The organism is Janthinobacterium sp. ROICE36 (genome assembly GCF_002869965.1).
Lineage (GTDB): Bacteria > Pseudomonadota > Gammaproteobacteria > Burkholderiales > Burkholderiaceae_D > Janthinobacterium.
Window position 1 is genome coordinate 1 of record NZ_PEBS01000017.1, and the last position, 91467, is coordinate 91467.

A 91467-nucleotide genomic window follows, 5' to 3' on the forward strand; every position below is an offset into this window, starting at 1 on the left:
ATTTACTGAAAAACGAAAAGACAACCAAGGCCGGCATCGCTACCAAACGCTTAAAAGCTGGCTGGAATGCCGACTATCTCGCCAAGGTCTTGGGCTTGCCGACCTGATGCTTCATGCAATCGCCCTGCGCAGTCAAGGCGGCGCAAAGCAAGCTGGTCAATATAGGTGTAGGCTACGAGAGTAGAAGTTACTAAATAACATTGTTTCTCAATTTGCGGCCCCAGCCGGGGCCGCTGCATTGGAGGCCATTTTGTTTGTACAAAACCAACTCAAGTCCTGGGTCGCCAGCATCCGCAGCAAGACCGCCTTGCCGCTCCGTATAGAATTGTGGAATGGCCAGCATGTGGACCTATCCAGCGAAACGCCGCGCGTCACCATCCGGCTGCCGACCGTCGCCTCGGCGCGCTATCTGCTGAACCCGTCGCTGGCCAATCTGGGCTCGGCCTATGTGGAAGGCAATATCGAAGTCAGGGGCACGGCCCAGGACATGATTTCCATCTGCAATGCGCTGGCGCGCAATACCCTGAAACCGGAAGGCAAGCTGGCCCGCATCGTGCGCAGCTTTACGCACGACAAGAGCAAGGATGCCGAAGCCATCCGCTACCACTACGATGTGTCGAACGCCTTCTATGAACAGTTTCTCGACCCCGCCCTCGTGTATTCCTGCGCCTATTTTGAAGATGGCGATGAAACGCTGGCGCAGGCGCAGGTCAAGAAGATCGACCATATCCTGAAGAAAATCCAGCTGCAGCCGGGCCAGACCCTGCTCGACATCGGCTGCGGCTGGGGCGCGCTGGTCATCCGTGCCGCGCAGCAATATGGCGCCCGCTGCGTGGGCGTGACCCTGTCGGAAAACCAGTACGCGCTGGCGCGCGAGCGCGTGGCGGCGGCCGGCCTCGCGCACCTGGTCGAGATTCGCCTGCAAGACTACCGCGACGTGGCGGGGCAGTTCGACCGCATCACCAGCGTGGGCATGTTCGAGCACGTGGGCCTCAAGCATTTACCCGAGTACTTTGCCATCATCAACAAGCTGCTGGCGCCGCACGGCATGGCGATGAACCACGGTATCACCTCCACCGACCCGGAGAATGGCGAAACGCCATATGGCGGCGGTGAGTTCATCGAGAAATATGTGTTTCCGCACGGCGAACTGGCGCACATCGGCAATGTGCTCAAGACCATGCAGCAAGGGGGCCTGGAAGTGCTGGACGTGGAAAACCTGCGCCGCCATTATGCGCGCACCTGCGCCCTGTGGACGGAGAATTTCGAAGCCCATGCCGAGCAAATTCGTCCTCTGGCGGGCGAACGGCGCTTCCGCATCTGGCACGTCTACCTGGCCGGCTGCGCGTATGCCTTCGAACAAGACCTGATCAGCCTGTACCAGATCGTCTGCGTGAAGGCGGGACGGCGTTCCTCCACCCTGCCCTGGTCGCGCAACTACATGTATGCGCAGGAGACAAGGCCGGCGCGCGTGTAGCCCGATGGGACGTGCGTCAGGCCGCATCGACAGGCCTGCTGGCCACGATTGCGCTGGCATGGCCGATTTTTGGCATAATGTCAGCAAATAGACAGGTCACCCATGAACACACGCTCTCCCCGCGCGCCAGCGCAAGAATTCGATACGACACATTTCCGCCAGGCGCTGTCGCAGTTTGCCACCGGCGTGACGGTCATTACCACGCGCCTGGCCGATGGCAGTTTCCGCGGCTTGACGGCCAGCTCCTTCAATTCCGTCTCGCTGTCGCCGCCCCTGGTACTGTGGAGCCTCGGTTCCGTGGCAAACAGCATGCCCATTTTCAGCGGCAACTCGCATTACGTCATCAATGTGCTGGGCGCCGAGCAGGCGGAACTGGCGCAGCGTTTTGCGCGCCGCACGCCGAATCCCTTCGACGACGTCGAATACGAACTGTCGCGCACGGGCCAGCCCATCCTGAAAGGCGCGTCGGCGTGGTTCGAATGCCACAACCGCAGCCGCTATCCGGAAGGCGACCACGTCATTTTCGTGGGCGAAGTGGAGCAATGCGCGTTTGCCGCGCAGCCGCCCTTGATCTTCCACAATGGAAAATTCAATATACCGCCAGCCTGAGCGGGACAAAAAAAATCCGCCGAGGCGGATTTTTTATTTTACAAGGTAAAGTTGTACCCGATGCTGATACTCACGGCAACCGGGTCGAGCTTGATGTCCTGCGTCTGCCCCGTCGAGAATTTCGCCTTGGTTTTCAGGTAGGTCTTGACCACGGCCACATCGGCAAACCAGCGCTCGTTGATGGCCACGGTACTGCCCACCACCAGGCTGCCTGTCAGCTTGTTGTCCATGCGGTAGGTGACTGGTTTTCCACCCGGATCCAGCAAGGCCGTCATCTGACCCGAGCCGGTTTCCTTCTGGAAATAAGCATACGTCAAGCCTGCGCCCACGTAAGGGCGGATCATCGCATTGGGCTGGAAGAAACGGTACTGGATGAAGGCCGTCGGCGGCAACACTTCTGCCGTGCCCAGCTTGCCCGTGCCCTTGATGGCACCATCGCCCACCAGGTCGTGCTTGTACGGCACGCCGAGGATCATTTCAGCGGAAAAATTGTCCGTGAGCATGTAGGCAAAGCTCAGGATGGGCTTGGTATCTGCCTTGACATCGGCCTTGGTGCCCGGCAGTGCCGGTGCGGAAATGTCGCCACTGTCCACGTGCGGCGTGATCTTGTTGATGCCAGCCTTGACCATCCAGGTGCCTGCGCTTTGCGCCGAAGCGCCCGTCGCCATGGCCATCGCGGCAGCTGCAGCCAGCACGCGTACAGCGGTATTCAAACGATTCTTCATCTTGTCTCCTGATTCATTATGTGCGGAGTGTTCCGCTATCGAGTCTTGTCGCTGCCGACACCGGCCGCGCCTCCCAGGCACAGCCGGTACGGCCATCCCTTACAGCCAGCCCCGCACGACCATGTCCTTGGCCACGTAACGGGCCAGCAACAGGTTATTGAACGGCGTAGGATGCACATCGTCGGCATACGCGTAGTGGCTGACGTCGCCCGCCTTCAGGTTCGTGCCATTGCACACCAGCGAGCTGCCCAGGATATTGCCTGGCGCGGTCAGGTCGCACGCCGTCTCGCTGACATTGGTCAAGCCATACGGGCCGGGATTGACGCCCTGGTCATGGCTGACGGCAAACACGTCGACCAGCAAGACTTTCGCATTGCCGCTCAGGCCGCCGCTCAGTTCGCCATTGAAGGTGCTGACCATGGCATTGATGAGCGCCTTGGTATTGGCATCCTTGCTCAAGCCCGATGGTGTACCGGCCACGTCCGGCAGATTGTTGACCACCACATAGTTGGCGCCCTTGGCAATGATCTGGTCCTTGACCAGCGCTACCAGTTCGGTGCCAGCCTGTTTCATGGCGCCAACCAATGCAGGTCCGTTCGCTGCGGCGTAATCGGCACCGGCCTTGGCGCCTGCAGCGGCGCCGGCGGCGTTACCGGTAACGGTGGCATCGGCTTGCGCCTTGGCCACCAGCGGACCATACACGGTTTGCGAAGATATTCCCGGATCACCGGCAATAACGGCAGCTTGCACGGCAGCACCCACGATCGATGCGGAGGTGGCGCCGGGCGCTGCGGCGGCAGCCGCCACGGCGGCGCCGATGGCTTGCGCCGCCGTGGCAGGATTGGCGGCGTGAGCAGCGAAGGCCGCGACCAAATTGGTGGCAAAGGCTTTCGCGCCGGCAGCGGCACCAGCAGTCGCGCCTGCCGCCTGACCAGCTGCGGTCGCCTTCGCTTGCAAATCACCCAGCAAGAACAGCACGTCGTTACCGCCGGCCATCACGAAAACGGCTTCCGTGCCGCTGAACTTGCCGCCGGAAACGGCGAGGTGGTTCGCGATCTGCGTCACCACGGGCACGGTCAGGGCGCCCAGCTCGCTGCCCGTCACCTTGTTGTTCGGGCCAAACGGATTGGTCACGCGCGAGCCGCCCATGGCGTAGCCGTAGCAACCAGCATGCTTGACGCGCGGCACGGCCAAGCCCTTCAACGCATTGCCTTCCAGGCCAGTTTCGGCGGCGCATGGCGCGGCCAGGCCGAATTGCGCGGCCAGATGCTCGGTCCAGTTCTTGCCCGTCAGTTCAGGATTGATCTTGGTATTGTCGCCATTGATGGTGAACTTGCCGCCACCTTTCGCCAGCACCGTGCCGACGGCATACGAACCGACATCGGACAGGCTGTCGCCGAACGACACCTGCGCCGTGTATTTGACTTTCAAGGCTTGATCACCGCCACTGGCACCGCCGCAACCTGCCAGGACAGCCGCAGCCAGCACGGCCAGCGCGAATTTTGTTTGATGCATTTTGTCTCCTCGGTCTTTTTTCTGGTTTCTAAACGAACGGGCGTGCTATTCGCTACCCAACTAATATGCCATCGTTCTGTAGGCTTGTATAGAAAATATGTTTTAAAAATCAACGAAATAACAACACCGACAGCGCCCTGTCACTAGCGGGCGATCGGATGAATTATGGAGGATTTAAGATGGTTCGTGGCAAGCATCTCTATTGCGCTGCATCAAGAAAAAGCCCCTTTCGGGGCTTTTCATGATGCGGACAGAAGCTGCTGTAAGATAGCACTTGAGCCGAACGCGGCGCGCCGCAAACGGTCATTCACGCCCAGCCACTCGGGGCCGGTGGGCGGTGCTTCGACGAGTATCAGTTCGGCGCCGACCTGATCCATCGTGCGCAGCGAGGCATACAGCGCATGCGCGTAGTTTTCCGGGGTCGCTGCCAGGCGCACGCTGGCGCTGGCCGGCGGCAGATCCGAGTAATGGATCAGGGCCACGCGGCGCCCGTCGTTGAGCAAGCGGTTCAAGGTGGCGCGCACGTCGTCGCTGTGTTGCATCGCAACAGGCGTGTGTGGCGCGTAATGCGATTCCAGCGTGCCCGAGGCACGCGGCGCGGCCGCGTCCGCCACAGCCGGTGCGCGGCCAATCACGGCAGCGATCTGTGCGCTGCTGATATGACCGGGACGCAGCAGCACGGGACCGTGCGTGGCCAGGCGCGACAGGTCGATGATGGTCGACTCGATGCCCACCTCGCTCTGCCCGCCATCGAGGACCAGGCCCAGCAAGCCGCTGTCCAGTTCCACCGCGAATTCATCGCGCACATGCTGCGCCGTGGTTGGACTGACATTGCCGAATTTGTTTGCCGACGGCGCCGCCAGGCCGCCCTTGCCACCCTTGAAGGTGCCTAGCAATGCGATAGCCACCGGGTGCGACGGGCAACGCAAGCCCACCGTATCCTGGCCGCCGGAGACGGCGTCGGGAATATGCGCGGCGCGCTTGACGATCAGGGTCAGCGGACCGGGCCAGAAGGCGGCCACCAGTTGCTGCGCCTCGGCCGGAATGTCATCGGACCAGTGCGCCAAGTCGGCGCCAGGCGCCACGTGCACGATCACGGGGTGGTCCGAGGGACGGCCCTTGGCTTCGTAGATGCGCGCCACGGCGACCGGGTTTTCCGCATCGGCGCCCAGGCCGTACACAGTTTCCGTCGGGAAAGCGACGAGGCCGCCCGCTTCCAGCACTGCAACAGCCGCTGCCAGGTCTTGTGCGGGCACGCTCACGGCGCGATTCCCAGGATCAGGCAAGCGTCGCGCAGGCGCTGCTGCGCTTCTTGCAAGGTGGCCGCGATCAAGGTCAGGTGGCCCATCTTGCGCCCGCGACGCGGATCGTCCTTGCCGTACAGATGCAAACAGGCACCCGGCAACGCCAGCACCTGGTCCCACGCCGGTTCGCTGGCAACATCGCTGCCGTCGGCAAACCAGGCGTCGCCCAGGATGTTGAGCATCACGGCAGGCGAATGCTGGCGCACGTCGCCCAGCGGCAGGCGCGCCATGGCCCGCACCTGCTGCGCGAACTGGCTGGTGACGCAGGCATCCATCGTGTAATGGCCGCTGTTGTGCGGACGCGGCGCCATTTCATTGACCACCAGGCTGCCATCGTCAAGCACGAAAAATTCGATGCACAGCACGCCGACATAGCCGAGTTCGGCGACCATGGCTTGCGCCGCCCGCTGCGCCTTGGCGGCGCAGTCGTCCGACACGTTCGGGCCCGGCACGGTGGTGGTAAACAGCACGCCGTCGCGGTGTACGTTTTCGGCGATCGGGTACACGACCGATTCGCCGTCCACGCCGCGCGCCGTCAGCACCGACACTTCATACGCCAACGGCAGCATCTTTTCCAACAGGCAAGTAACTTGTCCCATTTCCGCGAAGGCGGCGCGCACTTCGTCGCGCGTACGCACGCGGAACTGGCCCTTGCCGTCATAGCCCATGCGCACGGTTTTCAGTATGCCTGGCAGCAAGTCGTCGGCTATGTCGTCGATATCGTGCTGCGTGGCAATCACCATGTGCGGCGCCGGCAGCACGCCGGATTTGCCCGCGCAGGCGACAAAGAAACGCTTTTCCGCGATGCGGTCTTGCGCCACCGACACGCCATGCGCATCGGGCGCGACGAACACGCGTTCGGCCAGGCGCGACAGGCTGTCGGCGGACACGTTCTCGAATTCCGTGGTGACGGCCAGGCATTGTGCGGCCAGGGCGTCGAGGCCGGCGGCATCGCTGTAGCCGGCATTGATGAGGCGCTGCGCCACCTGCCCCGCAGGGCAGGCGTCCGACGGTTCCAGTACAGCCACCTGATAGCCCATGCCCTGGGCGGCCTGGGCAAACATGCGGCCGAGCTGGCCGCCGCCCATCACGCCCAGCCACGCCGGTGGGTTGGCGACGGGCAACAATGGGGAAGTCGATTTACTATTCATTATTTTTCAAACACATTATTCAGGCAAGACCATGGCCTTGGCGGCGGCCGTTTGCGTGGCACGGAAGGCTTCGAGCTGGTCGGCCAGGGCGTCGTCGTTAGCGGCAAGCATCGCCACCGCCGTCAACGCCGCATTTGCCGCGCCCGCTTCGCCGATGGCGAAGGTGGCCACCGGCACGCCCTTGGGCATTTGCAGGATCGACAGCATGGAATCTTCGCCGCGCAAGTATTTCGATGGCACGGGCACGCCCAGCACGGGCACGATGGTCATCGCCGCCACCATGCCAGGCAGGTGGGCCGCGCCGCCGGCGCCGGCGATGATGGCGCGCAAGCCGCGCGCGCGCGCGCTTTTTGCGTAGGCATACATTGCGTCGGGCATGCGGTGCGCGGAAATGACTTGCGCTTCGTACGGCACGCCAAACTGTTTCAGGATGGCAACCGCGTTCTGCATCACCTCCCAGTCCGAGGACGACCCCATGATGACGCCGACCAGCGGCTTATTGTGCTCGCTCATCTCAGGCCTTCAGCTTCTCGCCCGTCAGGCGCTCGATGGCTTCAAAATACTTGGACTGGGTTTTTTCGATGACGTCGGCTGGCAGCGCAGGCGCCGGTGCAGTCTTGCCCCAGGTCAAGGTTTCCAGGTAGTCGCGCACGAATTGCTTGTCGAACGACGGCGGCGAGATGCCAGGCTGATACGAATCGGCGGGCCAGAAGCGCGACGAGTCGGCCGTCAGCACTTCATCCATCAGATGCATGACGCCATTGTCGTCCAGGCCGAATTCGAACTTGGTGTCGGCGATGATGATGCCGCGCGTGGCCGCGTACTCGGCCGCAGCCTTGTACAGGGCGATGGCGACGTCGCGCATCTTGGCAGCCAGTTCCGCGCCGATGCGCTCTTCCATTTCAGCAAAGCTGATGTTTTCATCATGCTCGCCCAGCTCGGCCTTGGCCGCCGGGGTGAAGATCGGCTCCGGCAGTTTTTCCGCCTGTTGCAGGCCGGCTGGCAACTTGATGCCGCAGATGCTGCCTGTATCTTGATAGTCTTTCCAGCCCGAACCGATGATGTAGCCGCGCACGACTGCCTCTACCATGATGGGTTTCAAGCGCTTGGCCACGACGGCACGGCCCTTGACTTGCTCCACTTCCTCGGGCGCCACCACGGATTCCGGCGCCACGCCGGTCAGGTGGTTCGGCACGATGTGGCCCAGTTTCTCGAACCAGAAGTCGCTCATGTGATTGAGCACCTTGCCCTTGCCGGGGATAGGCTCGTTCATGACGACATCGAAGGCCGACAGGCGGTCCGTGGTGACGATCAGGATCTTGTCGTCGCCAACGGCATAGTTGTCGCGGACCTTGCCGTGGCCCAGCAATGGCAGGGAATGGATGGAAGTCTGATAGAGGCTGTTCATAGCGGGGGAATAGTTGGATGAAACGAAACCGGCAGGCAGGAAAGGCGCCCGCCGGTCGAGAAAATCGGGCACGGAGATACCGCTTCCGGCCCGTTCCAGACAGAATTTTACTTCACAATTTGCGACAGCTCGCCGGCCTTGTAGCGCTCGGCCATTTTTTCCATCGTAACGACCTTGATTTTCGAGGCCTGGCCTTCGCAGCCGAAGGCTTGCATGCGGGCGCGCACGATTTGCTCGGCGGCCAGGCGGGCTGGCTTCAGGTAGTCGCGCGGGTCGAATTTCGACGGGTTTTCAAACAGATACTTGCGGATCGCTGCCGTCATCGCCAGGCGGATGTCGGTGTCGATGTTGATCTTGCGCACGCCGTGACGGATGCCTTCCTGGATTTCTTCCACCGGCACGCCATAGGTTTCCTTCATGTCGCCGCCAAATTCGCGGATGATGGCCAGCAATTCCTGCGGCACCGACGAGGAACCATGCATCACCAGGTGGGTGTTCGGGATGCGCGCGTGGATTTCCTTGATGCGGTCGATGGCCAGGATGTCGCCCGTTGGCTTGCGCGTGAATTTGTACGCGCCGTGCGAGGTGCCGATGGCGATCGCCAGGGCGTCGCACTGGGTGCGCTGCACGAAATCGGCCGCTTGCGCCACGTCCGTCAACAGTTGCTCGCGCGTCATGGTGCCGTCGGCGCCGTGGCCGTCTTCCTTGTCGCCCTTCATGGTTTCCAGCGAACCGAGCACGCCCAGTTCCGCTTCCACCGTCACGCCGATGGCGTGCGAGAATTTCACCACTTCACGCGATACTTCCACGTTGTATTCGTAGGAAGCGACCGATTTTCCGTCCGCTTCCAGCGAACCGTCCATCATCACGGACGTGAAGCCCGAGCGGATGGCAGCCATGCAGACGGCTGGCGACTGGCCATGATCCTGGTGCATGACGACGGGAATGTGCGGATACGCTTCGACGGCGGCGTCGATCAGGTGGCGCAGGAAGGCTTCACCGGCGTACTTGCGCGCGCCAGCGGACGCTTGCATGATCACCGGGCTGTTGAGCGCATCGGCGGCAGCCATGATGGCTTGCACTTGCTCCAGGTTGTTGACGTTGAAAGCAGGAATGCCATAACCGTTTTCGGCGGCATGGTCCAGCAGTTGACGCATGGATACGAGAGACATGGTAATACTCCAGAGAACAATAGAAACCGTTGCGGCGCTTCGCGGTCGATGACCGCGCCGGCGCCTGAATTCTTCAACTACATGACACAAGAACGTCCAACAAACTGTTCAGGGCTAGGCGCGTTGCCGAAGGCAGTACGACTAACAACGCCCTGGGCGGTTTGTGGGCGTTCTTATTCGAATTCGCCGACTGTGACGATTTTCAGGGCATTCGTGCCGCCCGCCTGGCCCATCGGCTCGCCCCAGGTAACGACGATCATGTCACCCTTTTTGACGATGCCCTGCGCCACCAGCAGCGCTTCCGCCTGCTTCAGCACTTGCGCGCTGGGGGCGTTCTGCATCAGATGATACGCCCGAACATTGCGGTACAGCGCGGCTTTGCGCAAGGTTGTCACACTGGGCGTGAGCGCGTAGATCGGCGTGTCGATGCTGTGGCGGCTCATCCACAAGGCGGTGGAACCGGATTCCGTCAGCGCCACGATGGCTTTCACGCGCAAGTGATGGGCCGTAAACAGGGCGCCATACGCGATCGACTGGTCGATGCGGGTAAACGTGACGTTGAGGAAATCAGCATCAAGCTTGTTGTATTCGGACTGTTCCGCTTCGACGCAGATGGCGGCCATCATTTCCACCGTCTCGATCGGGTACTTGCCCGAGGCCGTCTCGGCCGACGTCATGACGGCGTCCGTGCCGTCCAACACGGCATTGGCCACGTCGGACACTTCCGCGCGGGTGGGCACGGCGTTGACGATCATCGATTCCATCATCTGCGTGGCAGTAATGGCCAGTTTATTCGACGCGCGCGCCATCTTGATCATGCGCTTCTGCAAGGCCGGCACGGCCGCATTGCCCACTTCCACGGCCAGATCGCCGCGCGCCACCATGATGCCGTCGGAAGCGTCGAGAATTTCTTGCAGGGCGGGAATGGCTTCCGCCCGCTCGATCTTGGCGATCATCATCGGCTTGTGGTGATACGCTTCGCCCGCGATATTGGCCAGCTGGCGCGCCATTTCCATGTCGGTCGCGCATTTCGGGAAGGAAATGGCCAGATAGTCGGCCTGGAAACTCATGGCCGTCTTGATATCTTCCATATCCTTGGCCGTCAGCGCAGGCGCGGACAGGCCGCCGCCCTGACGGTTGATGCCCTTGTTGTTCGACAACTCGCCGCCTATCTTGACGGTGGTGTGGATTTCACTGCCATGGATGCGCTCGACGATCAGCACAATGAGGCCGTCGTTCAGCAGCAGCACGTCGCCCTTGTGCAGGTCGCGCGGCAAGGCCTTGTAATCGAGGCCGACCCGTTCCTGGTTGCCCAGTTCGCCATTCTCGCCCCACTTGGCGTCGAGGATGAAGCGCTCGCCAGCTTCGAGCTCGATGCGCGTGTTTTCAAACTTGCCGACGCGAATTTTCGGGCCCTGCATGTCGGCCATGATGGCCACTTCCCGGCCGCACTCAAGCGCCGCCAGGCGTACCAGCGCGGCGCGGTCGATATGGTCTTGCGCCTGGCCGTGGGAAAAATTCAAACGCACCACGTCGACACCCGCACGTATCATTTTGACCAGGATATCGAAGTCAGTGGAGGCGGGGCCGATTGTTGCTACGATTTTTGTACCACGTGGCATAGGAATCCTTGTGCGCGAGCGAAAGTGAGCAAGGCCGGCAAGATGCTGCATCCGGCAAGGTAAAAGCGCAGCGGTCAGGCTGCGCTTGGTAGCACTACAGTCAGACGGTATCAGCCAGCACGTTGCACCAGAATTTCCACTGCGGGTAAAGTCTTGCCTTCCAGAAACTCCAGGAAAGCGCCGCCGCCCGTCGAGATATAGCTGATTTTATCGGTAATGTCGTATTTGGCAATCGCCGCCAGGGTATCGCCACCGCCGGCGATGGAAAATGCTTTCGATTCGGCAATGGCCAGCGCCAAGGTTCTGGTGCCGTGGCCGAACTGGTCGAATTCGAACACGCCCACGGGGCCGTTCCACACGATGGTGCCGGCGGCAGCGATCTGCTGCGCCAGCAGGGCCGCCGTTTTCGGGCCGATATCGAGGATCATGTCGTCGTCCGTCACGTCGGCCACGTCCTTGACGGTCGCCACAGCCGTGGGCGAGAACTCCTTGGCGCACACGACATCGACGGGAATCGGCACTTGCGCGCCGCGCTTGGCCATGATCTCGATGATGGCCTTGGCTTCTTCGACGAGTTCCGCTTCCACCAGCGACTTGCCCACGTTCAAGCCGACGGCCTTCATGAAGGTGTTGGCGATGCCGCCGCCGACGATCAGATGATCGACTTTGTCGGACAGGGCTTTCAAAATGGTCAGCTTGCTCGACACTTTCGAACCGGCGACGATGGCCAGCAAGGGGCGGGCCGGTGCGTGCAAGGCTTTCCCCAGCGCATCGAGTTCGGCGGCCAGCAGCGGGCCGGCGCAGGCGACGGGCGCGAACTTGGCGATGCCGTGCGTGGACGCTTCGGCGCGGTGGGCCGTGCCGAACGCGTCATTGACGTAGATATCGCACAGTTTCGCCATTTTTTGCGCCAGCTCATCGTTGTTTTTCTTTTCGCCCTTGTTCACGCGCACGTTTTCCAGCAGGACCACCTGGCCGGCAGCCAGATTTTCCAGGCCGGCGCCATCGATCCAGTTTTGTTTCAGTGCCACTTCCTGGCCCAGCAACTCGGACAAGCGGGCGGCCACGGGGGCCAGGCTGTCGGCCGGCTTGAACTCGCCTTCCGTCGGACGGCCCAGGTGCGACGTCACCATGACGGCGGCGCCAGCGTCGAGGGCGGCGCGGATGGCCGGCACCGAGGCGCGGATGCGCGTATCTTCGGTGATCTTGCCACTGTCATCTTGCGGGACGTTCAGGTCGGCGCGGATAAACACGCGCTTGCCTTGCAGTGCATTTTGGGCGATCAAATCTTGCAGACGGTTGAAGTTGAGAACAGCTGACATGGCGATCCAGATGACGAGTGGAAGGAAGTGCGCTATTTTACCGCAATGACCAGACCACATCCCCGATTTGTCCTGCTTTACTGAAAAACATGCAACAGTCGCAAGCCCGTGAAAACCAGCATGCCAAACACAATGGTTTGCAGCATATTGCGGCGCATCACGAAAAAGAGCGTAGCGGCAATACCCGACAAGAGTTTCAAATTCGACAATTCGAAGTACACTTGCTGCCCCTCCATCAGCATGTCGGGCGCGATGATGGCCGCCAGCGCGCAGGCCGGCGCATAGCGCAGCATCTCGTTGATCCTGCGCGGAATGCTGATGTGATGGCCGACCAGCCAGAAGGTGCTGCGCGTGGCGGCCGTGGCCACCACCAGCACGGCGATGGCGATCCACACATCGGTCCTGCCCCAGTCTATGCCGTCAAACATGGCGTTTGTTCCATTTCTCGGTCAATTCTTCCACGGCCATGGCGCTGACCATGCCCACCACCACGGCCACCAGCAAACCCAGCTTGTATGGCAGGCTGAACGCCAGCACGGCCACCGTGCCCGCCACCAGCACGCCGCACAAAGCGGCGCGGTTGAGGATCAGGGGCACGGTGACGCACAGGATCGCCAGGGTCCCGGCAAAACCCAGCCCCCATTCGGCAGGGACGACGGCACCCAGCACGATGCCGATGAAGGAACCGATTTGCCAGGCCAGCCAGTTGGGGTAAATCAGCCCCTTGAGAAAGGGCAGCTTGGCCGGGTCCGGTGTTTCATGGGGATAGCGCTGCAGGAACAGGCCCACCGTGATATCGCCCGCCACATAGCCGAGCGCAAAGCGCTGGCGCCACGGCAAATGGGAAAAATGGGGGGCCAGCAACACGGAAAAGATGACAAAACGCAAATTGACGACGAGGGCCGTGGCGAAAATCACCCACACGGGGGCGTGCGCCGCCAGCAGGGGCAGGGAGGCGAGCTGGGCCGAGCCGGCAAACACGAACAGCGTCATCGCCCCCGCCTGCGCTACAGTCAGGCCGCTTTTCACCATGGCCACGCCCACCACCATGCCCCAGGCGGCGATGCCCAGCAGGCTGGGCGCGCCCAGTGTCAGGCCGGCGCGCCAGGCGTCTTTCAGCAGGGCATCGTCGCTGGCGGCCGGGACGGCGTTCACGCGGCGCTCCGATGGGCGCACTGTGGTAACAGCACAACAATGGTGCGCGGAGAAAGGCTACGCAACGGTAATACCGGCAAGGCAAATCCAGTCAGTGTGGCGCTGCAGCTGCCATATTGTCGCAAAAACCCGCGCCGCAGCCGCAGATGATCAAGCCGCCATTTTAGCCATGATTTTTGCTGTCTGCCTGAATCCGTTAAAATCGTACTTTTGGCAGCAGCCGACTTCCTTCCATACAGCCTCACGGAGCATGACAAGATGACAAAAACCACCCAGCCAGCGGTCGAACTCGACAGTAAAGACTTGCCAGCCCACTGCCCTAACCCGGCCATGCCGCTGTGGTCGTCGCATCCGCGCGTGTTTCTGGAATTCAACAAAGACGGCATCGCCAAGTGCCCCTACTGCGGCACGGCGTATACCCTGAAGGAAGGCGCCAGCGCCGGCCATCATTAAACTGCCCAGCGGCGCGCCCCCAGCGCGCCGTTTTTATTTGCATCAACTTAGTTGTACCGCTCAAGCCGGAGTCGTCATGAAACGTCTGAAAGAACTCAATGGCAGCGCCGCCGAAGTCGAAGCGGCGTTCTACGATGCCTTGCACCGCGCCGACCTTGAAGCGCTGATGGCGCTATGGGCCGACGATGAAGAGATCGTCTGCATCCACCCGGGCGGCGCGCGCCTGATCGGCCATGCCGCCATCCGCGCCTCGTGGGAAACTATTTTGACGGGCGGCGGCCTGCACATCGTGCCGGCACAGCTGCATGAAACGCACAATTTGATGAGCTCGGTGCACACCGTCATCGAAGGCGTCACCCAGGAAGAAGGCGCTCCGGCGCACTTGCTGGCGACAAATGTGTATGTGAAAACGCCGCGCGGCTGGCGCATCGTGCTGCACCACGCCTCCGTCGCCCCCGGCGGCGCGCCGGCCGATGCCACGGGAGCGCAGATCCTGCATTGATGACGTTGCCCCTATCCTATACCGCCCCGCTCTGGCTGCCGGGCGGCCACGCGCAGACGATTTACCCGGCCGTGTGCCTCGCCAAGCCGGCCATGGCCTACCGCCGCGAACGCTGGCAAGCGCCCGATGGCGACTTCGTCGATGTCGACTTGGTGGACGGCCGGCCGGGCCAGCCCTTCGTGGTGCTGTTCCACGGGCTGGAAGGCTCGTCGAACAGCCACTACGCGCGCGCCCTGATGGCCGAGGTGGCCGCGCGCGGCTGGTCGGGCGCCGTGCCGCATTTTCGCGGCTGCTCGGGCGAAGCCAACCTGGCGCCCCGTTTTTACCATTCGGGCGATGCGCAGGAAGTGGACTGGATCGTGCAGCGAGTGCGCCCGCGCGCGACGGGAAAATTTTACGCGGCCGGCGTCTCGCTGGGCGGCAACGCCCTGCTGTGCTGGCTGGGCCAGTCGCAGCACCAGGCCGAGTTCATCGATGCGGCGGTGGCCGTGTCGGCCCCGCTGGACCTGGCGCAAGGGGGCAAGGCCCTGTCGTCCGGCGCCAACCGGCTCTACACGCGCATGTTCCTGAACACGCTCAAGCCCAAATGCCTGGCCAAGCTGGAACAGTTTCCCGGCCTGTTTGCACGCGACGCCATGCTGGCCGCGCGCGACTTGCATGCCTTCGACAATATCGTCACGGCGCCCCTGCACGGCTACCGCGACGCCGACGATTACTGGCACCGCGCCAGCGCCAAGCACGTCTTGCAGGACATCAGCGTGCCGACCCTGGTGCTGAATGCGCAAAACGACCCTTTCCTGCCCGGGCGCTACTTGCCGCGCAGCGCCGCGCCGCAAGTCACGCTGGAGTATCCGCGCCACGGCGGCCATGTCGGCTTTGCCGCTGGCAAGTTACCAGGAAGCACACGCTGGCTGCCGCAACGCCTGATCGCCTTTTTTGAAGGCGGCAACACGGCGCCCTCTTCGCCGCAAAGCTGTCACGCTGCTAGCGCGCAAACGCATATGGAAAACGCTAAACATGGATGAACTCGTCAAACAGGCGCTGGCCAAATGGCCGAACGTGCCCCACTGCTACGGCTGGCTGGGCCTCGATGCGCGCGGCCACTGGCGCATGCGCGACCAGCAAGCGCAACAGCAAGAATTGCCCGGCGACAAGATCGCCCACACAGCGCTGTTGGGATTTATCAACCGCAATTACGACCATGACGAACGGGGCTGCTGGTTTTTCCAGAATGGCCCGCAGCGCGTGTATTTGAATTTGGAAGCGACGCCGTACATCGCCCGCAGCGATCCGCAGCACGGTTTTGTCTTGCAGACAGGCGCGCCACTGGCGACCATCGACGCCGCCTGGCTATGCGACAACGGCGCGCTGATCCTGCGCCAGGGCGACAGCGTGGCGCAGGTCGATGACCGCGACATGGCGCAGGTGCTGGCGTCGCTGCGCATCGACGGACAGGTGGCTGGCGACGAGGCCCTGCTGGCCTGGCTGGAAAATGCTCGGGGAAACTTGGTGTTGTTGCATGACGGCAAGGAGATTGCCGTACAGCCGCTGGCCTATGCCAGCGTACCGCACACCTTCGGTTTCCAGCGCGCGCCGCAAGCCGAATAGGGGCTAGCCCTTCTGGTCCTTGATCTGTTCGCGGCGCTTTTCCTGCAGTTCGCGCTCGCGCGCATCGATCACGGCCTGGTCATAAAAAGTCGCATCCGTCGATTTGCGGGCGATCGTCAGCTGGTCCAGCGCGGCCATCGTGGCCCCCTGCAGCACGTAGGATTCGGCCAGCGCCATGTGCTGCAAGGTCATCTTGCCCTGGTCCGCATAGGATTTCGCCAATAAATCATACAGTTCCGGCTCTTCCTTGTAGAGCTGCACCTGGTCGCGCAGGTACAAGGTGGCCGGCTCCAGCTTGCCGGCAGCCATCAATGCTTCCGCATACTGATGGGCAATGCCGCGCGAGAGGGGAAACTGCTGGCGCGCCGCGTCCGCCGCCTTCAGGGCTTGCTGCGCCACCTCCTTCTTCTGCGCCGGCATCAGCAGCACTTCCAGCCCCATCGCCGCCAGCAGCGAATTGGGGGCCTGCGTGCCGCCCGAGGTAAACACATTCGGCCCTGCCGGCTGGTGCAGGGCGGCATTGGCCGCATCGAGTTCCTTCTGCGCATCAGCCGGCTTGCCCTGCTTGACGGCGACAAAGGACAAGCCGTAATGGGCGGCCACCACCTGGAAACGGCTTTGCTGTTCCAGCTGCGTCTTGAAGACGGCCCTGGCATTCAGCAGGCCTTGCACGCTTTCATCCTGCAGCACGCGCGCGCGCGCGCGGGCCAGGTGGAAACTCAGGCTGTCCGGACGCTGCTTGTAGGGCTGCTCGCGGATGCGCGCCTGGATGTCGGCGATGCGCTCCGTCGTCAGCGGGTGCGTCTGCAGATAGGCGGGCATCAGGTCGCTGTACGAACGGCTGGCCGCCTGCATGCGGCCGAAGAAGGCCACCATGCCGGTGGTATCGAAACCGGCTTCGCCCATGATCTGGAAACCGATGCGGTCGGCCTCGCGTTCGGCATCGCGGCCGAAATTGAGCTGGCGCTGGATGGCCAGGCCCTGGCCGGCGGCAAACACGCCCAGCGCCACATCGCCGCCCGCGCGCGATGCGAGCGCCGCCAGCAACATGGCCGCCAGCGGCATCAGGGCATCCTGGCGCTGCTGGCCCAGCATGCGCGCGATATGGCGCTGCGCCACGTGGCCGATCTCGTGCGACAGCACGGACGCCAGTTCCGCCTCCGTTTGCGCCGCCAGCACCAGCGCCGAGTGCACGCCGATGAAGCCGCCGGGCAAGGCAAACGCGTTCAACTGGGGATCGCGCACGGCAAAGAAGAAATAGTCGTAATTCGTTTCGCCGCGCACGCTGGGACGCGCCGCCACGAGGGCGTTGCCGAAGGTATTCAGGTATTCCAGCAAGGGGGCATCGTCGAGATAATCGCGGTCGCCGCGAATGCCGCGCATGATTTCCTCGCCGATCTTGCGCTCCATCGCCGGCGACAGGTCTTCGCGCGAGGTATCGCCCAGGTTCGGCAGGTTCGGCGCCGGCGGCACGGCCAGCGGCGTCCAGCTGCTGGCCGGCTTGGCGGGCGCACTGGGGGCTGGCGCCGCCTGCGCGGACGTATAGGTTTGCGCTAGCGCAAACGGCGCCGCCAGCCACAATGCAGCCAGCATGGATGCGCGCCGGGAGCGGCGCAACCAGGCCGCAGCGGCGTTTTCAAGTACGATCGGAAGGGGAGTTTTTGAATTCACGGGTGCTATCATACCTTGTTAGCGGCGCCCATTCCCACGCGTGCCGCGCCCCACTCCTCACCTATTTTGACGCCATGACAACAGCAGACAAGCAAGCCCCCGCCGGGGAACTGAGCCATTTCGACGCCACGGGCCAGGCCCATATGGTGGACGTGGGCAGCAAGGAAGACACGCGCCGCAGCGCCGTGGCCGCCGGCACCATCCGCATGCAGCCCGCCACCCTGGCCTTGATTATTTCCGGCAACGCCAAGAAAGGCGACGTGCTGGGCATCGCCCGCATCGCCGCCATCATGGGCGCCAAGCGCACCAGCGACCTGATTCCCCTGTGCCACCCGCTGGCCCTCACGCGCGTCACCGTCGACTTCGAAGTGGAGGTAGCAGCCAACAGCGTGCACTGCCGCGCCCAAGTCGAGACCACGGGCAAGACGGGCGTGGAAATGGAAGCGCTCACTTCCGTGCAAATCGGCTTGTTGACGATCTACGACATGTGCAAGGCAGTCGACCGGGGCATGGTCATGACGAATGTGCGCGTGCTGGAAAAACATGGCGGCAAGTCGGGCGATTGGCACGCCGAGCTGTAACTATGCAGCCTGGCGCGCCAGCTAGCCCTTGGCGCGGCGCACGTCGCACAGCAGCCAGACGGCACTGGCCAGGCACAGCACGATGATGGCCATCGACAGGGGCAGGTGAAACTGCTCCAGCCCTGCCAGCGCAAAGCCGGCATGGATCAGACAGGTTCCCACGCCCAGCGCGGCGCACACGGCCGCGTAACGCCGTGCGTGCGTGGTGCCAAGCAACACATGCCGGTAACCCACCAGTACCAGGACAATCGCCGCCAGGTTAAACACCAGGAAACCCTGTATGCCGCCCGGCACATGGAACATTTCCCATTCGCGCCAGTAGGCCGCATCGACCTGATGCAGGATCAATAACAACATCGTCCAGAAGTAGCTGCGCAGCATAAAATTTACATTCGTCAATATTGACGTAATTGTAAAGCCTGAACCGCCACCCGGCACGCGCACATGGCACAGTCGATGCCAATATGAATTTCATTGATATAGGTGCTTTTTCATCAAGAAATCATGCATACTGCGAGTCGACAATATCAAGATGAGCATCGCATGACAAGCAACAAGCCCGCAGCGGAAAACAAGCTCCAAGACTTCGAATTCGAGGCCATGAATCTGCAGGTGGGCGGACGCATCCAGTTCATTACGCACCGCACCATCAAACCCATCCAGCATTTCTCGACCCTGATCGGCTATGTGAAAGACGAGTACCTGATCGTCAAGATCCCGATGGAAAGCGGTGCGTCCATCGTGCTCAACGAGGGCGACAAGCTGACCATCCGCGTGTTTTCCGGCGTCACCGTGTGTTCGTTTGCGTGCAGCGTGCTGCGCATCTTCGGCCGCCCGCTCAATTATGTGCACCTGAGCTTTCCCGATGCCATCCAGGGCACCAGCCTGCGCACGGCCATGCGCGTGAAAGTGGACATTCCGGCGCAGCTGAGCTACCGCGACGTGGCGGCCGTGCCCGTGTTCATCGTCAACCTCAGCGTCTCGGGGGCGCTGATCGAGGCGCCCAGCATGCTCACGCCCGATGACGAGGGCGTCGCGCTCAGCTTTACCCTGCTGGTGCAGCCGAACAAGCATCAGATGCGCGTCAATACGCGCGCGCGCATCCAGAACGTCAGCGTGGGCAAGCCGTCGAACGGCAATACCGCCAACGTCGCTGAAATCTATACGTATGGCGTGCAATTCATCGACCTGGAACCGACCCACTACACCCTGCTGCAAAACCTCACCTATGAAGCGCTGATCGCGGACCGGCAAAAAATCGTCTGACACGGGCGCGGCATGCGCCGCTCACTGCGTCGCCACCACCTTGGAAATATTATTCCTGGTAATGGCTTCCTTGACCGCCGCATTCGTCACGCTGGTGCTGTTAAACCAGCTCAGGCTGCTGGTGCCAAGCTGCAACTCCATGCTCACCGTCTGGCCCCCCATGCCGCTGCCCATGTCGCCCGCCAGCGTCAGCTCGATATTGCCCTTGTCGACCTTGGCGCCGGCCACTTCGCGCGTCGGGCTAAAGATGGGGATAGCGCTGGGCACGGCCTGGGTGGGAGTGCTGCAAGCGGTCGCCAGGCCTCCGTTTTCCTGCACGCACAGGGCCACGGCTGTCTTCAGGGGCGCGGCCGCCGCCAGCACGTTGCTGACCTTGGCCCGCATCGTATAGTCGCCGTACTGGGGAATGGCCACGGCCGCCAGGATGCCGGCGATGGCCACCACGATCATCAGTTCTATCAAGGTAAATCCGCTCTGCGCGCGCATAGTCTCCTCCCATGGTACCGTTGCTCAAGCCAGCTACGATGCAAGCGCCATGCCAGCGGTGCGCCCGGGCGGCGGCGGTACACATGGAAAGAAAAGCGACACATTTGGGCAGGTTCGGACCAACGCTGTCGGCCCAGGCCGGGAAGCGGCCTGTCTTGCGGACGAAAAAAAAGGAGCCGAAGCTCCTTTTTGGTACTACGTGAACCTGGCTGGAATTACAGCATGGCTTTCAGCAGACGCGCCATTTCCGACGGGTTTTTGGTCACGGTGATGCCGCAAGCTTCCATGATTTCCAGCTTGGCTTGTGCCGTATCGGCACCGCCCGAGATCAGCGCGCCGGCGTGGCCCATGCGCTTGCCTGGAGGAGCGGTGACGCCAGCGATGAAGCCAACGACCGGTTTTTTCATGTTGTCTTTGATCCAATACGCCGCGTTGGCTTCGTCCGGACCACCGATTTCGCCGATCATGATGACCGCGTCGGTATCAGGATCGTCGTTGAACATCTTCATGATGTCGATGTGCTTCAGACCGTTGATCGGGTCGCCGCCGATGCCGACTGCCGACGATTGACCCAGGCCCAGTGCGGTCAGCTGACCTACTGCTTCATAGGTCAGGGTGCCCGAACGCGACACCACGCCGATGCTGCCTTTTTTATGGATATGACCTGGCATGATGCCGATCTTGATTTCGTCTGGCGTGATCAAGCCTGGGCAGTTAGGGCCCAGCAGCAAGGTTTTGCTGCCCGACTTGGCCATACGGTCTTTCAAGGCCATCATGTCACGGACAGGAATGCCTTCGGTGATGCAAATGGCCAGATCCATTTCAGCTTCAACAGCTTCCCAGATCGCCGCTGCCGCGCCTGCTGGCGGCACGTAGATCACGGAAACGTTGGCGCCGGTTTCTTTTTTCGCTTCGGTCACGCTAGCGAAAATAGGAATGCCTTCGAAGTCTTCGCCGGCTTTCTTCGGGTTCACGCCTGCCACGAAGGCAGCTTTGCCGTTCGCGTAGTCGCGGCAACCGCGGGTGTGGAACTGGCCGGTCTTGCCGGTGATCCCTTGGGTTACGACTTTGGTATCTTTATTGATCAGAATGGACATGTTGATTCCTTAATTAAGCTTGACCAGCAGCGGCGGCGACGACGCTCTTTGCTGCATCTTCCATGGTGTCGGCTGCGATGATAGGCAGACCGGAGTCGGCCAGCATCTTTTTGCCCAGGTCTTCGTTGGTGCCCTTCATGCGCACGACCAGCGGTACGTTCAGCGAGACAGCTTTCACTGCGGCGATAACGCCTTCAGCGATCACGTCGCAACGCATGATGCCGCCGAAAATGTTCACCAGGATGGCTTTCAGGCCTGGGTTTTTCAGCATGATCTTGAACGCTTCGGTCACTTTTTCTGCCGTGGCACCGCCGCCGACGTCCAGGAAGTTGGCTGGCTCGCCGCCAAACAGCTTGATGGTGTCCATGGTGGCCATGGCCAGGCCGGCACCGTTCACCAGGCAACCGATGTTGCCGTCGAGCGAGATGTAGGCCAGGTCGAATTTCGACGCTTCGATTTCAGCTGGATCTTCTTCGTCCAGATCGCGCAGGGCGACGATTTCCGGATGACGGAACAGCGCGTTCGGGTCAAAGTTGAACTTGGCGTCCAGGGCGATGACTTTGCCGCTGCCGGTGACGATCAGCGGATTGATCTCGGCCAGCGAGCAATCGGTTTCCCAGTATGCTTTGTACAGGCCTTGCAGGTTGACGCGGGCATCGACGATGGAACCGGCAGGCACGCCGATTTTGGTCGCGATGTCGTCTGCCTGGGCATTGGTCAGGCCAACGCTAGGCTCGATGGTCACGTGATGGATCTTCTCAGGGTGGCTCTCGGCCACTTCTTCAATGTCCATGCCGCCTTCGGAGGAAGCCATCAGGACGATTTTCTGGGTAACGCGGTCGGTGACCAGCGAAACGTACAGTTCTTGTTTGATGTCGGCGCCTTCTTCCACCAGCAGGCGGTTGACTTTCTGGCCTTCGGCGCTGGTCTGGTGCGTGATCAGCTGCATGCCCATGATCTGGTCAGCGTATTCCTTGACCTGTTCGATCGATTTTGCCACTTTCACGCCGCCGCCCTTGCCGCGGCCACCTGCGTGAATCTGCGCCTTGACGACCCACACCGGGCCACCCAGGGTTTCCGCAGCCTTGACGGCTTCGTCGACGGACATGCACGGAATACCGCGTGGTACCGTCACTCCATACTGCCGGAGGATTTCTTTGGCTTGATACTCATGGATTTTCATGCTGGCTTCCCTTCTGATACTGATGTGTAAAAATACGGTTAGTGGTGCAAAAAAAACAGGAAAAATAGCGCCGGGATCACGCTTTGGCTACCCAGCGCGGGTAATACCGTGCAACCGCCCCGCCATCGGTGCGCAGGGCGTGGCATTTGTCGAGTTGAAACGGCTTTTCATGCGGCAAATCAGCATTCTCACCGTCGCGGGTCGACCAGACATCGCCGGCAAATGCCTGAACTGTCGCAGTCGGCAAGACTTGCGCCAATTCGGTCAAATGGGTACAACCGGCGATTCCCGCCAGGCGCTGTTTCAAGTCGCGGCGGAAATTCTTCAATAAATTCAGACCGATCAGCGCCCTGTAAGCGGGGCCGATGGTATCGCAAAAACCGGGATAGGGTACGGCATCGGAGGCAGCTTCGGCCTCGACGATGGTCAGTTCGCGATCGACGGTAATGCGTAAATGAAGGTCATGCAGGGGAGTACCGGCGGGACGGGGGCCGGAGGCCAGCATCGCGTCATAGCTTTTGATATCGGTGATACGGGCGTCAATATCCCACAGGCCGTCGTCGCGCATATACGCTTGGACGTCGATAACGCGGGAGTGCCGTAGGGCGCGCCGGGATACGGGAGTTGACAGGGGCATAAGACCGATGCCGCTTGCGCGGCCATAATTTAGTAAGCAGCCATGTGCATAAAGCACGCTGTTCGCAGCTTCTACGAACAGCAACCGCACCTGCGGCGCCGCAAAAACCCTAAAAGTGTAGCACATTGGGCGCTGGTTGCGCCGCAACATAATTTTTCATTGCTTCGATAAAAACATTTCAAATTATAAATAGAAACAGTGATTTTCATGAAGTCATTCACAAAACGAATGATTGATATCATAAAAATCACTGCCATTGCCACGCCGCGCGGTGCTTCGGCATCCGTATCAATCGGCCACGCCCAGCGCCTGCAGGATGGGCAGCACGGTGACGCGGAAACTTTCCGCCTGCACGGCCAGTTCGGCCAGGTTGTCTTCTTCCGTCGTCAGCACTGTGCCATTGCGCACCATGGTTTGCTGCAGTGCGCGGAAAGCCTGCCAGGCAAATGCCGCCCAGGTGTCGGGCTCCTGATGCCCTTCCAGCCTGGCCAGCAGGAACAACTGTTGCAGATGCAACACACCCACGCCGCCGCCCGTCACCGGACTGGCCAACGCGGCCAGGTCGGTGCGGCCCAGGGCCTTTTCCAGCAGATGCCGGTTCAGCCTGGCCGTGACTGGCCGCGCCAGTGTGATCGCCGCGTCATCCTGCACCGGCGATATGCAGGCTTTATGTGCCAGCACCAGCAGCATCTGCAGCAGGCTGCCCAGGTCAGCGGGCAAACGCTGTTGCAGTTCGGCTATGGTATGGGGCTTGCAGTCACCGAGCAGCTCCAGCAGGGGGCCATACACGGCCTGATCCAGATCGGCCTCGCCTAGGGCGCCCGTCACCTTCATGGATATCTGCCCGACCGGCGCCACCAGCAGGATGCGTACGGCGCGCAGTGCGATAGCCTGTTCATGGGCGCTCAGCTTGCGGCTGCCCTTGACCCAGTAATCCTGGCGAAACTGCCTGTTCAGCATGAAATCGGCGGTGTTCTCGCGGAAAGTGGCATCCGGAATCTGCGCCAGGAAAGCCAGGTGTTCGGGCGAGAAATTGAGAGGGGCGACATGATCGGGGTAGGCGGCCGAACCGGCAAACTCGAGCTTGACCCCGGCCAGCACCGGCTTGATGGCCGAAAACGATACCGGTTGCCAGTAATGATTGAAGTATTCGTGGGACAGATAATTCGGATCCTGCTCACCGAGCTGTTGCAGCCGCAGGGCGATGGTGGGATTGGCCAGCAGGTAGCGCGGCTTGGTCTCCATCATGCGGTTGACAAAGGATAGCGCGCTGCCCACGCGCGTCAAGGAATCCTGCCCCGGCGCGCTCAGCACGCGGCTGTGCTGCTCCATCAGGTCGCGGATCGGCGCCATCGCCGCCCAGCCCGCCTGCGTGTTGTAACTGATGTACAGCACGCCACCCGGCTTGAGCTTGCGCGCCAGGAAATCGGCGATATGCGCCTGGTTTTCCGGCGATATCCAGCTCCAGATACCGTGCAGGGCGATGAAATCGAAGTCAGGCAGGTCGGTGCGGGCGCAAAAATCCTGGAACGATTGCTCCGACAGCACGGCGCCATTGCCGGAGACCTCGGCCAGTTCCTGCGCAAAGGCGGTCTGGGCCGGATTGAAATCAGTGCCATACCAGCGTGTGCTGGACGCTGCGGCATGGATATTGACGGTCACGCCCTGACCAAACCCGAGTTCGCATGCGGTGCTGACCTTCGGCGGCTGTATGCCCCAGCTCAGCAGCAACAACTGTATGCGCAAGGGGTTCAATTCCGTGTAATAGCCGTAGGTGTAGGCCGTTTCGGCCGTGTAGCCGGCATGCCAATTGCTCATCAGGTGTCCCGTATATCAAGTAAAAAAGCTGGGACGCAACATGCGCAGCAGCAATTGGGCAGAATAACTGATCCTTGCTGTCCAGTTAATAAATATTACTCGTCGTCGGGCTCCAGTCCTTTCAAGGCCACCTGCACGGCGCGCTGCGAAAAGCCGCGCTGCATCAGGAAGCGCATCTGCTTATTGCGCTGTTCGGCATCCTGCGCCACTTCACCGAATTTGCGGCGCCACACTTCGCAGGCGCGCGCGGTTTCGCCTTCGGCCAGGCCCGCCTTGAGTTCCTGCAGCGCTTCGCCGCCTATGCCATGGCTTTGTAATTCCGCCATGATGCGGCTATTGCCGAAGCGGGCCGAGCGGCGGTGGATCAGCGACTCGGAAAAGCGTTCCTGCGACAGCCAGTTGGCTTGCTCCAGGCTGTCGAGCAAGGCTTCCACATCGTCGCCCTCCTGCGCATGCCGTTGCAGCTTGCGCCGCAATTCCATGCGGCTGTGTTCGCGCATCGACAAAAAACGTAGCGCCCTGCCTTTCAGGCTTAGTTGTACTGCGGCCATACACCCCACCTTGTCTTTCATTCCACGATCACACCACCCAAACACAATCGCCGCCCGGCGCAACAGCGCGGAACGGCGATCATGGTCACACCTTGCCAGCCATCATCCGCAAGCGCGAATGATGGCTGATGGCAGCTTACTCGGCAGCCTTGGCTTCCGCCTTGGCAGCCTTGTCTGCGGCTTTATCCGCTTTTTCCGGCTTTTCAGCAGCCAGCGGTGGCAGTTCGCGCACGCCCAGCGAAGCGCGGACCTTGTTTTCGATTTCGCGTGCCAGCGCCGGACGCTCTTGCAGGAAGGCACGGGCGTTGTCCTTGCCCTGGCCGATGCGTTCGCCGTTGTAGCTGTACCACGAACCGGATTTCTCGACGATCTTGGCATCCGAACCCAGGTCCAGGATTTCGCCTTCGCGCGAGGTGCCGGCGCCGTACAGGATGTCAAAGTGCGCTTCCTTGAACGGTGGCGCGATCTTGTTCTTGACGACCTTGACCTTGGTTTCGTTGCCGATCACTTCATCGCCGGACTTGATCGAACCGGTGCGGCGGATGTCGAGGCGCACGGAGGCATAGAATTTCAGCGCATTGCCGCCGGTGGTCGTTTCAGGACTGCCGAACATCACGCCGATCTTCATGCGGATCTGGTTGATGAAGATGACCAGGGTATTCGTGCGGTTGATGGAACCGGTCAATTTACGCAGGGCTTGCGACATCAGACGCGCTTGCAAGCCTGGCAGGGAATCGCCCATGTCGCCTTCGATCTCGGCGCGTGGCGTCAGTGCGGCCACGGAGTCGATGACCACCAGGTCGACGCTGCCCGAACGCACGAGGGCGTCGCAGATTTCCAGCGCCTGCTCGCCCGTATCCGGTTGCGAGATCAGCAATTCGTGCAGGTTCACGCCCAGCTTTTGCGCGTAACCGACGTCCAGCGCATGCTCGGCATCGATAAAGGCGCAAGTGCCGCCCAGTTTTTGCATTTCAGCAATGGTTTGCAGGGTCAAGGTGGTTTTACCCGACGATTCCGGACCGTAGATTTCCACCACGCGGCCGCGCGGCAAGCCGCCCACGCCCAGCGCGATATCGAGGCCGAGCGAACCGGTCGACACGACTTGCACTTCTTCGATCACCGCGCTGGCATCCATGCGCATGACCGAACCTTTGCCAAACTGCTTCTCGATCTGCGCCAGTGCGGCGGCAAGCGCCTTGGCTTTTTCCGATGCGGGTATTACAGCTTTTTTATCGTCCATATGTTCTTTCAGCCGTTCTACAGTTGCAGATCCATTTGAATCCTGCAGCCTGCGATAGCGCCAGTGGGTTAAATTCTTTACACAGACAGTACTGTATAAAAAAACAGTGATCAATGCAAGCGGAACATGGATTTGTTTTGAAACAGATCAATACAACCCTGGTTTTTCACAAAAACTATCCACCTTGCGGAAAATGAAACACAATACAGACTTCAGATGTCCTGATGTTGCAAGCATAGGAAGTGCACCATGCGTATTTTACTTGCCGAAGATGACAGCGTGCTGGCCGATGGCCTGACCCGCTCGCTGCGCCAGTCCGGTTATGCGATCGACTACGTCAAGACTGGCCAGGAGGCCGATACGGCCCTGTCCACCCAGGAATTCGACCTGCTGATCCTCGACCTGGGCCTGCCGAAGATGTCCGGCCTGGAAGTGCTGCGCCGCCTGCGCGCGCGCGCCTCGCTGCTGCCGGTGCTGATCCTGACGGCCGCCGATTCCATCGAACAACGCGTGAATGGCCTCGACCTGGGTGCCGATGATTATATGGCCAAGCCGTTCGCCCTGTCGGAACTGGAGGCAAGAGTGCGCGCCCTGACGCGCCGCGGCGCCGGCGGCGGCGCCACCGTCATCAAGCACGGCCCCCTCAGCTACGACCAGGTGGGGCGCAGCGCCTACATCAACGATCAGATGCTCGACCTGTCGGCGCGCGAACTGGGCTTGCTGGAAATCCTGCTGGGCCGCACCGGTCGCCTCGTTTCGAAAGAACAACTGGTCGATCACCTGTGCGAATGGGGCGAAGAAGTGTCGAACAACGCCATCGAAGTGTATGTGCACCGTTTGCGCAAGAAGATCGAGGTGGGCGGCGTGCGCATCGCCACCGTGCGCGGCCTCGGCTATTGTCTGGAAAAATACTCGGAAGCGGCGCGCCTGAACGCCGAAGCGGGCGAATCGGCAGGCCCGGCCAGCGGACCCACCACAAAGTGAAGGCGCGCGAGGCGCCAGCGGAAGAGGCGGACGACGACGACTGGTTCGAGCCGCCCACCACGGAGCAGGATGACACCATCGAGCATTCGCTGTTTGGCGAAATCCTCGACTGGATGCTGGCGCCCTTGCTGCTGCTGTGGCCGATGAGCATCGCCATCACCTACCTGGTGGCCAAGGGCATCGCCAATCAACCGTTCGACCATGCGCTGGAAGATAGCGTGACGGTGCTGACGCAACAGGTCAAGCAGGCCGACGGCGCGCTGCTGCGCCGCGTGCAGGACAAAAACAGCAGTAACAAGGGCCGTGACTTCCTGCGCGGCGACGATGTCGACACCCTGTATTACCTGGTGGTAGGCGGGCACGGCGAATACCTCGACGGCGACCGCGACTTGCCGCCGCCGCAAGACCCCGACAAATACCGCAGCGGCATGGTGCTGTTTCGCAACGACACCATCCACGGCACGCCCGTGCGCGTGGCGTTCAGCTATCTCGACATGCCGTCCAGCACCGATGACGAACCGCGCCGCACGCTGGTGCAAGTGGCCGAGACACTGGAAAAGCGCGCCCAGTTGGCGAATGAAATCATCAAGGGCGTGATCTTGCCACAGTTCATCATCCTGCCGGTGATCCTGGCCCTGGTCTGGTTTGCCCTGGCGCGTGGCCTGTCGCCGCTGGCGCAATTGCAGGAGCGCATACGCGCGCGGCCGCCCGACGACCTCTCCCCCATCGAATCGGGCCAGGTGCCTGAGGAAATCACGCCACTGGTCGGTTCGCTCAACGAGATGCTCGCGCGGCTATCGCTGTCGATCGACATGCAGAAACGCTTCATCGCCGATGCCGCGCACCAGATGAAAACGCCGCTGGCCGGCATGCGCATGCAATCCGAGCTGGCCCTGCGCCAGACCGACCACGACGAGATTCACCGCTCGCTGCTGCAATTGGCGAAAAGTTCGGAAGCGGCCACGCGCCTGGTCAACCAGTTGCTGGCCCTGGCGCGCGCGGAAAACCAGCCGCAGGCAGGCACGGCGTTCGAACCGATCGAGCTGAGCGAACTGGCGCGCGGCGTGGTGCAAGACTGGGTGCAAGCCTCGTTTGCCCAGCATATCGACCTGGGCTTCGAACAGCCCGCATACTCGATCATGATTTCCGGCAATGCCATGATGCTGCGTGAACTGCTGAGTAATCTGATCGACAATGCCCTGCGCTACACGCCGCCTGGCGGCAGCGTCACGGTACGCGTGCGCAGCACCCTGGAGCTGGCCATCCTGGAAGTGGAGGATACGGGCCCCGGCATACCGCCGGCAGAGCGGACGCACGTGTTCGAACGCTTTTACCGCATTCTCGGCAGCAATGTCGACGGCAGCGGACTGGGCCTGGCCATCGTGCGCGAGATTGCCCTGCAGCATGGCGCCGAAGTCGATATTGGTAACAATCCGCGCGCGCAGTCGCCGAAGCTGCCGGGCACCCTGCTGCGCCTGAGCATCGCCCTGCTGTTGCCGGACGCGCCAGAAGAGGATGACATCACGTATGGATAAGCCGAGCCCGCCCGTTCCCCCGGCGCGGCCCGCGCGCACGCCCAGCCCCGAGCTGCAGGCGCGCCTCGATGTGCACTGGCACAAGACGCGACGCCTGACGGCCATCCTGCTGCTGATCTGGCTGCTGACGGGCTTCCTGACCGTATTTTATGCGCGCGAGCTGCTGCATCTGAACCTGTTCGGCTGGCCGCTGCCTTTCTATATGGCGGCCCAGGGCGCCTCGCTGGTCTACCTGGCCATCATCGCCTTCTATGCCTGGCGCATGCGGCGCCTGGACCAGGCTTTCCATGCCGAGGAGCACGCATGAGCGGCCAGCGCAGCTTCTTTGCGCGCCTGTGCCGCTACTACCTGCTGTTTACCGCCGGTTTCGCCGCCTTCCTGCTGGCCCTGTCGGTGCTGGAACAGGAAGGCATGCCGCGCGCGTGGATCGGCTACCTGTTCATGCTGGTCACCATCACCCTGTACGCCACCATCGGCGTCATCAGCCGCACCTCGAACGTCACCGAATACTATGTGGCAGGGCGCCGGGTGCCGGCCATGTTCAACGGCATGGCCACGGCCGCCGACTGGATTTCGGCGGCCAGCTTCATCAGCCTGGCCGGCGGCCTGTACCTGAACGGCTTCGACGGCCTGGCCTTCATCATGGGCTGGACGGGCGGCTATTGCCTGGTGGCGCTCTTGATCGCCCCCTATTTGCGCAAGTTCAGCCAGTACACGATTCCCGATTTCCTCGCCGCCCGCTACGGCAGCGGCACCGACAAACGGGGTGCCAGCGTGCGCGTGGTGGCGGTGGCCGCCACCATCATCGTGTCGTTTACGTATGTCGTGGCGCAGATCTACGCCGTCGGCCTGATCGCCTCGCGCTTCACGGGCGTGGATTTTTCCGTCGGCATCTTCCTGGGCCTGGCCAGCATCCTCGTCTGCTCCTTTCTGGGCGGCATGCGCGCCATCACCTGGACGCAGGTGGCCCAGTACATCATCATCCTGGTCGCCTTTCTGATTCCCGCCATGTGGCTGTCGGTCAAGCATGCGGACAATCCCGTACCGCAGATCGCCTACGGCAAGGTGCTGCCGCAACTGAGCGCGCGCGAACACGTGCTGGAAACGGACCCGGAAGAAAACGAAGTGCGCGCCATTTTCCGCCAGCGCGCGCAAAGCTACCAGGCGCGCATCGACGGCTTGCCCGCTTCCTGGGAGCACGGCCGCCTGGCGGCCCAGCGCCAGCTCGATAGTTTGCGCCAGCGCAATGCCTCGCTATTCGACATCCGCAACGCGGAACGCTACCTGATCGCCTATCCGAAAAGCCAGGACGAGGCACGCGTGCTGTGGCAGGCCGCGCAGGCGCAGAACCAGAAACGCGCCGAGCCGATCATTCCGCATGCGCAGCCGTTTCCCGCCGCCGACCGCGAGCAGTCCGACATTAAGCGCAACAATTTCCTGGCCCTCGTGTTTTGCATGATGCTGGGCACGGCCGCCCTGCCGCATATCCTGATGCGATCCTACACCACGCCGTCCGTGCACGAAACGCGCGTCTCCGTCTTCTGGGCGCTGTTTTTCATCTTGTTGATCTACCTCACGATTCCCGCGCTGGCCGTGCTGGTCAAGTACGACATTTACTCGTCACTGGTAGGCACGCAATACGCGAACTTGCCCACCTGGGTGTCGTACTGGGCCAATGTGGACAAATTCAGTCCCCTGATCAGCATCGTCGACGTCAACCGCGACGGCATCGTGCAACTGGCGGAAATTTCCATCGACGCCGACGTACTGGTGCTGGCCACGCCCGAGATCGCCGGCCTGCCCTACGTGATTTCCGGCCTGGTGGCGGCCGGCGGCCTGGCCGCCGCGTTGTCGACGGCCGACGGCTTGCTGCTGGCCATTTCAAATGCCCTGTCGCACGACATCTATTACAAGGTGGTCGATCCCAGCGCCTCGACGCAAAAACGCGTGACGATTTCAAAATTGCTGCTGCTGGCCGTGGCCTTCATCGCCGCCTATGCCGCTTCGCAAAAGCCGGCCGACATCCTGTCGCTGGTGGGCGTGGCCTTTTCCCTGGCCGCCTCGACCCTGTTCCCGCCGCTGGTGCTGGGCGTGTTCTGGAAACGCGCCAATTACCAGGGGGCACTGGCCGGCATGCTGGCCGGCTTTGGCGTGTGCCTGTATTACATGCTGCACACCAGCACCATGCTGGGCGGCAATGCCAGCGGTCAATGGATGCATATCGCGCCCATTTCCGCCGGCATCTTCGGCGTGCCAGCCGGCCTGGCCGCCGCCGTACTGGTCAGCTGGCTGACACCGGCGCCGGGACGCCGCAGCACGGGGCTAGTAGAACATATCCGGGCACCGGAATAAGCGCGTCCAAGCCTGGGATGACGTGGAAAAATTTCTCGACAGACATATCGAAAAAAACAGCGCCCCGGCAAAAAAGGAGTAGGCTAGAAGGCCGTTCCACTACGAGGAAATCCCATGCCGTCTGGAAAAATTCTTGTTGCCCAGGGAGGCGGCCCCACCGCCGTCATCAACCAGTCGCTGGTCGGTGTAGTGCTCGAATCGCGGCGCTTTCAACATGTCACGCGCGTGTATGGCGCGCTGCACGGCGTGCGCGGCATCGTCAATGAGGAATTCGTTGATCTGACGCAGGAAACCAGCCACAACCTGGAACTGGTGGCCGCCACGCCCTCGTCGGCCCTCGGCTCCACGCGCGACAAACCCGATATTGCCTACTGCCAGCAAATCTTCGAAGTGCTGCGCGCCCACGAGATCGAACACTTCTTTTATATCGGCGGCAATGACTCGTCCGACACGGTACGCATCGTCAGCGAGGAAGCGCACAAGGCCGGCTATCCGCTACGTTGCATCCACATCCCGAAAACCATCGACAACGACCTGGTGGGCAGCGACCACACGCCCGGCTTTCCGTCGGCCGCGCGCTTCGTCGCGCAAGCCTTCGCCGGCGCCAACCTCGATAACGCCGCTTTGCCCGGCGTGTACGTGGGCGTGGTGATGGGCCGCCACGCAGGATTTTTGACGGCCGCCTCAGCATTGGGCAAGAAGTTCCCCGACGATGGCCCGCACCTGATCTACCTGCCCGAGCGCGTCTTCGTGCTGGAGCAATTCCTGGCCGATGTGAAAGCCACGTATGAAAAATACGGCCGCTGCGTGATCGCCGTCTCGGAAGGCATCCACGATGCCTCGGGCGAGCCGATCGCCAGCCTGCTGGCCAAACAGGTGGGCAATGAAGTGGAACGCGATGCGCACGGCAATGTGCAATTGTCGGGCACGGGCGCGCTGGCCGACCTGCTGTGCGACGAAATCAAGGTCAAGCTGGGCATCAAGCGCGTGCGCGGCGATACCTTCGGCTATCTACAGCGCTCTTTCATCGGCTGCGTCTCTGATGTAGATCAACGCGAAGCGCGCGAAGTGGGCGAGAAGGCGGTGCAGTTCGCCATTTGGGGCGACCGCGACGGTTCCGTTGCCATCAAGCGCACGGGCTTTTATTCTGTCGATTACGAGTTGCTGCCGCTTTCCGACGTGGCGGGCAAGACGCGCACCATGGAAGACGAATTCATCAGCGCCAGCGGCACCGACGTGACGGATGCTTTCAGGCTGTATCTGCGCCCGCTGCTGGGCTCGGGCATACCCGATGCGTTTCGCCTGCGCGCGGCGAAAGTAGCGAAGGTGCTGAAACCCTAGCTGGACTCCGCCAGCAGCAGCGGCCGCAGTTTCACGGCCGCTTCCTTGAGCTGCGGCACGTGCTGCAGCAGCTGCTCCACGGATTTGCGCGCCACGGGCGCGTGGCAGGCGACGGCTGCCACGATGCGGCCGTCGGCGGCGCAGATGGGCACGGCCACGGCCACCATTCCGTGCACGAATTCCTCGTCGTCGATACCGATGCCCAGGCGGGCAATGCGCACGATCTCACGTTCCAGCAGCACCGGGTCGGTAATGCTTTTCGGCGTGCGCGCCTGCAGGCTCAGCATGGCCAGCAATGCGCGCCGCTCCAGCAAGGTCATGTGTGCCAGGAATAGTTTTCCGCTCGCCGTGCAATGCATGGGCGCGCGCGTGCCCAGCACCAGATGCAGGCGCAGCGCTTCCTGCGTTTCCACCCGGTCCACATACACGATCGCATTGCCCTCGGGAATGGCGAGATTGCACGTCTCGCCCGTGGCCGCCACCAGGCTACCCAGGATGCTGCGGCTCACGCGGATCAGAGCATTGTTGCGCAAGGTGGCCAGGGCCAGGTTGGTGGACGCCGCACCAGGCACATAGCCGCGTCCCACGGGCGTGCGCAGCACATAGCCATGTTGCTCCAGCGTATAGAGCAAGCGCATCATGCTGGCCTTGGGCACCTGCATGCGCGTAGCCAGCTGCGACAGGGTCAGGGGCTGGCTGGCGCTGGCCAGGTGCTCGATCAGGCGCAGCACGCGCAAACCCCGTGCCTCGTCGCCATGGCCGGCCGCCGCGCTGGCAGCCACTGCGCCACCGGACGCCCCAGCTTCTCCGGCCTCGGCCTGCCGTTTTTGAAACGCATCATGCATGTTCTGTTTCACCTCTCGCGTATGCGGGTATTTCCGCTTTTCCCGGCGCTGCTCGTCTTTTATAAATGGAACCAGGCGTTCCAATACATCAAATAATAGATCAGTGTATCGCAAAAATCGCCCGCAAAGGCAAGCGATACCGCAAACGCAGGAGACCAGGGCAATGTCACAAACACACTACGATTACATCGTCGTCGGCGCCGGTTCGGCCGGCTGCGTGCTGGCCAACCGCCTGTCGCACGACAGCAATAAGCAGGTGTTGCTGCTGGAAGCGGGCGGCAAGGACAACAATCCATGGATACACGTGCCGGTCGGCTATTTCAAGACCATGCACGATCCCAAGCTGGACTGGTGTTACCGCACGGAGGCCGATGCCGGCATCGCCGGGCGCCAGTTGCAATGGCCGCGCGGCAAGGTGCTGGGCGGCTCCAGCTCGCTCAACGGCTTGCTGTATGTGCGCGGCCAGAAGGAAGACTACGACCGCTGGGCCGAGCTGGGCAATGCAGGCTGGAGCTACGCCGAGGTGCTGCCCTACTTTAAAAAATCGGAAGACCAGGAACGCGGTGCCAACGATTACCACGGCGTGGGTGGTCCTTTGAAGGTGTCGGACCTGCGCCTGCGCCGTCCCATCGCGGAGCACTTCATCGCCGGCGCCACGGAAAGCGGCATCCCCTTCAATACCGATTACAACGGCGCCACGCAGGAAGGCGTCGCCTACTTCCAGCAAACGGCCAGCAAGGGCTTGCGCTGGAGCACGGCGAAAGCCTTTTTGCGGCCGGCCCGCAAACGCGCCAACCTGCGCGTGGAAGTACGCGCGCACATCATGCGCGTGCTGTTCGAGGGCAAGCGCGCCGTCGGCATCGAGTACCGGCAGGATGGCCAGCTGCGCCAGGCGCGCGCCAGCGGCGAAGTGATTCTCTGCGCGGGCGCCATCGGCTCGCCGCACATCCTGCAATGCTCGGGCGTGGGACCGCGCGCCCTGCTCGATGAAGTGGGCGTGCCGCTGGTGCACGACTTGCCCGGCGTGGGGCAGAACCTGCAAGATCATTTGCAAATCCGCCTCGTCTTCAAGACCCGGCTGAAAACCCTGAACGATGAAGTCAACAGCCTGTGGGGCAAGCTGTGGGTGGGCATGCAATATGTGTTTTCCCGCTCCGGACCATTGACCTTGGCGGCCAGCCAGGTGACGGTGTTTACCAAGTCCTCGCCCGGGGTGGCGCGGCCCGACATCCAGTTCCACATGCAGCCACTGAGCGCCGACAAGCCGGGCGAAGGCGCGCATCCGTTTTCCGCCTTTACCTCGTCCGTGTGCCAGTTGCGCCCGTACAGCCGCGGCCACGTGTCGATCAAGTCCGCCGATCCCCTTGTCTACCCGGGCATTCATCCGAACTACCTGTCCGACCCGCGCGACCAGCAGACGGCGATCGCCGCCCTGCGCGTGGCGCGCCGGATCGCCGCCGCGCCGTCGCTGGCGCCGCACATCATTTCCGAGTTCGTGCCCGGCCCGCAGTTCCAGACGGATGCTGAGCTGCTGGACGCGGCGCGGCGCTTCAGCCAGTCGATCTACCACCCCAGCGGCACCTGCAAGATGGGCCGCGACGCCATGGCCGTCGTCGATGATCGCCTGCGCGTGCATGGCATGCAGAACCTGCGCGTGGTCGACGCGTCGATCATGCCGGAAATCGTCTCGGGCAACACCAACGCGCCCACCATCATGATCGCCGAAAAAGCCGCCGACATGATCCTGGCGGACGCCGTGCGCCTGCCACAGGCTGCCTAGTCAGCTCCCCACTCCACCTTACCCAGGAGGATGCCAGCGGCGGGCAGACGGCCCCGCCCCAAGTATCGGCGACAAGCCTAGCATCAGAAAAAAACACATAATCGATATCGATAGGAGACTAGATATTATGGATAACAATCCGAGTAATCCGAAAAAAGCCAAAGAGCTACGGAAAGTCGTGATGGCCAGCGTGATCGGCGCCACCATCGAATGGTATGACTTCTTCTTGTACGGCGTAGTCGCCGGCATCGTATTCAGCAAACTGTATTTCCCGGGTGGCGATCCGCTCGTCTCGACCATGCTGGCCTACGGCACCTTCGCCGTGGGCTTTCTGTCACGCCCCATCGGCGGCGTGATCTTCGGCCACTTCGGCGACAAGATCGGCCGCAAGAGCATGCTGGTGATGACCCTGATGATCATGGGGATCTCCACCTTCCTGATCGGCGTGCTGCCCACCTATGAGCACATCGGCTACTGGGCGCCGGGATTGCTGCTGTTCCTGCGCGTGCTGCAAGGCATCGGCCTCGGTGGCGAATGGGGTGGCGCCGTGCTGATGGCGTATGAGTATGCGCCGCCGAAAGAGCGCGGCTTCTATGCCAGCCTGCCGCAAATCGGTCTGGCCATCGGCCTGTGCCTCGCTTCCGGCGTGGTGGCGATCCTGTCGTACACCCTGACGGATGCGCAATTCCTGTCCTGGGGCTGGCGCGTCGCCTTCATCCTGTCGGCCGCCCTCGTCTTCATCGGCATGTGGATACGCCTGAACGTCATGGAGACGCCGGAATTCCAGGCCGTCAAAGAGAAGAACGCGGAGACGCAGATTCCGTTTTTCGACCTGCTGAAACGCTATCCGGGCAATGTCTTGAAGGGCATGGGCGCGCGCTATATCGACGGCGTGTTCTTCAATATCTTCGGCGTGTTTTCCATCACCTATCTGACCAACACCATCAAGATCGCCCGCACGGAAGCGCTGATGGGCGTGATGGCGTCGGCGGTCGTAATGTGCTTCTGCATTCCCTTCTTTGGCCGCCTGTCGGACCGCATCGGCCGCAGCAAGGTGTTCTTCTGGGGGGCATTGATCACGGGCGTGTCGTCCATTCCCGCCTTCTGGATCATGCTCCATCACGCCGACAACCCGCTGCTGCTGTGGTGTTCCGTGATCATCCCGCTGGGCGTGCTGTATTCGGCTGTATACGGACCGGAAGCGGCCCTGTTCTGCGACCTGTTCGACGCCAAGGTGCGCTACACGGGCATCTCCTTCGTGTACCAGTTCTCCGGCATCTTCGCCAGCGGGCTGACACCCATCATCGCCACTTACCTGCTCAAAACGGGCAATGGCGAGCCGTGGCACATCGTCGGTTACATCCTGTTCGCCTCCCTCGTCTCGGCCGTCAGCGTGGCCATGATCGGCAAAGGCGGCTCGCAATCGGATGGCCACATGAAGACGGCGCACGCGCGCTAGGCCGATTCGCGACGTAAAAAAAGGCAGACCTCTCGCGAGTGCCTGCCTTGTTTGTTCAAGCTACAACTTAGATAACAATTGTTTGATGCTCATCGCCTACGCGGGCGCGGATGGTGCCGATGCGCGAGACGGTTTCGCCGGCCGCTTGCAATTGGGCGATGGCGGCGTCCGCGTTTTCCTGCGAGACGATGACGGTCATGCCGATGCCGCAGTTGAAGACGCGGTGCATTTCGGCGTCGGCCACGCCGCCGTGCTGTTGCAACCAAGTGAACAGCGGTGGCATGGTCCATGCCTTCGAGTCCAGCTCGGCCACCAGGCCAGGCTGCAGCACGCGGGGAATATTTTCCACCAGGCCGCCACCGGTGATGTGCACCATGCCCTTGACTTCCATGGCATCCATCAGCGCCAGCAACGGCTTGACGTAGATGCGCGTCGGCTGCATCAGCACGTCGGCCAGCTTGCGGCCGTGGAAATCGCCTTCCAGGTCCGGCTTCGCCACTTCGATGATCTTGCGCACCAGCGAATAACCGTTCGAGTGCACGCCCGACGAGGCCAGGCCCAGCACCACGTCGCCCGGAGCGATCTTGGTGCCGTCGATGATTTTCGATTTTTCCACGGCGCCGACGGCAAAACCTGCCAGGTCGTATTCGCCGGCCGGGTACATGCTCGGCATTTCCGCCGTTTCGCCGCCGATCAGCGCGCAACCGGCTTGTTCGCAACCCTGGGCAATGCCCTTGATGACGTCGGTGGCGATCGCCACGTCCAGCTTGCCGCAAGCAAAGTAGTCGAGGAAGAACAGCGGTTCGGCGCCTTGCACCAGGATGTCGTTGACGCTCATGGCGACCAGGTCGATGCCGACCGTGTCATGGCGGTTCAGTTCGAACGCCAGGCGCAGCTTGGTGCCCACGCCGTCGGTACCCGAGACCAGCACTGGTTCCTTGTACTTCTTGCTGATTTCAAACATGGCGCCAAAACCGCCCAGGCCGCCCATCACGCCTTCGCGCAGGGTGCGCTTGGCAAACGGCTTGATTGCTTCGACTAAAGCGTCGCCTGCGTCGATATCGACGCCAGCGTCACGGTAGGAAAGGGAAACATTAGAAGTCTGGTTCATGGTGTGGTGGCAGCGGAGGCGGTAAAATAGAAGGCGGATACCCGCCGACACGCGCGCGCAAGTATGTTTTTCAACATCGTGCGGCAGGGCGCCAGCGGGTGAATTCGGTCGATCAAGACGCTATTTTATCAAACTGCCCCGCCATTTCGTAATTAACTGCCTTTTTTTAACGCAACAGCACAAACCACATGCCATTCGCCATCACCGCAGAACAGAAGCAAACAGCATTTTGGATCGCGGTCTGGCTGGCATTCTTGCTGTTGCTCGTCAGTCTGGGCCCCATCCTGACGCCCTTCCTGGCCGCCGCCATCCTCGCCTACGTGCTCAATCCCGGCGTGGACCGATTGCAACGCCTGCACTGCAGGCGCTTTTATTTGCCGCGGCCGCTGGCCGTGCTGGTCGTCGCGGTGTTGTTTTTCCTCGCCATGACAGCGCTGGTGCTGATCGTCGTGCCGGTATTACAAAAGGAAATCCCCCTGCTGCAGGCGCAGATCCCGCAGTTCCTGAACAAGGCGAATGATTTCCTGGCGCCAAAACTGCGCGACCTCGGCATCCGCGTGCGCCTGGACGGCACGGGCATCAAACGCATGCTGAGCCAGCAGATGGCCACCAGCGGCGATGAAATCTGGAGCACCGTGCTGGCCTCGGCGCGCATCGGCGGCACGGCCGTGCTGGGTTGGCTGGCCACCGTCGTGCTGATTCCCGTGGTGCTGTTTTATTTGTTGCTGGACTGGCATCCGATGCTGGCGCGCGTCGCCGCCGCCGTGCCGCGCCGCTGGGTGGGCCGCACGGTGGGCATGGCGCAGGAAGTCGATACCCTGCTGGCGCAATACCTGCGCGGCCAGTTGCTCGTCATGCTGGTGCTGGCCACGTATTACTCGGTGGCGCTGGCCATCGCCGGTTTTGAAGTGGCATTGCCTGTCGGCATCATTACGGGCTTGCTGGTGTTCATCCCCTACCTGGGCTTCGGCCTGGGGCTGATGCTGGCCCTCATCGCCGCCCTGCTGCAATTCGCCGACTGGAGCGGCGTGATCGCCGTGGCCGTCATTTACGGTTGTGGCCAGGTCATCGAGGGCTTTTTCCTCACGCCGCGCCTGGTGGGCGAGCGCATCGGCCTGAACCCGCTGGCCGTCATCTTCGCCTTATTGGCTTTCGGACAATTGTTTGGTTTCGTCGGCGTTTTGCTCGCTTTACCCGCTTCTGCCGTCCTGATGGTCGCTTTTAAGCATCTAAGACGCCACTACCTCTCCAGCAGCTTCTATAATACCTAGTAAAAAGCGGATATCATATCAACCTAGCAATACCACGATGCACATGCAGTAATGAAAAACAGGACAAGGCGTACGCCATGAAACAACTGGTGCTCGATTTAGGCACAGACCAGGCGCACAGCCTCGATACCTTCGAGGTGGGACAGAATGCCGAAGTGGCGCAGCTGATGCGCCAGTTCGCCGCGCGCACCTCGCGCGAACATTTTGCCTACCTGTGGGGCGAACTGGCCGCCGGCAAGAGCCATCTGCTCAAGGCCCTGGCCAGCACCGAGCGTGCGCGCTATATTTCGCCATTCTCGATCGAGTCCGAATTCGTGTATTCGCCAGACGTGGATCTGTACTTGCTCGACGATTGCGAAAAACTCTCGCCGCTGGCGCAGATCGATGCCTTTGCCCTGTTCAATGAAATCCGCGCCAACAAAGCCTACATGGTGTGCAGCGGCGCCGTGCCGCCCGCCGTGCTGCCCGTGCGCGAAGACTTGCGCACGCGCATGGGCTGGGGACTGATCTATCAAATCCACGGCTTGACCGACGATGAAAAAATCGCCGCCCTGACCCAGGCGGCCACCACCCGCGGCTTGACCTTGTCGCCGGGCGTGTTACCCTATCTGCTGTCCCATTTCCGGCGCGACATGCGTTCGCTGTCGACGATGCTGGACTCGCTCGACCTCTACTCCCTGGAAACCCAACGCCCGATCACCTTGCCATTGTTGCGCGAGTTGCTGCAGGCGGAAGCGAAAGAATGATGAATCTGGCCCTGTTTGACCTCGACCACACCCTGCTGCCCATCGACTCGGATCACGAGTGGGGCGAATTCCTGGTACGCATCGGTGCCGTGGACGCCGCCGAATTCACCCGCCGCAACGACGAATTCTTCGCGCAATACCAGGCCGGCACGCTCGACCCGGTGGAATACCTGGAATTTTCGCTCGGCACGCTGGCGCAATTCCCGCGCGAGCGCCTGGAAACGCTGCACCGGCAATTCATGACTGAAGTGGTCTTGCCGGCGATCCGCCCGGAAGTCGTGGCCCTGCTCAAGCAGCACCAGGACGCGGGCGACCTGCTGGCCATCGTCACGGCCACCAACCATTTCATCACCAAGCCCATCGCCGATGCGCTGGGTGTCGAGCACCTGCTGGCCGCCATGCCCGAATACGACGCCGAAGGCAATGTCACTGGCAAGCTGCTGGGCACGCCGACCCTGGGCGCGGGCAAGTTGACCCACACCCACGCCTGGCTGGAAAAGATGGGCAAGGAACTGGGACAGTTCGAGCGCAGCTATTTTTACAGCGATTCACACAACGACATACCCTTGCTGTCGGTCGTTACCCACCCTGTCGCGACCAATCCCAACACCGCTTTGAGCGTACATGCATCCCTCCACGGCTGGCCATCACTCCACTTATTCAATGATTAAAAAATTCATCCGCAAGATCCTCGGCGTTAAAAAAGAGGCAGCGCGCGACACCACGGCACCCATCGTGCTCGGTCCTGCGCAACACGGAATCGACCCGAAACTGGTGTCGTCGAATGCCATCCGCGTCACCAGCAGCCTGCAGGAAGCGGGCTTCGAAGCCTTCGTCGTCGGCGGTGCCGTACGCGACCTGCTGCTGGGCGTCAAACCCAAAGACTTTGACATCGCCACCAACGCCACGCCGGAACAGGTCAAGCGCTTGTTCCGCCGCGCCTTCATCATCGGCAAGCGCTTCCAGATCGTGCACGTGATGTTCGGCCAGGATTTGCTGGAAGTGACGACCTTCCGCGGCGCCGGTGCAGATTCCGCGCCCAAGGATGAACATGGCCGCGTCCTGCGCGACAACACCTTCGGTCTGCAGCACGAAGATGCGCTGCGCCGCGACTTCACCATCAACGCCATGTACTACAACCCGGCCACGCAGGAAGTGCTCGATTACCACGGCGGCGTGGAAGACATCCGCGCCAAGACCCTGCGCATGATCGGCAAGCCCGAAGAGCGCTACCGTGAAGATCCCGTGCGCATGCTGCGCGTGGTGCGCTTCGCCGCCAAGCTGAAATTCACCATCGAGCCGCACACGGCCGCGCCGATTCCCATCATGGCGCCGCTGATCAACAACGTGCCCGCGCCGCGCGTGTTCGACGAGATGCTGAAACTGCTGATGAGCGGCCACGCGCTGGCCTGTTTGCAGCAGTTGCGCAAGGAAGGCTTGCATCACGGCCTGCTGCCGCTGCTCGACGTGGTGCTGGAACAGCCGCTGGGCGCGAAATTCGTCACCCTGGCACTGCACGCCACGGACCAGCGCATCGCCGCCGGCAAGACCGTCTCGCCAGGCTTTTTGTTTGCCTCGCTGCTGTGGCACCAGGTGCTGGAAAAATGGACGGCCTACCGCGCCGCCGGCGAGTCGACCATCCCCGCGCTGCACCTGGCGGCCGACGACGTGCTCGATTCGCAAACGGAAAAACTCGCCTTGCAGCGCAAGATCGGTTCCGACATGCGCGACATCTGGTCGATGCAGCCCCGTTTCGAACGCCGAGTCGGCAAGGCGCCGCATAAACTGCTGGAACACCTGCGCTTCCGCGCCGGCTACGACTTCCTGCTGCTGCGCTGCGCCTCGGGCGAGATCGACATGGAGATCGGCGAATGGTGGACCGGCTTTTATGAGGGCGACGAGGAAACGCGCGAAGCGCTGCTCGTCAGCGCGAATGCCGCACCGGGCGCCGTCAAGAAGAAGCGCCCGCCACGCCGCAGCACGCGCAGCAAGACGAGTACAGGCGGCTCGACCACCGGCAGCAGCAGCGACGAATAATGGCAGTAACTGCTTACATCGGTATCGGTGCCAACCTGGGCGACGCGCGGGCAAATGTACAGGATGCGATTACGCGCCTGGCGCGCCTGCCCGGCGCCTCGCTGATCGACGTCTCGGCCAACTACCGCACGGCGCCCATAGCTTCGAGCGGTGACGACTACATCAACGCGGTGGCGCGCATCACGACCACCCTGCCGGCCGAAGAGCTGCTGCTGGCGCTGCACGCCATCGAGGCGGCGCACGGGCGCGAACGGCCTTACCGCAACGCCCCGCGCACCCTGGACCTGGACTTGCTGCTGTACGGCGATGAACAGATCGCCAGCGCCAGCCTGACGGTGCCGCATCCACGCATCACCGAGCGCGCCTTCGTGCTCGTGCCGCTGCTGGCCCTGGCGCCCGCCATCGTCGTGCCCGGCCTCGGGGCGGCGCAGGACTACCTGGCGGGCGTGACAGACCAGGCCATCAGCCAGCTCTGAGCGCCACGCGGCATTGCTCTACAATGCCGCCCCTGCACGCCGCCATATAAAGTACTACACTAGCGGCGTCGCAATCGCATCACCCTCCTTTCACTCTAGAGAATACCTATGTCCGCTTATTTGCAAGGAACAGATCTGGCCGCAAAAGACAAGGCCACCACACCGGTGCCGGCGCCATCCAAGCCTGTCGCCAACAAGGCCGTGACCATCCACACCCTGGCCACGCTGCGCGCCGCCCGCGAAAAGATCACCATGCTGACCTGCTATGACGCCAGCTTCGCGTCGCTGATGGACCGCTGCGGCGTGGAGATCCTGCTGATCGGCGATTCGCTCGGCATGGTCTGCAACGGCCACAATTCCACCCTGCCTGTCACCGTGGCCGAACTGGCTTACCACACGGCGTCGGTAGCGCGCGGCGCCAAGTCGGCCATGATCATGTCCGACCTGCCGTTCGGCGCGTATGGCACGCCTGAAACAGCCTATGCCAACGCCGTCATCCTGATGCAGGCGGGCGCGCACATGGTCAAGATCGAAGGCGGCGCCTGGCTGGCCGACACCGTCCGCTTCCTCACCGAACGCGGCATCCCCATCTGCGCCCACATCGGCCTGACGCCGCAATCGGTGCACCAGCTGGGCGGCTATAAAGTGCAGGGCAAGAGCACGGAAAGCGCCGCAGAATTGAAGAACGACGCGCTGGTGCTGCAAAACGCGGGCGCCGCCATCGTGCTGATGGAAGCCATGCCGTCGCAGCTGGGCAAGGAAGTCACCGACATGCTGACGATCCCCACCATCGGCATCGGCGCAGGGCCCGACTGCTCGGGCCAGGTACTCGTCATGCACGACATGCTGGGTGTGTTCCCAGGCCGCAAGGCGCGCTTCGTGCGCAACTTCATGGAAGGCGCGGCCAGCATCGAGGACGCCGTCACCGGCTATGTGAAAGCCGTCAAGGATGGCAGCTTCCCGGCGCTGGAACACTGCTTCTGATGGTATTCTGCCTGTCGGCTTGCGCGCTGTGCGCCAGGCCGACAGCGCTTCGTTTTACCCCACCTGTATCCACGTCGTCTTCAACTCCGTGTACTTGTCCAGCGCGTGCAGCGACTTGTCGCGCCCGTTGCCCGACTGCTTGTAGCCGCCGAACGGCACGGTGATGTCATCGCCGTCGTACTGGTTGACGTGCACGGTGCCGGCACGCAGGGCGCGCGCCGTCTGGATCGCCTTGCTGATGTCGGACGTCCACACGGCCGCCTGCAAGCCGTATGGCGTGGCGTTGGCCTGTTTCACGGCGTCGGCAAGGTCCGTAAAGCCCAGCACCGACAAGACGGGCCCGAAAATCTCTTCGCGCGCGATCGTCATGCCGGCGTCCACGCCGAAGATGGTCGGCTGCACGTAGTACCCGCCCGTCTCCGCGCGCACGGCTTCGCCGCCGCCGAGCAACTGCGCGCCTTCGTTCTTGCCGGCCGCGATATAGCCCATGACGGTGTTCATCTGCGTGGCGTCGACGATGGCGCCCATGACGGTGGCTTCGTCGAGCGGATCGCCGGGCTGGAAGCGGGGCAGCATGGCCAGCGCCTTGGCCAGGAATTCCTGCTTGATCGACTCCTCCACGAACAGGCGCGATGGTGCATTGCAGCTTTCGCCCTGGTTGAAGAAGATGGAACCGACGGCGGCTGCCACGGCCTTGTCCAGGTCGGGGCAATCGGCGCAAACGATGTTGGCGGACTTGCCGCCCAGCTCCGTCCATGCCCGTTTCAAATTCGACTGGCCCGCCATCTGCACGATCAGTTTGCCCGTGCGCGTGGAACCCGTGAAGCCGATGCAATCGACATCCATGTGCAGCGCCAGCGCGGCGCCGGCCTCATGGCCGTAACCTGGCAGCACGTTGAACACGCCGGCCGGCATGCCCGCTTCCAACGCGATGTCGGCCAGGCGCAGCGCCGTCAGCGGCGATTTTTCAGACGGTTTCAATATCACGCTGTTGCCGGCCGCGAGGGCCGGCGCGATCTTCCAGGCGGCCATGATCATCGGGTAATTCCACGGCACGATGGCGGCAACGACACCCACCGGTTCGCGCGTGATCAGGGCCAGGCTGTTGGCGGGAGTCGGTGCGATTTCATCGTAGACCTTGTCGATCGCCTCGCCATACCAGCGCAGGCAGTTAGCGGTGGCGCCCACGTCCACGCTCTGGCTGTACTTGATTGGCTTACCCATGTCCAGGGTTTCCAGCAGGGCCAGCTCGGGACCGTATTGCTGCACCAGGTCGGCGAATTTGATCAGCACGCGCTTGCGCTGCGCGGGCGACTTGCCTGCCCAGCGGCGGTCGTCAAAGGCGGCGCGGGCGGCCAGCACGGCCGCATCCACGTCGGCGGTGTCGCAGCGGGCCACCTGTCCCAGCAAGCGCCCATCGATGGGCGACAGATTGTCGAAAGTCTGGCCAGACCTGGCCCCCATCCGTTCGCCATTGATGAAGGCGCGTCCATCGATCGTGAGCGCTGCTGCCCGTGCATGCCAGCTGGTGTTTTCCGTCATGGTCGTCTCCTGTGTCAGTTTAAGAGCAGCTTACTCCTGGTCTGCCAAATAGGCCGCAGACAGTTGCTTGCGGCGCTGCCGGTCGGTGCGCGCCAGCATCACCGCATATACGATCACGGCGATCGTCACGACGAGGATCGTCAACGCGGCGATGGCATTCACGCGCGGATCGAGCCCCAGACGCGCGCGCGAAAAGATCACCAGCGGCATCGTCGTCGAACCGGGGCCGGACAAAAAGGCCGACAGCACCACGTCGTCGAGTGACAGGGTGAACGTCAGCAGCCACGCCGAGGCCAGCGCCTGCGTGATGTTCGGCAGAGTCACGAGGAAGAATACCTGGTGCGCGCGGCAGCCCAAGTCCATTGCCGCTTCGGCCAGCGACTTGCTCATCTCCTGCAGGCGCGACTGCACCACCACGGCCGCATACGCCATGCCCAGCAGGGTGTGGCCCAGCCAGATCGTCAGCACCCCCCGCTCGGGGAAACCGAAGACTTTTTGCATGGACACCAGCATCAGCAGCAGGGACAGGCCGATGATCACTTCCGGCATCACCAGCGGCGCGCTGACCATGGACGAAAACAGGGTCCGGCCGCGAAAGCGTTGGTAGCTGGTCAAGGCAAAGGCGGCGAACGTGCCGAGGACGACGGACGACGTGGCCGACATGAAGGCAATCTTCAGCGACAGGCCGAAGCCCGAGATGATTTCCGTATCGTTCATCAACTCGCTGTACCAGCGCAGCGAAAAGCCGCTCCACACCATGTCCTGGCGCGAGCTGTTGAACGAAAAGACGATCAGCACGATGATGGGCAGGTAGAGGAACAAATAGCCCAGCGAAAGCCAGCCGCAGCCGAACCAGCGCTGTAAAAAGGTACGTCCGTTCATGTGCGCTCCTCCGCGTCCTGGTCCGTCTTGTATTTGTTGAAAATGGCCATAGGCACGAGGATCAGCAGGATCACCAGCACCGTCACGGACGACGCCATGGCCCAGTCGTTATTGGTGAAATATTCATCCCACAGCACGCGGCCGATCATCAGCGTTTCCGGGCCGCCCAGCAGCTCGGGAATTACGTATTCGCCCACGGAAGGAATGAACACCAGCATGGCGCCGGCGATGATGCCCGACTTCGACAGCGGCACCGTGATGCGCCAGAACGCCTGCAGGGGCGTGGCGCCCAGGTCGCCCGCCGCTTCCAGGAAACGCATGTCCATCTTCACCAGATTCGCATACAGGGGCAGGATCATGAAGGGCAGATAGGCGTACACCATGCCGACCACCAGCGAAAACGAGGTATTCATCATGTGCAGCGGTTCACTGACCACGCCCAGCGCGATCAGCAGGTCGTTGAGCAAGCCGTGGTTGGCCAGGATGCCCTTCCACGCATACACGCGTAGCAGGAAGGAGGTCCAGAACGGCAGCATCACCAGCATCATCAACACGGGACGGATCGACGGCTTGGCGCGCGCCATGAAGTAGGCGAACGGGTAGCCAATGAACAGACAGATGGCCGTGGTAATGGCCGCGTACTTGATGGAACTGAGGTAAGTGAGCAAATACAGTTCATCGGCGGCGATGAACAGATAGTTGGCGATTTTGACCTTCAGCACGACGATGCCGTCGACGTACGACAGCAAGCCGCCGAAGGGGCTGCCTGCCGTGTCCATGTCGGACAGGCTGATGCGCAGCACGATCAGGAAGGGCACCAGAAAAGCGGCCGTCAGGAACAGCGACGGCACGGCGATGACGGCGTTGCGGCCCGTCAGCCAGCGCAAGGTGACGAAGTGGCGCAGCGATTGCAGGAGGGACGTCATGATGGCCTCAGCTGGTCAGCACGACGATATCGGCGCCATCCCACCATACCCACACGCGCTGTTCGCGCTCGAGGCGCGCGGCGTCGTGACGGGCCGCGTTGGTGCGCGAGACTTTCACCAGCGTGCCGCTGTCGAGGCGCACATGGTAGCTGGTTTCATTGCCAAAATACGCCATGGCGACGATCACGCCCTGGGCGCAGTTGTAGCCGTGTTCGGCCGCCGACGCGCGCTCTTCCAATGTAGGTGCTTTGATCTGGATACCGATTTTTTCGGGGCGCACGGCCACCGAGACATCCATGCCCAGGTTGCCCGTGATGCCATGCGCGACATACTGGCGGCCGTCGGGCGTGTCGATGACCACGTGATCGGGTTCATCTTCCGTGATGCGCCCGTCGAACAGGTTGACGCTGCCGATGAAGTCGGCGACGAAGCGGCAGTTCGGCGTTTCGTAGATTTCACCGGGCGCGCCCACCTGCAGGATGCGCCCTTCGCTCATGACGGCGATGCGCGTGGCCATGCTCATGGCTTCATCCTGGTCATGCGTGACCATCACGCAGGTCACGCCCACCTGTTCGATGATGTTGACCAGCTCCATTTGCGTGCGTTCGCGCAGTTTCTTGTCGAGCGCGCCCAGCGGCTCGTCGAGCAGCAGCAATTGCGGACGCTTGGCCAGGCTGCGCGCCAGCGCCACGCGCTGCTGCTGGCCGCCCGACAGCTGGTGCGGCTTGCGCTTCGCGTATTGGCCCAGTTGCACCAGCGCCAGCATCTGTTCGACGCGCGCGGCCACTTGCGCTTTCGGCAAGCCGTCGCGGCGCAGGCCGAAGGCGATGTTATCCCACACGGACAGATGGGGAAACAGCGCGTACGACTGGAACATCATGTTGATGGGCCGCTGGTGCGGCGGCACATCGACGATGCTGTTACCCGCCAGGGCGATGCGGCCCGAGGTCGGCGTCTCGAAGCCAGCCAGCATGCGCAGCAGGGTAGACTTGCCGCAACCTGAACTACCGAGCAGGGCGAAAATCTCGCCCTTGTTGATCGTCACGGAAATCGCATCGACGGCGCGCACGCCATCGAATTCCTTGACCAACTGATCAATCAGCAAAAAAGGCGCTTGGGCGTCGCAGGCCGACGCGGCTGGTATTGCTATCGTCATGTGTGGATGCTTTGGTAGAGGGTGTCAAAATGAAAAACTGGCCGCTACAGGAGCGGCCAAGATGGAAGTTTAGCGGAACTGCCGCCACTGCGGTCCAAAAATCGCGCAGATGGCGGCAAAACGGGGCAAAAACCTACACCCAGCCCTTCGCCTTCACATCTGCATGCGTCTTGTCCAAACACAGCCGTATCAAGGCCACCATTTCATCGATCTGCGCGCGCGTCATGACCAGCGGCGGAGCGACGATCATGCGCTCGCCCACGGCGCGCATGATGACGCCGTTGTCGAACAGGTGGCCGCGGCAGAGCATGCCCACGGCCTGGTCCTCGTCAAACAACTCGTTGTCATGCACGGTGGCGCCCTTCTTGCGCACCAGGTTCAGGCCCGCGACCAGACCGCAGCTATCCGCGTAGCCCACCAGCGGATGTTCCCCCAGGCTGGCAAAGCACTGTTTCAGGTACGGCCCCGTATCCTCGGCCACCTTCGCCACCAATTGTTCTTCCTCGATGATGCGGATATTTTCCAGCGCCGCCGCACAAGCGACAGGATGGCCCGAATAGGTAAAGCCATGCGTGAATTCGCCGCCCTGCTCAATCAGCACCTTGGCCACCCTGTCCCCCACCAGCACCCCACCCAGCGGCACATAACCGGACGTGACGCCCTTGGCAAATGTGATCAGGTCGGGCTTGATGCCGAACAGTTCGGAGCCGAACCAGCGCCCCAGGCGGCCAAAGCCGCAGATGACTTCATCGGCGATGAGCAAAATGCCGTACTTGTCGCAGATGCGTTGGATCTCGGGCCAGTAGGTACTTGGAGGGATGATGACGCCGCCCGCGCCCTGCACCGGCTCGCCGATGAAGGCGGCCACCTTGTCGGCCCCGATCTCGAGGATTTTGTCTTCCAGCCAGCCCGCCGCTTTTATACCGAATTCCTCGGGCGTCAATCCGTGGCCCGCTTGCAGGTAATTCGGCTGGCCGATATGCGCGATGCCCGGTATCGGCAAGCCGCCCTGCGCATGCATGCCATCCATGCCCCCCAGCGACGCTCCCGCCACCGTGCTGCCGTGATACGCATTGTGGCGGCTGATGATGGTGTGCCGTTCCTGGTAACCGAGGATGTCCCAGTAGCGGCGCACCATGCGCACATTCGTGTCGTTGCCCTCGGAGCCGGAACTGGTGAAAAACACGTGCTGGAACTGCGGCGGCGATATTTGCGCCAGCTTGGCCGCCAGTTGCACGGCCGGCACGTTGGTCGTGCCAAAGAAGCTGTTATAGAAGGGCAACGTCTCCATCTGCCGGTACACGGCTTGCGAAATCGAGGTGCGGCCATAGCCCACGTTGACGCACCACAGGCCCGACATGCCGTCGACGATTTTCTTGCCCTGGCTATCCCACAGGTAGACGCCATCGCCGCGCACGATCACCCTGGCGCCCTTGCTTGCCAGGTCCTGGAAATCGGTGAACGGATGCAGGTAGTGGGCCGTATCCATTTTCTGGATGGCGGCCGTGTCAACCACTTGCGGTACGGCGTTTTTCTGCGCCACGGAGGATACAAAAGCGGCGCTGGGCGCCAGCGGATTGTTTGTTGTGCTCATGCGTGTTCCTTTTAAACGTGTAATAACAGGTGTTCGCGCTCCCACGGACTGATGACGGTCATGAATTCCTGGTGCTCCAGGTCCTTGATGGCCGCATACACGTCGATGAAGCGATCTCCCAGCACCGTGCGCAGCTTGTCTTCTGCGCGCAGCAGCTGCAGGGCTTCGGGCAAGCCTTGCGGCAGCTCGAATTTCATGTCGTAGGCGCTGCCCACCATCATCGGCGTCGCTTCCAGTTGCTCCGTCATGCCCAGATATCCGCAGGCCAGCGTCACGGCCAGGGCCAGGTAGGGATTCGCGTCGGCCCCGATGATGCGGTTTTCCACGCGGCGGTCCTGCACGCCCGACTCGGGCACGCGAAAACCCACGGTGCGGTTGTCCAGGCCCCACTGGATGTTGATGGGTGCGGCCGTGTGGCGCACGATGCGGCGGTAGGAGTTGACGTAGGGCGCGACGATGGCCATGGCCGACGGCATGTAGCGCTGCAAGCCCGCGATGTAATGCTTGAAGATGGGCGCGGCCGAACCATCGTCGTTGCTGAAGATATTCAGGCCCGTCTTCGCATCGACGACACTCTGGTGCACATGCATGGCGGATCCCGGCTCGCCGGCCATGGGTTTGGCCATGAAGGTGGCGTACATATCGTGTTTCAAGGCCGCTTCACGCAGGGTGCGCTTGAAGAAAAAGACCTTGTCGGCCAGCCCCAAAGGGTCGCCGTGCAGGAAGTTGATTTCCATCTGTCCCGCACCGATCTCATGGATCAAGGTGTCGACGTCCAGGTTCATCAGTTCGCAGTAATCGTAGATATCCTCGAACAGGGGATCGAACTCGTTGACGGCGTCGATGCTGTACACCTGGCGGCTGGTCTCGGCCCGGCCGCTGCGACCGATGGGCGGCTTCAATGGCAAGTCCGGGTCCGTGTTTTTCGCCGTCAGGTAGAACTCCAGTTCCGGCGCCACCACGGGCTTCCAACCCTTGTCCGCATACAGTTTCAGCACGCGTCGCAGCACAGATCTTGGAGCAAAATCGACCAGCATACCATCGGCGAAATAGCAATCGTGAATGACTTGCGCAGTGGGGTCCGTAGCCCACGGCACCATGGTGATGGTGGTGGGATCGGCCTTCAAAATCATGTCGCGGTCGGTGCTGGAAATGGCGCGGTCATAGCCGCCATCGTCAACCGGGTAATTGCCCGTCACGGTCATGCCCAGCACCGCTTCCGGGATGCGCATGCCGCGCTCCTGGGTGAATTTCCCGCGCGGCAGGATCTTCCCCCGGGCCACGCCTGTCAAGTCGGGCACCAGACATTCAATTTCCGTGACGCGCTTTTCATTGAGCCACAAATCCATATCCGTATAGGTGAAATTTTCTCGTATTGCCATGTTTCCCTCTCGTTGGTCTTGCGCTTTTCCTGATTAAGCGCCGCATGGTGATGGTGCGGCGCGCCTGTCATCCTGCCCGGTCATTCTTTCTTTCTGTGCTGCTGTTCCTGGTAATCGCGGCACGCCTGGCCAAAAGCGCCTAACAGGCGCATCGAATGCGGGTTGTCTTCCACCCGCCATTCCGGGTGCCATTGCACGGCCAAGGTAAAACCGGCGGCGCTGGCCACCGTATAGGCTTCCACCAGGCCGTCGTCGGCCAAGGCTTCCACCAGCAAGCCATCGGCCAGCCGGGCGATGCCCTGGCCATGCAGGGAATTGACCATCATTTCGCTCTCGCCGCCCAGCAGGCGCGACAAAAGGCCTTCCGGCGCCAGCTTGATCCGGTGCGCGGATGCGTACTGGCGCGCCAGGGGATCGAGCCCATTCTCCCGATGGTCTTGCATGCCCGGCACCGCATGCACGGCCTGGTGCAAGGTGCCGCCCAGGGCCACATTGACTTCCTGGAAGCCGCGGCAGATGGCGAGCAAGGGCAGCTGCCTCGCCAGCGCGGTGCGAATCAGCGGCAAGGTGGTGGCGTCGCGCGCGGGGTCTTGCGGCAGGTCGGGATGCAGGATGTCTTCGCCATACAGGCGAGCGTCGACGTTCGAGGCGGAACCGGTCAGCATGATGCCGTCGGCGATCAGCAGCGCCGCTTCCAGGTCCGCGTCAGCTCCCAGGGCCGGCAGCAGCAGCGGCATGCAGCCGGCGCCGTGCAGCACGGCGTGCAGGTATTTGTCCTGCGCCATGTGCCAGGCATGGTTTCCCAGCTGGCGCTGGCAGGCGGGGACGAGAACGATGGGACGGCGCATAGAGTACTACCTCGCTGGCGTGACGATCCAATGACAGCGCCATGACAGCGCTGCCGCTCGCTACACTGTACAGCAGAGCCGGTAGAAACGGCCACACGTGGCCAACGGCGGCACACATCGCTTACACTACGGCTTCGCAATATTGCCTTTATTAAAATCATCATATGCCCGTCCGGCGCCAAACACCAGCACCACCGGCAAAGTCCCCTACTTTCCCATGCACCCACACCGTTTTCCAGCCTTCCGAAACTCCTTTTTCACCCTACGGGGGCAACCATGAAGAGCATGCCATGGCGTGATTTCTTCGCCCTCGTGGTCAGCATCGGCGTGGTCGGTCTGGGCCTGGGTGCCACCATGCCGCTCACGGCCCTGACCTTGCACCAGCGCGGTGTGGGCACGGATATCATCGGCATGATCACGGCCGTCAGCGCACTCGGCATCCTGGCCGCCTCGCCATTCGTCTCGCGTTGGGTGGGACGTTTCGGCGCGCGCGCCACCATGCTGGGCGCCGTGTGGGTGGCCTCGCTGGCGACGATCGCCATGCAGTTCACCGATCATCTGCTGGCGTGGAGCGTGCTGCGCTTCCTCTTCGGCGGCGCCATGGGCGTGCTGTTCACCATCGGCGAAGCGTGGGTGAACCGCCTGGCTCCCGACAATTCGCGAGGCCGCGTGGTGGCCATGTACACCACCAGTTTTACCTTCTTCCAGCTGATCGGCCCTGCCCTCGTCGCCCTGTTCAACGACCAAATCAGCTGGAGCTTCGCCGCCTGCGGCCTGCTGTTTTTGCTGGCCGTACCGGGCCTGATGCTGATCTCGAACAGCGGCCCGGAACGCGAAGCCGAAGAACAGGGTGTGAAATGGACATTGATCCTGCCGCGCATGCCGATGATACTGCTCGGTGCCGCCTTCTTTGCCCTGTTCGACACCCTGGCATTGAGCTTGTTGCCGCTGTACGCGATGCGCCACGGCATCAGCACGGACCTGGCCCTGCTGTCGGCCAGCGTGGTGCTGGTGGGCGACACGGGCCTGCAATTCGCACTGGGATGGATGGCCGACCGTTTCGGCCGCGCCAAAGTGCACGCGGGCTGCGGCGTGGCCGTCTGCCTGCTGCTGCCGCTGCTGCCGTTCGCCGTCGGCACGCCGTGGCTGTGGTGGACCTTGTTACTGTTGCTGGGCGCGGCGGCGGGCGGCATCTACATGCTGGCGCTGGTGGCCTGCGGCGAGCGCTTCACGGGACTGTCGCTGACCAGCGCCAGCGCCATCGTCAACGCCACCTGGGGCGTGACCAGCGGCGGAGGCCCCCTGTTGACGGGCGTACTGATGCAATCGGTGGGCGTGAACGCCCTGCCTGCCGTAATGTGGGTATGCGCCGCCATTTTCGTCGGCAGCGCCGTGTGGGAGCGCAGGAAGGGGATCGTCTAGCGCGCGCTACTTCGGTATTTTTTCCAGGCGCTGCCGCAGCTCCTCGGCCACGGGATACTCAGGATACGCCTGCCGGAACGCGGCCCATTCCTCCTGCGCCAGCGCCGCTTCGCCCGCTTTTAACAAGGCGTCGATCTTCACCAGCCATACGCCAGCATCAAGCCTGGCCGGCGGCGGCAACGGCGCCGACTTTGCCGCGACGGGAGCGGGCATAGCCAGCGCGCGCTGCACCGGTGCCTCGCGCTGCAGGCTGGACTCGGCCTGCATGGTGGCTTGCTGCTGCATGGCCCGCTGCATGTCCGTGGCTGGCGGCACTGGCGCCGCAGCCGGCATCACCTCCTGCGTGACCGGTTCCCCGACCACGGGAAATTGCGCCTGCTTCGAGCCGAACCAGTCGACGCCGATCAGGTTTACCGTCAGCAGCACGGCTGCCGCCAGCCCCAGCGGAATGCGCCAGCGCTGCAGATAGTCCGGCGATTTCTTGGCTGGCAAGGTGCGCAGCACGCCATCGGCGCTGTCGTTCGCGGCCACCGGCTTGTGCAGGGCCTTTTCCGCGTCTGCCAAAATGGCCGCATCGAGCGCGCTGCAAGGCGCTGGCTGCGGCAAGCTGGCCAGCAGCGCCTTCAATTGCTCGTCATTCGGTTCATCGTGATCTTGATTGTGCGTATTCATGACTGTCCTCCCGCGCTGTCCAAGCCCGCGCGCAATTTCTGCATGGCGTAGCGCAGCCGGCTCTTGACGGTTTCCGCTTCCGCCCCCGTCACCACGGCGATCTCGAGGATGCTCATGCCGCTGAACTGCTGCAGCACCAGCGCCTCCTTTTGCTCGGTGGGCAACGCGGCGATGGCCGCATGCAGCAGTGCGTGCTGCTGTTTCTGCTCCAGCGATTGCGACGGCGATGCGCCCTCGTCGGCCAGCTCGCCTGCTTCCCCTTGTTCCTGCCCTTCCCGCTGGCGCAGTAGGTCGATCAGACGGTTGCGCGCGATCTGGTACAGATAGGTGCGGAAAGCCGCCTGCGGCTGGTAGCCCTTGCGCGCCGCATGCAGGCTGGCCCACGCATCCTGCACGATCTCGTCGACCCAGGCGCGGCGCGGCGCACGCCAGGCCACGAAGCGGTACAGGCCCTGGCTATGGCGCCGGTACAATTCGCGAAACGACGGCAGGTCGCCCGCGCGGTAGCGCAGCATCAGGTCTTCATCCGTCGCGGTGAGTAAAGTATCGGGCATGCGGACCAGTGTAGCCGAACTACGCGGCAACGACAATTCCCTATTCCTTCAGCGTAAAGTGGACGCGATGGGCGCATAGCTGATGCGGCGCACTTCGCGGATCTGCCCGTCCTTCAGCGCCCCTTCCACCAGTTCATAGCCAAGCAGGGCGAAGGCCCGGCCCTGCAGAAACAGGGGCCGCGCATTGCCATACCAGTCCACGCAGGAAGCGCGGCAGCCGTCGTCCGGCGCCGGGCCCGGCCGCGCCGCCAGCGCGGCCAGCTCCGTCAACTGCAAGCTGCTGTTACGCAGATAGAGAACGGATGCGCCTGACTTGTTGAGGCCAGGCCGCTCGTCCGCGCCCAGGATGGGTAGCCCGATCATGCCCTCGCTGGCCGTTTGTGGCTTGTAGAAAAAGCCGTGGCTGCGCGACTCGCCCTGCGCCGCATCGGCGCGGATGTAGCGCGTGGCAACCTCCGCCTGCGCCCCCAGGCGGATGCTGCTGAAGTGCATATCCTTGCCCTGCGCGCCGATCACCACGGCATCATTGCCCAGCGCCTCGATGCGCTCCACGCCGTGCGGCAGGGATATGGCTTGCACACTGCCCGCATCGGCCCAGCGCACGGCATACAAGGGCTGGCGCGGCCAGGCCTGATCCGCCTGCCGCCTGCCGCCATTGCCCGGAATGCCGTACAACAGATACGAGCCCACATAGCGGTTCTGCAGACCGTAGCCGCCACCGCCGGGCAGCGGCTTGTAGCTGCTGGCGGGCGCACTGTCACGGCCATCGGAAAACGACGTCAATGGCACGCGCAGCAAGGCCATGTCGCCGCGCCCCCGCGCGCCATCCCACATGGCGTCGCCCTGGCCTTCGGCGCGCAGCAAAACGTTGAGGTGGCCGTCAAGGCTTTCCAGGAACGAGAACTGGTCGACGGGTGCGCCCGCCACCTTCAGGGCGCTGGGCGCCGAACCATCGAGGGGAATGCGGAACACGCCCGAGTCGCGGCCCCGGCGCGTGGTCCACACGAAAACGGACTCGCCCGACACATAAAATACGCGGCCCTGCGGCCCCATCACGGCGGTCGCTTCGCAGCGCATGTCGCGCTGCGCCAGGTCGCACACGGTGACGGTGTGCAGGGTCAGGCCGGCGCCCGGTTCGGGCTCTTCATCGGTGCGGTAAATGCGCGTGGCCGGAGCGATGCGCTTGAAGTCGGACGGCACCGTATCGGGACGCCAGCGGCGCAGCGCCGGGAAGCCGCCAAAGGGGTCGCCCCGGTGCAAGTTCAGCGACAGGGGCGAATAGAACACCAGTTTGCTGCCGATCAGCCGGCTGGCGTAATTGCGCGATGAATAATAATCGTTGGAGCGCAAGTGATAGGTGGCGCGGTAGGCCAGCTTGCCGTCTGCCGCCATGTCGAACAGGCCGATTTCCGTGCCGCCACGGCTGTAGCTGTAGCCGATCACCACCACCGTATCGCCATCGATCAGCATTTCATCATACCAGCTGCCCGACGGATCGCTGCCTGGCGCGAACGCGTCGAGCGCGGCGACGGTCTGCAGGGCATTGCCCCCCAATGCCACCGTAAACAGCTTGCAGCGCCGGAGCATCACCAGGTGCTTGCCATGCAGCTTGACGATGCCGCCTTCGTCCACGCCCGCCGTCTGCACATTGGTGACGGATTCCGCCGCTTCTGCCGATGCTACCGGCGCGGCTTTCGCCGCCATCGGCGCTGGCGGTGGCGCGGCCATGTACTGCGCCGTGGCGCGCTGCAGTTTCTGCTGCTCTTTCTGCAGCGCCGCCTGGCGCGCCTGCAATTGCTGCAGATAGGTGCCCAGCGCCTGCTCGCTGGCGAACGATGTCAGTGTCTTGCGCGGTGTCGTGTCGGCCGCGTGGCTACCTGCCGACAGCAGCAGGGACAGTATCAATGTGATCTTGAGGGCGCTGGACATCGCTTCTTCTCCGGTTGGCTGGGGTGACAACCATGAAACGCAGCGGCGCAGAAAAAGGGGTTAAAGGCGCGTAAAAATATTCACGCGGCTGCGGCCTTACTCAAATCCCCGTATGCGGTCGCCATTGAAATTCGGCAGGCGCCACTCGAAGTGCAGGGCCAGGAAGCGAAACAGGAAACCGGCACCGATGGACGCCAGCTGCGCCACGGAGCTGTCGACCTTGAAGTACAGCAGGCCCACATACAGGCTGCCCGTAAACAGGGCCACGGTGGCATACACTTCGCGCTGCAGCACGAGGGGAATCTGGTTGCACAGGATATCGCGTAGCAGGCCGCCGAAGACGCCCGTGATCATCCCCGCCAGCACGACGATGGCCGGGTGCATCTTGGCCGACATGGCGATGTCGCAGCCGATCACGCAAAACGCCACCAGGCCCAGTCCATCGACCAGTAAAAAAATCGCGCGCAAATGATGCAGGTAGCGCGCAACAAAGGCCGTGACGACGGCCGCGCCGATGGTAAACAACAGGTATTCGGGATGCGCGATCCAGCCCAGCGGATAATGCCCCAGCAGCACGTCGCGCACGGTGCCGCCACCCAGCGCCGTGACGGTACCGATCATGCAAATGCCGAACAAATCCATGCCGCGCCGCATGCCCATGATGGCGCCGGACATCGCTTCGGCGACAATCGCCACCAGGTAAATCGTATATAACAGCATGCTCTTACTCTTCCGAAAATGATTTGAGAATTTGTTCGCGTTCGCGCGCTTCGCTCAGGGTGCGCGCCTCGCTCGTGCCTGTACTGGAACCGCCATTGCCAGCGTCACCGTGCGCCATGCGCGTATCCGCATCGCCGCTGCCGCAGCTGACACTGCTGTGGATAAAGGCGTGGCTGTCTCGCAGGCAGTCGCCAGCCAGGTACTCCTCATACACATAATCGCCATCGAGCAGCGCCAGGCCTGGCGGTTCGGCCAATACCTGCTCGCGGCGGCCCTGCACGGCCACTTGCATGTAGTCGCGCCAGACGGGCAGCGCCAACGTCCCCCCGGTGGCGTTACCCAGGCTTTTCGGCTGGTCGTAGCCGAGCCAGACGACGGACACCAGGCCCGAGGAATAGCCGGCGAACCAGGCGTCGTATGCATTGTTCGACGTGCCCGTCTTGCCTGCTGCGTCGCCGCGTCCCAGCGCCAGCGCGCCGCGTCCCGTGCCGCTCTTGACGACATCGCGCAACATGCTGTCCATGACGTAGGCATTGCGCGTGGTGATGACTTGCGTGCCCTGCACCGGTTCGCCTTTCGGACGCGGCGCCGCATCGCTGAACAGCACTGCGCCGCTGCGGCTACGCACTTCCTTGATCAATTTTGGCGGCATCTGCATGCCGCCATTGGCGAATACGGCATACGATTGCGCCAGTTGCAGCGGCGTGACGGCGCCCGCGCCCAGCGCCAGCGGCAAGGAGACGGGATTGCGCGCGCCCTCGAAGCCGAAGCGCGTGGCGAAGTGCTGCACGTAGCCGGGGCCGGCCGCCTGCATCAGGCTGACGGCCACCAGGTTCTTCGAGCGCACCAGACCGCGCCGCACGCTGATGAAGCCTTCATAGTTATTGCCGTAATTGCGCGGACGCCAGGGCCGCGCGCCCGTTTCCCGCGGCAGCAGCAGGCGCTGCGTGTCGTCCACGGCCGTACCGGGAAAATATCCCTTTTCCAGCGCCGCCGAATACACGAAGGGCTTGAAGCTGGAACCGGGCTGGCGGTACGCCTGCATGGCATGGTTGTAGTGATTGCGGTAGAAATCGAAGCCGCCCGCCATGGCGACGATTTCGCCGCTGTGCGCATCAACGGAAATGAGCGCGCCTTCCATCTCGGGCAGCTGGCTCACCAGCCAGCGCTTCTTTGCGACGTCGTGCACCACGCGAATCACGCTGTTTTCAACGATGGCGCGCTTGCCATCCCACTGCAGCTTGCCGCCCAGGCGCGCATCCGAAGCGGTCAGCACGATCTCGTCGCCATTGCGCAGCTGCGCCGTCAACTGACGCTTGCCCGACGTTCCGACCTTGCGCACCAACGCAGCGCGCAATTCTCCGCTGTCAGGAAAGGCGGCCAACTGGCGCGCGACGCTGTCTGCGGAGGCGGCCAGGCGCGCTTCCGGGCCACGATAGCCACGCCGCGCCTGCGCGTTCAGCAAGCCATCGCGCAGCGACTTGTCGGCTGCCCGCTGGGGCACCATGCGGATGGTGGTGGTCACGTCCAGGCCCATGCTGTAGGCGCCTTCGGGATAGCTTTGCAGGATCAACTGGCGCGCTTCCTCGACCGCATACGCGGCTGCATGCACGGAACTGTTGCGGTCCTTGTTCAAGGCCAGTTTTTCCGCCACGGCGGCGGCGTATTCGGCTGGCGTGATGTAGCCGAGTTCGCGCATGCGCTGCAGGATATAGTGCTGGCGCACGGTGGCGCGCTGCGGATTGGCGACGGGGTTGTAGGCCGACGGCGCTTTCGGCAAGCCGGCCAGCATGGCCGCTTCGGCGATGCTGACCTCGGCCAGGGGCTTGTTGAAATAAATGTTCGAGGCGGCGGAAAAACCGTAGGAGCGCTCGCCCAGGTAAATCTGGTTCATATACAGTTCCAGCAGCTTGTCCTTGCCATAGTGCTGTTCCAGCTTGTAGGCGAGCAGCATCTCCGTCAGCTTGCGCTGTATGGTCTTGTCGCGCGACAGGAAAAAGTCGCGCGCCACCTGCATGGTGATGGTGCTGGCGCCCTGCGCATGGTGGCCCGTGACGATGTTGGCGAGCGTGGCGCGCGTCAAGCCATAGAAATCGACGGCGCCATGCTCGTAGAAACGCGCATCCTCGATGGCCAGCAAGGCCTGGCGCATGCGCAGCGGAATATCCTTCAAGGGCAAAAATTCGCGCCGCTCCTCGCCGTACTCGGCCAGCAGCTCGCCTTCGCTGGAGAAAATGCGCAGCGGCAGCGCGGGCTTGTACTGGGCCAGGTGCTCGACGGCCGGCAAATCCTGCCATGCCTGGCGCAGCCACCAGCCGCTCGCCAGCGCTGCGGCCAAGGCCAGGCCCAGGGTCAATCCCAGGCCAAATTTCAGATTGCGCGCCAGCTTCGAAGGCGGCTTGCGGGTGCTAGTGGCGTTCGCTTGTGCTTCCATGGTGGTATTTCCTTGCTGCCAGGAGGCCGCATACGCGTACGCGGCACTCCATCAAAGAAGCATTGTGCACTGCAACACACCTATCCTTATAAAAAGTAAGTATTATTTAGTATTGATAAATTTTTCTTATGTTAGGCGTGCATCATGAACCTGAATCCCAAGCACACGGAAGCGTTCCGCGCCGTCGTCGAAACGGGCAGCTTCGAGCAGGCGGCATTGCAGCTGCACCTGACCTCGCCCGCCATTTCCCAACGCGTGCGGGCGCTGGAAAGCCAGCTGGGCAATGCCTTGATCGTGCGCAGCCGCCCCGCGCACGCCACGCGCATGGGCCAGCGCCTGATGCAGTATCTGAAACGCGCCAAGCTGCTGGAAGCCGATTTGCAGGCGGAACTGGCGGTGCAACAGGATGCCCCGCTGACCCTGGTGCTGGCGCTGAACGCGGATTCGATGGGCACCTGGTTTTTCCCCGCCCTGTCCGAGGTGCTGATACGCGAGCGCGTGCTACTGGACCTGACCGTGGAAGACCAGGACCACACCTATACCCTGCTGGAGACGGGCATGGCGATTGGCTGCATCAGCACCGAGCCCAAGCCCATGCGCGGCTGCACGGCCGAGCCGCTGGGGGTGATGCGTTACTGGTTGGTGGCCACGCCCGCGTTCCGACAGCAGTGGTTCGCGCATGGCCTGACGCGCAAGGCGGCGCGCATGGCGCCCGTCGTCGCCTACACGCGCAAGGACACCTTGCAATCGTCGTTCCTGCAAGAGGCGCTGGGGCTGCCCGAAGGCGCCTATCCCTGCCATTACGTGCCGGGCGCCACCTCGCACTTCAACGCCATCCGCTACGGTCTCGGCTACGGCATGGTGCCGGAGTTGCTACTGAAAGCAAACACGTATGGCGAACTGGTAGAAATGCTCACGCCCAAGACCCCGGCCGACGTGGCCCTGTACTGGCATACGTGGAAGGTGCAATCGCCGCGCATGGAGCAGCTGTCGCGGCACATCATCGCGGCGGCGCGCAGCATGTTGAAATAGTTATCGCTGCATGTCCCGGCGCTTGCGCGCCGAGCGGCGCACCGAAAGTCTCGCTACTTTCATGACGACCGGCAGGGGAATGTGCCAAGCAACCGGGGGAAGTCCACTCCAGACAGACCCGGCCGCCTGAGAGGCACCGCGCCATAGGCGCGGCGCCAGCGTTGCTTACGCCGTCGCTTCGTAGCGGGCCAGGCGAGTCGCCATGCGCGGCGCCAGCTCGTGGCCGGCCGTGACCGTCACTTCCAGGTCGTTCAGCAAGCCATCCTTCAAGCCATAGACCCAGCCATGGACGCTGAGTTCCTGGCCCCGTTCCCACGCATCTTGCACGATAGTGGTCTGGCACACGTTCAAGACCTGTTCGACCACGTTCAGTTCGCACAGGCGGTCGCTGCGCTGGCGGCTGGTCAGCACATCGCCCAGATAGCGTTCGTGCTTCTGGCCCACGTCCTGCACATGGCGCAGCCAGTTGTCGACCAAGCCGATGCGCGTGCCCGTCATGGCCGCATGCACGCCCTTGCAACCGTAATGGCCGACGATGATGACATGTTTGACTTTCAGCACGTCCACGGCAAATTGCAGGACGGACAGGCAATTGAGGTCAGAATGCACGACCACATTGGCAATGTTACGGTGCACAAACACGTCGCCAGGCGCCATGCCCAGCAGTTCGTTGGCGGGCACGCGGCTGTCGGAGCAGCCGATCCACAGGTATTCGGGCGACGTTTGCGCTTCCAGGTTCTTGAAGAAGTTCGGGTCTTTCGCCACCATCGAGTCGGCCCAGCGGCGGTTACGCTGCAGCAGTTCCGCCAGGGCCAGGCCATTTTTCGGTTCGGTCATATCGCTCCCATTGTGTGAATACGACTGAGGGCCGCAGATCGCGCCCATAGGCCGGCGATGCGCGCACATTTCTCAGTCGTGGTGAAAAAAACGCCGGGATGTTTAAGCATCCCGGCGCATGGTATTACGTGTGCTTACTCAAAAAAATCCTTCACCTTGTCTTTCCAGGTCTTGCTTTGCGGACTGTGCTTGGCACCGCCCTCGGTGGTCGACTTTTCAAAGTCACGCAGCAGGTCTTTCTGTTTTTCCGTCAGCTTCACCGGTGTTTCGATCGCCACGTGGCAGAACAGGTCGCCCGCATAACCGGAACGCACGCCCTTGATGCCCTTGCCTTTCAGGCGGAAGGTCTTGCCCGACTGGGTGCCTTCAGGAATCGTGAACGACACTTTGCCGTTCAGGGTCGGCACCTCGATTTCGCCGCCCAGGGCTGCCTTGGTGAACGAGATCGGCATTTCGCAATGCAAGTCGTCGCCTTCGCGCTGGAACACGGCGTGCGGCTTGATGTGGATTTCCACATACAGGTCGCCCGACGGGCCGCCATTCGTGCCCGGTTCGCCGTTGCCGGACGAACGGATACGCATGCCATTGTCGATACCGACTGGAATTTTGACTTCCAGGGTCTTGTTGCGCTTGATGCGACCGGCGCCGCCGCATGGCGTGCAAGGGTCGGTGATGACCTTGCCGCTGCCATGGCATTTCGGGCAGGTTTGCTGGATGCTGAAGAAACCTTGCTGCATGCGCACCTGTCCGTGGCCACCGCAGGTACCGCAAGTGGTCGGCGACGTGCCCGGCTTGGCGCCGCTACCGTGGCAAGTGTCGCACTTGTCCCAGCTCGGCACGCGGATGGTCGTGTCGAAGCCGTGCGCAGCTTGCTCCAGTGTAATTTCCAGGTTGTAGCGCAAGTCTGCGCCGCGGTAGACCTGTGGCCCCGCATTGCGGCTGCGTCCACCGCCACCGCCAAAGATGTCGCCGAAGATATCGCCGAAGCTGTCGGCAAAGCCGCCAGCACCGCCGCCGAAGCCGCCACCGCCGCCCATGTTCGGGTCCACGCCGGCGTGACCATAGCGGTCGTACGCGTCGCGCTTTTCCGGATTGGTCAGCATTTCGTAGGCTTCTTTGACTTCCTTAAACTTTTCTTCCGATTCCTTGCTATCCGGATTGCGGTCCGGATGGTATTTCATCGCCAGTTTACGGTAAGACTTTTTGATCTCTTCTTCCGAAGCATTTTTTGCGACACCGAGTGTCTCGTAAAAATCACGCTTTGCCATGTTGTCGGCACCTTGCAGTCTATCTACTGATGTAAAAATTACACGAAAAAGCCGAGTCGAGTGCTGCACTGGGCAACGACTCGGCTCGGCCGGTCTTCGCGGCTAATCCCGCGATGTAGCGTTCAGCCCGGCTACCCCCAGTTCATGGGAGCGCAAGACATTACTTGCTGTCTTTGACTTCTTTGAAGTCAGCGTCAACAACGTCGTCTTGCTTGGCGCCTGCGTCCGATGCGCCAGCATCTTGCTGTGCACCTTCCGCGCCGCCGGCAGCTTGCTGCGCTTGCATGTCGGCATACATTTTTTCGCCCAGTTTCTGCGATGCACTCGACAGTGCAGCCACCTTGGTGTCGATCTCAGCCTTGTCACCCGCCTTGATGCTTGCTTCCAGGTCGGTGATGGCCGCTTCGATCTTCTCTTTCTCGCCCGCATCGAGCTTGTCGCCGTATTCGGTCAAGGATTTCCGGGTCGAGTGTACCAGAGCATCGGCCTGGTTGCGCGACTCGGCCAATTCTTTAACCTTCTTGTCTTCTTCCGCGTTCAACTCGGCGTCTTTCACCATCTTCTGGATTTCAGCCTCGGTCAAGCCGGAATTGGCCTTGATCGTGATCTTGTTTTCCTTGCCGGTAGCCTTGTCTTTCGCGCCGACGTGCAAGATGCCGTTGGCATCGATGTCGAAGGTCACTTCGATCTGCGGCGTGCCGCGCGACGATGGCGGAATGCCTTCCAGATTGAATTCACCCAGGCCTTTGTTGCCGGCGGCGATTTCGCGCTCACCCTGGAAGACCTTGATGGTCACTGCAGGCTGATTGTCGTCGGCCGTCGAGAACACCTGGCTGAACTTGGTTGGAATCGTCGTGTTTTTGTGGATCATCTTGGTCATCACGCCGCCCAGGGTTTCAATACCCAGGGACAGAGGGGTGACGTCCAGCAACAGCAAATCTTTGCGTTCGCCCGACAGGACCGAACCTTGAATCGCGGCGCCCACTGCCACGGCTTCGTCCGGATTCACGTCTTTGCGTGGATCTTTGCCGAAGAATTCCTTCACTTTTTCCTGCACCTTCGGCATGCGGGTCATACCGCCGACCAAGATGATGTCGTCGATGTCGGACACTTTCACACCAGCATCCTTGATAGCGATACGGCAAGGTTCCATCGTCGCGATGATCAATTCTTCCACCAAGGACTCCAGCTTGGCGCGGGTCATCTTCAGGTTCAGGTGGACCGGCGCGCCATTGGCCATGGCGATGTACGGCTCGTTGATCTCGGTTTGTTGCGACGACGACAGTTCGATCTTCGCGCGCTCGGCCGAAGCCTTGATGCGCTGCAGAGCGATCGGATCTTTTTTCAGATCGATGCCGTTGATCTTCTTGAACTCGTCGATGATGTAATCGATGATGCGCTGGTCGAAGTCTTCGCCGCCCAGGAAGGTGTCGCCATTGGTCGACAGGACTTCAAACTGTTTCTCGCCATCAACATCTGCGATTTCGATGATCGACACGTCGAACGTACCGCCACCCAAGTCATACACGGCGATCTTACGGTCGCCTTTTTCGGTCTTGTCCAGGCCGAATGCCAGCGCTGCCGCGGTTGGCTCGTTGATGATGCGCTTGACGTCCAGGCCAGCGATACGGCCGGCGTCCTTGGTGGCTTGACGCTGCGAATCGTTGAAGTACGCAGGCACGGTGATGACGGCTTCGGTGACTTCTTCACCGAGGTAGTCTTCTGCCGTTTTCTTCATCTTGCGCAGCACTTCGGCGGAAATTTGTGGCGGCGCCAGTTTTTTGTCGCGTACGCCGATCCATGCATCGCCGTTGTCGGCTTTCATGATTTGGTACGGCATCAGCGCGATGTCTTTTTGGACTTCTTTTTCGTCGAACTTGCGACCGATCAAACGCTTGACTGCGTACAGCGTGTTTTTCGGATTCGTCACGGCCTGGCGTTTCGCCGGTGCGCCGACGAGAATTTCGCCATCTTCTTGATAAGCAATAATCGACGGCGTCGTGCGTGCGCCTTCAGCGTTTTCGATTACCTTTGGTTGACCGTTTTCCATGATGGAAACGCAGGAATTCGTGGTTCCCAGATCGATACCGATAATTCTACCCATGATTTTTTCCCTTTTATTTGCTAGATTTCAGATGGTTCTTATATGTGGCAAAGCGGCATGGTTTCAAGGCTTGCTTGATGCCGCACTCTGATTATTTTGCTTGCGCGGTCGTTACAATGGCTGGACGCAGCAGGCGGTCCGCAATCATATAGCCCTTTTGCAGGACTGACACGATGGTATTGGCTTCCTGCTCCGCTGGCACCACGGCAACGGCCTGGTGTTTCATCGGATCGAGCTTTTCACCCTGCACCGGCAACACTTCCACCAGGCGGTTGCGCTCGAACGCGGCATGCAATTGCTTCAGGGTCAACTCGACGCCTTCTTTCAGCGATTCGATGGTCGGTGCTTCCACCGTCAGCGCCGTTTCCAGGCTGTCTTTCACCGGCACCATGGCTTCGGCAAAGCTTTCCACTGCGAATTTATGCGCTTTAGCAACATCTTCCTGCGCACGGCGGCGAATATTTTCGCCATCGGCCTTGGCGCGCATGAAGGCATCGTGCATCTCTGCAAGACGCGCTTCGGTACTCGCCAGTTGCTCTTCCAAAGTAGGTTCTGCGGGAGCTGCGGCGTCCGCTTGCGGATTAGGTACAGCTTGGTTTTCCTGATCTTGCATCTGAAAAGCTCCTACAATCAATGACTTAAATGAGTTAGTCTAATTATCTTTACAACACTAACGGGAAGATGGGGCTATATCCTATTGTTTCAAGGGGTATGCATGGCAAAACCAGATTTACATCGTTCCATGTTACAGCTTATTACAAAGCACTTCCCATTTCGGGCAGCGATCCGTGCGCGCCCCCCCTTGATTTTGCAGGCTTCCCACGACAAAGCGGGCATTCTACCAGCCGCGTCGCAGCCATTGCCACTGGCAGCGTTGCTATCTAAATAGTGCCTTGGCCACGCCAGACATGACAAAGCCGCGCAAGCGCGGCTTTTACTTATCAAAAATTCATTACCCTTAGTTCGTCGCGCCCAGCGTCAGCGCCGTCGCCCGCGCCTGCTCGCCCGCTTTCCTGTCGGCCTCGCGCTGCGGCGCCGTCTGCATCGTCGGCCAGCCGATCATGTGTTGCTCGGCAATTTCCGCCATGCCCGCAATCCAGGCTGGCGTTTCGTTCAAGCAAGCGATGTAATGAAAGTGCTGGCCACCGGCCGTTTCGAAATCATGCTTGGCCTCCATGGCGATCTCTTCCAGCGTTTCCAGGCAATCGCTGGTAAAACCCGGGCACAGCAGGTCGACGCGCTTGACGCCCTGTTGCGCCAGCGCCACCAGGGTGGGTGCCGTGTACGGTTGCAGCCATTCGGCCTTGCCAAAGCGCGACTGGAAGGTCACCACATATTGCTCTTTGCTTAACTTTAACTTTTCCGCCAGCAATCGCGCCGTTTTCAGGCATTGGCAGTGGTAGGGATCGCCCAGCAGCAAGGTACGCTTGGGCACACCATGAAAACTCATTAGCAATTTTTCCGGACGGCCATGCGCTTCCCAGTGATTCAACACGGAATCGCGCAAGGCGTCGATATACGTGTCGTGCTCGTGATACTGCTTGATAAAACGCAATTCCGGCACATTGCGCACCGTGGCGTAATGGGCGAACACGGCGTCGTAGATGGAACCCGTCGTCGTGCCCGAGTATTGCGGATACGCAGGCAAGATGGCGATGCGCTCACAGCCTTCGCTTTTCAGCCTGGCCAGCACCTCGGGCAAGGAAGGCGAACCGTAACGCATGGCCATGGCCACCGTGACGCCGTCGTGGCCAAGCTCGGCCAGGGCGCCAGCCAGCAATTTTGCCTGCTTTTGCGTATGCACTTTCAGCGGCGAGCCTTCGCGCGTCCAGATCGACGCATATTTTTTGGCCGACTGGCCGGAGCGGAATGGCAAAATGATCAGGTTCAGGATGAACCACCAGACAACACGGGGAATCTCCACCACGCGCGGGTCGGACAGGAATTGCTTCAGGTAACGCCGCACGGCCGACGAGGTCGGCGCATCGGGCGTGCCCAGGTTGACCAGCACCACGGCGCTGCGGTCGATGCTGCCATGCGTGTATGGCGGTTCTGTTTGAAATGACATGAAGTCTCTTTGTAGGCGTTGGATGGATTAGCCAGTGATTATAGTGGCATTAACTACTGGGGTCAGACCCGCAATGCCGCTAACGTCAAGCTCAGCGCTAACGCATCCGGGGGTCTGACTCCGGATTTGATCCTGTGGTCAAATCGCCAGCAATTCGCGCGCGTGCTTGCGCGTAGTGGCCGTGATTTCCAGGCCGCCCAGCATGCGCGCCACTTCTTCCACCCTGGCCTTGGCGTCGAGCATGTCGATACGCGACGCCGTCTTGCCATTGTCCAGGGTGCTTTTTGCCACCTGGAAATGCTGGTTAGCCTGACTGGCCACTTGCGGCAAGTGGGTCACGCACAGCACTTGGCGACCCTGCCCCAGGCGTTTCAGCAGCCGCCCTACCACTTCGGCGACGGCGCCGCCGATGCCGCTGTCGACCTCGTCGAAGATCAGGGTCGGCGTGGTGGTAGCGTGCGAAGTGATGACGGAGATGGCCAGCGCGATACGCGCCAGTTCGCCGCCGGACGCCACCTTGGCCAGGGAGCGGGGCGCCGTGCCCGCATGGCCGGCGACGAGGAATTCCACTTGCTCCAGGCCGTGGGCGGCCGGCTCGCATGGATTGAGTGCGATTTCAAAGCTGCCGCCCGTCATGCTCAGTTCCTGCATGGCGCGCGTGACGGCGTGTCCCAGTTCCAAGGCGGCGACGCGGCGCGTGTCGGACAGGCGCTCGGCAACGACGCGGTATTCCGCTTCGATCTTCGCTTCCTGGCGCAGCAAGCCCTCGATGTCGGAAGCGTCGGCCAGGTGCTGCAGCTTTTCCGACAGCTTGGCGTACTCCTCCGGCAATTCTTCGGGCGTGACGCGAAATTTGCGGGCCGTGCTGTGCATGGCTTCCATGCGCGCGTCGAGCTGGTGCAGACGCTCCGGGTCCAGTTCGACCCGGTCCAGGTAATTGTTCAAGGCATACACGGATTCCTGCAGCTGGATGCGCGACGATTCGATCAGGTCGACGATCGGCTGCAATTCCGCATCGACGGACACCAGCTTGCCCAGCTTCTGGTTCAGGGCCGACAGTTGCGACACGATCGGGTGGTCTTCCGACTCGGAAATGAGGGACAGCGCTTCCTGCGCCCCTTCCAGCAGGCTGGCCGCGTGCGACAGGCGGCTGTGCTCGTTCGTGATCTCCGTCCACTCGCCGGGCTTGGCAGCCAGTTTTTCCAGTTCGCCCACTTGCCATTCCAGGCGTTCGCGCTCGTACAGCACGTTGGCGGCATTCGTTTCGAATTCTTCACGCTGGCGCACGAGGGCGCGCCAGCGCTTGTGCAGCACCGCCACCTGCCGCGCATCGTGCTCCACGCCCGCTTCGCGCGCCGTCGCCTGGCCGTCGAGCAGGGCACGCTGCGCCTCGCTTTTCAGCAGCGACTGATGCGCGTGCTGGCCGTGGATATCGACCAGCATGTCGCCCAGTTCGCGCAACTGCGCGGCCGTGGCGGGGATGCCGTTGATATACGCCTTCGAGCGGCCCGCATTGTCGATCACGCGGCGCAGCAGGGCGCCGCCATCGTCGTTGGCAAACTCATGTGCCACCAGCCAGGCTTGCGCCACCTCGCTGACGGAAAAATCGGCCGTGATGTCGGCCTTGGCCGCGCCTTCGCGCACCACGCTGGCGTCGCCGCGTCCGCCCAGCGCCAGGGTCAGCGCATCGATGAGGATGGACTTGCCGGCGCCCGTCTCACCCGTCAGCACGCTAAAGCCGGCGGAAAATTCCAGTTCAATGGTATCGACAATGACAAAATCGCGAATGGACAGTGTATGGAGCATGGCTTCTGTGGTTAGGCGGCGTACCGCGGGTTAGCGTGGAGAAAATGTTAGCTGAGCTTGCCCTCGCCCGACGGGTACTCATTCCAGTGCAGTTTTTCACGCAGGGTGTTGTAGTAACTCCACCCCTCCGGATGCAGGAAGGTAATCGTGTGCGGCGAACGGCGGATGAGAATGCGGTCTTGCTGGACCAGGCTGGCAAAGGTCTGCATGTCGAAATTGACGCTGATATCGCGCCCGCGCACGATTTCCACCACGATCTGGCTGGAGTCGGGCAAGACGATGGGACGGTTCGACAGCGCATGCGGGGCGATCGGCACGAGCACGATGCCCCCCAGGGTCGGATGCAGCAAGGGGCCGCCGGCCGACAGCGCATACGCCGTCGAGCCCGTGGGCGTGGCGATGATCAGGCCATCTGAGCGCTGGTTGTACATGAAGTGGCCATCGACTTCGACGCGCAGTTCGGCCATGCCGGCGCCGCCGCCGCGCGAGACGACGACATCGTTGACGGCCATGCCCACGTGAATCGACTCACCGTCGCGCAACACGCTGCCTTCGAGCAAGGTGCGGCGTTCTGCCTTGAAGCGTCCACCGAGAATTTGCGCCAGCACGGGCAGCATGCGCTCGAGCGCAATATCCGTCATGAAACCCAATCGCCCTTGATTGATACCGATCAAGGGGACGTCAAATGGCGCCAGTTGACGCGCAATGCCCAGCATGGTGCCGTCGCCACCCATGACGATGGCGTAATCGGCGGCGGCGCCAATTTCAGCCGGCGACATGGCGCGCACGCCGGGAAACGCCAGGTTCAGATGCGCGGCCGTCTCCGCTTCAAAGACCACCGTGTGGCCCAGCACCTGCAAGAAATCGACAATGCTTTTAACGGGCTCGGCAATGCCATCCGTATTCTGGCGCACGACCAGGGCGATGGTCTTGGCGCCCAGGTTGAAGCGCTCGCCCGGGGCTGGCAAGGTCGCGGCTGGCTGTTCGGCGCGCTGTTCGGCGTGTGTATCGACGGGCATAAGAGTCTCGGAAGTGAATTCAGTGGCAAGCCGCCCCAGGCTGTCGCGTCGCACGCCGCCATCGCATGATACTGTATATATGCACAGTATAGTGCGGCTGCCGTGTGCCTGCAAGGGGCGTTCTTGGTGTTGCACGCAGTGTAGCGCAGAAAAAGAATCGCCCATGCGTGCGCCAGCGCTCTCAGCATGGACAAATCCGCTTGCAGGCGGCCTGGCGCGGCAGGACACTAGCTCATTCATCTTTACTGTCTGGAGGCCCTATGCATACCCCGCCAAGCGAACGCAAGATCAATACCGATGAAAAGGTCCAGAATGACGGTGTCGACCGTATGCCGCACGAGCGCGATGAATCGCCCGATGCGCAAAACGTGCGCCCGCGCAAAATCATGCAACAGGCGGCCAGCGACCTGGAACGCGGCCTGGTCGATACGGATCGCCACGCCCAACCCGGCGTGGAAAAGGTCAAGCCAGCCGCGCCGCAGCAAGCCCGCCCCGACGCGCAGCTGGAACCAAAGAAGGCGCGCTGACTCCAACTGTCACGCACTGCTACCCGCACTGTCAATGTTATGGAGTCCGCCATGCATCGCTACGTCTGTTCCTTCCTGCTGGCCGCTGCCTGCGGCACCACGCTCGCCCATGCCCAGGCGCCCGCCATGCCCGTGGGCTTTGGCCCGCAACCCGCCCTGCCCGCGCCGGACAAGCAATTCATTCCCACCGTCAACGTGGCGCCCGTGCAGCGCTGGACAGCCGCGCAGCACCCCGTGGTCGGGCCCGGCCTGGCCATCCAGGCGTATGCGCGCGACCTCGACCATCCGCGCTGGCTGTATGTGCTGCCGAATGGCGACGTGCTGGTGGCAGAAACGAATGCGCCCCCGAAGCCGGACGACAGCAAGGGCATCAAGGGCGCCATCATGCAGATGCAAATGAAAAAAGCGGGTGCCGCCACGCCCAGCGCCAACCGGATTACCCTGCTGCGCGGCATCGATGCGCATGGCGTGGCGCAAACGCGCAGCGTGTTCCTGCAAGGCTTGCACTCGCCATTCGGCATGGCCCTGGTCGGCAACGAGCTGTACATCGCCAACTCGGACGCACTGATGCGCTTTCCTTACGTTACCGGGCAAACGGCCATCACGGCGCCGGGCGTCAAGGTGATGGATTTGCCGGGTGGGCCCATCAATCACCACTGGACCAAGAACGTCGTCGCCAGCGCCGACGGCAAATTTCTCTATGTTTCCGTCGGTTCCAACAGCAATGTGGGGGAAAACGGCATGGCGGCCGAAGACGGCCGCGCCGCCATCTGGCAGTTCACGCGGGCGACGGGCAAGGCACGCGTGTACGCCACGGGCTTGCGCAATCCGAACGGCATGGCCTGGCAGCCCAAAACGGGTGCCCTGTGGACGGCCGTCAATGAGCGCGACGAACTGGGCAACGACCTGGTGCCGGACTACATGACCTCGGTCAAGGAAGGCGCCTTCTATGGCTGGCCCTACAGTTATTTCGGCCAGCACGTCGATGCGCGGGTCAAGCCGCCGCGCCCCGAACTGGTGGCCACCGCCATCGCGCCCGACTATGCGCTGGGCGCGCATACGGCCTCGCTGGGACTGGCGTTTTATGACGGCACCTTGCTGCCCGAACGCTACCGGGGCGGCGCCTTCATCGGCCAGCACGGCTCGTGGAACCGCAAGCCTTTCAGCGGCTATAAAGTCATTCATGTGCCCTTCACCAATGGCGTGCCCAACGGCCCGCCACAGGATGTCGTCAGCGGCTTCCTGGACGAGAACGGCAAGGCGCAAGGGCGCCCCGTCGGCGTGGCCGTCGACAAGGCGGGCGCGCTGCTGGTGGCGGACGACGTGGGCAATGTCATCTGGCGCGTGACGCCGGCACCGTGAGCACCGATACGCCGCGCATGCTCTCCCTGTGTGACGCAACGAACGGAAGCGCAAGGGCGGGACGCGCATGATGAACGCTCGAACCACGCAAGGAGTACATCATGAAAAAAACAGGATCAGCCGTCTGGAGTGGCGGCCTTAAAGATGGCAAAGGGTTTATTTCGACCCAAAGCGGCGCGCTCGACAATGTGGCATATGGCTTCAACACGCGCTTCGAAGACGGTCCCGGCAGCAATCCGGAAGAACTGATCGGCGCTGCCCATGCCGCCTGCTTCACCATGGCCCTGTCCGGCCAGCTGGGAGAGGCGGGGCTGCGCGCCACTGCCCTGAAAACCACGGCCGATGTCAGCCTGGAAAAAATCGATGGCAGCTATGCCATCACGGCCGTGCACCTGACCCTGGTGGCCAGCATTCCCGGCGCTACCGACGCAGCGTTCCAGGATGCGGCCCTGCGCGCCAAGCTGGGCTGCCCCGTGTCCAAATTGCTGGCCACGGAAATCACCTTGGACGCCCGTCTGGAGTAAATCCAGAGCGACCAAGGTCACCGTCCGCTGCTGTCCTGCTCCAGGGCAGCCGGGGCGGTCTCGGCAAGAAAGCCATAAACCGCATAAAATCCTGCCATTCCCCTATCACCCTCAAGGATTTACGATGCGTATTTTGCACACCATGTTACGGGTCGGCGACCTGCAGCGCTCCATCGATTTTTACACCAAGGTCCTGGGCATGAAGTTGCTGCGCACCAGCGACAATCCCGAATACCAGTACACCCTGGCCTTCGTCGGCTATGGATCGAACCCCGACCACGCAGAACTGGAGCTGACATATAACTATGGCACCACCAGCTACGAGCTGGGCACGGCGTATGGCCACATCGCCATCTCGGCTGACGATATCGTCGCCGCTTGCGACGCGGCACGGGCGAATGGCGGCAACGTCACGCGCGAACCGGGCCCCGTGAAAGGCGGCAATACGGTCATCGCCTTCATCACCGATCCGGATGGCTACAAGATCGAATTGATCGAGCGCAAGTTCGACGGCCAGGGCGGCGGCCTGTAAGACATCAGCCTGGCCCGGCAGCCGTTGCAACGGCCGTGCGCAGCCAGGCTATCCCCGCATCGCCGTCCGTGCGGCGGTGCCGTATCATTTCAAACGCAAACGGCGCGATGGCAAATGGTACAAAATGCTGTGCCAGCCCCTGCGCCGCGCTGCCGCACAAGGCGCGCCGCGCCACCGTCAAGATCATGTCCGTCCCCATCATGACATCCGGTGCGACCGTCCAGTACGGCACGCGCACGGCGATGCGGCGTGTCTGGCCCAGCTGGGCCAGCGCCGCGTCGACTTCGGCTGCCATGCCGCCCTCGCTGGACGCCACCAGCACATGGGGGCGCGCCAGATAGGTCTCCAGACTCAGCGTTTCACCGGGCGCCAGGCTGGCCGGGTCGAGCGCGCACATGAAGGTTTCCTCAAATAAGGTTTCCCTATGGAGCTGCTCGGGCAATTGCGGGAACACGCCCAGCGCCAGGTCGATCTCGCCATCCTGCACGCCAGCCACCACGGCAGGACGGCTGGCATAGCTGACGGCCAGGGCGATGCCGGGCGCTTCCCGGCGCAAGCGCTGCAACAGGCGCGGCAAGATCAACGCCGCGCCATAGTCCGACATGGCCAGGCGAAACACGCGCTGCGCCGTGGCCGCCTCGAAGACGGCGCCGCCCAGCACGGAGCGCACGCTTTGCAGGGCCTCGGCCAGCGGCCGCGCCAACGCCAAAGCGCGCGCCGTCGGCTGGAAGCCGCCCTTGCCGCGCAACAGCAAAGGATCGTCGAGCAGATGGCGCAAGCGTGCCAGCGCATGGCTGACGGCAGGCTGGCTCATGTGCAAGCGCTGCGCCGCGCGCGACAGATGACGCTCGCTGAGCAGCGCTTCCAGAATCACCAGCAAGTTCAAATCGACGGCGCGCAGATTATTCATTTGGTGCATAGTTGAATGACAAATTACGAATTGGATTTAATCATGGCAGCATAATACGATGACGGCATCAACTCACCTGTGGGAGTCACCGATGCATGCATGGATTACCGTATTTGCTCCGCTGGCCATGCTGGCCGGCGCCGTCGTCCCCTTCCAGGCAGGCGCAAATGCCGCGCTGGGCCGCAACCTGGGCCACCCGCTGTGGGCCACCATCGCCTCGCTGGCCGTCAGCGCGATGCTCGCGTCGCTGGTGATGCTGGCCTGGCGCGTGCCGGCGCCCGATTTCCACCTCGCCGTGCGCGGCCCCGGCTGGTCCTGGCTGGGCGGCGCGGCCGGCGTGTTTTATATTACGGCCGCGCTGATGCTGGCGCCGCGCATGGGCTCCGGTCCCTTCATGGCGGCCGTCATCGGCGGGCAAATGCTGGCCGCACTGGCCATCGACCGCTACGGCTTGCTGGGCTTTGCCGTCAAGCCTATTTCTCCGCTGCACTGGGCGGGCGCGGGCCTGGTGGTAGCCGGTGTCGTGCTCACACAGATCGCCAACAGCCGCGCCGTGTAACAACACCTCGGGACGAAAAAAAACCAGCGCCGTTGCCGGTGCTGGTTTTGATCCCGCACTAACGCTGGATTACTTGTCCAACAAGGCGTTGACGGGCATCAAATCCGTTTCCTTCAAGGTACCGGCCGCCGACTTCAGGCGCAAGCCGTTCATGATGGTGTCGTAACGCGCCTTCGACAGGTCTTTTTGCGTCGAGAACAATTGTTTCTGTGCATTCAAGACGTCGATATTGATGCGCACGCCCACTTGATAACCGAGCTGGTTCGATTCCAGCGCCGATTTGCTCGACACCTCAGCCGCTTCCAGCGCCTTGACTTGCGCCAGGCCGCTGTTGACGCCCAGGAAAGCCTGGCGCGCGCCCTGCGAGGCCGTACGGCGTGCCGTTTCCAGGTCGTTGCGGGCCTTGTTTTCCAGCGCGATCGATTCACGCACCTTGCTGGTGACGGCAAAACCGCTGAAGATCGGGATGCTCCACTGCACGCCGATGGCATTGTTGTTATTGCCGTTGCCATTGCCGCCACCGGAGGTGTAGCTATGGCCCGTGTTGGCGATCAGGTCCAGGGTCGGGTAGTGGCCGGCGCGGTTGCGGCCGATGTCGCGCTTGGCCGATTCCACGTTGAACTGGGCCGTGACGACGCCGTAGTTCTGCTCTTCCGCCGAGCTCACCCACGGCTCGATGGCAGCCGGTTCGGGCGCGCTGATGACCACGCCCGTGCGCATGGGCGCCAGGTTAATTGGCGCCTCGCCGATGATGGTTTGCAGGGCGCTGCGTTTGTTGGCCAGGTCATTGATGGCGGCAAATTCCTGCGCCACCACCAGGTCGTAGGCCGCTTGCGCTTCGTGCGTGTCGGTAATCGTTTGCGTGCCGACTTCGAAATTGCGCTTGGCCGATGCCAACTGCTCCGTCGTGGCGACTTTTTGCGCCTGCGTGGCGCCCAGGTTGTCCTGCGCGCTCAGCACGTCGAAATACGCCTGCGCCACGCGCGTGATCAAGTCTTGCTGGACTTGCGCAAATTGCGCTTCGGCGATCGCTTGCGCCAGTTTGCTTTGCTGATAGGTTTCCCAACGGTCCCAGCGGAACAGCGGTTGCGCCAGGGTCAGGTTGTAGCTGTTCGTACGGACGTTAACCGATGGCGAGGTGATCTTGTTGCCGCCATTGTTCTGGACGATCTGCTCGGTATTGCCGCGCGTATTGCTGCCCGACGCAGAGATCTGCGGCAGCAAGCCTGCCAGCCCCTGCGGAACCCGCTCCATCCCGGCCGACAGGGCCGCGCGCGCGCTGGCGTACTGCGCGTCATTGGCCAGCGCCTGCTGGTACACCTGGATGAGATCGGCCGCCTGCACTTGCAGCGAGCATGTCATCGAGACAAAGGCGCTGGTCATCAGCACGGCGATAAGGGGTTTCCGCATTGCATTTCTCCGTTGGAGTCGTCAAAAGTTGATGGAATCAAAAATCTGCTACCGCTTGCCTTGCGCCCGCCGGGTGAGCGGGGTACAGGCCTCCGCAGGCATGCAGGAAAACATGCCTGGGTGCATCTACTGCAACATAACTTAGTATTTAGGCATTGCGCTGTCGACTTGCAGCGCCCAGGCATGCACGCCGCCCGTCAAATTACTGATCTTGCCAAAACCATTGCGTTCCAGGAAGGCCGCCACTTGCATGCTGCGCGCGCCGTGATGGCAAATGCAGACGATCTCGGCGTCTTCATCGAGGTCATCGATGCGGGCCGGAATCGAGTTCATCTGCATCAGGGTGGCACCGTCGAGGTGGCACAGGTCGAACTCCCACTGTTCCCGCACGTCCAGCAAAAACGGGCGCGGGCGGGAAGGGTCAGCCAGCCAGGCGGCCAGCTGCGGTGCACTCAAATGCTCCATCGAATCGGTCGCCTCAGAACTGGAAATGCGATGGTGCCACGGCTTGCAGCGGCGTGACATTGGTTTCAAACAGCTTGCGCGTGTCGTAAGCCTTGTCCGAGCTGCGCGTGATCAGATGCGCCGACATGATAGGCGCTTCGCCGATGATGGCCAGGATGCGGCCGCCGACTTTCAGTTGTTGCAACAATGCTTCCGGCAGCACGGCCAGGGAGCCGGAGACGACGATCACGTCGTACGGCGCGCCCTTGCTCCAGCCTTGGGCACCGTCGCCCAGTTCCACGGTCACATTCGTCACGCCGTTGGCGGCCAGATTCTGCTCGGCCAGGGTTTTCAATTGGGGAACGATTTCCACGCTCGTCACATGACGTGCCTTGTGCGCCAGCAAAGCAGCCATGTAGCCGCTACCGGTGCCGATCTCCAGCACATTTTCGTGCTTTTTAACGGCTACGTCTTGCAAAATGCGCGCTTCCAGCTTCGGCGTGAGCATGCATTCGCCGCCGCCCAGTGGAATTTCCGTATCGACGAAGGCCAGGTTTTTATAGGCGGCCGGCACGAAATCTTCACGCTTGACCACGTTCAACAGCTCCAGTACGTCGAGATCCAGTACGTCCCATGGACGGATCTGCTGTTCGATCATATTGAAGCGGGCTTGTTCGATATTCATCTTTGGACTCGGTAAGTGAAGTAATAATCCGCCATTTTATCGTTGAACTGGCTGAAAGCACATGTTAACCATAAAGGCGGGGAATAGAGGAAATTTGCGACGATCTGCAGATTTGGGGGGGTGAACCTTGGATAGGGGTAACTGAACGGTAGCAGCCAGGCCCGGCGCATCAGCTTTTTTCGGGCGCCTCCGCCTGCAGGCTGCGCAAGCTCATGTCGATAAACGCATCCATGTAGGCGAGCGGATCGATATTCTTGACCTCGCAGGGCAGGAAGGAATGCGTCCACATCATGAGCATGGTGACGGGCGCGCTGAGGATGGTGCTGACCAGCACGGGATCAACCTGGCGGAATTCGCCGCGCTGCATGCCCCGTTCCAGCAGGCTGACGATCAGCCCATTGCCGCGCGTGACGACTTCTTCGTTGTAAAACTGCGCCAGTTCCGGGAAATTGTTCGCTTCGGCCAGCATCAGCTTGGTCAGGCCAGCCAGTTTGGTGGCGCCGAACTCTTCCCACCACTGCATCATCACCTTGCGCAACAACTCGGCGCTGCTGCTGTCCGAGGCGGCCATGCTGTCCTCCGCCTCGCCAATCGACTGCACGATATTGTCGCGCACCACGGCCTTGAACAGCTCTTGTTTATTCTCAAAGTACAGGTACAGGGTGCCTTTCGACACGCCGGCCCGCTTGGCCACATCCTCCAGGCGCGTCGATGCGAACCCCCGTTCGACAAACAGGTCGAGGGCGGCGGAGAGCAATTCCTGCGGTCGGGCATCCTTGCGCCGCTCCCAGCGGGGCTTGGTATCAATCGGGGCTTGCATGTGTCTTTCCAAGTAACTTACTTTTGAGTCATTAATAGTAGACCTGTCCACCGCCAAGGTCAAGCGCGGGCCGCCGGCGCAACAAAGGACGTCGCACCTTGCAACAAAGCACAGACATTGTACCCTCCGTGCCTGCACGGCCCCATGCGGCCTGCAGTTTCGGGCAGGCCAAAATGCAGTTCAGTCGCCATTTCGCGCAGTTCATCGCATTTGCGTTCAGCAAAGATAGGCACTTTGCTATCTTGCCATCGACAGCACGGCAGCCGCGGCGCGGCAGCCGGCTTTTTTCTTGTCCTGAACTACAACAATCATAAAGGAAACACCATGCGTACCTTGCTGGCCCTGTGCTGTGCCGTTGCCCTTGGCGGTTGCTCCATCGTCATCAACCCCAACGATGGCGAAGTACGCTATGCCGACGCGGGTGGCAATGGCATCCAGGGCAACGAGCAAGTGAGCCGCGACGTGCGCCAGGTCAGCACCATCAACACGCTCGACATCGACAGCATGAAGCGCATCGGCATGAAGATCGACGTGCGCGTCGGCCCGGCAAGCTCGCTGGTGATCGAAGCGGACAGCAATCTGCAAGCACGCATCCATAGCGAAGTGAGCGGCAACACCCTGCGCATCTGGAGCGATGCGAACATTCGCAGCAGCAATGGCATCCACGTCATCTACACGACACCGCAATTGAAGAAGATCAATATCTCCGGCTCTGGCCGCCTGGTGGCCAGTGGTTTCAATGGCGAAGATTTCAGCCTGGAGCAGCGCGGTTCGATGAAGAGCGAACTGTCGGGCACGGTGGGACGTTTCGACGTGGCCAACAATGGCTCGGGCAGCATCAACGCGGCGGCCCTCGCCAGCGGCAACACGGACGCGGTGCAGAACGGTTCAGGTAACATCCAGCTGGGCAGCGTGCGCGGCGAACGCACCAACGTGGCCGTCAACGGCTCGGGCAGCATCAGCGCCAGCGGCACCGTGCAGCGCCTCGATGCCAACGTGAATGGCTCGGGCGATATCAACCTGGCCGCCCTGCACAGCGACGTTGCCTACCTGGCGAGCAATGGTTCCGGCGACATCGATGTTACTGTCCAGAATGAAGTCAACGCCCGCGCCAGCGGTTCCGGCCGCATCACCGTGCATGGCGATCCGGCCCGCCGCACCCTGTCGGGCAAGCGCGTCAGCATCGTGCGCTAAACGCGCCCTGGCGAGACACGGGAGCCGGCTTGCTATACTGTCGGCTCCTCCCCCGTTCGCCTGAAATTCCATGTCACCATCTGCCCCCCTGGCATGCCGCCCCTCGTGCGGCGCCTGCTGCACCGCACCGTCCATCACCAGCCCGATTCCCGGCATGCCCAATGGAAAACCTGCGGGCGTGCGCTGCATTCAACTGGCCGACGACAACCGCTGCAAGATCTTTGGCCAACCCGAGCGGCCCGCCTTTTGCGGCGGCTTGCAACCTTCCGAGGACATGTGCGGCGGCAGCCGCGAACATGCGATCCGCTGGCTGGCAGAGCTGGAACGGCTGACGGCGCCCTGAACGCCAGCAATGCTTTAGTCTGCGGCGTTTGTCCGCACCGAGGCCCGCCCTTCGTCACGCAGACGCTTGTACTCCATCAGCAGGAAAACCACCAAATAGGCCAGCAGCGCGAGCAGGGAAGAGCGCGCATCGCTCCAGTCCAATGTGCCGTGGCGCTTCCAATGCAGCGCATTGAAAACAATCAACATGCCCAGGACACCCCAACCACTGCGGCGCAGGACGCGGCCCAGCAAGGTTGCCATTAACAATTTACAGGAGAGCATGGTTTCCTTTGTTTGTTCCATTTTTTCTAACTGTACGCACTTCATATACCTACGGCAATACCAGCAAGCGCACAAAAGTCACCTTGACTCAATTTGCACGTTTGCGTATATTCATGCACATTCTTGCACGTTTATAAGCGCACATGTCCGCCACCCTGCTCCTTAAACAGCGCCACGCGCTGATCCAGCAACAATTGCACGCCGACGGCCGCGTGCTGGCACTGGACCTGGCGCGCCAGCTCGACGTGTCCGACGATACGATACGGCGCGACCTGCGCGAGATGGCGGCGGCCGGCCTGTGCCAGCGCGTGTATGGCGGCGCCCTGCCGCTGGCGCCTGACGGCGGCAGCTTGACGCAACGCAAGCAGGAAGCGCCGGAACGCAAGGCGCGCCTGGCGCAGGCCGCCGTTTCCCTCGTGCGCGCGGGCCAGGTGCTGTTTCTCGATGCGGGGTCGACCAACCTGGCCATCGCCAGCGCCTTGCCGGAGCTGACGCTCACTGTCATCACCAACGCGCCCTCGATTGCCATGGCGCTCATGGAACGCCCGGAAATCGAGCTGATCATGGCAGGCGGCAGGGTCGACCGCCGCGCCGGCGCCAGCCTGGGCCCGCAGGCGCTGCGCACCGTCGAACGCATGCATCCCGACCTGTGCTTCCTGGGCGCCTGCGGCGCCGATGCCAACGCAGGCGTGACGGCCTTTAATTATGACGAAGCCGAATTCAAGCGCAGCATCGCCGGCGCCAGCAAAGCCGTCGTCGTCGCCGTCACCAGCGACAAGCTGGGCACGGCTGCCCCCTTCGGCGTACTGGCAACGGGCTTGCTGCAGCACCTGGTGCTCGAAGCCGATGCCGATGCGGCCCACATTGCCGCCTTTGAACGACTGGGCGTGCAAGTGTTGCGCGCCCGCGCCTGAATTATCCACCCCGATTGTTGAAAAGCTCCCCCATGCATCTCACCGGTACCCTGCAACAACGCGCCACGCGCCTGGTCTTCTTCGCTGCCGGCCTCGGCATGGCGGCCTGGGCGCCGCTGGTTCCCTACGCCAAGTCGCGCCTGGGCCTCGATGAAGCCACGCTCGGCATTTTGCTGCTGTGCCTGGGCGCCGGTTCGCTGTGCGCGATGCCGTTTACGGGCATGCTCGCGGCCCGCTTCGGCTGCCGCAAGGTCATCGTCGGCGCCGGCCTGCTCCTGACCGCCATCCTGCCCGGCCTGGCGCTGGCCGCCACGCCGCTGCAATTGGGACTGGTGCTGCTGGTGTTCGGTGCGGCCATGGGCACCTTCGACGTGGCCATCAATATCCAGGCCGTGATCATCGAAAAGGCCAACGGCGGCGCCATGATGTCGGGTTTTCATGCACTGTTCAGCGTGGGCGGCTTTGCGGGCGCCGCCTGCATGGCCCTGCTGCTGTGGCTGGGCCTGACACCGGCCTGGTCCTGTGTGGTGGTGATGCTGCTGCTGTGCGGCGTGCTGGGCGCGGCGCAAGGCCATCTGCTGCCGACAGCGTCCGCCTCCGGAGAAAAGACGCCGCTGTTCGTCATGCCGCATGGCGCCGTGATCCTCATCGGCCTGCTGTGCTTTATCGTCTTCCTGGCCGAAGGCGCGATTCTCGACTGGAGCGCCCTGTTCCTCACCACCACGCGCGGCGTGGAAGAAGCCAAGGGCGGCCTCGGCTACGCCGCCTTCGCCATCGCCATGACGCTGGGCCGCTTCACGGGCGACAAGGTGGTCAGCCGTTTTGGTGGCAAGCGGGTACTTACTTTTGGCGGCCTGTTTGCCGCAGCCGGCTTCTTCCTGGCCGTGCTGGCGCCGCACGCCAGCCTGGCCATGGCAGGCTTCGTGCTGATCGGCCTGGGCGCAGCGAATATCGTGCCCATCCTGTTCACGGCCGCCGGCAACCAGCGCGCCATGCCGGCCAGCCTGGCGGTGGCGGCCATCACCACCATCGGCTATGCAGGCATCCTGGCCGGTCCGGCCGTCATCGGTTTCATCGCGCACGCCACCAACCTGAATATCGCCTTCGCCATGCTGGGCGCCGCCCTGCTGCTGGTGGCGGCCAGCGCACGCCTGGTGGCACCGGAAAAACAGCTCTCCTGATCCCCCTCCTGCCTGGCAGACAGCGCTAAAAAAGCGCCGCCCGCCAGCGCCCAAATCGGCTCCACTGACCTCCGGCGTGGTAAGCTTCGACCCCGCGCACATTGCTGGCGCCACGTGCTCTCCCCATCCTGTCAATTACACCCGTACTTATACCCTTTTATACATCTATGGATCTCATTCTTGCGTTAAAAGCCATCATCATGGGGCTGGTCGAAGGTTTTACCGAGTTTTTGCCGATTTCGTCCACGGGACATCTGATCCTGGCCGGCAGCCTGCTCGACTTTACCAAGGATGTCTCGAAAGAAGTCATGGATGTCTTCGAGATCGCCATCCAGGCTGGCGCCATCCTGGCCGTGTGCTGGGAATACCGCCAGCGCATCGGCAGCGTGCTGTCCACCTTCAGCACCGAGGTCAAGTCGCGCAAGTTCGTGCTGAACGTGGCCATCGCCTTCATCCCGTTGGCCGTTATCGGACTGGCCATCGGCAAGATGATCAAGCATGCGCTGTTCAAGCCCGTGCCCGTGGCCGTGGCCTTCATCATCGGCGGCATCATCATTTTGCTGGTGGAGCGCCGCGCGCGCGCCTATCCTGTCACCGTGCGCGTCAACTCGGTCGATGAAATGACGCCGCTCGACGCCTTGAAAGTGGGCTGCGCGCAGGCGTTTGCGCTGATTCCCGGCACCAGCCGTTCCGGCTCGACCATCATCGGCGGCATGCTGCTGGGCCTGTCGCGCAAGACGGCCACCGAATTCTCGTTCTTCCTGGCCATCCCCACCCTGCTGGCGGCCACCGCCTATTCTCTGTACAAAGCGCGCGACATCCTGTCGGCCACCGACGTGCCCCTGTTCGGCCTGGGCACCGTAGCCGCCTTCATCTCCGCCTTCCTGTGCGTGCGCTGGCTGCTGCGTTACATCAGCTCGCACGACTTCACGTTTTTTGCCTGGTACCGCATCGTGTTTGGCTTGCTGGTCCTGGCCAGCGCCCACTTCGGCTGGGTTGTTTGGGCAGAATAAGGCACTATGAATCAAGATCTTAACCAGCGCGCGCTCCACCTGCTGCAAACCGTTTTCGGCTACCCGGCCTTCCGCGGCCAGCAAGCCGACATCGTCGACCACGTCAGCCATGGCGGCGACGCGCTGGTACTGATGCCCACGGGCGGCGGCAAGTCGCTGTGCTATCAGATTCCCGCGCTGCTGCGCGATGGCGTGGGCGTCGTCGTCTCGCCGCTGATCGCGCTGATGCAGGACCAGGTCGACGCGCTGGAGGAAGTCGGCGTGCGCGCCGCCTTCCTCAATTCCACGCAAACCTACGAAGAGGCCAGCCGCATCGAGCGCCTGGTGCGCACGGGCGGCATCGACGTCGTCTACGTGGCGCCCGAACGCCTGATGACGCAGCGCTGCCTGGACCTGTTCCAGGCGTCAAAAATCTCCCTGTTTGCCATCGACGAGGCGCACTGCGTGGCCCAGTGGGGCCACGACTTCCGCCCCGAATACATCAAGCTGTCGGTGCTGCACGAGCAGTTCCCGGACGTGCCGCGCATTGCGCTTACGGCCACCGCCGACCCGCAGACGCGCGCCGAAATCGCCATGCGTTTGCAGCTCGATGACGCGCGCCAGTTCGTCTCGTCCTTCGACCGTCCGAACATCCGCTACCAGATCGTGGAAAAGGCGAATGGCCGCAAACAGCTGCTCGACTTCATCAACACGGAACACACGGGCGACTGCGGCATCGTCTACTGCCTGTCGCGCAAGAAGGTCGAAGAGACGGCGGAATTCCTGAACCAGAGCGGCATCCGCGCCCTGCCTTATCACGCCGGCATGGAGTACGCCAAGCGCAGCGCCAACCAGGCGCGCTTCCTGCGCGAAGAAAATATCGTCATGGTCGCCACCATCGCCTTCGGCATGGGCATCGACAAGCCCGACGTGCGCTTCGTTGCGCATCTGGATCTGCCGAAAAGCATCGAGGGCTATTACCAGGAAACGGGCCGCGCGGGCCGCGACGGCATGGCCGCCAACGCCTGGATGGCGTACGGCTTGCAGGACGTGGTGCTGCAGCGGCGCATGATCGACGAATCGGAAGCGGACGACACCTTCAAGCGCGTGCTGGGAGTGAAGCTCGACGCCATGCTGGGCCTGTGCGAAACACTCAGCTGCCGCCGCATGCGATTGCTCGAATACTTCGGCGAACCGGCGTCACCATGCGGCAATTGCGACACCTGCCTGGTGCCGCCCGTGTCTTTCGACGGCACGGTCCCCGTGCAAAAGCTGCTGTCGGCCATCTACCGCGTCGATCAGCGCTTCGCCGGCGGCCACGTGATCGACGTGCTGCGCGGCGTCGAATCGGAACGCATCAAGACCTGGCACCACGATACACTCTCCGTCTTCGGCATCGGCTCGGACCTGGGCGAAGCGGAGTGGAAAGCGATACTGCGCCAGGCCATCGCGCTGGGCCTCGTCTCGGTCGACCATGAACAATACAGCTCGCTGAAACTGACGGACGCCTCGCGCCCCGTGCTCAAGGGTGGCCAGAAGGTGCAGCTGCGCCAGTACCAGAAACCGGTGAAAACCAGCAAGCGCGGCACCAGCGTGGCGAAAGGCTATGTCGAGACGGACCTGTCCACCAGCGAGCAGGCCATCTTCGACAAGCTGCGCTGGTGGCGCGTGGAGACGGCGCGCACGCACAACGTGCCCGCTTACGTGATTTTTGTCGACGCTACATTGCGCGAAATCGCCAAGGCCAAGCCCACCTCGCTGGAGCAGATGCGCGGCGTGAGCGGCGTGGGCGAGAAAAAACTGGCCTCGTACGGCGACGAAATCGTCGCCATGATCCTGGAGATGATGTGATGGAAGTCCTGTCGTCCGACCTGATCTATCAGGCCGTGGAAATCCTTGGCGCCCAGCCCGATGCCGACGACGCGGTGGAGGCGCAAGTACGTGCCCTGGTGCAGGATGACCTCACCATGCGCCGCCTGGTCGACGTGGTGCCGGAAGCCTTCGCCCTGGTGCTGGCGTCGCACCTTCCTGGCGCCGAAAACATGACCTTGCCCGACACCTTCTGCGCCCAAAACGAGGACGGCGAGTGGGTGGAATTCCCCCTGCGCCGCGAACCGATCTTTGTCGTCGCCCTGGACATCGCCCAGCACACCTTCCACAACGGCCCACGCGCGCTGATGCAAAACCTGGCCGACCGCAGCTCTTTGCTGAAGGCCATCAACAAGGACCTGAACGCGGGCGGCTCGCTCGACGGCACGACCCTGGGGCCGCCGTCCTTCTTCGGCCTGCCCGCCGCCTTGTACCAGCCGGCGGCATCACCCGATACGCCCTGACCACTTCACCTTGCCCCTGCCCTTGATAAGAGAACGCTGCCGCGATGGAAACCAAATGGCTGGAAGACTTCATCTCGCTCGCTGAAACGCATAACTTCAGCCGCTCCGCGGCCCTGCGCCACGTGACCCAGCCGGCCTTTTCGCGGCGCATCCAGTCGCTGGAAAACTGGCTCGGCATCGACCTCGTCGACCGCACCTCCTACCCGACGCGGCTGACACCGGCCGGCGCCGTATTTTATGAGCAGGCGCTGGAAATGCTGGGGCAGATCAACGGCGTGCGCGCCCTGTTGCGCGGCAAGCGCGCGGCCACGCAAACGAGCGTCGACTTCGCCGTGCCGCACACCCTCTCGCTGACCTTCATGCCGAAGTGGTTGACAGCGCTGGAAGACGGTTTTGCGCCGATCAACAGCCGTTTGATGGCCCTGAACGTGCATGACGCCGTGCTGCAGCTGGTCGATGGCGGCTGCGATCTGCTGCTGTGCTATCACCATCCGCGCCAGCCGGTGCAGCTGGACCCGGGCCGCTACGACATGCTGGTGATGGGCCGCGAAACCTTGCGCGCGTATGCGCGCTGCGGCCAGGACAAGGTGCCGGATTTCGTCCTGCCGGGTAGCGCCAAAGAGCCGCTGCCCTTCCTCTCCTACACCAGCAACGCCTACCTGGGACGCATGGTGGAATTGCTGGTGGCGGACGCCAAGGCGCCCCTGTTCCTCGAAACCTGCTACGAAACGGACATGGCCGAAGGCTTGAAAATGATGGCGCTGGAAGGGCGCGGCATCGCCTTCCTGCCCGAATCGGCCGTCATGCGCGACGTCAAATACAAGCACCTGGCGCGCGCCGACGGCGGCGCGCCAGGCTGGGAAATCGAGCTGGAAATCCGTTTATACCGCGAGCGCCCGTCAAGCCAGCGGCCCGGCAAGCCGGTGGTCGAACAGCTTTGGCAATACCTGCAGCAAGATCAGAAAGGCGCAATACGCAACGGCAAGCGCCGCAAGAAATCCTGAACCATCCTCCCCTTGACTTGAACAAGTCTGCGGCGCACCGTCTGTTCAGCAAGATCAAGTCTAACCAGCCGATTGACCGGTTCCACGCCCAGCGATATCCATTGCTGACGTTAATCGCCAACTCCAGCGGTACTGCAGTTGTGAACCAACTTGAAAGATAGTTGGCGGCTGATAAACTTTGCATCCAAAAAAATATTTAACGTATTATAGAAGTCCGGATTAATTAGAAGAGTGAAAGTTACATGATACATCCAACCGCTTTAGTTAATGAAAACGCAAAAATTGGCAATAATGTCACCATCGGCGCATACTCGATCATTCATAAGAACGTAGAAATCGGGGACAATACTGAAATTGGCTCGCATTGCGAAATAGGTGTGCCTACGCCACTAGCCATTGGAGCCCCGTTAATCATTGGCAAATCATCACTAATTCGCTCGCATAGCGTCTTTTATGAAGGTTCTGTTTTTGGTGACAAACTGGCAACTGGGCACAGGGTCACCGTTCGTGAAAAAACAGAAGCCGGAGAAGGATTCCAGATTGGTACGCTGAGCGATATTCAAGGACATTGTGAAATCGGAAATTACGTAAAATTCCACAGTAACGTCCACATTGGACAACATTCAAAAATTGGAAACTACGTCTGGATTTTCCCTTATGTTGTATTAACCAATGATCCACATCCACCTAGTAACGTGATGATGGGAGTGACGATTGAGGACTATGTTGCTATCGCCACGATGTCGATTATCTTGCCAGGAGTAACAGTCAAATCCGGAGCATTGGTCGGCGCTCATAGTTCCGTCAACAGAACAGTGGAACCAGATACTGTAGTCGCAGGAAGTCCAGCAAAATTCATATGCAACACCACCGACATCAAGCTCAAGGACGGATCTGGCGAAAAAGCTTATCCATGGAGAAGACACTTCCACCGCGGCTATCCAGAAGCTGCCGTAGCGGCATGGGTGGCTGAGTTTGCATCATCCTGACGGAGTAGGATAGTCAGATAATCCTCCCGTTCGCACCGTGCATTCATGGCGTTCCGCTGCGGCTGACAAGGCTGAATAACGTCGACATACATGCGACGCAGCCTGATCCGCAGGTTCCGTTTCAGTTCGCGGCAGATCCGGTAGCGGCGCTTGTGGCTTGTGTTAAGTAACCCCAATAAATTCTTGTGATTTCTGACTTCCATAACCGGCGCGTTGCTGCGTTGCCAACTGCTAGCAGTCGGCGCCTTGCATAGCGTCCGGTTCTGTTCGTCATAACTTCACAATAATTTCCTGACGATTACTTAGCTCTGATTGGCAGCCAGACGCGCCAGACCGGTCGAAATACCCTCGTTCTCAACACTCAACCCGGCTTCACGGTGGTAACTGGTTTGGATGCTGCCTGGGCCAGGTCTTCCCCCCCTCCCCCGTATTAGTGCGCTAATTTCCGCTCAGGTAGAGAAACAGCTTCAGCATTTCTTGCCAGTGCCTCCGCAACAATCTTACTGAAACCAAGTTTTCATAACTATGCAATAAATGCATAACCGGATGCGCACAAAGCATTGGCCGGGGCATGAGGCTATCGCCTACGATGCGGTTCCGCTGCGCGCAGCTGCATCTCGGCTGTGCCTCTAATGTATTCGTATTGTCAGGAGCTTTCAAGCATGACCAGCAAGCACGCACTTCCTTCCTACCTCAATCCTGAAGACCTGGGCCCATGGGGCGTCTACCTCGAGCAGATCGACCGCGTTACGCCATACCTGGGCAACCTGTCGCGCTGGGTGGAAACGCTGAAGCGTCCAAAGCGCATCCTGACGGTCGACGTGCCTATCGAGCGCGATGACGGCAGCATTGCCCACTACGAAGGCTATCGCGTGCAGCACAATCTGTCGCGTGGCCCGGGCAAAGGCGGCGTGCGCTTCCACCAGGACGTGACGTTGTCGGAAGTGATGGCCCTGTCGGCCTGGATGACGGTCAAGAATGCCGCCGTCAACGTGCCATACGGCGGCGCCAAGGGCGGTATCCGTGTCGACCCGAAGACCCTGTCGCGCAACGAGTTGCAGCGCCTGACCCGCCGCTACACGAGCGAGATCAGCATGATCATCGGACCAAACAAGGATATCCCTGCACCGGACGTCAACACGAATGAACAAGTCATGGCGTGGATGATGGACAGCTACGCCATGATCGGCGGCAATATGTCGACCGGCGTGGTGACGGGTAAGCCTATCTCGCTGGGCGGCAGCCTGGGTCGCCGCGATGCGACGGGCCGCGGCGTGTTCGTCGTCGGTTGCGATGCGGCCGCCAAGGTCGGCATGTCGCTCGAAGGCGCGAAAGTCATCGTGCAAGGTTTCGGCAATGTGGGCGGCGTCGCTGCACGCATGTTCGCTGAAGCCGGCTCGAAAATCGTCGCGGTACAAGACCACAAGACCACCGTGGTGCATGCCGGCGGCTTGAACATCCCGCAATTGCTGGCACACGTGGCCGAAGTGGGCAGCGTCGAAGGCTTCCCGGGCGCCGAGGCATTCGTGCCGCGCGAAGATTTCTGGGGCATCGATTGCGACATCCTGATCCCGGCTGCACTGGAACAGCAGATCACGGCCGAACGCGCACAAGTCATCCGCGCCAAGATCATCCTGGAAGGCGCCAATGGCCCGACCCTGCCGGCAGCGGACGACATCCTGACCGACCGTGGCGTACTGATCGTGCCGGACGTGCTGGCCAACGCCGGCGGCGTGACCGTCAGCTACTTCGAGTGGGCACAGAACTTCTCGAGCTTCTTCTGGACCGAAGAAGAAATCAACAGCCGCCTGACCCGCATCATGCGCGAAGCATTCGACGCGGTATGGCAAGTGTCGCAAGAGAAGAAAGTGTCGATGCGTACCGCCACCTTCATCCTGGCGTGCACGCGCGTGCTGCAAGCGCGCGAAGTACGCGGTCTGTACCCATAATGGCTGCCTGAGAAAATGCCTGGGGCGTTGTTGCTTCGCCTGGCCCCAGACATTTTTCAGGTGCCATTGGTTTGCTGGCGCCTCATAAAAAAATCCCGCCACACTTTTGTGTGAGCGGGATTTTTTTGTATCTGGCGGCCTTTTTTTTACGCCGCGTAGCCTTGAGGGTTCTGGTGCTGCCAGCGCCAGTGGTCGCGGCACATGTCGTCGATGTTTTTCTGCGCTTGCCAGCCCAGCAGTTCCTTCGCCTTGTCGGCGGAGGCGTAGCAGCTGGCGATGTCGCCGGGGCGGCGCGGCACGATGTCGTACGGCACGGCGCGGCCGCTGGCCGCTTCGAAGGCGCGCACGGTGTCGAGCACGCTGTAGCCGTGGCCCGTACCCAGGTTGACGGTAAAGCCGCCCTCGGTGGAAAACAGGCGGTTCAACGCGGCCACATGGCCCAGCGCCAGGTCGACCACGTGGATGTAGTCGCGCACGCCCGTGCCATCCGGCGTAGCGTAATCATTGCCAAAGACGGCCAGGCGCTCGCGGCGGCCCACGGCCACCTGGGCGATGAAAGGCATCAGGTTATTCGGGATGCCGGCCGGATCTTCGCCGATCAAGCCGCTGGCATGCGCGCCGACCGGATTGAAATAGCGCAATACGCCGACTTGCCATTGAGCATCGGCATGCACGAGATCGGCCAGGATCTGCTCGACCATCAGCTTCGAGCGGCCATATGGATTGGTCACGGACAGGCGCGACGATTCCAGGATCGGCAAGGCTTCCGGATCGCCATACACGGTAGCCGACGAACTGAAGACAAAACGCTTCACATTCGCCGCCGCCAGCACTTCCAGCAGCGCCACGGTGCCCGTCACATTGTTATCCATATACATCAACGGCTGGGCCACGGATTCGCCCACAGCCTTCAAGCCCGCAAAATGGATCACCGCATCGATGGCATGCTCGCGCAACACAGCGGCCATGGCCGTGCGGTCGCGCACGTCGGCCTCGTAGAACGGTACGCTTCTGCCGGAAATGCGCTCCACACGCGCCATCGCTTCGCGCGCGCTATTGCACAGATTATCCACCGCAACGACATCAAAGCCGGCCGCCAGCAATTCGACACAGGTATGCGAGCCGATGAAACCGGATGCGCCGGTCACGAGTATTTTCTTGGACATAATATCAATCAATGCAAAAAAGATAAGCCTACCGTAATTCCCTCACCTTGCCTAGCCAGCGCACTATAGCGCGCGCATGAAAAAAGCCTGCGGCGTCGCCGAACAGGCTTGATCTTGCGCAAACGGCACAGACGGGTAAATCGATAAAGAGAGTTTATTTCTTGATGAACACCAGATCCCACACGCCATGGCCCAACTTCAAGCCGCGGTTTTCAAACTTGGTCAGCGGACGATACGCGGGCTGTGGCGCATAAGCATCGGCGCTATTGCGCAACTGCGGCTCGGCGCCCAGCACCTCCAGCATTTGCACCGCGTAATCTTCCCAATCGGTGGCGCAGTGCAGATAGCCGCCTGGCGCCAGGCGATCGGTCAATTGCTTGACGAACGACGACTGGAGCAAACGGCGCTTGTTATGGCGCGCCTTGTGCCATGGATCGGGGAAAAACACGTGGATGCCGGCCAGGGAATTGGCGGGAATCATGTGCGTCAGCACTTCCACCGCATCGTGCTGCAGCAGACGCAGATTCGTCAGCGACTCTTCGCCAATCAGCTTCAACAGGCTGCCGACACCGGGCGTATGTACTTCGACACCGATAAAATCCTTCTCTGGCATGGCCTTGGCGATATGCGCAGTCGTCGCCCCCATGCCAAAACCGATTTCCAGGATGACCGGTGCCTTGCGGCCGAACACCTGCTCGAAGTCCGTCGGTTCTTTGGCGAAAGGCACCAGGAACTGCGGCCCCAAAGTCTCAAGCGCGCGCGCCTGCGCGACAGACAGCCGTCCCGCGCGGGTCACGAAGCTGCGGATGCGGTGTTCGGTCGGATCATACATCATCGGCCGCGCCGGGCCGTTTGCTGGGGTATCAGAAGACATGGGAATGGAGAAATAAGTGGCCGCGCCACATAAAAACCAGGCGCCAGCGAAAAATGGAGCGGGTGAAGGGAATCGAACCCTCGTCGTAAGCTTGGGAAGCTTCTGCTCTACCATTGAGCTACACCCGCGAAGCCTGCATTTTACGCGGGATGGCAAGGACTTGGCAAACTTGTGGATCGCTTTCGAACTCATCAAGAATTCTCGCGATATTTGACACGAAACATAGACTACGGCATCGGCACAGTGCCGTTTTTGTTAATAGAGAACAACATCACGGGTAGCCAAGCACGGTGAATAGCCTGGGATACGGCTGAAATAAAATAAATGTTATTGCCTTTAACTGTGTGGCGCAGACTAGCGGGAGAAATGTTGCTACAATCGCGTGACAGTTTAGCATTCCCGCTGTTCAACCTAAAAGGATATCCCATGAAGAAAATTCTGATCGCTTCGGCAATCCTGTGCTTCGCTTCCGCACAAGCCATGGCTCAAACGACTCCAGCTCCTGCTCCAGCAGCTGCAGCACCAGCTGCTGGCGCCGCTGCCGGCACCACCGTTGCCGGCCTGAGCGTCAGCACCATGATCGCAATCGGCGCAGCAGTTGCCGTTGTGGCCGGTGCAGCAAGCTCGGACTCGACCACCACGCACAGCACGACAACCCACCATTAATACCTGGCTGCGCAAGCAGCGACAGGTAGGTGTCAAGACCGGCCTGGTTATATACGCGTTTAACGAATAATTCCGGCTTTTTCTCCTGCCATTTCTTCATCGCCTGAATCGGTGTTGCGTTATCCAAGGCGCGCTGGGGAATGTTGTGGTTGTAGAT

The 91467-nt window shown here is 61.8% G+C and carries 87 protein-coding genes, 1 tRNA gene and 1 pseudogene; 38 read left to right on the plus strand and 51 right to left on the minus strand.

The annotated features are described in order from the left end of the window. Positions 1-250 precede the first annotated feature (250 nt). Together CSZ94_RS09315 and CSZ94_RS09320 are read left to right on the plus strand one after the other, a co-directional pair. Entirely contained in the window at positions 251-1477 is a 1227-nt protein-coding gene (locus CSZ94_RS09315) for an SAM-dependent methyltransferase (RefSeq protein WP_102121309.1), read from the plus strand. Between the two features lie 102 nt (positions 1478-1579). Beyond that, positions 1580-2086 carry a flavin reductase family protein gene (locus tag CSZ94_RS09320; protein WP_071075349.1) on the plus strand — a complete coding sequence of 169 codons (507 nt, stop codon included), beginning with the start codon at positions 1580-1582 and terminating at the stop codon, positions 2084-2086. 38 nt (positions 2087-2124) lie between these two features. Here CSZ94_RS09320 and CSZ94_RS09325 read toward each other — a convergent pair whose 3' ends face one another. The 11 genes from CSZ94_RS09325 to CSZ94_RS09375 all read right to left on the minus strand — a co-directional run bounded on the left by CSZ94_RS09325 (position 2125) and on the right by CSZ94_RS09375 (position 13460). Continuing rightward, entirely contained in the window at positions 2125-2811 is a 687-nt protein-coding gene (locus CSZ94_RS09325; protein WP_180977417.1) for an OmpW/AlkL family protein, read from the minus strand. Between the two features lie 99 nt (positions 2812-2910). Beyond that, a complete protein-coding gene (locus CSZ94_RS09330) occupies positions 2911-4326 on the minus strand; it encodes an SGNH/GDSL hydrolase family protein (protein WP_102121238.1) in 1416 nt (471 codons plus the stop codon). A 239-nt stretch (positions 4327-4565) separates the two neighbouring features. After that, on the minus strand, positions 4566-5588 hold the full coding sequence (locus CSZ94_RS09335; RefSeq protein ID WP_102121239.1) for an L-threonylcarbamoyladenylate synthase: 1023 nt from the start codon (positions 5586-5588) through the stop codon (positions 4566-4568). Beyond that, on the minus strand, positions 5585-6781 hold the full coding sequence (locus CSZ94_RS09340; RefSeq protein ID WP_102121240.1) for a 5-(carboxyamino)imidazole ribonucleotide synthase: 1197 nt from the start codon (positions 6779-6781) through the stop codon (positions 5585-5587). The genes CSZ94_RS09335 and CSZ94_RS09340 overlap by 4 nt, the downstream gene beginning before the upstream one ends. A gap of 15 nt (positions 6782-6796) precedes the next feature. Then, on the minus strand, positions 6797-7294 hold the full coding sequence (gene purE, locus CSZ94_RS09345) for a 5-(carboxyamino)imidazole ribonucleotide mutase (protein ID WP_102121241.1): 498 nt from the start codon (positions 7292-7294) through the stop codon (positions 6797-6799). A 1-nt stretch (position 7295) separates the two neighbouring features. Then, the gene (locus CSZ94_RS09350) at positions 7296-8189 is read right to left on the minus strand and encodes a phosphoribosylaminoimidazolesuccinocarboxamide synthase (RefSeq protein WP_102121242.1); all 894 of its coding nucleotides are present in this window, start codon (positions 8187-8189) and stop codon (positions 7296-7298) included. A 107-nt stretch (positions 8190-8296) separates the two neighbouring features. Beyond that, on the minus strand, positions 8297-9361 hold the full coding sequence (fba, locus tag CSZ94_RS09355; RefSeq protein WP_102121243.1) for a class II fructose-bisphosphate aldolase: 1065 nt from the start codon (positions 9359-9361) through the stop codon (positions 8297-8299). 173 nt (positions 9362-9534) lie between these two features. Continuing rightward, complete coding sequence (gene pyk, locus CSZ94_RS09360; RefSeq protein ID WP_102121244.1) at positions 9535-10983, minus strand: pyruvate kinase; 1449 nt, start codon at positions 10981-10983, stop codon at positions 9535-9537. A gap of 110 nt (positions 10984-11093) precedes the next feature. Further along, a complete protein-coding gene (locus CSZ94_RS09365) occupies positions 11094-12305 on the minus strand; it encodes a phosphoglycerate kinase (RefSeq protein ID WP_102121245.1) in 1212 nt (403 codons plus the stop codon). Between the two features lie 77 nt (positions 12306-12382). Further along, positions 12383-12733 carry an AzlD domain-containing protein gene (locus CSZ94_RS09370; RefSeq protein WP_102121246.1) on the minus strand — a complete coding sequence of 117 codons (351 nt, stop codon included), beginning with the start codon at positions 12731-12733 and terminating at the stop codon, positions 12383-12385. Next, positions 12726-13460, minus strand: a complete 735-nt coding sequence (locus CSZ94_RS09375; RefSeq protein WP_102121247.1) for an AzlC family ABC transporter permease — start codon at positions 13458-13460, stop codon at positions 12726-12728. Before CSZ94_RS09375 ends, CSZ94_RS09370 begins: the two co-directional genes overlap by 8 nt. Positions 13461-13718: 258 nt before the next feature. Here CSZ94_RS09375 and CSZ94_RS09380 point away from each other — a divergent pair, with 258 nt between their 5' ends. The 4 genes from CSZ94_RS09380 to CSZ94_RS09395 all read left to right on the plus strand — a co-directional run bounded on the left by CSZ94_RS09380 (position 13719) and on the right by CSZ94_RS09395 (position 16023). Then, positions 13719-13913: a zinc-finger domain-containing protein gene (locus CSZ94_RS09380; RefSeq protein WP_034780619.1), complete on the plus strand. Its 195-nt coding sequence runs from the start codon at positions 13719-13721 to the stop codon at positions 13911-13913. Positions 13914-13989: 76 nt separating this feature from the next. Further along, a complete protein-coding gene (locus CSZ94_RS09385; RefSeq protein ID WP_102121248.1) occupies positions 13990-14415 on the plus strand; it encodes a YybH family protein in 426 nt (141 codons plus the stop codon). Further along, a complete protein-coding gene (locus tag CSZ94_RS09390) occupies positions 14415-15440 on the plus strand; it encodes a YheT family hydrolase (RefSeq protein WP_102121249.1) in 1026 nt (341 codons plus the stop codon). The genes CSZ94_RS09385 and CSZ94_RS09390 overlap by 1 nt, the downstream gene beginning before the upstream one ends. After that, on the plus strand, positions 15433-16023 hold the full coding sequence (locus CSZ94_RS09395) for a DUF2946 family protein (protein ID WP_102121250.1): 591 nt from the start codon (positions 15433-15435) through the stop codon (positions 16021-16023). Before CSZ94_RS09390 ends, CSZ94_RS09395 begins: the two co-directional genes overlap by 8 nt. 3 nt (positions 16024-16026) lie before the next feature. Here CSZ94_RS09395 and CSZ94_RS09400 read toward each other — a convergent pair whose 3' ends face one another. Then, positions 16027-17616 carry a beta-barrel assembly-enhancing protease gene (locus CSZ94_RS09400; protein WP_102121251.1) on the minus strand — a complete coding sequence of 530 codons (1590 nt, stop codon included), beginning with the start codon at positions 17614-17616 and terminating at the stop codon, positions 16027-16029. A gap of 152 nt (positions 17617-17768) precedes the next feature. Between CSZ94_RS09400 and moaC the strand changes: the two genes are divergently transcribed. Then, positions 17769-18275 (plus strand): cyclic pyranopterin monophosphate synthase MoaC, encoded by a 507-nt coding sequence (gene moaC, locus CSZ94_RS09405; protein ID WP_102121252.1) that lies wholly within the window; start codon positions 17769-17771, stop codon positions 18273-18275. A gap of 21 nt (positions 18276-18296) precedes the next feature. Here moaC and CSZ94_RS09410 read toward each other — a convergent pair whose 3' ends face one another. Beyond that, complete coding sequence (locus CSZ94_RS09410; RefSeq protein ID WP_102121253.1) at positions 18297-18656, minus strand: DUF6713 family protein; 360 nt, start codon at positions 18654-18656, stop codon at positions 18297-18299. Between the two features lie 162 nt (positions 18657-18818). Between CSZ94_RS09410 and CSZ94_RS09415 the strand changes: the two genes are divergently transcribed. Next, on the plus strand, positions 18819-19541 hold the full coding sequence (locus CSZ94_RS09415) for a flagellar brake protein (protein ID WP_102121254.1): 723 nt from the start codon (positions 18819-18821) through the stop codon (positions 19539-19541). A gap of 21 nt (positions 19542-19562) precedes the next feature. Here the strand turns inward: CSZ94_RS09415 and CSZ94_RS09420 are convergent, their stop codons facing one another. The 7 genes from CSZ94_RS09420 to recA form a co-directional block, all read right to left on the minus strand. Further along, complete coding sequence (locus tag CSZ94_RS09420; protein ID WP_102121255.1) at positions 19563-20027, minus strand: pilin; 465 nt, start codon at positions 20025-20027, stop codon at positions 19563-19565. Between the two features lie 215 nt (positions 20028-20242). Continuing rightward, entirely contained in the window at positions 20243-21124 is an 882-nt protein-coding gene (gene sucD, locus CSZ94_RS09425) for a succinate--CoA ligase subunit alpha (protein ID WP_102121256.1), read from the minus strand. A 13-nt stretch (positions 21125-21137) separates the two neighbouring features. Next, positions 21138-22307, minus strand: a complete 1170-nt coding sequence (gene sucC, locus CSZ94_RS09430; protein ID WP_102121257.1) for an ADP-forming succinate--CoA ligase subunit beta — start codon at positions 22305-22307, stop codon at positions 21138-21140. A gap of 76 nt (positions 22308-22383) precedes the next feature. Beyond that, entirely contained in the window at positions 22384-22944 is a 561-nt protein-coding gene (locus CSZ94_RS09435) for a DUF2889 domain-containing protein (protein WP_102121311.1), read from the minus strand. A gap of 288 nt (positions 22945-23232) precedes the next feature. Next, complete coding sequence (locus tag CSZ94_RS09440; RefSeq protein ID WP_102121258.1) at positions 23233-24762, minus strand: class I SAM-dependent methyltransferase; 1530 nt, start codon at positions 24760-24762, stop codon at positions 23233-23235. A gap of 95 nt (positions 24763-24857) precedes the next feature. Further along, on the minus strand, positions 24858-25313 hold the full coding sequence (recX, locus tag CSZ94_RS09445; protein WP_102121259.1) for a recombination regulator RecX: 456 nt from the start codon (positions 25311-25313) through the stop codon (positions 24858-24860). A 136-nt stretch (positions 25314-25449) separates the two neighbouring features. Beyond that, positions 25450-26553, minus strand: a complete 1104-nt coding sequence (gene recA, locus CSZ94_RS09450) for a recombinase RecA (RefSeq protein ID WP_102121260.1) — start codon at positions 26551-26553, stop codon at positions 25450-25452. A gap of 249 nt (positions 26554-26802) precedes the next feature. Here recA and CSZ94_RS09455 point away from each other — a divergent pair, with 249 nt between their 5' ends. From CSZ94_RS09455 to CSZ94_RS09475, 5 genes are all read left to right on the plus strand, one after another. Next, positions 26803-27537, plus strand: a complete 735-nt coding sequence (locus CSZ94_RS09455; RefSeq protein WP_102121261.1) for a response regulator — start codon at positions 26803-26805, stop codon at positions 27535-27537. Continuing rightward, a complete protein-coding gene (locus CSZ94_RS09460) occupies positions 27534-29072 on the plus strand; it encodes a sensor histidine kinase (RefSeq protein ID WP_258000885.1) in 1539 nt (512 codons plus the stop codon). The genes CSZ94_RS09455 and CSZ94_RS09460 overlap by 4 nt, the downstream gene beginning before the upstream one ends. Continuing rightward, positions 29065-29379 carry a DUF4212 domain-containing protein gene (locus tag CSZ94_RS09465; RefSeq protein WP_102121262.1) on the plus strand — a complete coding sequence of 105 codons (315 nt, stop codon included), beginning with the start codon at positions 29065-29067 and terminating at the stop codon, positions 29377-29379. Before CSZ94_RS09460 ends, CSZ94_RS09465 begins: the two co-directional genes overlap by 8 nt. Next, positions 29376-31424, plus strand: coding sequence for a sodium:solute symporter family protein (locus tag CSZ94_RS09470; RefSeq protein WP_102121263.1), 2049 nt, complete (start codon positions 29376-29378; stop codon positions 31422-31424). The genes CSZ94_RS09465 and CSZ94_RS09470 overlap by 4 nt, the downstream gene beginning before the upstream one ends. A gap of 114 nt (positions 31425-31538) precedes the next feature. Further along, complete coding sequence (locus CSZ94_RS09475; RefSeq protein WP_102121264.1) at positions 31539-32765, plus strand: 6-phosphofructokinase; 1227 nt, start codon at positions 31539-31541, stop codon at positions 32763-32765. Here the strand turns inward: CSZ94_RS09475 and CSZ94_RS09480 are convergent. Next, entirely contained in the window at positions 32762-33610 is an 849-nt protein-coding gene (locus tag CSZ94_RS09480) for an IclR family transcriptional regulator (RefSeq protein WP_102121265.1), read from the minus strand. The genes CSZ94_RS09475 and CSZ94_RS09480 overlap by 4 nt on opposite strands. 163 nt (positions 33611-33773) lie before the next feature. On the opposite strand from CSZ94_RS09480, the gene CSZ94_RS09485 reads away from it, so the two are divergent. Both CSZ94_RS09485 and CSZ94_RS09490 read left to right on the plus strand, forming a co-directional pair. Beyond that, entirely contained in the window at positions 33774-35390 is a 1617-nt protein-coding gene (locus CSZ94_RS09485) for a GMC family oxidoreductase (protein ID WP_102121266.1), read from the plus strand. A 127-nt stretch (positions 35391-35517) separates the two neighbouring features. Beyond that, on the plus strand, positions 35518-36849 hold the full coding sequence (locus tag CSZ94_RS09490; RefSeq protein WP_102121267.1) for an MFS transporter: 1332 nt from the start codon (positions 35518-35520) through the stop codon (positions 36847-36849). Between the two features lie 67 nt (positions 36850-36916). On the opposite strand, the gene purM is transcribed toward CSZ94_RS09490, so the two are convergent. Next, positions 36917-37960 (minus strand): phosphoribosylformylglycinamidine cyclo-ligase, encoded by a 1044-nt coding sequence (gene purM / locus CSZ94_RS09495; protein ID WP_034788683.1) that lies wholly within the window; start codon positions 37958-37960, stop codon positions 36917-36919. 188 nt (positions 37961-38148) lie between these two features. On the opposite strand from purM, the gene CSZ94_RS09500 reads away from it, so the two are divergent. The 6 genes from CSZ94_RS09500 to panB all read left to right on the plus strand — a co-directional run bounded on the left by CSZ94_RS09500 (position 38149) and on the right by panB (position 43474). Continuing rightward, on the plus strand, positions 38149-39231 hold the full coding sequence (locus CSZ94_RS09500; RefSeq protein ID WP_102121268.1) for an AI-2E family transporter: 1083 nt from the start codon (positions 38149-38151) through the stop codon (positions 39229-39231). Positions 39232-39308: 77 nt separating this feature from the next. Next, positions 39309-39977, plus strand: a complete 669-nt coding sequence (gene hda, locus CSZ94_RS09505) for a DnaA regulatory inactivator Hda (RefSeq protein WP_034788687.1) — start codon at positions 39309-39311, stop codon at positions 39975-39977. Then, positions 39977-40648 (plus strand): HAD family hydrolase, encoded by a 672-nt coding sequence (locus CSZ94_RS09510; RefSeq protein ID WP_102121313.1) that lies wholly within the window; start codon positions 39977-39979, stop codon positions 40646-40648. Before hda ends, CSZ94_RS09510 begins: the two co-directional genes overlap by 1 nt. Next, the gene (pcnB, locus tag CSZ94_RS09515; RefSeq protein WP_102121269.1) at positions 40641-42014 is read left to right on the plus strand and encodes a polynucleotide adenylyltransferase PcnB; all 1374 of its coding nucleotides are present in this window, start codon (positions 40641-40643) and stop codon (positions 42012-42014) included. Before CSZ94_RS09510 ends, pcnB begins: the two co-directional genes overlap by 8 nt. After that, positions 42014-42490 carry a 2-amino-4-hydroxy-6-hydroxymethyldihydropteridine diphosphokinase gene (gene folK, locus CSZ94_RS09520; RefSeq protein WP_102121270.1) on the plus strand — a complete coding sequence of 159 codons (477 nt, stop codon included), beginning with the start codon at positions 42014-42016 and terminating at the stop codon, positions 42488-42490. Before pcnB ends, folK begins: the two co-directional genes overlap by 1 nt. Before the next feature lie 108 nt (positions 42491-42598). Continuing rightward, positions 42599-43474 (plus strand): 3-methyl-2-oxobutanoate hydroxymethyltransferase, encoded by an 876-nt coding sequence (panB, locus tag CSZ94_RS09525; RefSeq protein WP_180977418.1) that lies wholly within the window; start codon positions 42599-42601, stop codon positions 43472-43474. Between the two features lie 54 nt (positions 43475-43528). Here panB and CSZ94_RS09530 read toward each other — a convergent pair whose 3' ends face one another. From CSZ94_RS09530 to CSZ94_RS09560, 7 genes are all read right to left on the minus strand, one after another. Then, a complete protein-coding gene (locus CSZ94_RS09530; protein WP_102121271.1) occupies positions 43529-45016 on the minus strand; it encodes an aldehyde dehydrogenase in 1488 nt (495 codons plus the stop codon). Between the two features lie 30 nt (positions 45017-45046). Continuing rightward, complete coding sequence (locus CSZ94_RS09535; RefSeq protein ID WP_102121272.1) at positions 45047-45898, minus strand: ABC transporter permease subunit; 852 nt, start codon at positions 45896-45898, stop codon at positions 45047-45049. Continuing rightward, positions 45895-46824: an ABC transporter permease subunit gene (locus tag CSZ94_RS09540; protein WP_102121273.1), complete on the minus strand. Its 930-nt coding sequence runs from the start codon at positions 46822-46824 to the stop codon at positions 45895-45897. The genes CSZ94_RS09535 and CSZ94_RS09540 overlap by 4 nt, the downstream gene beginning before the upstream one ends. A gap of 7 nt (positions 46825-46831) precedes the next feature. Next, a complete protein-coding gene (locus CSZ94_RS09545; protein WP_102121274.1) occupies positions 46832-47980 on the minus strand; it encodes an ABC transporter ATP-binding protein in 1149 nt (382 codons plus the stop codon). A 133-nt stretch (positions 47981-48113) separates the two neighbouring features. After that, positions 48114-49574, minus strand: coding sequence for an aspartate aminotransferase family protein (locus CSZ94_RS09550; RefSeq protein WP_102121275.1), 1461 nt, complete (start codon positions 49572-49574; stop codon positions 48114-48116). 11 nt (positions 49575-49585) lie between these two features. Next, a complete protein-coding gene (locus tag CSZ94_RS09555; protein ID WP_102121276.1) occupies positions 49586-50956 on the minus strand; it encodes a glutamine synthetase family protein in 1371 nt (456 codons plus the stop codon). 80 nt (positions 50957-51036) lie between these two features. Further along, positions 51037-51804, minus strand: a complete 768-nt coding sequence (locus CSZ94_RS09560) for a gamma-glutamyl-gamma-aminobutyrate hydrolase family protein (RefSeq protein ID WP_102121277.1) — start codon at positions 51802-51804, stop codon at positions 51037-51039. A 276-nt stretch (positions 51805-52080) separates the two neighbouring features. Between CSZ94_RS09560 and CSZ94_RS09565 the strand changes: the two genes are divergently transcribed. Beyond that, on the plus strand, positions 52081-53226 hold the full coding sequence (locus tag CSZ94_RS09565) for an MFS transporter (protein WP_102121278.1): 1146 nt from the start codon (positions 52081-52083) through the stop codon (positions 53224-53226). A gap of 6 nt (positions 53227-53232) precedes the next feature. Here CSZ94_RS09565 and CSZ94_RS09570 read toward each other — a convergent pair whose 3' ends face one another. From CSZ94_RS09570 to CSZ94_RS09590, 5 genes are all read right to left on the minus strand, one after another. Further along, complete coding sequence (locus CSZ94_RS09570; RefSeq protein ID WP_102121279.1) at positions 53233-53898, minus strand: hypothetical protein; 666 nt, start codon at positions 53896-53898, stop codon at positions 53233-53235. Then, a complete protein-coding gene (locus tag CSZ94_RS09575) occupies positions 53895-54452 on the minus strand; it encodes a sigma-70 family RNA polymerase sigma factor (RefSeq protein WP_258000886.1) in 558 nt (185 codons plus the stop codon). The genes CSZ94_RS09570 and CSZ94_RS09575 overlap by 4 nt, the downstream gene beginning before the upstream one ends. A 48-nt stretch (positions 54453-54500) precedes the next feature. Then, positions 54501-56381 carry a beta-propeller domain-containing protein gene (locus CSZ94_RS09580; protein ID WP_102121280.1) on the minus strand — a complete coding sequence of 627 codons (1881 nt, stop codon included), beginning with the start codon at positions 56379-56381 and terminating at the stop codon, positions 54501-54503. A 96-nt stretch (positions 56382-56477) separates the two neighbouring features. Then, on the minus strand, positions 56478-57101 hold the full coding sequence (locus tag CSZ94_RS09585) for a trimeric intracellular cation channel family protein (protein ID WP_070254674.1): 624 nt from the start codon (positions 57099-57101) through the stop codon (positions 56478-56480). Between the two features lie 4 nt (positions 57102-57105). Then, positions 57106-59535, minus strand: a complete 2430-nt coding sequence (locus tag CSZ94_RS09590) for a penicillin-binding protein 1A (RefSeq protein ID WP_102121281.1) — start codon at positions 59533-59535, stop codon at positions 57106-57108. A gap of 144 nt (positions 59536-59679) precedes the next feature. On the opposite strand from CSZ94_RS09590, the gene CSZ94_RS09595 reads away from it, so the two are divergent. Continuing rightward, entirely contained in the window at positions 59680-60567 is an 888-nt protein-coding gene (locus CSZ94_RS09595; RefSeq protein WP_102121282.1) for an HTH-type transcriptional regulator ArgP, read from the plus strand. 165 nt (positions 60568-60732) lie between these two features. On the opposite strand, the gene can is transcribed toward CSZ94_RS09595, so the two are convergent. The 7 genes from can to CSZ94_RS09630 all read right to left on the minus strand — a co-directional run bounded on the left by can (position 60733) and on the right by CSZ94_RS09630 (position 69669). Continuing rightward, positions 60733-61404, minus strand: coding sequence for a carbonate dehydratase (gene can / locus CSZ94_RS09600; RefSeq protein ID WP_102121283.1), 672 nt, complete (start codon positions 61402-61404; stop codon positions 60733-60735). Between the two features lie 134 nt (positions 61405-61538). Beyond that, positions 61539-62672, minus strand: a complete 1134-nt coding sequence (gene dnaJ / locus CSZ94_RS09605; RefSeq protein ID WP_034745985.1) for a molecular chaperone DnaJ — start codon at positions 62670-62672, stop codon at positions 61539-61541. A 160-nt stretch (positions 62673-62832) separates the two neighbouring features. Next, a complete protein-coding gene (dnaK, locus tag CSZ94_RS09610) occupies positions 62833-64776 on the minus strand; it encodes a molecular chaperone DnaK (RefSeq protein WP_102121284.1) in 1944 nt (647 codons plus the stop codon). Between the two features lie 91 nt (positions 64777-64867). Beyond that, positions 64868-65389 (minus strand): nucleotide exchange factor GrpE, encoded by a 522-nt coding sequence (grpE, locus tag CSZ94_RS09615; RefSeq protein ID WP_102121285.1) that lies wholly within the window; start codon positions 65387-65389, stop codon positions 64868-64870. A gap of 345 nt (positions 65390-65734) precedes the next feature. Next, positions 65735-66844, minus strand: coding sequence for a ferrochelatase (gene hemH / locus CSZ94_RS09620; protein WP_102121286.1), 1110 nt, complete (start codon positions 66842-66844; stop codon positions 65735-65737). Between the two features lie 138 nt (positions 66845-66982). Beyond that, entirely contained in the window at positions 66983-68650 is a 1668-nt protein-coding gene (gene recN, locus CSZ94_RS09625) for a DNA repair protein RecN (protein WP_102121287.1), read from the minus strand. 47 nt (positions 68651-68697) lie between these two features. Next, on the minus strand, positions 68698-69669 hold the full coding sequence (locus CSZ94_RS09630; protein WP_258000887.1) for an NAD kinase: 972 nt from the start codon (positions 69667-69669) through the stop codon (positions 68698-68700). Positions 69670-69929: 260 nt separating this feature from the next. On the opposite strand from CSZ94_RS09630, the gene CSZ94_RS09635 reads away from it, so the two are divergent. The 4 genes from CSZ94_RS09635 to gloA all read left to right on the plus strand — a co-directional run bounded on the left by CSZ94_RS09635 (position 69930) and on the right by gloA (position 72614). Continuing rightward, positions 69930-70196 (plus strand): hypothetical protein, encoded by a 267-nt coding sequence (locus tag CSZ94_RS09635; protein WP_102121288.1) that lies wholly within the window; start codon positions 69930-69932, stop codon positions 70194-70196. A gap of 51 nt (positions 70197-70247) precedes the next feature. After that, complete coding sequence (locus tag CSZ94_RS09640) at positions 70248-71558, plus strand: PQQ-dependent sugar dehydrogenase (protein WP_102121289.1); 1311 nt, start codon at positions 70248-70250, stop codon at positions 71556-71558. Between the two features lie 101 nt (positions 71559-71659). Further along, entirely contained in the window at positions 71660-72082 is a 423-nt protein-coding gene (locus CSZ94_RS09645) for an OsmC family protein (protein ID WP_102121290.1), read from the plus strand. A gap of 124 nt (positions 72083-72206) precedes the next feature. Continuing rightward, positions 72207-72614: a lactoylglutathione lyase gene (gene gloA, locus CSZ94_RS09650; RefSeq protein ID WP_010401713.1), complete on the plus strand. Its 408-nt coding sequence runs from the start codon at positions 72207-72209 to the stop codon at positions 72612-72614. Positions 72615-72618: 4 nt separating this feature from the next. On the opposite strand, the gene CSZ94_RS09655 is transcribed toward gloA, so the two are convergent. Further along, positions 72619-73524, minus strand: coding sequence for a LysR substrate-binding domain-containing protein (locus tag CSZ94_RS09655; RefSeq protein WP_219725988.1), 906 nt, complete (start codon positions 73522-73524; stop codon positions 72619-72621). Between the two features lie 58 nt (positions 73525-73582). Here CSZ94_RS09655 and CSZ94_RS09660 point away from each other — a divergent pair, with 58 nt between their 5' ends. Beyond that, positions 73583-74083, plus strand: a complete 501-nt coding sequence (locus CSZ94_RS09660; RefSeq protein WP_258000888.1) for a DMT family transporter — start codon at positions 73583-73585, stop codon at positions 74081-74083. Positions 74084-74152: 69 nt separating this feature from the next. Here the strand turns inward: CSZ94_RS09660 and CSZ94_RS09665 are convergent, their stop codons facing one another. From CSZ94_RS09665 to CSZ94_RS09680, 4 genes are all read right to left on the minus strand, one after another. Then, complete coding sequence (locus tag CSZ94_RS09665) at positions 74153-75493, minus strand: TolC family outer membrane protein (RefSeq protein WP_102121293.1); 1341 nt, start codon at positions 75491-75493, stop codon at positions 74153-74155. Between the two features lie 141 nt (positions 75494-75634). After that, positions 75635-75958: a rhodanese-like domain-containing protein gene (locus tag CSZ94_RS09670; protein ID WP_102121294.1), complete on the minus strand. Its 324-nt coding sequence runs from the start codon at positions 75956-75958 to the stop codon at positions 75635-75637. 13 nt (positions 75959-75971) lie between these two features. Beyond that, positions 75972-76622 carry a protein-L-isoaspartate O-methyltransferase family protein gene (locus CSZ94_RS09675; RefSeq protein WP_102121295.1) on the minus strand — a complete coding sequence of 217 codons (651 nt, stop codon included), beginning with the start codon at positions 76620-76622 and terminating at the stop codon, positions 75972-75974. 169 nt (positions 76623-76791) lie between these two features. After that, positions 76792-77442: a TetR/AcrR family transcriptional regulator gene (locus CSZ94_RS09680; RefSeq protein WP_102121296.1), complete on the minus strand. Its 651-nt coding sequence runs from the start codon at positions 77440-77442 to the stop codon at positions 76792-76794. A gap of 324 nt (positions 77443-77766) precedes the next feature. On the opposite strand from CSZ94_RS09680, the gene CSZ94_RS09685 reads away from it, so the two are divergent. Next, on the plus strand, positions 77767-78636 hold the full coding sequence (locus tag CSZ94_RS09685; RefSeq protein ID WP_180977419.1) for a head GIN domain-containing protein: 870 nt from the start codon (positions 77767-77769) through the stop codon (positions 78634-78636). 70 nt (positions 78637-78706) lie between these two features. Next, positions 78707-78979, plus strand: coding sequence for a YkgJ family cysteine cluster protein (locus tag CSZ94_RS09690; protein ID WP_102121298.1), 273 nt, complete (start codon positions 78707-78709; stop codon positions 78977-78979). 14 nt (positions 78980-78993) lie between these two features. Here the strand turns inward: CSZ94_RS09690 and CSZ94_RS09695 are convergent, their stop codons facing one another. After that, positions 78994-79263 carry a hypothetical protein gene (locus CSZ94_RS09695; RefSeq protein ID WP_146009780.1) on the minus strand — a complete coding sequence of 90 codons (270 nt, stop codon included), beginning with the start codon at positions 79261-79263 and terminating at the stop codon, positions 78994-78996. 122 nt (positions 79264-79385) lie between these two features. Between CSZ94_RS09695 and CSZ94_RS09700 the strand changes: the two genes are divergently transcribed. The 8 genes from CSZ94_RS09700 to CSZ94_RS09735 all read left to right on the plus strand — a co-directional run bounded on the left by CSZ94_RS09700 (position 79386) and on the right by CSZ94_RS09735 (position 88604). Then, positions 79386-80156 (plus strand): DeoR/GlpR family DNA-binding transcription regulator, encoded by a 771-nt coding sequence (locus CSZ94_RS09700; protein ID WP_102121300.1) that lies wholly within the window; start codon positions 79386-79388, stop codon positions 80154-80156. A gap of 32 nt (positions 80157-80188) precedes the next feature. After that, the gene (locus CSZ94_RS09705; protein ID WP_102121301.1) at positions 80189-81337 is read left to right on the plus strand and encodes an MFS transporter; all 1149 of its coding nucleotides are present in this window, start codon (positions 80189-80191) and stop codon (positions 81335-81337) included. A gap of 167 nt (positions 81338-81504) precedes the next feature. Then, positions 81505-82350: an undecaprenyl-diphosphate phosphatase gene (locus tag CSZ94_RS09710; RefSeq protein ID WP_102121302.1), complete on the plus strand. Its 846-nt coding sequence runs from the start codon at positions 81505-81507 to the stop codon at positions 82348-82350. Positions 82351-82356: 6 nt separating this feature from the next. Beyond that, a complete protein-coding gene (gene recQ, locus CSZ94_RS09715; protein ID WP_102121303.1) occupies positions 82357-84180 on the plus strand; it encodes a DNA helicase RecQ in 1824 nt (607 codons plus the stop codon). Continuing rightward, entirely contained in the window at positions 84177-84662 is a 486-nt protein-coding gene (locus CSZ94_RS09720; protein ID WP_146009781.1) for a hypothetical protein, read from the plus strand. The genes recQ and CSZ94_RS09720 overlap by 4 nt, the downstream gene beginning before the upstream one ends. A 44-nt stretch (positions 84663-84706) precedes the next feature. After that, positions 84707-85666, plus strand: coding sequence for a LysR family transcriptional regulator (locus CSZ94_RS09725; protein ID WP_102121305.1), 960 nt, complete (start codon positions 84707-84709; stop codon positions 85664-85666). Between the two features lie 242 nt (positions 85667-85908). After that, a complete protein-coding gene (locus tag CSZ94_RS09730; protein WP_102121306.1) occupies positions 85909-86655 on the plus strand; it encodes an acyltransferase in 747 nt (248 codons plus the stop codon). A gap of 662 nt (positions 86656-87317) precedes the next feature. Further along, entirely contained in the window at positions 87318-88604 is a 1287-nt protein-coding gene (locus CSZ94_RS09735; RefSeq protein WP_071075270.1) for a Glu/Leu/Phe/Val family dehydrogenase, read from the plus strand. Positions 88605-88750: 146 nt separating this feature from the next. Here the strand turns inward: CSZ94_RS09735 and galE are convergent, their stop codons facing one another. From galE to CSZ94_RS29420, 4 genes and pseudogenes are all read right to left on the minus strand, one after another. Continuing rightward, positions 88751-89770, minus strand: coding sequence for a UDP-glucose 4-epimerase GalE (galE, locus tag CSZ94_RS09740; protein ID WP_102121307.1), 1020 nt, complete (start codon positions 89768-89770; stop codon positions 88751-88753). A gap of 154 nt (positions 89771-89924) precedes the next feature. Beyond that, a complete protein-coding gene (trmB, locus tag CSZ94_RS09745; RefSeq protein ID WP_180977420.1) occupies positions 89925-90605 on the minus strand; it encodes a tRNA (guanosine(46)-N7)-methyltransferase TrmB in 681 nt (226 codons plus the stop codon). A 93-nt stretch (positions 90606-90698) separates the two neighbouring features. After that, positions 90699-90772 (minus strand) — tRNA-Gly (locus CSZ94_RS09750). Between the two features lie 569 nt (positions 90773-91341). Further along, positions 91342-91467: pseudogene (locus CSZ94_RS29420) on the minus strand (IS481 family transposase); the annotation flags it as partial.

What these genes read in the sequence shown, in the direction of transcription:
- CSZ94_RS09320 (WP_071075349.1), top strand. Translation starts at nt 1,580, where the DNA reads ATGAACACACGCTCTCCCCGCGCGCCAGCGCAAGAATTCGATACGACA.
- CSZ94_RS09325 (WP_180977417.1), bottom strand. Translation starts at nt 2,811, where the DNA reads ATGAAGAATCGTTTGAATACCGCTGTACGCGTGCTGGCTGCAGCTGCC.
- CSZ94_RS09330 (WP_102121238.1), bottom strand. Translation starts at nt 4,326, where the DNA reads ATGCATCAAACAAAATTCGCGCTGGCCGTGCTGGCTGCGGCTGTCCTG.
- CSZ94_RS09340 (WP_102121240.1), bottom strand. Translation starts at nt 6,781, where the DNA reads ATGAATAGTAAATCGACTTCCCCATTGTTGCCCGTCGCCAACCCACCG.
- purE (WP_102121241.1), bottom strand. Translation starts at nt 7,294, where the DNA reads ATGAGCGAGCACAATAAGCCGCTGGTCGGCGTCATCATGGGGTCGTCC.
- CSZ94_RS09350 (WP_102121242.1), bottom strand. Translation starts at nt 8,189, where the DNA reads ATGAACAGCCTCTATCAGACTTCCATCCATTCCCTGCCATTGCTGGGC.
- fba (WP_102121243.1), bottom strand. Translation starts at nt 9,361, where the DNA reads ATGTCTCTCGTATCCATGCGTCAACTGCTGGACCATGCCGCCGAAAAC.
- pyk (WP_102121244.1), bottom strand. Translation starts at nt 10,983, where the DNA reads ATGCCACGTGGTACAAAAATCGTAGCAACAATCGGCCCCGCCTCCACT.
- CSZ94_RS09365 (WP_102121245.1), bottom strand. Translation starts at nt 12,305, where the DNA reads ATGTCAGCTGTTCTCAACTTCAACCGTCTGCAAGATTTGATCGCCCAA.
- CSZ94_RS09370 (WP_102121246.1), bottom strand. Translation starts at nt 12,733, where the DNA reads ATGTTTGACGGCATAGACTGGGGCAGGACCGATGTGTGGATCGCCATC.
- CSZ94_RS09380 (WP_034780619.1), top strand. Translation starts at nt 13,719, where the DNA reads ATGACAAAAACCACCCAGCCAGCGGTCGAACTCGACAGTAAAGACTTG.
- CSZ94_RS09385 (WP_102121248.1), top strand. Translation starts at nt 13,990, where the DNA reads ATGAAACGTCTGAAAGAACTCAATGGCAGCGCCGCCGAAGTCGAAGCG.
- CSZ94_RS09390 (WP_102121249.1), top strand. Translation starts at nt 14,415, where the DNA reads ATGACGTTGCCCCTATCCTATACCGCCCCGCTCTGGCTGCCGGGCGGC.
- CSZ94_RS09395 (WP_102121250.1), top strand. Translation starts at nt 15,433, where the DNA reads ATGGATGAACTCGTCAAACAGGCGCTGGCCAAATGGCCGAACGTGCCC.
- CSZ94_RS09400 (WP_102121251.1), bottom strand. Translation starts at nt 17,616, where the DNA reads ATGCTGGCTGCATTGTGGCTGGCGGCGCCGTTTGCGCTAGCGCAAACC.
- moaC (WP_102121252.1), top strand. Translation starts at nt 17,769, where the DNA reads ATGACAACAGCAGACAAGCAAGCCCCCGCCGGGGAACTGAGCCATTTC.
- CSZ94_RS09410 (WP_102121253.1), bottom strand. Translation starts at nt 18,656, where the DNA reads ATGCTGCGCAGCTACTTCTGGACGATGTTGTTATTGATCCTGCATCAG.
- CSZ94_RS09415 (WP_102121254.1), top strand. Translation starts at nt 18,819, where the DNA reads ATGACAAGCAACAAGCCCGCAGCGGAAAACAAGCTCCAAGACTTCGAA.
- CSZ94_RS09420 (WP_102121255.1), bottom strand. Translation starts at nt 20,027, where the DNA reads ATGCGCGCGCAGAGCGGATTTACCTTGATAGAACTGATGATCGTGGTG.
- sucD (WP_102121256.1), bottom strand. Translation starts at nt 21,124, where the DNA reads ATGTCCATTCTGATCAATAAAGATACCAAAGTCGTAACCCAAGGGATC.
- sucC (WP_102121257.1), bottom strand. Translation starts at nt 22,307, where the DNA reads ATGAAAATCCATGAGTATCAAGCCAAAGAAATCCTCCGGCAGTATGGA.
- CSZ94_RS09435 (WP_102121311.1), bottom strand. Translation starts at nt 22,944, where the DNA reads ATGCCCCTGTCAACTCCCGTATCCCGGCGCGCCCTACGGCACTCCCGC.
- CSZ94_RS09440 (WP_102121258.1), bottom strand. Translation starts at nt 24,762, where the DNA reads ATGAGCAATTGGCATGCCGGCTACACGGCCGAAACGGCCTACACCTAC.
- recX (WP_102121259.1), bottom strand. Translation starts at nt 25,313, where the DNA reads ATGGCCGCAGTACAACTAAGCCTGAAAGGCAGGGCGCTACGTTTTTTG.
- recA (WP_102121260.1), bottom strand. Translation starts at nt 26,553, where the DNA reads ATGGACGATAAAAAAGCTGTAATACCCGCATCGGAAAAAGCCAAGGCG.
- CSZ94_RS09455 (WP_102121261.1), top strand. Translation starts at nt 26,803, where the DNA reads ATGCGTATTTTACTTGCCGAAGATGACAGCGTGCTGGCCGATGGCCTG.
- CSZ94_RS09465 (WP_102121262.1), top strand. Translation starts at nt 29,065, where the DNA reads ATGGATAAGCCGAGCCCGCCCGTTCCCCCGGCGCGGCCCGCGCGCACG.
- CSZ94_RS09470 (WP_102121263.1), top strand. Translation starts at nt 29,376, where the DNA reads ATGAGCGGCCAGCGCAGCTTCTTTGCGCGCCTGTGCCGCTACTACCTG.
- CSZ94_RS09475 (WP_102121264.1), top strand. Translation starts at nt 31,539, where the DNA reads ATGCCGTCTGGAAAAATTCTTGTTGCCCAGGGAGGCGGCCCCACCGCC.
- CSZ94_RS09480 (WP_102121265.1), bottom strand. Translation starts at nt 33,610, where the DNA reads ATGCATGATGCGTTTCAAAAACGGCAGGCCGAGGCCGGAGAAGCTGGG.
- CSZ94_RS09485 (WP_102121266.1), top strand. Translation starts at nt 33,774, where the DNA reads ATGTCACAAACACACTACGATTACATCGTCGTCGGCGCCGGTTCGGCC.
- CSZ94_RS09490 (WP_102121267.1), top strand. Translation starts at nt 35,518, where the DNA reads ATGGATAACAATCCGAGTAATCCGAAAAAAGCCAAAGAGCTACGGAAA.
- purM (WP_034788683.1), bottom strand. Translation starts at nt 37,960, where the DNA reads ATGAACCAGACTTCTAATGTTTCCCTTTCCTACCGTGACGCTGGCGTC.
- CSZ94_RS09500 (WP_102121268.1), top strand. Translation starts at nt 38,149, where the DNA reads ATGCCATTCGCCATCACCGCAGAACAGAAGCAAACAGCATTTTGGATC.
- hda (WP_034788687.1), top strand. Translation starts at nt 39,309, where the DNA reads ATGAAACAACTGGTGCTCGATTTAGGCACAGACCAGGCGCACAGCCTC.
- CSZ94_RS09510 (WP_102121313.1), top strand. Translation starts at nt 39,977, where the DNA reads ATGAATCTGGCCCTGTTTGACCTCGACCACACCCTGCTGCCCATCGAC.
- pcnB (WP_102121269.1), top strand. Translation starts at nt 40,641, where the DNA reads ATGATTAAAAAATTCATCCGCAAGATCCTCGGCGTTAAAAAAGAGGCA.
- folK (WP_102121270.1), top strand. Translation starts at nt 42,014, where the DNA reads ATGGCAGTAACTGCTTACATCGGTATCGGTGCCAACCTGGGCGACGCG.
- panB (WP_180977418.1), top strand. Translation starts at nt 42,599, where the DNA reads ATGTCCGCTTATTTGCAAGGAACAGATCTGGCCGCAAAAGACAAGGCC.
- CSZ94_RS09530 (WP_102121271.1), bottom strand. Translation starts at nt 45,016, where the DNA reads ATGACGGAAAACACCAGCTGGCATGCACGGGCAGCAGCGCTCACGATC.
- CSZ94_RS09535 (WP_102121272.1), bottom strand. Translation starts at nt 45,898, where the DNA reads ATGAACGGACGTACCTTTTTACAGCGCTGGTTCGGCTGCGGCTGGCTT.
- CSZ94_RS09540 (WP_102121273.1), bottom strand. Translation starts at nt 46,824, where the DNA reads ATGACGTCCCTCCTGCAATCGCTGCGCCACTTCGTCACCTTGCGCTGG.
- CSZ94_RS09545 (WP_102121274.1), bottom strand. Translation starts at nt 47,980, where the DNA reads ATGACGATAGCAATACCAGCCGCGTCGGCCTGCGACGCCCAAGCGCCT.
- CSZ94_RS09550 (WP_102121275.1), bottom strand. Translation starts at nt 49,574, where the DNA reads ATGAGCACAACAAACAATCCGCTGGCGCCCAGCGCCGCTTTTGTATCC.
- CSZ94_RS09555 (WP_102121276.1), bottom strand. Translation starts at nt 50,956, where the DNA reads ATGGCAATACGAGAAAATTTCACCTATACGGATATGGATTTGTGGCTC.
- CSZ94_RS09560 (WP_102121277.1), bottom strand. Translation starts at nt 51,804, where the DNA reads ATGCGCCGTCCCATCGTTCTCGTCCCCGCCTGCCAGCGCCAGCTGGGA.
- CSZ94_RS09565 (WP_102121278.1), top strand. Translation starts at nt 52,081, where the DNA reads ATGAAGAGCATGCCATGGCGTGATTTCTTCGCCCTCGTGGTCAGCATC.
- CSZ94_RS09570 (WP_102121279.1), bottom strand. Translation starts at nt 53,898, where the DNA reads ATGAATACGCACAATCAAGATCACGATGAACCGAATGACGAGCAATTG.
- CSZ94_RS09575 (WP_258000886.1), bottom strand. Translation starts at nt 54,452, where the DNA reads ATGCCCGATACTTTACTCACCGCGACGGATGAAGACCTGATGCTGCGC.
- CSZ94_RS09580 (WP_102121280.1), bottom strand. Translation starts at nt 56,381, where the DNA reads ATGTCCAGCGCCCTCAAGATCACATTGATACTGTCCCTGCTGCTGTCG.
- CSZ94_RS09585 (WP_070254674.1), bottom strand. Translation starts at nt 57,101, where the DNA reads ATGCTGTTATATACGATTTACCTGGTGGCGATTGTCGCCGAAGCGATG.
- CSZ94_RS09590 (WP_102121281.1), bottom strand. Translation starts at nt 59,535, where the DNA reads ATGGAAGCACAAGCGAACGCCACTAGCACCCGCAAGCCGCCTTCGAAG.
- CSZ94_RS09595 (WP_102121282.1), top strand. Translation starts at nt 59,680, where the DNA reads ATGAACCTGAATCCCAAGCACACGGAAGCGTTCCGCGCCGTCGTCGAA.
- can (WP_102121283.1), bottom strand. Translation starts at nt 61,404, where the DNA reads ATGACCGAACCGAAAAATGGCCTGGCCCTGGCGGAACTGCTGCAGCGT.
- dnaJ (WP_034745985.1), bottom strand. Translation starts at nt 62,672, where the DNA reads ATGGCAAAGCGTGATTTTTACGAGACACTCGGTGTCGCAAAAAATGCT.
- dnaK (WP_102121284.1), bottom strand. Translation starts at nt 64,776, where the DNA reads ATGGGTAGAATTATCGGTATCGATCTGGGAACCACGAATTCCTGCGTT.
- grpE (WP_102121285.1), bottom strand. Translation starts at nt 65,389, where the DNA reads ATGCAAGATCAGGAAAACCAAGCTGTACCTAATCCGCAAGCGGACGCC.
- hemH (WP_102121286.1), bottom strand. Translation starts at nt 66,844, where the DNA reads ATGTCATTTCAAACAGAACCGCCATACACGCATGGCAGCATCGACCGC.
- recN (WP_102121287.1), bottom strand. Translation starts at nt 68,650, where the DNA reads ATGCTCCATACACTGTCCATTCGCGATTTTGTCATTGTCGATACCATT.
- CSZ94_RS09630 (WP_258000887.1), bottom strand. Translation starts at nt 69,669, where the DNA reads ATGCCCGTCGATACACACGCCGAACAGCGCGCCGAACAGCCAGCCGCG.
- CSZ94_RS09635 (WP_102121288.1), top strand. Translation starts at nt 69,930, where the DNA reads ATGCATACCCCGCCAAGCGAACGCAAGATCAATACCGATGAAAAGGTC.
- CSZ94_RS09640 (WP_102121289.1), top strand. Translation starts at nt 70,248, where the DNA reads ATGCATCGCTACGTCTGTTCCTTCCTGCTGGCCGCTGCCTGCGGCACC.
- CSZ94_RS09645 (WP_102121290.1), top strand. Translation starts at nt 71,660, where the DNA reads ATGAAAAAAACAGGATCAGCCGTCTGGAGTGGCGGCCTTAAAGATGGC.
- gloA (WP_010401713.1), top strand. Translation starts at nt 72,207, where the DNA reads ATGCGTATTTTGCACACCATGTTACGGGTCGGCGACCTGCAGCGCTCC.
- CSZ94_RS09655 (WP_219725988.1), bottom strand. Translation starts at nt 73,524, where the DNA reads ATGAATAATCTGCGCGCCGTCGATTTGAACTTGCTGGTGATTCTGGAA.
- CSZ94_RS09660 (WP_258000888.1), top strand. Translation starts at nt 73,583, where the DNA reads ATGACGGCATCAACTCACCTGTGGGAGTCACCGATGCATGCATGGATT.
- CSZ94_RS09665 (WP_102121293.1), bottom strand. Translation starts at nt 75,493, where the DNA reads ATGCGGAAACCCCTTATCGCCGTGCTGATGACCAGCGCCTTTGTCTCG.
- CSZ94_RS09670 (WP_102121294.1), bottom strand. Translation starts at nt 75,958, where the DNA reads ATGGAGCATTTGAGTGCACCGCAGCTGGCCGCCTGGCTGGCTGACCCT.
- CSZ94_RS09675 (WP_102121295.1), bottom strand. Translation starts at nt 76,622, where the DNA reads ATGAATATCGAACAAGCCCGCTTCAATATGATCGAACAGCAGATCCGT.
- CSZ94_RS09680 (WP_102121296.1), bottom strand. Translation starts at nt 77,442, where the DNA reads ATGCAAGCCCCGATTGATACCAAGCCCCGCTGGGAGCGGCGCAAGGAT.
- CSZ94_RS09685 (WP_180977419.1), top strand. Translation starts at nt 77,767, where the DNA reads ATGCGTACCTTGCTGGCCCTGTGCTGTGCCGTTGCCCTTGGCGGTTGC.
- CSZ94_RS09690 (WP_102121298.1), top strand. Translation starts at nt 78,707, where the DNA reads ATGTCACCATCTGCCCCCCTGGCATGCCGCCCCTCGTGCGGCGCCTGC.
- CSZ94_RS09695 (WP_146009780.1), bottom strand. Translation starts at nt 79,263, where the DNA reads ATGGAACAAACAAAGGAAACCATGCTCTCCTGTAAATTGTTAATGGCA.
- CSZ94_RS09700 (WP_102121300.1), top strand. Translation starts at nt 79,386, where the DNA reads ATGTCCGCCACCCTGCTCCTTAAACAGCGCCACGCGCTGATCCAGCAA.
- CSZ94_RS09705 (WP_102121301.1), top strand. Translation starts at nt 80,189, where the DNA reads ATGCATCTCACCGGTACCCTGCAACAACGCGCCACGCGCCTGGTCTTC.
- CSZ94_RS09710 (WP_102121302.1), top strand. Translation starts at nt 81,505, where the DNA reads ATGGATCTCATTCTTGCGTTAAAAGCCATCATCATGGGGCTGGTCGAA.
- recQ (WP_102121303.1), top strand. Translation starts at nt 82,357, where the DNA reads ATGAATCAAGATCTTAACCAGCGCGCGCTCCACCTGCTGCAAACCGTT.
- CSZ94_RS09725 (WP_102121305.1), top strand. Translation starts at nt 84,707, where the DNA reads ATGGAAACCAAATGGCTGGAAGACTTCATCTCGCTCGCTGAAACGCAT.
- CSZ94_RS09730 (WP_102121306.1), top strand. Translation starts at nt 85,909, where the DNA reads ATGATACATCCAACCGCTTTAGTTAATGAAAACGCAAAAATTGGCAAT.
- CSZ94_RS09735 (WP_071075270.1), top strand. Translation starts at nt 87,318, where the DNA reads ATGACCAGCAAGCACGCACTTCCTTCCTACCTCAATCCTGAAGACCTG.
- galE (WP_102121307.1), bottom strand. Translation starts at nt 89,770, where the DNA reads ATGTCCAAGAAAATACTCGTGACCGGCGCATCCGGTTTCATCGGCTCG.
- trmB (WP_180977420.1), bottom strand. Translation starts at nt 90,605, where the DNA reads ATGATGTATGATCCGACCGAACACCGCATCCGCAGCTTCGTGACCCGC.